General features: G+C 61.1%; 118 protein-coding genes and 1 riboswitch (1 of these 119 cut by a window edge). Of the genes, 74 read left to right on the top strand and 44 right to left on the bottom strand.

Annotated features, from left to right (window positions below; genetic code table 11):
- Positions 1–1,643, bottom strand: the 5' portion of a protein-coding gene (locus PIB16_RS15515; RefSeq protein ID WP_065654280.1) for a GGDEF domain-containing protein. Its footprint begins 160 nt before the window's first position; 1,643 of the gene's 1,803 nt are visible here — the first part of the coding sequence; its start codon is at positions 1,641–1,643; its stop codon lies off the left edge, out of view.
- Positions 1,644–1,809: 166 nt separating this feature from the next.
- Positions 1,810–2,046, bottom strand: coding sequence for a ribbon-helix-helix domain-containing protein (locus PIB16_RS15510; protein ID WP_080856059.1), 237 nt, complete (start codon positions 2,044–2,046; stop codon positions 1,810–1,812).
- 368 nt (positions 2,047–2,414) lie between these two features.
- On the opposite strand from PIB16_RS15510, the gene betI reads away from it, so the two are divergent.
- The 3 genes from betI to betA all read left to right on the top strand — a co-directional run bounded on the left by betI (position 2,415) and on the right by betA (position 6,320).
- Positions 2,415–3,035 (top strand): transcriptional regulator BetI, encoded by a 621-nt coding sequence (gene betI, locus PIB16_RS15505; protein ID WP_065654279.1) that lies wholly within the window; start codon positions 2,415–2,417, stop codon positions 3,033–3,035.
- A 30-nt stretch (positions 3,036–3,065) separates the two neighbouring features.
- Entirely contained in the window at positions 3,066–4,529 is a 1,464-nt protein-coding gene (gene betB, locus PIB16_RS15500) for a betaine-aldehyde dehydrogenase (protein ID WP_271045919.1), read from the top strand.
- Between the two features lie 141 nt (positions 4,530–4,670).
- A complete protein-coding gene (gene betA, locus PIB16_RS15495) occupies positions 4,671–6,320 on the top strand; it encodes a choline dehydrogenase (RefSeq protein ID WP_065654278.1) in 1,650 nt (549 codons plus the stop codon).
- A gap of 3 nt (positions 6,321–6,323) precedes the next feature.
- On the opposite strand, the gene PIB16_RS15490 is transcribed toward betA, so the two are convergent.
- Positions 6,324–6,623: a type II toxin-antitoxin system RelE/ParE family toxin gene (locus tag PIB16_RS15490; protein ID WP_125144693.1), complete on the bottom strand. Its 300-nt coding sequence runs from the start codon at positions 6,621–6,623 to the stop codon at positions 6,324–6,326.
- On the bottom strand, positions 6,620–6,892 hold the full coding sequence (locus PIB16_RS15485; RefSeq protein ID WP_065654276.1) for a YlcI/YnfO family protein: 273 nt from the start codon (positions 6,890–6,892) through the stop codon (positions 6,620–6,622). Before PIB16_RS15485 ends, PIB16_RS15490 begins: the two co-directional genes overlap by 4 nt.
- Positions 6,893–7,043: 151 nt before the next feature.
- Here PIB16_RS15485 and PIB16_RS15480 point away from each other — a divergent pair, with 151 nt between their 5' ends.
- Positions 7,044–8,387 carry a chloride channel protein gene (locus PIB16_RS15480; protein WP_271045828.1) on the top strand — a complete coding sequence of 448 codons (1,344 nt, stop codon included), beginning with the start codon at positions 7,044–7,046 and terminating at the stop codon, positions 8,385–8,387.
- A 4-nt stretch (positions 8,388–8,391) separates the two neighbouring features.
- On the opposite strand, the gene PIB16_RS15475 is transcribed toward PIB16_RS15480, so the two are convergent.
- Entirely contained in the window at positions 8,392–9,144 is a 753-nt protein-coding gene (locus PIB16_RS15475; RefSeq protein WP_271045827.1) for a DUF3750 domain-containing protein, read from the bottom strand.
- A gap of 73 nt (positions 9,145–9,217) precedes the next feature.
- Between PIB16_RS15475 and PIB16_RS15470 the strand changes: the two genes are divergently transcribed.
- Together PIB16_RS15470 and PIB16_RS15465 are read left to right on the top strand one after the other, a co-directional pair.
- Entirely contained in the window at positions 9,218–10,216 is a 999-nt protein-coding gene (locus tag PIB16_RS15470) for an asparaginase (RefSeq protein WP_271045826.1), read from the top strand.
- A 134-nt stretch (positions 10,217–10,350) separates the two neighbouring features.
- Positions 10,351–10,971 carry a glutathione S-transferase family protein gene (locus PIB16_RS15465; RefSeq protein ID WP_078051121.1) on the top strand — a complete coding sequence of 207 codons (621 nt, stop codon included), beginning with the start codon at positions 10,351–10,353 and terminating at the stop codon, positions 10,969–10,971.
- Between the two features lie 150 nt (positions 10,972–11,121).
- Here PIB16_RS15465 and PIB16_RS15460 read toward each other — a convergent pair whose 3' ends face one another.
- Positions 11,122–11,781 carry a glutathione S-transferase family protein gene (locus PIB16_RS15460; RefSeq protein WP_078051120.1) on the bottom strand — a complete coding sequence of 220 codons (660 nt, stop codon included), beginning with the start codon at positions 11,779–11,781 and terminating at the stop codon, positions 11,122–11,124.
- A gap of 82 nt (positions 11,782–11,863) precedes the next feature.
- On the bottom strand, positions 11,864–12,379 hold the full coding sequence (locus PIB16_RS15455) for a MarR family winged helix-turn-helix transcriptional regulator (RefSeq protein ID WP_271045825.1): 516 nt from the start codon (positions 12,377–12,379) through the stop codon (positions 11,864–11,866).
- Positions 12,380–12,520: 141 nt separating this feature from the next.
- Between PIB16_RS15455 and PIB16_RS15450 the strand changes: the two genes are divergently transcribed.
- From PIB16_RS15450 to PIB16_RS15435, 4 genes are all read left to right on the top strand, one after another.
- On the top strand, positions 12,521–14,050 hold the full coding sequence (locus PIB16_RS15450) for an MDR family MFS transporter (protein WP_271045824.1): 1,530 nt from the start codon (positions 12,521–12,523) through the stop codon (positions 14,048–14,050).
- Positions 14,051–14,308: 258 nt separating this feature from the next.
- Positions 14,309–15,325 (top strand): ligase-associated DNA damage response exonuclease, encoded by a 1,017-nt coding sequence (locus PIB16_RS15445; protein ID WP_185740704.1) that lies wholly within the window; start codon positions 14,309–14,311, stop codon positions 15,323–15,325.
- 1 nt (position 15,326) lies between these two features.
- The gene (locus PIB16_RS15440; RefSeq protein ID WP_271045823.1) at positions 15,327–16,952 is read left to right on the top strand and encodes a cisplatin damage response ATP-dependent DNA ligase; all 1,626 of its coding nucleotides are present in this window, start codon (positions 15,327–15,329) and stop codon (positions 16,950–16,952) included.
- Positions 16,953–17,124: 172 nt separating this feature from the next.
- The gene (locus PIB16_RS15435) at positions 17,125–18,090 is read left to right on the top strand and encodes an alpha/beta hydrolase family protein (protein WP_271045822.1); all 966 of its coding nucleotides are present in this window, start codon (positions 17,125–17,127) and stop codon (positions 18,088–18,090) included.
- Between the two features lie 85 nt (positions 18,091–18,175).
- Here PIB16_RS15435 and PIB16_RS15430 read toward each other — a convergent pair whose 3' ends face one another.
- Together PIB16_RS15430 and PIB16_RS15425 are read right to left on the bottom strand one after the other, a co-directional pair.
- Entirely contained in the window at positions 18,176–18,958 is a 783-nt protein-coding gene (locus PIB16_RS15430; RefSeq protein WP_161987640.1) for a glycosyltransferase family 32 protein, read from the bottom strand.
- A gap of 153 nt (positions 18,959–19,111) precedes the next feature.
- On the bottom strand, positions 19,112–21,853 hold the full coding sequence (locus PIB16_RS15425) for a heavy metal translocating P-type ATPase (protein ID WP_271045821.1): 2,742 nt from the start codon (positions 21,851–21,853) through the stop codon (positions 19,112–19,114).
- A 167-nt stretch (positions 21,854–22,020) separates the two neighbouring features.
- Here PIB16_RS15425 and PIB16_RS15420 point away from each other — a divergent pair, with 167 nt between their 5' ends.
- Both PIB16_RS15420 and PIB16_RS15415 read left to right on the top strand, forming a co-directional pair.
- Positions 22,021–22,929, top strand: coding sequence for a L,D-transpeptidase (locus PIB16_RS15420; protein ID WP_271045820.1), 909 nt, complete (start codon positions 22,021–22,023; stop codon positions 22,927–22,929).
- Positions 22,930–23,084: 155 nt separating this feature from the next.
- Positions 23,085–23,810 (top strand): L,D-transpeptidase, encoded by a 726-nt coding sequence (locus PIB16_RS15415; RefSeq protein ID WP_065654265.1) that lies wholly within the window; start codon positions 23,085–23,087, stop codon positions 23,808–23,810.
- Positions 23,811–24,046: 236 nt separating this feature from the next.
- On the opposite strand, the gene PIB16_RS15410 is transcribed toward PIB16_RS15415, so the two are convergent.
- The gene (locus tag PIB16_RS15410) at positions 24,047–24,505 is read right to left on the bottom strand and encodes a MarR family winged helix-turn-helix transcriptional regulator (RefSeq protein ID WP_078051112.1); all 459 of its coding nucleotides are present in this window, start codon (positions 24,503–24,505) and stop codon (positions 24,047–24,049) included.
- A 192-nt stretch (positions 24,506–24,697) separates the two neighbouring features.
- Between PIB16_RS15410 and PIB16_RS15405 the strand changes: the two genes are divergently transcribed.
- The 3 genes from PIB16_RS15405 (at position 24,698) to PIB16_RS15395 (ending at position 26,333) form a co-directional block, all read left to right on the top strand.
- Positions 24,698–25,120, top strand: a complete 423-nt coding sequence (locus PIB16_RS15405) for an organic hydroperoxide resistance protein (protein WP_003509379.1) — start codon at positions 24,698–24,700, stop codon at positions 25,118–25,120.
- A 108-nt stretch (positions 25,121–25,228) separates the two neighbouring features.
- The gene (locus tag PIB16_RS15400; protein ID WP_020813119.1) at positions 25,229–25,612 is read left to right on the top strand and encodes an MbcA/ParS/Xre antitoxin family protein; all 384 of its coding nucleotides are present in this window, start codon (positions 25,229–25,231) and stop codon (positions 25,610–25,612) included.
- Positions 25,572–26,333, top strand: a complete 762-nt coding sequence (locus PIB16_RS15395) for an RES family NAD+ phosphorylase (protein WP_271045819.1) — start codon at positions 25,572–25,574, stop codon at positions 26,331–26,333. Before PIB16_RS15400 ends, PIB16_RS15395 begins: the two co-directional genes overlap by 41 nt.
- 23 nt (positions 26,334–26,356) lie before the next feature.
- On the opposite strand, the gene PIB16_RS15390 is transcribed toward PIB16_RS15395, so the two are convergent.
- From PIB16_RS15390 to PIB16_RS15380, 3 genes are all read right to left on the bottom strand, one after another.
- Positions 26,357–27,868, bottom strand: coding sequence for an ABC-F family ATP-binding cassette domain-containing protein (locus PIB16_RS15390; protein ID WP_271045818.1), 1,512 nt, complete (start codon positions 27,866–27,868; stop codon positions 26,357–26,359).
- Between the two features lie 385 nt (positions 27,869–28,253).
- Entirely contained in the window at positions 28,254–28,676 is a 423-nt protein-coding gene (locus PIB16_RS15385; protein WP_003522234.1) for a YciI family protein, read from the bottom strand.
- 102 nt (positions 28,677–28,778) lie between these two features.
- Positions 28,779–29,225, bottom strand: a complete 447-nt coding sequence (locus PIB16_RS15380; RefSeq protein WP_142778861.1) for a MarR family winged helix-turn-helix transcriptional regulator — start codon at positions 29,223–29,225, stop codon at positions 28,779–28,781.
- A 150-nt stretch (positions 29,226–29,375) separates the two neighbouring features.
- On the opposite strand from PIB16_RS15380, the gene PIB16_RS15375 reads away from it, so the two are divergent.
- The 3 genes from PIB16_RS15375 (at position 29,376) to PIB16_RS15365 (ending at position 31,503) form a co-directional block, all read left to right on the top strand.
- Positions 29,376–30,104 carry a DUF899 domain-containing protein gene (locus PIB16_RS15375; RefSeq protein ID WP_174044068.1) on the top strand — a complete coding sequence of 243 codons (729 nt, stop codon included), beginning with the start codon at positions 29,376–29,378 and terminating at the stop codon, positions 30,102–30,104.
- A gap of 26 nt (positions 30,105–30,130) precedes the next feature.
- Positions 30,131–30,625, top strand: a complete 495-nt coding sequence (locus PIB16_RS15370; protein WP_020813114.1) for a DUF1579 domain-containing protein — start codon at positions 30,131–30,133, stop codon at positions 30,623–30,625.
- Positions 30,626–30,723: 98 nt separating this feature from the next.
- Complete coding sequence (locus tag PIB16_RS15365) at positions 30,724–31,503, top strand: VOC family protein (RefSeq protein WP_065654260.1); 780 nt, start codon at positions 30,724–30,726, stop codon at positions 31,501–31,503.
- A gap of 40 nt (positions 31,504–31,543) precedes the next feature.
- Here PIB16_RS15365 and PIB16_RS15360 read toward each other — a convergent pair whose 3' ends face one another.
- Positions 31,544–32,440 (bottom strand): LysR family transcriptional regulator, encoded by an 897-nt coding sequence (locus tag PIB16_RS15360; protein ID WP_271045817.1) that lies wholly within the window; start codon positions 32,438–32,440, stop codon positions 31,544–31,546.
- A gap of 121 nt (positions 32,441–32,561) precedes the next feature.
- Between PIB16_RS15360 and PIB16_RS15355 the strand changes: the two genes are divergently transcribed.
- Together PIB16_RS15355 and PIB16_RS15350 are read left to right on the top strand one after the other, a co-directional pair.
- Entirely contained in the window at positions 32,562–33,284 is a 723-nt protein-coding gene (locus PIB16_RS15355) for an SDR family oxidoreductase (protein ID WP_271045816.1), read from the top strand.
- Between the two features lie 12 nt (positions 33,285–33,296).
- Complete coding sequence (locus PIB16_RS15350) at positions 33,297–33,647, top strand: Atu4866 domain-containing protein (RefSeq protein WP_065654258.1); 351 nt, start codon at positions 33,297–33,299, stop codon at positions 33,645–33,647.
- A 55-nt stretch (positions 33,648–33,702) separates the two neighbouring features.
- Here the strand turns inward: PIB16_RS15350 and PIB16_RS15345 are convergent, their stop codons facing one another.
- A complete protein-coding gene (locus PIB16_RS15345) occupies positions 33,703–35,274 on the bottom strand; it encodes a helicase HerA-like C-terminal domain-containing protein (RefSeq protein ID WP_220318004.1) in 1,572 nt (523 codons plus the stop codon).
- Between the two features lie 314 nt (positions 35,275–35,588).
- Between PIB16_RS15345 and PIB16_RS15340 the strand changes: the two genes are divergently transcribed.
- The gene (locus PIB16_RS15340; protein WP_065654256.1) at positions 35,589–35,981 is read left to right on the top strand and encodes a hypothetical protein; all 393 of its coding nucleotides are present in this window, start codon (positions 35,589–35,591) and stop codon (positions 35,979–35,981) included.
- Positions 35,982–35,988: 7 nt separating this feature from the next.
- Here PIB16_RS15340 and PIB16_RS15335 read toward each other — a convergent pair whose 3' ends face one another.
- The gene (locus PIB16_RS15335) at positions 35,989–36,420 is read right to left on the bottom strand and encodes a winged helix-turn-helix transcriptional regulator (protein ID WP_065654255.1); all 432 of its coding nucleotides are present in this window, start codon (positions 36,418–36,420) and stop codon (positions 35,989–35,991) included.
- Between the two features lie 103 nt (positions 36,421–36,523).
- Between PIB16_RS15335 and PIB16_RS15330 the strand changes: the two genes are divergently transcribed.
- From PIB16_RS15330 to PIB16_RS15320, 3 genes are all read left to right on the top strand, one after another.
- Positions 36,524–37,282, top strand: a complete 759-nt coding sequence (locus PIB16_RS15330; RefSeq protein ID WP_059753982.1) for an SDR family oxidoreductase — start codon at positions 36,524–36,526, stop codon at positions 37,280–37,282.
- Positions 37,283–37,350: 68 nt separating this feature from the next.
- Positions 37,351–38,157 carry an AraC family transcriptional regulator gene (locus tag PIB16_RS15325; RefSeq protein ID WP_271045815.1) on the top strand — a complete coding sequence of 269 codons (807 nt, stop codon included), beginning with the start codon at positions 37,351–37,353 and terminating at the stop codon, positions 38,155–38,157.
- A 265-nt stretch (positions 38,158–38,422) separates the two neighbouring features.
- Positions 38,423–39,034: a LysE family translocator gene (locus PIB16_RS15320; RefSeq protein ID WP_271045814.1), complete on the top strand. Its 612-nt coding sequence runs from the start codon at positions 38,423–38,425 to the stop codon at positions 39,032–39,034.
- A gap of 24 nt (positions 39,035–39,058) precedes the next feature.
- Here the strand turns inward: PIB16_RS15320 and PIB16_RS15315 are convergent, their stop codons facing one another.
- A complete protein-coding gene (locus PIB16_RS15315) occupies positions 39,059–39,886 on the bottom strand; it encodes an aldo/keto reductase (protein ID WP_271045813.1) in 828 nt (275 codons plus the stop codon).
- 215 nt (positions 39,887–40,101) lie between these two features.
- Between PIB16_RS15315 and PIB16_RS15310 the strand changes: the two genes are divergently transcribed.
- Together PIB16_RS15310 and PIB16_RS15305 are read left to right on the top strand one after the other, a co-directional pair.
- Entirely contained in the window at positions 40,102–40,806 is a 705-nt protein-coding gene (locus tag PIB16_RS15310) for a helix-turn-helix transcriptional regulator (protein ID WP_125144674.1), read from the top strand.
- 48 nt (positions 40,807–40,854) lie between these two features.
- Positions 40,855–41,223 (top strand): VOC family protein, encoded by a 369-nt coding sequence (locus PIB16_RS15305; protein WP_142843898.1) that lies wholly within the window; start codon positions 40,855–40,857, stop codon positions 41,221–41,223.
- A gap of 2 nt (positions 41,224–41,225) precedes the next feature.
- Here the strand turns inward: PIB16_RS15305 and tam are convergent, their stop codons facing one another.
- Entirely contained in the window at positions 41,226–41,996 is a 771-nt protein-coding gene (gene tam, locus PIB16_RS15300; protein WP_271045812.1) for a trans-aconitate 2-methyltransferase, read from the bottom strand.
- 338 nt (positions 41,997–42,334) lie between these two features.
- Here tam and PIB16_RS15295 point away from each other — a divergent pair, with 338 nt between their 5' ends.
- The gene (locus PIB16_RS15295; RefSeq protein WP_065654247.1) at positions 42,335–43,216 is read left to right on the top strand and encodes a branched-chain amino acid aminotransferase; all 882 of its coding nucleotides are present in this window, start codon (positions 42,335–42,337) and stop codon (positions 43,214–43,216) included.
- Between the two features lie 171 nt (positions 43,217–43,387).
- The gene (locus tag PIB16_RS15290; protein WP_271045811.1) at positions 43,388–45,754 is read left to right on the top strand and encodes a methyl-accepting chemotaxis protein; all 2,367 of its coding nucleotides are present in this window, start codon (positions 43,388–43,390) and stop codon (positions 45,752–45,754) included.
- 349 nt (positions 45,755–46,103) lie between these two features.
- Here PIB16_RS15290 and PIB16_RS15285 read toward each other — a convergent pair whose 3' ends face one another.
- Entirely contained in the window at positions 46,104–46,988 is an 885-nt protein-coding gene (locus PIB16_RS15285; RefSeq protein WP_142778874.1) for a LysR family transcriptional regulator, read from the bottom strand.
- Between the two features lie 96 nt (positions 46,989–47,084).
- On the opposite strand from PIB16_RS15285, the gene PIB16_RS15280 reads away from it, so the two are divergent.
- Positions 47,085–47,627, top strand: a complete 543-nt coding sequence (locus tag PIB16_RS15280; protein WP_065654824.1) for a GNAT family N-acetyltransferase — start codon at positions 47,085–47,087, stop codon at positions 47,625–47,627.
- 4 nt (positions 47,628–47,631) lie between these two features.
- Here the strand turns inward: PIB16_RS15280 and PIB16_RS15275 are convergent, their stop codons facing one another.
- On the bottom strand, positions 47,632–47,994 hold the full coding sequence (locus PIB16_RS15275) for a hypothetical protein (RefSeq protein WP_161988021.1): 363 nt from the start codon (positions 47,992–47,994) through the stop codon (positions 47,632–47,634).
- A 220-nt stretch (positions 47,995–48,214) separates the two neighbouring features.
- Between PIB16_RS15275 and PIB16_RS15270 the strand changes: the two genes are divergently transcribed.
- Positions 48,215–48,817, top strand: coding sequence for a superoxide dismutase (locus PIB16_RS15270; protein WP_003522258.1), 603 nt, complete (start codon positions 48,215–48,217; stop codon positions 48,815–48,817).
- A gap of 265 nt (positions 48,818–49,082) precedes the next feature.
- Positions 49,083–49,934, top strand: a complete 852-nt coding sequence (locus PIB16_RS15265; RefSeq protein WP_271045810.1) for a metallophosphoesterase — start codon at positions 49,083–49,085, stop codon at positions 49,932–49,934.
- Positions 49,935–50,135: 201 nt separating this feature from the next.
- Here the strand turns inward: PIB16_RS15265 and PIB16_RS15260 are convergent, their stop codons facing one another.
- Positions 50,136–50,837 (bottom strand): helix-turn-helix transcriptional regulator, encoded by a 702-nt coding sequence (locus PIB16_RS15260; RefSeq protein ID WP_271045809.1) that lies wholly within the window; start codon positions 50,835–50,837, stop codon positions 50,136–50,138.
- Positions 50,838–50,970: 133 nt separating this feature from the next.
- Between PIB16_RS15260 and PIB16_RS15255 the strand changes: the two genes are divergently transcribed.
- From PIB16_RS15255 to PIB16_RS15230, 6 genes are all read left to right on the top strand, one after another.
- Positions 50,971–51,600, top strand: coding sequence for a LysE family translocator (locus PIB16_RS15255; protein ID WP_003522261.1), 630 nt, complete (start codon positions 50,971–50,973; stop codon positions 51,598–51,600).
- A gap of 118 nt (positions 51,601–51,718) precedes the next feature.
- Positions 51,719–52,153, top strand: a complete 435-nt coding sequence (locus PIB16_RS15250) for a c-type cytochrome (protein WP_162934043.1) — start codon at positions 51,719–51,721, stop codon at positions 52,151–52,153.
- Between the two features lie 90 nt (positions 52,154–52,243).
- Positions 52,244–53,164, top strand: a complete 921-nt coding sequence (locus tag PIB16_RS15245) for a c-type cytochrome (RefSeq protein WP_271045808.1) — start codon at positions 52,244–52,246, stop codon at positions 53,162–53,164.
- A gap of 185 nt (positions 53,165–53,349) precedes the next feature.
- A riboswitch (cobalamin riboswitch) is annotated at positions 53,350–53,585 on the top strand.
- Positions 53,586–53,746: 161 nt separating this feature from the next.
- A complete protein-coding gene (locus PIB16_RS15240) occupies positions 53,747–53,929 on the top strand; it encodes a CbtB domain-containing protein (RefSeq protein ID WP_003522264.1) in 183 nt (60 codons plus the stop codon).
- Positions 53,930–53,939: 10 nt separating this feature from the next.
- Entirely contained in the window at positions 53,940–54,650 is a 711-nt protein-coding gene (locus tag PIB16_RS15235; RefSeq protein WP_196380248.1) for a CbtA family protein, read from the top strand.
- A 4-nt stretch (positions 54,651–54,654) separates the two neighbouring features.
- Positions 54,655–54,969: a hypothetical protein gene (locus tag PIB16_RS15230; RefSeq protein WP_078051088.1), complete on the top strand. Its 315-nt coding sequence runs from the start codon at positions 54,655–54,657 to the stop codon at positions 54,967–54,969.
- Between the two features lie 170 nt (positions 54,970–55,139).
- Here PIB16_RS15230 and PIB16_RS15225 read toward each other — a convergent pair whose 3' ends face one another.
- From PIB16_RS15225 to PIB16_RS15210, 4 genes are all read right to left on the bottom strand, one after another.
- Positions 55,140–55,706, bottom strand: coding sequence for a type 1 glutamine amidotransferase family protein (locus PIB16_RS15225; protein ID WP_078051087.1), 567 nt, complete (start codon positions 55,704–55,706; stop codon positions 55,140–55,142).
- Between the two features lie 20 nt (positions 55,707–55,726).
- Positions 55,727–56,215 (bottom strand): GNAT family N-acetyltransferase, encoded by a 489-nt coding sequence (locus PIB16_RS15220; RefSeq protein WP_003509304.1) that lies wholly within the window; start codon positions 56,213–56,215, stop codon positions 55,727–55,729.
- A gap of 204 nt (positions 56,216–56,419) precedes the next feature.
- Positions 56,420–56,833, bottom strand: coding sequence for a MerR family transcriptional regulator (locus PIB16_RS15215; RefSeq protein WP_003522268.1), 414 nt, complete (start codon positions 56,831–56,833; stop codon positions 56,420–56,422).
- Positions 56,834–56,893: 60 nt separating this feature from the next.
- Complete coding sequence (locus tag PIB16_RS15210) at positions 56,894–57,241, bottom strand: hypothetical protein (RefSeq protein ID WP_168207987.1); 348 nt, start codon at positions 57,239–57,241, stop codon at positions 56,894–56,896.
- Positions 57,242–57,370: 129 nt separating this feature from the next.
- Here PIB16_RS15210 and dmeR point away from each other — a divergent pair, with 129 nt between their 5' ends.
- A complete protein-coding gene (gene dmeR / locus PIB16_RS15205; protein WP_003509296.1) occupies positions 57,371–57,643 on the top strand; it encodes a Ni(II)/Co(II)-sensing transcriptional repressor DmeR in 273 nt (90 codons plus the stop codon).
- A 20-nt stretch (positions 57,644–57,663) separates the two neighbouring features.
- Positions 57,664–58,683 carry a CDF family Co(II)/Ni(II) efflux transporter DmeF gene (gene dmeF, locus PIB16_RS15200; protein WP_271045807.1) on the top strand — a complete coding sequence of 340 codons (1,020 nt, stop codon included), beginning with the start codon at positions 57,664–57,666 and terminating at the stop codon, positions 58,681–58,683.
- A 10-nt stretch (positions 58,684–58,693) separates the two neighbouring features.
- Here the strand turns inward: dmeF and PIB16_RS15195 are convergent, their stop codons facing one another.
- The 4 genes from PIB16_RS15195 to PIB16_RS15180 all read right to left on the bottom strand — a co-directional run bounded on the left by PIB16_RS15195 (position 58,694) and on the right by PIB16_RS15180 (position 62,620).
- Positions 58,694–58,981, bottom strand: a complete 288-nt coding sequence (locus tag PIB16_RS15195) for a hypothetical protein (protein ID WP_065654236.1) — start codon at positions 58,979–58,981, stop codon at positions 58,694–58,696.
- 374 nt (positions 58,982–59,355) lie between these two features.
- On the bottom strand, positions 59,356–60,462 hold the full coding sequence (locus tag PIB16_RS15190; protein WP_271045806.1) for a quaternary amine ABC transporter ATP-binding protein: 1,107 nt from the start codon (positions 60,460–60,462) through the stop codon (positions 59,356–59,358).
- Positions 60,455–61,363, bottom strand: a complete 909-nt coding sequence (locus PIB16_RS15185) for an ABC transporter permease (protein WP_220319350.1) — start codon at positions 61,361–61,363, stop codon at positions 60,455–60,457. The genes PIB16_RS15190 and PIB16_RS15185 overlap by 8 nt, the downstream gene beginning before the upstream one ends.
- A gap of 246 nt (positions 61,364–61,609) precedes the next feature.
- Positions 61,610–62,620, bottom strand: coding sequence for an ABC transporter substrate-binding protein (locus PIB16_RS15180; RefSeq protein WP_174038919.1), 1,011 nt, complete (start codon positions 62,618–62,620; stop codon positions 61,610–61,612).
- A gap of 92 nt (positions 62,621–62,712) precedes the next feature.
- Between PIB16_RS15180 and PIB16_RS15175 the strand changes: the two genes are divergently transcribed.
- Positions 62,713–62,925 carry a hypothetical protein gene (locus PIB16_RS15175; protein WP_271045805.1) on the top strand — a complete coding sequence of 71 codons (213 nt, stop codon included), beginning with the start codon at positions 62,713–62,715 and terminating at the stop codon, positions 62,923–62,925.
- A gap of 191 nt (positions 62,926–63,116) precedes the next feature.
- Here the strand turns inward: PIB16_RS15175 and PIB16_RS15170 are convergent, their stop codons facing one another.
- Together PIB16_RS15170 and PIB16_RS15165 are read right to left on the bottom strand one after the other, a co-directional pair.
- Positions 63,117–65,216 carry a S9 family peptidase gene (locus tag PIB16_RS15170; RefSeq protein ID WP_271045804.1) on the bottom strand — a complete coding sequence of 700 codons (2,100 nt, stop codon included), beginning with the start codon at positions 65,214–65,216 and terminating at the stop codon, positions 63,117–63,119.
- Between the two features lie 136 nt (positions 65,217–65,352).
- Entirely contained in the window at positions 65,353–65,922 is a 570-nt protein-coding gene (locus PIB16_RS15165) for a hypothetical protein (protein ID WP_065654230.1), read from the bottom strand.
- A gap of 305 nt (positions 65,923–66,227) precedes the next feature.
- Here PIB16_RS15165 and PIB16_RS15160 point away from each other — a divergent pair, with 305 nt between their 5' ends.
- The 4 genes from PIB16_RS15160 to PIB16_RS15145 all read left to right on the top strand — a co-directional run bounded on the left by PIB16_RS15160 (position 66,228) and on the right by PIB16_RS15145 (position 69,767).
- Entirely contained in the window at positions 66,228–66,629 is a 402-nt protein-coding gene (locus PIB16_RS15160; RefSeq protein WP_059753914.1) for a DUF930 domain-containing protein, read from the top strand.
- A 104-nt stretch (positions 66,630–66,733) separates the two neighbouring features.
- Positions 66,734–67,642: a dihydrodipicolinate synthase family protein gene (locus tag PIB16_RS15155; RefSeq protein WP_125144661.1), complete on the top strand. Its 909-nt coding sequence runs from the start codon at positions 66,734–66,736 to the stop codon at positions 67,640–67,642.
- A gap of 50 nt (positions 67,643–67,692) precedes the next feature.
- The gene (locus PIB16_RS15150) at positions 67,693–68,418 is read left to right on the top strand and encodes a polysaccharide deacetylase family protein (protein ID WP_271045803.1); all 726 of its coding nucleotides are present in this window, start codon (positions 67,693–67,695) and stop codon (positions 68,416–68,418) included.
- A 257-nt stretch (positions 68,419–68,675) separates the two neighbouring features.
- The gene (locus PIB16_RS15145; RefSeq protein WP_271045802.1) at positions 68,676–69,767 is read left to right on the top strand and encodes a bifunctional transcriptional activator/DNA repair enzyme AdaA; all 1,092 of its coding nucleotides are present in this window, start codon (positions 68,676–68,678) and stop codon (positions 69,765–69,767) included.
- 246 nt (positions 69,768–70,013) lie between these two features.
- Here PIB16_RS15145 and PIB16_RS15140 read toward each other — a convergent pair whose 3' ends face one another.
- Positions 70,014–71,189 carry an AI-2E family transporter gene (locus PIB16_RS15140; protein ID WP_142846564.1) on the bottom strand — a complete coding sequence of 392 codons (1,176 nt, stop codon included), beginning with the start codon at positions 71,187–71,189 and terminating at the stop codon, positions 70,014–70,016.
- An 86-nt stretch (positions 71,190–71,275) separates the two neighbouring features.
- Positions 71,276–72,136: a VOC family protein gene (locus PIB16_RS15135; protein ID WP_142846565.1), complete on the bottom strand. Its 861-nt coding sequence runs from the start codon at positions 72,134–72,136 to the stop codon at positions 71,276–71,278.
- On the opposite strand from PIB16_RS15135, the gene PIB16_RS15130 reads away from it, so the two are divergent.
- The 5 genes from PIB16_RS15130 (at position 72,119) to PIB16_RS15110 (ending at position 74,862) form a co-directional block, all read left to right on the top strand.
- Positions 72,119–72,328, top strand: a complete 210-nt coding sequence (locus tag PIB16_RS15130; protein WP_223215700.1) for a hypothetical protein — start codon at positions 72,119–72,121, stop codon at positions 72,326–72,328. The genes PIB16_RS15135 and PIB16_RS15130 overlap by 18 nt on opposite strands.
- A gap of 87 nt (positions 72,329–72,415) precedes the next feature.
- Positions 72,416–72,826 (top strand): universal stress protein, encoded by a 411-nt coding sequence (locus PIB16_RS15125; RefSeq protein ID WP_003522284.1) that lies wholly within the window; start codon positions 72,416–72,418, stop codon positions 72,824–72,826.
- 120 nt (positions 72,827–72,946) lie between these two features.
- The gene (locus tag PIB16_RS15120) at positions 72,947–73,267 is read left to right on the top strand and encodes a TraR/DksA family transcriptional regulator (protein ID WP_035260908.1); all 321 of its coding nucleotides are present in this window, start codon (positions 72,947–72,949) and stop codon (positions 73,265–73,267) included.
- Positions 73,268–73,578: 311 nt separating this feature from the next.
- The gene (trhA, locus tag PIB16_RS15115; protein WP_271045801.1) at positions 73,579–74,247 is read left to right on the top strand and encodes a PAQR family membrane homeostasis protein TrhA; all 669 of its coding nucleotides are present in this window, start codon (positions 73,579–73,581) and stop codon (positions 74,245–74,247) included.
- Between the two features lie 117 nt (positions 74,248–74,364).
- Positions 74,365–74,862, top strand: coding sequence for a GNAT family N-acetyltransferase (locus tag PIB16_RS15110; RefSeq protein WP_020813168.1), 498 nt, complete (start codon positions 74,365–74,367; stop codon positions 74,860–74,862).
- A 210-nt stretch (positions 74,863–75,072) separates the two neighbouring features.
- Here PIB16_RS15110 and msrB read toward each other — a convergent pair whose 3' ends face one another.
- Complete coding sequence (msrB, locus tag PIB16_RS15105; protein WP_003522288.1) at positions 75,073–75,480, bottom strand: peptide-methionine (R)-S-oxide reductase MsrB; 408 nt, start codon at positions 75,478–75,480, stop codon at positions 75,073–75,075.
- A 200-nt stretch (positions 75,481–75,680) separates the two neighbouring features.
- Between msrB and PIB16_RS15100 the strand changes: the two genes are divergently transcribed.
- The 10 genes from PIB16_RS15100 to PIB16_RS15055 all read left to right on the top strand — a co-directional run bounded on the left by PIB16_RS15100 (position 75,681) and on the right by PIB16_RS15055 (position 84,139).
- On the top strand, positions 75,681–78,065 hold the full coding sequence (locus PIB16_RS15100) for a putative monovalent cation/H+ antiporter subunit A (protein WP_271045800.1): 2,385 nt from the start codon (positions 75,681–75,683) through the stop codon (positions 78,063–78,065).
- The gene (locus PIB16_RS15095; protein WP_078051574.1) at positions 78,062–78,481 is read left to right on the top strand and encodes a Na(+)/H(+) antiporter subunit B; all 420 of its coding nucleotides are present in this window, start codon (positions 78,062–78,064) and stop codon (positions 78,479–78,481) included. The genes PIB16_RS15100 and PIB16_RS15095 overlap by 4 nt, the downstream gene beginning before the upstream one ends.
- Positions 78,481–78,858: a Na+/H+ antiporter subunit C gene (locus PIB16_RS15090; protein WP_003509263.1), complete on the top strand. Its 378-nt coding sequence runs from the start codon at positions 78,481–78,483 to the stop codon at positions 78,856–78,858. Before PIB16_RS15095 ends, PIB16_RS15090 begins: the two co-directional genes overlap by 1 nt.
- Positions 78,859–78,876: 18 nt before the next feature.
- Entirely contained in the window at positions 78,877–80,454 is a 1,578-nt protein-coding gene (locus PIB16_RS15085) for a Na+/H+ antiporter subunit D (RefSeq protein ID WP_271045799.1), read from the top strand.
- Positions 80,451–80,930, top strand: coding sequence for a Na+/H+ antiporter subunit E (locus PIB16_RS15080; protein ID WP_003522293.1), 480 nt, complete (start codon positions 80,451–80,453; stop codon positions 80,928–80,930). Before PIB16_RS15085 ends, PIB16_RS15080 begins: the two co-directional genes overlap by 4 nt.
- The gene (locus tag PIB16_RS15075) at positions 80,927–81,313 is read left to right on the top strand and encodes a cation:proton antiporter (protein WP_003522294.1); all 387 of its coding nucleotides are present in this window, start codon (positions 80,927–80,929) and stop codon (positions 81,311–81,313) included. Before PIB16_RS15080 ends, PIB16_RS15075 begins: the two co-directional genes overlap by 4 nt.
- Entirely contained in the window at positions 81,310–81,642 is a 333-nt protein-coding gene (gene mnhG, locus PIB16_RS15070) for a monovalent cation/H(+) antiporter subunit G (protein ID WP_003522295.1), read from the top strand. The genes PIB16_RS15075 and mnhG overlap by 4 nt, the downstream gene beginning before the upstream one ends.
- A 433-nt stretch (positions 81,643–82,075) precedes the next feature.
- Entirely contained in the window at positions 82,076–82,504 is a 429-nt protein-coding gene (gene ros / locus PIB16_RS15065; protein WP_003509257.1) for a MucR family transcriptional regulator Ros, read from the top strand.
- Between the two features lie 392 nt (positions 82,505–82,896).
- On the top strand, positions 82,897–83,319 hold the full coding sequence (locus PIB16_RS15060) for a helix-turn-helix domain-containing protein (protein ID WP_080856102.1): 423 nt from the start codon (positions 82,897–82,899) through the stop codon (positions 83,317–83,319).
- Positions 83,312–84,139 carry a DUF6456 domain-containing protein gene (locus tag PIB16_RS15055; protein ID WP_174035782.1) on the top strand — a complete coding sequence of 276 codons (828 nt, stop codon included), beginning with the start codon at positions 83,312–83,314 and terminating at the stop codon, positions 84,137–84,139. Before PIB16_RS15060 ends, PIB16_RS15055 begins: the two co-directional genes overlap by 8 nt.
- A gap of 3 nt (positions 84,140–84,142) precedes the next feature.
- Here the strand turns inward: PIB16_RS15055 and PIB16_RS15050 are convergent, their stop codons facing one another.
- Both PIB16_RS15050 and PIB16_RS15045 read right to left on the bottom strand, forming a co-directional pair.
- Positions 84,143–84,559, bottom strand: coding sequence for a SufE family protein (locus PIB16_RS15050; protein ID WP_080817400.1), 417 nt, complete (start codon positions 84,557–84,559; stop codon positions 84,143–84,145).
- A gap of 181 nt (positions 84,560–84,740) precedes the next feature.
- Complete coding sequence (locus PIB16_RS15045; RefSeq protein WP_003522299.1) at positions 84,741–85,166, bottom strand: DUF5330 domain-containing protein; 426 nt, start codon at positions 85,164–85,166, stop codon at positions 84,741–84,743.
- A 488-nt stretch (positions 85,167–85,654) separates the two neighbouring features.
- On the opposite strand from PIB16_RS15045, the gene PIB16_RS15040 reads away from it, so the two are divergent.
- The 3 genes from PIB16_RS15040 (at position 85,655) to PIB16_RS15030 (ending at position 88,669) form a co-directional block, all read left to right on the top strand.
- A complete protein-coding gene (locus PIB16_RS15040) occupies positions 85,655–87,187 on the top strand; it encodes a sensor histidine kinase (protein ID WP_271045798.1) in 1,533 nt (510 codons plus the stop codon).
- Positions 87,159–88,058, top strand: a complete 900-nt coding sequence (locus PIB16_RS15035; RefSeq protein WP_162934045.1) for a peptidoglycan-binding domain-containing protein — start codon at positions 87,159–87,161, stop codon at positions 88,056–88,058. The genes PIB16_RS15040 and PIB16_RS15035 overlap by 29 nt, the downstream gene beginning before the upstream one ends.
- Positions 88,059–88,315: 257 nt before the next feature.
- Positions 88,316–88,669 (top strand): DUF1491 family protein, encoded by a 354-nt coding sequence (locus tag PIB16_RS15030; RefSeq protein WP_271045797.1) that lies wholly within the window; start codon positions 88,316–88,318, stop codon positions 88,667–88,669.
- 56 nt (positions 88,670–88,725) lie between these two features.
- Here PIB16_RS15030 and PIB16_RS15025 read toward each other — a convergent pair whose 3' ends face one another.
- Positions 88,726–89,661 (bottom strand): DUF2336 domain-containing protein, encoded by a 936-nt coding sequence (locus tag PIB16_RS15025; protein ID WP_271045918.1) that lies wholly within the window; start codon positions 89,659–89,661, stop codon positions 88,726–88,728.
- Positions 89,662–90,222: 561 nt separating this feature from the next.
- On the opposite strand from PIB16_RS15025, the gene PIB16_RS15020 reads away from it, so the two are divergent.
- Positions 90,223–90,411 (top strand): hypothetical protein, encoded by a 189-nt coding sequence (locus PIB16_RS15020; RefSeq protein ID WP_035261156.1) that lies wholly within the window; start codon positions 90,223–90,225, stop codon positions 90,409–90,411.
- Between the two features lie 19 nt (positions 90,412–90,430).
- On the opposite strand, the gene PIB16_RS15015 is transcribed toward PIB16_RS15020, so the two are convergent.
- Positions 90,431–90,979 carry a DUF1254 domain-containing protein gene (locus PIB16_RS15015; RefSeq protein WP_035261158.1) on the bottom strand — a complete coding sequence of 183 codons (549 nt, stop codon included), beginning with the start codon at positions 90,977–90,979 and terminating at the stop codon, positions 90,431–90,433.
- Complete coding sequence (locus tag PIB16_RS15010) at positions 90,972–91,559, bottom strand: DUF1214 domain-containing protein (protein ID WP_271045796.1); 588 nt, start codon at positions 91,557–91,559, stop codon at positions 90,972–90,974. The genes PIB16_RS15015 and PIB16_RS15010 overlap by 8 nt, the downstream gene beginning before the upstream one ends.
- Positions 91,560–91,670: 111 nt before the next feature.
- Between PIB16_RS15010 and PIB16_RS15005 the strand changes: the two genes are divergently transcribed.
- Positions 91,671–93,059 (top strand): M20 family metallopeptidase, encoded by a 1,389-nt coding sequence (locus PIB16_RS15005; RefSeq protein ID WP_271045795.1) that lies wholly within the window; start codon positions 91,671–91,673, stop codon positions 93,057–93,059.
- Here PIB16_RS15005 and PIB16_RS15000 read toward each other — a convergent pair.
- Entirely contained in the window at positions 93,056–93,664 is a 609-nt protein-coding gene (locus PIB16_RS15000) for a LysE/ArgO family amino acid transporter (RefSeq protein ID WP_059753851.1), read from the bottom strand. The two genes, PIB16_RS15005 and PIB16_RS15000, sit on opposite strands and share 4 nt — an antisense overlap.
- A 371-nt stretch (positions 93,665–94,035) precedes the next feature.
- Between PIB16_RS15000 and PIB16_RS14995 the strand changes: the two genes are divergently transcribed.
- Positions 94,036–94,935 (top strand): LysR family transcriptional regulator ArgP, encoded by a 900-nt coding sequence (locus tag PIB16_RS14995; RefSeq protein WP_080856109.1) that lies wholly within the window; start codon positions 94,036–94,038, stop codon positions 94,933–94,935.
- 240 nt (positions 94,936–95,175) lie between these two features.
- Here PIB16_RS14995 and PIB16_RS14990 read toward each other — a convergent pair whose 3' ends face one another.
- Positions 95,176–97,368, bottom strand: a complete 2,193-nt coding sequence (locus PIB16_RS14990; RefSeq protein WP_271045794.1) for a transglycosylase domain-containing protein — start codon at positions 97,366–97,368, stop codon at positions 95,176–95,178.
- Positions 97,369–97,635: 267 nt separating this feature from the next.
- Between PIB16_RS14990 and PIB16_RS14985 the strand changes: the two genes are divergently transcribed.
- The 7 genes from PIB16_RS14985 (at position 97,636) to PIB16_RS14955 (ending at position 103,415) form a co-directional block, all read left to right on the top strand.
- Complete coding sequence (locus PIB16_RS14985; protein WP_174035790.1) at positions 97,636–98,115, top strand: YcgN family cysteine cluster protein; 480 nt, start codon at positions 97,636–97,638, stop codon at positions 98,113–98,115.
- Between the two features lie 170 nt (positions 98,116–98,285).
- Positions 98,286–99,110, top strand: a complete 825-nt coding sequence (gene blaOXA, locus PIB16_RS14980) for a class D beta-lactamase (RefSeq protein ID WP_065654207.1) — start codon at positions 98,286–98,288, stop codon at positions 99,108–99,110.
- Between the two features lie 348 nt (positions 99,111–99,458).
- Positions 99,459–102,041, top strand: a complete 2,583-nt coding sequence (locus PIB16_RS14975; protein ID WP_271045793.1) for a heavy metal translocating P-type ATPase — start codon at positions 99,459–99,461, stop codon at positions 102,039–102,041.
- Positions 102,038–102,460: a Cu(I)-responsive transcriptional regulator gene (cueR, locus tag PIB16_RS14970; protein ID WP_080852467.1), complete on the top strand. Its 423-nt coding sequence runs from the start codon at positions 102,038–102,040 to the stop codon at positions 102,458–102,460. The genes PIB16_RS14975 and cueR overlap by 4 nt, the downstream gene beginning before the upstream one ends.
- Positions 102,461–102,513: 53 nt before the next feature.
- Complete coding sequence (locus tag PIB16_RS14965) at positions 102,514–102,714, top strand: heavy-metal-associated domain-containing protein (RefSeq protein WP_065654204.1); 201 nt, start codon at positions 102,514–102,516, stop codon at positions 102,712–102,714.
- A 76-nt stretch (positions 102,715–102,790) separates the two neighbouring features.
- On the top strand, positions 102,791–103,060 hold the full coding sequence (locus PIB16_RS14960; RefSeq protein WP_142846480.1) for a ribbon-helix-helix domain-containing protein: 270 nt from the start codon (positions 102,791–102,793) through the stop codon (positions 103,058–103,060).
- Positions 103,050–103,415 carry a type II toxin-antitoxin system RelE/ParE family toxin gene (locus tag PIB16_RS14955; protein ID WP_271045792.1) on the top strand — a complete coding sequence of 122 codons (366 nt, stop codon included), beginning with the start codon at positions 103,050–103,052 and terminating at the stop codon, positions 103,413–103,415. Before PIB16_RS14960 ends, PIB16_RS14955 begins: the two co-directional genes overlap by 11 nt.
- Here PIB16_RS14955 and PIB16_RS14950 read toward each other — a convergent pair.
- The gene (locus PIB16_RS14950; RefSeq protein ID WP_078051558.1) at positions 103,412–103,660 is read right to left on the bottom strand and encodes a hypothetical protein; all 249 of its coding nucleotides are present in this window, start codon (positions 103,658–103,660) and stop codon (positions 103,412–103,414) included. The two genes, PIB16_RS14955 and PIB16_RS14950, sit on opposite strands and share 4 nt — an antisense overlap.
- A gap of 191 nt (positions 103,661–103,851) precedes the next feature.
- Here PIB16_RS14950 and PIB16_RS14945 point away from each other — a divergent pair, with 191 nt between their 5' ends.
- Positions 103,852–105,261: an MFS transporter gene (locus PIB16_RS14945; RefSeq protein ID WP_271045917.1), complete on the top strand. Its 1,410-nt coding sequence runs from the start codon at positions 103,852–103,854 to the stop codon at positions 105,259–105,261.
- On the opposite strand, the gene PIB16_RS14940 is transcribed toward PIB16_RS14945, so the two are convergent.
- Both PIB16_RS14940 and PIB16_RS14935 read right to left on the bottom strand, forming a co-directional pair.
- Positions 105,252–105,425, bottom strand: coding sequence for a hypothetical protein (locus PIB16_RS14940; RefSeq protein WP_078051557.1), 174 nt, complete (start codon positions 105,423–105,425; stop codon positions 105,252–105,254). The genes PIB16_RS14945 and PIB16_RS14940 overlap by 10 nt on opposite strands.
- Before the next feature lie 68 nt (positions 105,426–105,493).
- Complete coding sequence (locus tag PIB16_RS14935; RefSeq protein ID WP_271045791.1) at positions 105,494–107,209, bottom strand: glycoside hydrolase family 32 protein; 1,716 nt, start codon at positions 107,207–107,209, stop codon at positions 105,494–105,496.
- 168 nt (positions 107,210–107,377) lie between these two features.
- Here PIB16_RS14935 and PIB16_RS14930 point away from each other — a divergent pair, with 168 nt between their 5' ends.
- Positions 107,378–108,838 (top strand): protein adenylyltransferase SelO, encoded by a 1,461-nt coding sequence (locus tag PIB16_RS14930; protein ID WP_271045916.1) that lies wholly within the window; start codon positions 107,378–107,380, stop codon positions 108,836–108,838.
- Positions 108,839–109,066 lie beyond the last annotated feature (228 nt).

Genomic DNA, 109,066 nt, shown 5'->3' with positions numbered 1-109,066 from the left:
TCCCGCTCATTGCCGTGGCGGTCCTGGCCCTTCATGCAGCCGGCGGCGCGGTCCTCGTCCGAATAGAGTTCGGCGACGTCGTCGTGAAAATCGCTGAGCAGCCGCTCGAGGATTTCCGTCAGCTCCTCCACCGTCCAGTCACGCACGCCGATGAAAAAATCGTCGCCGCCGATATGGCCGAGGAAACAATCGCCGGCAAAAAAGTAACGGCGCATCAGGGCCGAAAACAGGGTGATGGCGTGGTCGCCAGCGTTGAAGCCGTATTTGTCGTTGAAGGGTTTGAAATTATCGAAGTCGCAATAACAGAAGAAGCGCGCCTCGTCGCCATCGCTGCAACGGTCGGCAATGAAACCGCCAATCGCGCGGTTGCCGGGCAGCGCCGTCAGCGGGTTCTGATCCTGCGCCATCTTCAGCTGTTTTTCATTGATGACTTTGATGAGCGAAGCGGCGGAAACAATGCCGGCGTAACGCATGTTTTCGGTGAGGATGATGCAGGCGCTGCCGCCCATGCTGGCGAACATGTTCATCAATTGATCGGCATCCGCATCGAGGCCGACAATCGGCGCGGGATCGACGAAATGGGAAATGGTGCGCTCGTAGATCTTGTTCTTGAGCAGGTCGCGGCCGAAGGGTCGGTAGATATATTCCTTGAGGTGATATTCGTTGATGACGCCGCGCGGTTCGCCATTGGCGTTGAGAACCGGGAAAAACGCCTGCTGCGGATTTCTGCGGAACAGTTCGAAGACGCTGTCGACGCTGTCATGCTCGAAGACGGTCGGAAGACGCTCGATTTCGCGGCGAATGAGAATCTCATCCAGCGTCTGGCTGCTGCGCCGCGCCACGCCCATGCGGTTGATGTGGGGAAAGCTCTCCGGCAGCTCGCTGGTGAAGACCGTGGGCCTCGCGATCAGCCAGCCCTGCACCAGATCGACGCCGAATTCGCGGCAGGTCAGAAACTCCGCTTCGGTTTCGATGCCTTCCGCAATGACCCGCACACCAAGAACATGGGCGATGTTGACGATGTTGCGCACAAGGTGCTGCTTGCGCGGCAATTGGTCGACGCCGGTGATGAAATGCCGGTCGATCTTCAGGTAATCCAGCGGGAAATCACACAGCAGCTTCATCTCGCCATGACCGGCGCCGAAATCGTCGATGGCCAGCTTGAAGCCTTCCTTGCGCATGCGGGCAATCAGCGCCGTGAATTCCGGCACGCTGGTATTGTCGAAACGTTCGGAAAGCTCAAAGCAGATGGAGGATGCGGGAATGCCCGCCCGCGCCAGATGGCCGACGAGCTTGTCGAGAATGGCGTCGCCATGCGGGATCAGCCGCACATCCAGATTGAGGAACAGGGTGGCGGAGGAGAAATCGGGCAGGGTGGAGAATTTTGCGAGAGCGCGGCTCGCCAGCATCTGCTCGAAGGCCTTCAGCTCGCCATCGGCGGCAGCCTGGTCGAGAAGCGCCAGCGGATTGGAAAAACCGAGCCGGTCATGGCCGCGCATCAGCGATTCATAACCAAAAATCGTGCCTGTCGTCGCCTCTACAATCGGCTGAAACGCCGTCTCGAGCACCAGTTTCGCCATGGGAAACATGTGCCCGGAGGCAAAACGCCTTATGACATCGTTCTCCAGCGTGACGGCCTGCATATGTCTCTCCGCTCATGTTCTTACGCCCGGTTTTAAATCCTTGGGCGCCCATTATTTTTGGGCAAACAATTGCAGATCACAGGTCAACAAAAGCTTTCACCACTGTGAAGCTTTCGTGAACCTTTTATAACAACCCCTTGGATATTAAAGGTTGTTGCGCGGCGGTTCAGGCCCTTCGCGCATGTCCGGTGTGTGCGGCGTAAAGGTCCGCAACGTTGAGCCGCTCCCGGTCCGCATCCGCCGCTGGTCTTGAAGCCGATCCGGTGCCCTGCGCGGTGGAGGCCGCCCACAGGCGCAGGGCCTCACGAACGACCTCACTGCCGGAAGCATAGGCTCCGCAATTCACGGCCTCACGCATCCTTGCTGCCTGTTCCGGGGAAATCGATACTGTTACCATTGGCATGATATCACTCCCTTCTTTAAACGCTGCGATCGGTCCTTCGATGTCCGGTTTGCGGATCGGGCGCCGTCGTGGTCTAGGCGGGCGTTTTTATCGTCTTTCGTCTGGCGCCGCTTCCAGCGAAATTTGTATCATCAGCGATATTAGCACGAAACGCATTCCATTCCCAATTCGCAGTATATCACGGTTTAGTTTTTCCCCCGTGAACCGGGCGGCAGCATGGGGCTCGCCGCGCTGGCCGATGCCTGCGAAACTATCACTGTCCGCCGGCGGAAAATATGATCCATCGCAAATCAGCGACATAAAATGGCGCGTTTTTTATTGATTGATCGATCAATCAAGAATATTTTGCCGCCATCAAGGAGACGCCTATGCCCAAGATCGGAATGGAGCCTCTGCGCCGGAAGGCGCTGGTGGATGCGGCGCTTCGCACCATAGGCCACCATGGTTCGCTGAATGTGACGATGTCGGATATCGCCCGGGAAGCGGGCGTGTCGGCGGCGCTCGCGCACCATTATTTCGGCAGCAAGCAGCAGCTTCTGCTGGAAACCATTCGCAGCCTGCTGCGCGATCTCAGGCGTGATGCGGTGGCGGCTTTGACCCGCGCTTCCGGCCCGCGTGAAAGGTTGAGCGCCATCGTGCATGTCTCCTTCCAGAGCGACCAGTTCACGCCCGAAACGGTGGCGGCGTGGCTTGCCTTTTATGTCGAGGCGCAGCGCTCGGAAGAAACCCGCCGCCTGCTCGTGCTATATTCGCGCCGTCTGCGCTCCAACCTCATGGCGAGCCTCAACCGGCTTTGCCCGCCAGACGATGCCGCGCGCATCGCGGAAGGCGCGGCCGCCTTGATCGACGGGCTTTATATTCGCCACAGCCTGCGCTCGGCGCCGCTCGGCCTTGCCTCCGCACCGGCGCTTGTCGAGGATTATTTCGACATGCAGCTCAAATCTTTTCCCGATGGACAGCGCCCAAAGCCGTCCATCCGCGTTCTTTAAGGAGACTTCGACATGACTATCGCGACGCCGCTGAAGGCGCAGCCGAAAGCCTCGCATTTCATCGACGGGGTGTATGTCGAAGACACGACCGGCACGCCGTTCGAGAGCATCTTCCCGGCCACCGGCGAGGTGATTGCAAGGCTGCATGCGGCAACGCCTGCCATCGTCGAGCGCGCCATCGTCTCGGCCAAACGGGCGCAGAAGGAATGGGCGGCGATGAGCCCGATGGCGCGCGGCCGCATCCTCAAACGCGCCGCCGATATCATGCGCGAGCGCAACGATGCGTTGTCCACGCTGGAGACGCTGGATACCGGCAAGCCCATTCAGGAAACCATGGTCGCCGACCCGACCTCCGGCGCGGATGCCTTCGAATTTTTCGGCGGCATCGCCCCTTCCGCGCTGAACGGCGATTACATCCCCCTCGGCGGCGATTTTGCCTATACCAAGCGCGTGCCGCTCGGCGTCTGCGTCGGCATCGGCGCGTGGAACTATCCGCAGCAGATCGCCTGCTGGAAGGCCGCGCCTGCGCTGGTCGCCGGCAATGCCATGGTCTTCAAACCTTCGGAAAACACCCCGCTCGGCGCCTTGAAGATCGCCGAAATCCTCATCGAAGCCGGCCTGCCCAAAGGCCTGTTCAACGTCATCCAGGGGGATCGCGATACCGGCCCGCTGCTCGTTAACCACCCGGATGTGGCCAAGGTCTCGCTTACCGGCTCAGTCCCGACCGGCCGCAAGGTAGCCGCCGCCGCTGCCGGGCATCTGAAGCACGTGACGATGGAACTCGGCGGCAAGTCGCCGCTGATCGTGTTCGACGATGCCGATATCGAAAGCGCGGTGGGCGGGGCCATGCTCGGCAATTTCTATTCCTCCGGCCAGGTCTGCTCCAACGGCACCCGCGTCTTTGTGCAGAAAAAGGCGAAGGAGCGTTTCCTCGACAATCTGAAGCGCCGCACGGAGGCGATGATCCTCGGCGATCCGCTCGACTACGCCACCCGTCTCGGCCCGCTGGTCTCCAAGGTCCAGCAGGAGAAGGTACTTTCCTATATCGAAAAGGGTAAGGCAGAGGGCGCGACGCTCATCACCGGCGGCGGCATTCCCAACAACGTCTCGGGCGAGGGCGCTTATGTGCAGCCGACCGTCTTCGCCGATGTGACCGACGACATGACCATCGCCCGTGAGGAAATCTTCGGCCCGGTCATGTGCGTGCTGGATTTCGACGATGAGGACGAGGTTCTCGCTCGCGCCAACGCCACCGAATTCGGTCTCGCCGGCGGCGTCTTCACCGCCGATCTCGCCCGCGCCCATCGCGTGGTCGACCAGCTGGAAGCGGGCACGCTGTGGATCAATACCTATAATCTCTGCCCGGTCGAAATCCCCTTCGGCGGTTCCAAGCAATCCGGCTTCGGGCGGGAGAATTCGGCCGCCGCGCTGGAGCATTATAGTGAGCTGAAGACGGTTTATGTGAGCACGGGGAAGGTGGACGCGCCTTATTGATGGGGCGGTGCGTGGGGCTTACCCCCCTCTGCCCTGCCGGACATCTCCCCCCTTGAGGGGGAGATGTCCGGCAGGGCAGAGGGGGGTGAAACCCAGCCGCATACGGTCATCGGAACCAACGCTCATCGGAGAGAGCAGATCATGCAAGCAGACTACGTCATCGTCGGTTCGGGTTCCGCAGGCTCCGCCATCGCCTATCGCCTGTCGGAAGACGGCCGCTATTCGGTGATCGTCATCGAGGCCGGCGGTTCGGATTTCGGCCCCTTCATCCAGATGCCGGCCGCACTCGCATGGCCGATGAGCATGAAGCGCTATAATTGGGGCTATCTCTCCGAGCCCGAGCCGAACCTCGACAATCGCCGCATCACGGCCCCGCGCGGCAAGGTTATCGGCGGTTCGTCCTCCATCAACGGCCTCGTTTACGTGCGCGGCCATGCCGAGGATTTCAACCGCTGGGAAGAGCTTGGCGCGCATGGCTGGGCCTATGCGGATGTGCTGCCTTACTTCAAGCGCATGGAACACAGCCATGGCGGCGAAGAAGGCTGGCGCGGCACGGACGGGCCGCTGCATGTGCAGCGCGGCCCGGTCAACAATCCGCTGTTCCACGCCTTCATTCAGGCGGGCGCTGAGGCCGGTTTCGAACTGACCGACGACTATAACGGCTCCAAGCAGGAGGGGTTCGGCCTGATGGAGCAGACCATCCACAATGGCCGTCGCTGGTCCGCCGCGAATGCCTATCTCAAACCGGCGCTGAAGCGCGGCAATGTCACGCTGGTCAACGGTTTCGCCCGCAAGATCGTCATCGAGAACGGCCGCGCGGTTGGTGTCGAGATCGAGCGCAAGGGCGTGGTGGAAACCATTACGGCCAATCGCGAGGTCATCGTCTCGGCATCCTCCTTCAATTCGCCGAAACTGCTGATGCTCTCAGGCATCGGCCCCGCCGCGCACCTGAAAGACATGGGCATCGAGGTGAAGGCGGATCGCCCGGGCGTGGGCGAGAACCTTCAGGACCATATGGAGTTTTATTTCCAGCAGGTCTCCACCAAGCCGGTCTCGCTTTATTCCTGGCTGCCATGGTTCTGGCAGGGCGTGGCGGGTGCGCAATGGCTGCTGTCGAAAGGCGGGCTTGGCGCTTCCAACCAGTTCGAGGCCTGTGCTTTCCTGCGCTCAGCAGCCGGTCTGAAGCAGCCTGACATCCAGTATCATTTCCTGCCCGTTGCCATTTCCTATGATGGCAAAGCGGCGGCGAAAAGCCATGGTTTTCAGGTGCATGTAGGTTACAACCTGTCGAAATCGCGCGGGAATGTTACCTTGCGTTCCGCAGACCCACATGACGACCCGGTCATCCGCTTCAACTATATGAGCCACCCGGAAGACTGGGAAAAATTCCGCCATTGCGTGCGCCTGACGCGCGATATCTTCAGCCAGAAAGCCTTTGACGATTTTCGCGGACCGGAAATCCAGCCCGGCGAAAATGTGGAGACGGATGAGGAGATCGACGCCTTTTTGCGCGAGCATCTGGAAAGCGCCTATCACCCCTGCGGCACCTGCCGCATGGGCGACAGGGACGACCCGATGGCCGTCGTCGATCCCGAATGCCGGGTGATTGGCGTTGAGGGCTTGAGAGTGGCGGACAGCTCGATCTTCCCGCATGTGACCTATGGCAACCTCAACGGCCCGTCGATCATGACCGGCGAAAAGGCGGCGGATCATATTCTCGGCAAGACCCCGCTGCCGCGCTCCAATCAGGAACCGTGGGTAAACCCGCGCGCGGCCGTGAGCGACCGGTAAGGATCAATGGTAATCGTCCTCGCGCTGGTGGCGGACGGCGGCAATGGTGACGGTTTTCGGGCCATCAATGCGGAACAGCACGATATAGCCTGATGAACCGAACGGTATGAGGAGTTCGCGTATCAGGCTGTTTTCCGGGGATGCCTTGCGGCAGCTGAAAGGAAAATCGCCGAGAATCTCCAGTCCTGCTCTTATGGCGCGGATCGCTTTCTCAGCCACGTCGATGTCGTAGGCGATCAGAAAATCATAGATGCGATCAAAATCAGCCAAGGCTTCTTCGGTATAGCGAAGCTCATACGTCATTTCCGCTTCGCGGCTTTCGCAGCATCAAGTTTCTTTTGCATCATCGAAAGAACATCGTCGGTGCTATAATAAACGCCGGTGCGCTCCGCTTCTTCGAGTGACGCCAGCCCGCGCGCAATGAATTCCGCCTGGGATTTACGGATTTCCACCTGCCTGCGCACGGACTCTTCAACGAAGGAAGAAAGCGTCTCGCCTTCCTTCAGCACGCTTTCAGCAGCCTCGCGAAAATCCGCCGTCACCCGCAGCGAAGGGATCGTTGCCGTTTTCATGTCTACGTCTCCGTGCGTTGCAATTGCGATGCAAAGAATGCGCCGATAGGGGCGACCTGTCAAATGCAAAACCTTGCAATCGAGCCCAGGGAGGCAGATAAACGGGCATCCCGCCCGAGAAACAATACCAAAATCACCGATCTGGACCGCCATGCCCGTCGACTACAAAAAGCTGAAGATGCTCCGCCGTTCCCGTGTTGTGTGGGGTTCGTGGCGGGTGTGGAGGCCGAGGGCGGTTTTCTGGATTGGCGCGATTGCCGTTGGCCTTATCAGCGTCGGGTTTGCGTGGGCGGCGGATCGGGCCCAGCACCTTTTCTTTGCGGCGACATCATCGGGCGAATGGGCGTTTCTGCTGCCGCTCATCATCACGCCGCTCGGCTTCACGCTCTGCGCCTGGCTCGCGATCACGGTTTTCCCCAATGCCGGCGGCAGCGGCATCCCGCAGGCCATCGCCGCGCGGCACCTGCGGGAAGATGCGGACCGTTCGCGACTTCTGTCGCTGAAGCTCGCTTTCGGCAAGGTGGTGTTGACCGTTGCTGGCCTGCTCTCCGGTGCCTCCATCGGCCGTGAGGGCCCGACCGTTCAGGTTGGCGCCTCGATCATGCTGCAGGCCGCCCGCTGGGGCGGCATGGCGCAGGCGAAGGGTCTCATTCTCGCTGGCTCGGCGGCGGGCATCGCGGCGGCCTTCAACACGCCGCTGGCGGGCATCGTCTTTGCCATCGAGGAGATGAGCAAGACCTATGAATCCCGCGCCAATGGCCTCGTTCTCACTGCCGTCATCCTGTCGGGCCTCGCTTCGCTGGCGCTGGTCGGCAGCTATACCTATTTCGGCACCAGTTCGGTGATGGCGAAAACGACGACGGACTGGCTGCTGGTGCTTGTCTGCGGCATTGGCGGCGGCGCGTTCGGCGCGCTGTTCAGCGCAGGCGCCTTGCGTCTTTCCGCCCGCGTCCGCCGTTTTGCCCAGACCATGCCGCTGAAGCGAATGCTGGCGGTCGCCGCCGCCTGCGGCCTTGCCTCCGCCATCATCGGCATTGCGACTGGCGGCGCGACCTTCGGCACCGGTTACGAACAGGCACGCGCGGCAATCGAGGGCGAGGCCGCGCCCGCATTCTTCTTCATCGAAAAACTGGCGGCGACGTTCCTTGCCATGATGTCGGGTATTCCGGGCGGCATCTTCGCACCGTCTTTGTCGGTGGGCGCGGGTTTCGGCAGCACCATGGCAGCCTTGCTCGGAACCAGCATCGGCCTTGGCGCCATCGTCGGCATGGCGGGTTATTTTGCGGGCGTGGTGCAGGCGCCGATGACGGCCTTTGTCATCATCCTTGAAATGACCGGCAATCATGAAGGCGTCATGCCCATCATGGCCGCATCGATGCTCGGATATCTGACGTCGCGGCTTTTCTCCCGCGAGCCGCTTTATCATGGCCTGTCGCGGGTCTTCATCGCCCAGAGCATCCGCGCCCGGCGCGCCGCTCAGCCCAGCGAAACGTAGCCGCTTACGCGCGGATGCCCGCCACGCCGAAGTAACCGAGCCCCGGTATCTTCACGCCGGGCCGGCTGAAATCGATGCCGGCGACAAGACCGAGGAAATTGATCTCGAAGCCGCTGCGCGCACCGGCCGAAATGCCGAACAGGCCGCCGAGCGAAACGCTCGCATCCTTCCAGTCGTCGGCGATGTGGTAGAATGCGCCGTCCGGCAGATAGTCGCGGCCGACCGCGTCCGGCGGCAGCACGACGCCGAGCTCGGGCACGCTGCGCAGCACATGCGCGACGAAGGTGTTGGAGTTGGGGCCGGGATAGATGCGATATCCACCCGGCTTGCCATAGGGATAGTCAGCAATCGCCTTTTCGATCTTAGGGATCAGCTTTTCCGCTTCCGCACCGTGAATGGCCACCACCTGGCGCGGCATGTTGGAATACCAGTAGGCATCCGCCGCATAACCATTGTGGCGGATCGGCGTGCCCCAGCCCACCTTGTCATAACGGTCATAGCTCGCGGCACCCGGCTTTTTCAGCACGACCCAGGCGTGGCTGGCGACGGAGCCCTTGAAGCCGCCGGTCATGGCGGAAAAGATGTAAACGGCGGCTTCTCCATCGCTCGACGCCGCCGGTAGCATGCCGGAGGACGACCATCTTGCGGCGTTCCAGCCGCGCGGATGGTCTTTCATGGCCCACAGCCCGGCCGATGCCAGCGCGGGAAGCAGATAGATAACGGCAATCGCCAGCAGCAGACGTTTTGCAAATTTCACGAACAGCCCCGTGCATCGAAAAATCAATTGCGGTATCAACCACATGAAATCAGAATTTTTTGAGGCTGCGAAAATGAACAATTCCGTTACCGTCGAAGTCACCCGCGGCAACCTCGTGGAAAGCCGCCATCATGGCCTTACCGTGGTGGTGGATGGCGATGGCGGCGTGCTGTTTTCGGCGGGCGATATCGAGCGCGGCATCTTTCCGCGTTCCGCCTGCAAGGCCATGCAGGCGCTGCCGCTGGTGGAAAGCGGCGCTGCGGATGCCTACGGCTTCGGCAACCGCGAACTGGCGCTTGCCTGCTCCTCCCATTCCGGCGAGGACGCGCATGTGGAGCTCGCCGCTTCGATGCTGGCGAAGGCGGGCAGGGATGCCGATACGCTGGAATGCGGTGCGCACTGGTCTTCCGACCAGAAAACCATCATCCATCAGGCCCGCACGCTGGAAAAGCCGACCGCGCTTCACAATAATTGCTCCGGCAAACATTCCGGTTTCATCTGCGCCTGCTGCCACACCGGCACTGACCCCAAGGGCTATGTCGGTTACGATCACCCGCTGCAGCAGGAAATCCGCGCCACGATGGCAAGCCTGACGGGTACTGCTCTCGGTCAGGACAATTGCGGCGTGGATGGCTGCTCCATCCCCACCTATGCCGTTCCGCTCAAAGGGCTGGCGCATGGTTTCGCAAAGATGGCGACGGGCAGGGGGCTGGAACCGGGCCGTGCGAAAGCCTCGCGCCGTCTCGTCGAGGCCTGCATGGCGGAGCCCTTTTACGTGGCGGGTACCGGCCGCGCCTGCACGAAACTGATGCAGATCGCGCCGGGAAAAATCTTCGCAAAGACCGGCGCGGAGGGCGTCTTCGTCGCCGCCCTGCCGGAAAAGGGCATTGCCATGGCGGTGAAATGCGAAGACGGCACGACGCGGGCGGCGGAAGCCATGGTCTCGGCACTGCTGGCCCGCTATTTCGATGAAGGCAGCGCCGAGCAACAGGCTTTGAGCGGCATGGCGAACCGGCAGATGCGCAACTGGAACGGCATCCATGTCGGCGATATCCGCGTCGTCGGGCTTTAAATAACCTTTGACGCGGCCGGTTGCGGGCACGATGATGGCGTGCCCTGCGTGTGACGGCCATCCCATGGCCGCCGAGGGGCGGCGTCTGCATGAGGAAGAAGCGGGCGCTTCATTGCTTTGGAGGTCGCATATCCATGTTCACACTGTTTTTCTCCCCCGGTTCCTGCTCCCGCGCCAGCCATATCGTGCTTGAGGAATCCGGCCTGCCTTACAAGGCCCACCGCGTCAATTTCGCGGAGGGCGAGCAACGCTCCGAGGCATTTTTAAAGATCAATCCGAAGGGTCGCGTGCCCGCATTGGCCACGGCAAGCGGCGTGCTGACGGAGACGCCCGCCATCCTCGCCTTCATCGCCCAGATGGCGCCGGAAAAGAAGCTCGCGCCGCTCGACGATCCATTCGAATTCGCGCTGATGCAGTCGTTCAACGCCTTCATTTCTTCCACCGTGCATGTCGCCCACGCGCATGGCCGGCGCGGCAGCCGCTGGGCGAATGAGGATAGTTCGCTGGCCGATATGAAAGCCAAGGTGCCGCAGACCATGGGCGAGTGCTTCGAACTGATCGAGCACGGCATGCTGCACGGCCCATGGGTTTTGGGCACGGCCTATTCGGTTGCCGATCCCTATCTTTTCGTCATGTCCGGCTGGCTGGAAAGCGATGGGGTGGATATTGCCCGCTTCCCGAAAGTGCACGACCACTTCCGCCGCATGAACGACCGCCCGGCGGTGCAGCGGGCGCTGGCGGGCGAGAGGGGCTGAGGGGCTCAGTATTTCCGTCATTCCGGCCCTGAGCCGGAATCCAGCCGACGCGCGTCTGCGCGGCGAGAAGAGTCCTTTCAGCCCAAGGACTTGGGCTGGCTGGATGCCGGATCAGGTCCGGCATGACGGAGGGAAAAGCGGCTTAACCGCTCAGGCCGCCTCGGCCGCACGCGTATCCCACATGGTCTTGAACGCTGTGCGGGCCTGGCAGCGATCCAGCCAGGCTTTCAGCGCCGGATGGGCATCGAACAGCGGCTTGTGACCCTGCGCGTAACGAACGATTTCCGCCGCGTTGAGATCGGCGACGGTGAAACGGTCGCCCACCAGATAATCATGGCTGGAAAGATGCTGCTCCAGCACCCGGAAGGGGCGTTTCAGCAGACGGGCGGCGACATCGATCACGGCCTTGCCGCTATCGCTTTCCGACAGGCCTTCGGCGATGGCGGAGGAAATCTTCAGCGAATTGGTCTCGATTTCGGTAGCGGCAAAGAAGGACCATTGCAGCATCGCCGCATCTTCCTTCAGGTCGATGGGGGCGAGCGGTCCGCCATATTTGCGGGCAAGGTAGAGATTGATGGCCATGGATTCGTAAAGCACCATGCCGTCATCCTCGATGCAGGGAATGGTGCCCATCGGGTTGACGGCGAGAAATGCGGGAGACAGCGTGTTGAGCGGCGCATCCGCAGCCAGCGGATCGGCAAGGCGGCGGGCCTGTATCACGGGCACATGCTTGAATTCTATGCCCAGTTCACCCGCAAGCCACAGCGTGCGCGTGGCACGGGAACGGTAGACACCGTAAATCGTCAACATCGAAATTACCCCTTGACCAGTTCGATGCGCGGCACGTTACGGTTTCGTCGTTTTAAAGTGAAGTTGCAGATCGCCGGGGCAGCTATGATTTTTTCTGATCCGTGAAGAAGTCCGTATCCGGCGACAGACGATATTCGAAACGGTCGATAAAGCGTTCGAACAGGCGGGCGAATGTTTCCACATCCTCCGCCGGCCATCCATCCATCACATCCTCGATGACGCTCATCTTGGTCCGGCGCATCTCCTGCAAAAGACTGGTGCCGAGCGGCGTGATCTCGACAATGCTGCGGCGGCCGTCTTTCTGGGAAACGCCGCGTTTCAGCAGGCCGCGCCCCACCATATCCGCCACCACCCGGCTGCCGCGGGAAGGGTCGATGCGCATGCCCTCGGCAATCGCACCCACGGTGACATCGCCTTCCGCCCGGCGCAGAATATCGAGAACGTCGATATGGGAAAGTTCGAGACCCGGAGCGAGCTTGGCAAGCGCCATGCGGCCGATGATGCGGCGGCCGATCATAATGCGCATGCGCGTCATCGTATTGCCGATCCGCTTGATGTCCTCGGGCAGATCCTCGTTCCAGTTTTCCTCAGTCGCCACGCTTCATCGTCCCTTTCGATGCTGTTTTCCGATCACATTTAGCGGCATTAGCACAGATGTCAAAAACTTGCCATTGACATATATATGCTGATAGCACACAAATTGTCGCAGCAAAACCGCCGGAAGCCAACGAGATTTTTCATGGATATGTCCACCGCCCCCGTGGCGCCGCTTGTGTCGGATCATCGGCGCAGGCTCATCGTCTTTCTGTTCCTGATGCTGGCCATGTTCATGGCGACCCTCGATAACCAGATCGTATCGACAGCATTGCCCACCATCGTCGGTGAGTTCGGCGCGCTGGAGCGTTTCGGCTGGATCGGCTCGGCCTATCTTCTGGCGACCAGCGCGGTCATGCCGGTTTATGGCAAGCTCGGCGATCTGTTCGGCCGCAAATATGTGATGATCGCGGCAGTCGTCATCTTCACGCTCGGCTCGCTCGCCTGCGGGCTGGCATGGTCGATGGACAGCCTGATTGCCGCCCGCGTGTTGCAGGGGCTTGGCGGCGGCGGCATCATGGTCTCGATCTTTTCCGTCAATGCGGATCTGTTCGAACCGCGCGAACGCGCCCGTTACCAGAGTTATTCCAGCCTCACCATCATGGCGTCAGGCAGTGTCGGCCCGATCCTCGGCGGCACGATGAGTGATCTCTTCGGCTGGCGGTCGATCTTCCTCATCAACCTGCCGCTTGGCATTATCGTGATTGCAGGGCTGGCGCTGATGCTGCCGTACCGTCGTCCGGCCCGCCAGCCGAAGATCGATTATCTCGGCGCGGTGCTCTTGGCGGCCACCATTGCCAGCGTGGTCTTCTGGGCCGACAGCAGCGAATTGTTCGGCTCGCTCATCGCAGCCCCCAGCCTCGGCATCATTGCTTTCGCCGTCATCGCCGCCTTTCTCTGGGTGCAGGTGGAACGCCGCGCGCCGGAACCGGTCGTGCCGCTGCGTCTCTTCAAGGACAGCACCTTTCCGCTGTTGATGATCGTGTCGCTGACCAGCGGCGGCATCGGTATCGGCATGGTCAATTATTATGCCCTGTTCCTGCAGACCACGACCGGGCTTTCACCCTCCCATGCCGGCCTGTTCTTCATCGCCGTCACCGGCGGCATCGTCATGGGCTCGCTTTCGGCGGGACGGCTGATTTCGATCACCGGCGTCTACAAGCCCTTCTCGGTGGCGGGTCTCTCCATCAACGTCATCGCCATGCTACTCTTCACGCAGATGCATGCAGGAACGCCGCTTTGGGTGATTGCGGTCCTCATGTTGGCACAAGGCTTTGCTGTCGGCCTCGGCCAGCAGGCGCCAATCATAGGCGTGCAGAATTCCGCGCCCAAGGCGGATATCGGTGCGGCGAGCGGCGCGGTGACGCTGACCCGCATGGGTGGCGCTGCCATTGCCATTTCGGTCTATGGCGCCATCGTGTCATCGAGCCTGAAGGGCGTGGCGGTCGACATTCCCGGCGTCGGCAAGATCGAGGAACTGACGCCTAAAATCCTCTCCGAACTTCCCGCCGCCTCGCAGGCCGCCGTCGCCTCGCTCTATTCGGATGCGTTTACGCCGCTCTTCTTCGCCGCAGCCGCAACCGCCGCCATCGGCCTTGCGGCGGCGCTGATGCTGAAACCGGTGCGACTGCCGGCGGCGGTGCAGGCAAAGCCGGCCGAAGGGGCGGGGGAGTAGGCAGGTAAGCAGTTGTGAACGCTGGTTTTGGCTGAAACCTCTCCTCCGTCATACCGGCCTTGCGCCGGTATCCAGTCAGCCCAAGTCCTTGGGCTGAGAGAGCTCTTCCCGCCGCGCAGACGCGCGGCTGCTAGATTCCGGCTCAAGGCCGGAATGACGGGAGATGCTTACAAAACAAAAACACCGCCGCTGGAAATTTAACGCCCGTTCCGCGTTATGCTCGCAGCACTTTACATTCGCGCGGGCGGCCCTATCTCAATGAATATGAAGCCGGAACAGCTCCTGAATTCCACGCCCAAGGGCCTTTATTGCCCGGCGGGCGATTTTTATATCGATCCCGTGCGCCCGGTGGCGCGGGCGCTCATCACCCATGGCCATTCCGATCACGCCCGCGCCGGCCATGGCGCGGTACTGGCCACGCGCCAGACGCTGGATATCATGCGTATCCGTTACGGTGAGGATTTCTGCGGCAGCGAGCAGGCGGTGGCATTCGGCGAGACGGTGGAGGTGAACGGCGTCACCGCCGGTTTCCATCCCGCCGGTCATGTGCTGGGTTCGGCGCAAATCTCGGTGGAAATGAACGGCCTGCGCATCGTCGCGTCCGGCGATTACAAGCGCGGCGTCGACCCCACCTGCGCACCCTTCGAGATCGTTCCCTGCGATGTCTTCATCACCGAGGCCACCTTCGGCCTGCCGGTGTTTCACCATCCGTTGCCGCGCGTGGAAATCGGCAAGCTGCTCACCTCCATCAAACAGTTTCCCGAGCGGACGCACCTTGTCGGCGCCTATTCGCTGGGCAAGGCGCAGCGCGTCATCCGGCTTTTGCGGGACAACGGTTATTCCGATCCCATTTATATTCACGGCGCGCTGGCGCGGCTTTGCGATTATTACGTCTCGCAGGGCATCGATCTCGGCGATCTGCGCCCGGCAACACTTGAAAAAAGCGATCCTTCCGCCTTCAAGGGCGCCATCGTCGTCGGTCCACCCTCGGCTTTTCAGGAACGCTGGGCGCGGCGCTTCAACGAACCGCTCATCGCTTTCGCCTCCGGCTGGATGATGGTGCGGCAACGCGCCAAACAGGGCGGTGTGGAGCTGCCGCTGGTGATATCAGACCATTGCGACTGGCCGGAACTGCTGGAGACGATCAAGGAAATCTCGCCGCAGGCCGTCTGGGTCACCCATGGCCGTGAGGAGGCGTTGGTGCGCTGGTGCGAGTTGCAGGGCATTGCCGCCAAGCCGCTGCATCTTGTCGGTTACGAGGATGAGGGGGATTGAGATGAAAGCCTTCGCCACGCTGCTCGACCGCCTCGTTCTCACCCCCTCGCGCAACGGCAAACTGAAGCTGCTGACCGATTATTTCCGCGATACGCCCGATCCCGACCGGGGTTACGGGCTGGCGGCGATTGCCGGCACGCTGGACTTGAAAAGTGTCAAACCCGCCCTGCTGCGCGAGCTGGTGCTGGAGCGGATGGACGAGGTGCTGTTTCGCTATTCCTATGATTATGTCGGCGATCTGGCCGAGACCATTTCGCTGGTCTGGGGCAATATCGGCGGCGCGGATGACGCCGAAGCGCAGGATCCACGCCTCGGCGACGTCGTGACATTGATGAATTCGCTCGGCCGCACGGAGGTGCGCAGCGCGGTGCGCGATCTTCTCGACCGGCTCGATACATCCTCGCGTTTCGCTTTCCTCAAACTCGCCACCGGCAGCCTGCGCATCGGCGTTTCGGCGCGGCTGGCACGGCAGGCGCTGGCCGATTTCGCCGGGAAAGACATCACCGAAATCGAGACCCTCTGGCACGGGCTGACGCCGCCCTATACGCCGCTTTTCGCCTGGCTTGAGGGGAAGTCCGGGCGGCCGGTACTGGCCACACCCGCCATCTTCCATTCGGTGATGCTGGCGACGCCGGTGGCGGATGGCGACCTCGATGCGCTGGACCCGGCCGATTACGCCGCCGAATGGAAATGGGACGGCATTCGCGTGCAATTGTCCCGCTCCGGCGCCACGCGAAAACTCTATTCCCGCTCCGGCGACGATATTTCCGGCGCCTTTCCCGATGTTCTGGAGGCAATCGATTTCGAAGGCGTAATGGATGGTGAGTTGCTGATTGGCGGCACAGCGCGCTCCAACAATCTCACCCGCACCTTTTCCGACCTGCAGCAGCGGCTGAACCGCAAGTCGGTGACAGCGAAGATGCTGGATGAATATCCCGCCTTCATCCGCGCCTATGACCTGCTGTTCGATGGAGAGAGCGATATTCGCGCCGAAAGCTACATGGAGCGCCGCGGCCGCCTGTCGGATATTATCGAGCACGCGCCGCATGATCGTTTCGACCTCTCGCCGCTGATCGGCTTTTCCAGCTGGCAGGAACTCGACACGCTGCGCGCCGCCCCGCCCGATCCGGTGATCGAGGGCGTGATGATCAAGCGCCGCGACAGCGCCTATCAGGCCGGCCGCGCCAAGGGGCCATGGTTCAAGTGGAAACGCGATCCCTATAATATCGACGCCGTGATGATGTATGCGCAGCGCGGCCACGGCAAGCGCTCTAGCTATTATTCCGATTTCACCTTCGGCGTCTGGGCGGAAGGCGAGGATGGCGAACAGCTCGTGCCCGTCGGAAAGGCCTATTTCGGCTTCACCGATGCGGAGCTGGAGGTGCTGGACAAATTCGTGCGCGACAATACGGTCGAGCGTTTCGGCCCGGTGCGGGCGGTGCGCGCCACGCCGGATTTCGGTTTCGTGCTGGAGGTGGCCTTCGAGGGCATCAACCGCTCCACCCGCCACAAATCCGGCGTCGCCATGCGGTTTCCGCGCATTGCGCGGCTGCGCGCCGACAAGCTGCCGGCGGAGGCGGACAGGCTCTCGACACTGGTGGCGATGATCGATGGCGTCGAGGGGTAGGGTGCCTTGGCCGCCTCCTCATCCTCCGCGGCAGGCACGGAAACGGGGAAGATTCTGTCCAGAAATTGCCATGATGGCTGCGAATACATTGTTGTCATTCGCGAATCCGTGATTGGACAGCCTCCCGCCGCAGTGTTGAACTGCTGTTACAACCATCCCTTCAGGTGACCATATGGCAGACAAACGCTTTCTTTCTTCAGCCTTCGGACAGGAAGAGAGCGGCACCATCTTGCCGGGCCTGACCCGGCGAAGCCTTCTGGTCTGCGCCATGGGGCTGTCAGCGGCTGCATTTTTGCCGCTGCGCGCGAAAGCGGGCGTTGCCGCGCCAGAGGTGTTGCCGCTGGAGCGGCAGGATTATGCGGAGGCACGCAAACGGTTCCACACCCATCTCTTGCGAAAAATGGCTGCGCCGGAAAAATCCTCGGCGCTCGGCACGCCGCCCGGGGCGGAACGGGTCACCTATCCCGGCGGGCCGGATGGCTCCATCGAACTTGTCGCTTGGCTCTCCCATTACCAGCCGTCAAAAACGTTGAAGCCCGCCGTACTTTTTCTTCATGGCGGCAACGCCACCGGAGACGGCCATTGGGCGCTGATGAAGCCCTATTGGGAAGCGGGCTATGTCGTGCTTCTGCCGTCCTTCCGTGGTGAAAACGGCCAGAGCGGCAATTATTCCGGTTTCTATGACGAAACGGCGGATGCGCTGGCGGCGGCCACCTATCTGGAAAACCTTCCCGGTATCGACAGAAACCGCTTCTTCATCGCCGGCCATTCCAATGGCGGCACGCTGACGCTTCTGGCCGCCATGAGCCGCAGGTTCCGCGCCGCAGCACCCATCTCCGCCGGCGTCAATTCCTGGCGTTATTTCAACCGCTATAGCGACGAGATCTGTTTCGACGAGACCGACGAGCGCGAATTCATCATGCGCTCCTCCGTCTGTTTCGGCCCCAGCCTCAAATGTCCGGCGCTGCTTCTACGTGGTACGGAGGAACGGCCTTTCGATGCCGATCACCAGCTTTTCGTGGATCGCGCCCTGACATCCGGCTTCAAAGTCGACAAGAAGCTGTTGCCCGGCACCCATAACGGCGTGGTGCCGCATGCGGTCGAGGAAAGCATCCGCCTTTTCAACGCCTTCGTCTGAAATGCGAACTGTGCCGCTGTCTAGGAACGTCTGAGGTTCAGGAGCACGTCCGGTAAAACCGCTTCGCACGTTTGCCGGAGACGCCCTAGTTCTTGACGATGGACGTCTTGGCCTGCTCCGCCCACCATGCGCCGTCTTTTTTGTCGGCATATTGGGCGCGCTTGTTGGTGAACTGCCCCTGGGTGCACATTTCGCGGTAATTGCGGACCGGCAGGCCGAGCTCCTTGACGACGGCATGCACCACCGTCGGGCCGGTCATGTCATAGACGCTGGCGAGCGTTCCATCTTCGATATTCTGGGAAATACGGTCGGCCATCAGCCTGAGCGCCGGGTGGCCGGGCCTGGAGGCCATGAAGTAATTCGTGATCTCGCCGCTTTTCATGGCGATGAAAACGGCCTCTTCCTGCGAGCCGATCACATCCTCGGGGCGGGCCGCAAAATTGGAATCGATATCGAGATAGATGCCGCCTTCCTGCAGAAGCACCAGAATACGCCAGAAATCCGCCTTGGCGGCGCCCACCTGCAGGCGACGGAAGGCGTCGGCGTAACGTCCGGGAAAATGCCGGTCGATATAGGTCTGGCACGCTTCGTCATCATGGTAGCGATATTCGAATTCCGGCGTCAGCCAACGGTTGAACAGGAAATTCGCATAGATCGGCGTCGTTACCCGGTTGGAGTAATTCGTCTGCCAGATGATGCGGGGAATGGCCTTTTCCGATTTCGGGCTGCGTCTGGCTGGCTGATATTGCGGAAGCGTTTTTCTTCTGCCGGGCCGGATGAACAAATCGATGGAAAAGATGACCTTGGCGATGTTTCCACCGATCTTGATCGCGCGGTACGCGATGCGGTTATAGCCATGCTTTGCCAAGTTCAGCGCTCCTGCGCGTGGAATCGATTGTCACGCACGTGGAAACGGCGGTACGCGGTATTTATTGGACGCAATTAGTTTGTCAATATGCCGTAAATGAGACGGCCGGGCCTCGATTGACGAGACCCGGCCGTCTTGCATGCGAATGGAATGTCAGCCCTTGTTGCGGTTGAAATAGCCGAGCAGCCGCATGGCGTTGGCGGTCACCAGAACCGTCGCGCCGGTATCGGCGAAAACGGCGAGCCACAGGCCCGAAACGCCGGTGACGGTGGTGACAAGGAAGACCGCCTTCAGGCCGAGCGCGATGGTCACGTTCTGGCGGATATTGCTCATGGTGGCGCGCGACAGGCCGATCAGGCGGGCGGCGTCGCCGACATTGTTGCGCATCAGCGCCGCATCCGCCGCTTCCATCGCCACGTCAGTGCCCGAACCGATGGCGACGCCGACGCTAGCCGCTGCAAGGGCCGGCGCATCGTTGATGCCATCGCCCACCATCACCACGGTCTTCTTTTCGGCAAGCTTGCGGATTTCCTCGACCTTGTTCTGCGGCAAGAGTTCACCGCGCGCCTCAAGGCCCAGCTTGTTGCCGATGGCGCGCGCCGTGCGGGCATTGTCGCCCGACAGCATCAGCGAGGAAATGCCCATTTCCTTCAGCGCTTTCACGCCTTCGGCCGCATCCTTGCGCGGCTCATCGCGCATGGCGAAGAGGCCGCTTGCCGCGCCGCCGGTCATCACGACCGCCACCGTCTTGCCTTCGCTTTCCAGCGCGGAAATACGGTCGGCAAGATCCTTCGAGAGGGTGCCGACCTCCGTCGCAAAACGCGGTGCGCCGATGAACAGCTCCTTCCCACCGACATTGCCCTGCATGCCGCGACCGGAAATCGCCTTGATGTTGGAGCCGGGCAGGGGCTTCACGCCCAGCTTTTCGGCATGATTGACGATGGCGCGGGCGAGCGGATGGCTCGATTCGTGCTCGATGGTTGCGGCCTGCGCAATCAGCTCTGCGTCGTTGCCGTCAAGCGCCACCACGTCGGTCACGACAGGTTCGCCGAGCGTCAGCGTGCCGGTCTTGTCGAAGGCGACGGTTTCGGTGCGCGCCAGCATTTCGATGACCGCGCCGCCCTTCACCAGCATGCCGTGGCGTGCCGCGGCCGAAAGGCTGGAGGCGATGGCCGCGGGAACCGAAATGACCAGCGCGCAGGGGCAACCGATCAGCAGCAGGGCGAGACCGCGATAAATCCACGTATCCCAGTCGCCGAGGCCGACAAGCGGCGGCACGATGATGGTGAGCACCGAGATCGCCACGATCAGCGGCATGTAATAACGCGAGAAGCTCTGGATGAAACGCTCGGTCGGCGCACGCGCATCCTGCGCTTCCTCGACGAGCGTGATGATGCGGGCAATGGTGTTGTCTTCCGGCGCCCGGTCGACGCGGATGCGCAGCGAGCCGTCGTGGTTGATCGAGCCGGCGAAGACGCGCGCGCCTTTTTCCTTGGCGACGGGAATGCTCTCGCCGGTCATCGGCGATTCATCGACGCTCGACTGGCCTTCCATGACAACGCCATCGGCGGCGATGCGGTCGCCGGGACGCGCCACGACCACCTGGCCGATGCGCACCTGATCGGCCGCGACCTGTCGCAGCGCGCCGTTTTCCTCCACCAGAGCCGTTTTCGGCAGGAGCGAACCGAGCGCCTTGATGCCCGAGCGGGCGCGGGCGGCGGCAAAGCCTTCCAGCAATTCGCCGACGGAGAAGAGCAACACGACGATGGCCGCCTCTTCCGCCTCGCCGATGATGATCGCGCCGATGGCGGCAATCGTCATCAGCATTTCGATGGTGAAGATCGCGCCGAAACGGGCGGCGTTGAAGGCGTTCTTCGCGATCGGGAACAGCGTGACCAGCGTGGCGATGATGAAGGCGTAACCGCCCCATGCCGGGAAGCTCAGTTCCGCCGCATAGGCGATGGCGACCAGAACGGTGCCGGTGAAGGTGTTGCGCGCCTTTGCAGTGCGCCACCACGCGCCTTTTTCATCCGCGCCATGGGCGTGCCCCACTTCCGCGCTCTGCACTGCAGCCGCCGGAGCGGAGCCATGCGAATGGCCCGCATGGTCGTGGCCGGAATGATCGTGACCAGAATGGTCATGCTTGGAGTGGTCATGATCATGCCCGCCGCAGGACGCGTGATCGTGCGCGGAATGGTCATGCCCCGAATGGTCATGATCTGAATGATCATGGTCGTGGTGATGGCCGCTGCATGACCCGTGATCATGGTCGTGATTGTGATCTGCGGCCTTTTCTCGCGCGGTCTTTTCCTGCGGCAGCAGGGCCGGCTTGAAACCGAGTTTGCGCAGCGTGTCCTCGATTTTTTCGACCGGGGTTTTGCTCTCGGCAAGCGAAAGGTTCAGCCTTTCGCGCGCAACGGAAACCTTCACGTCGGCAACGCCGGGCAGGCGGGAAAGCGCGGTCTCGATCTTGGCGGCGCAGCTGCCGCAATCCATGCCGCCGACCGAAAAGGTCAGCGCATTGCTGCTGTCGGCGCTCGCTCCGGTATCGGCATGGTGGCCGCCGCAGGACGAATGATCGTGGTCCTCATGGCCGTGGCCGTGATGATCCGCTTCGACTTTTGCGCGGGAGACTTTCTCCTGTGGCAGCAAAGCGGGTTTGAAACCGAGCTTGCGCAGCGTGTCTTCGATTTTTTCGACCGAGGTTTTGCTTTCGGCCAGCGAAAGGTTCAGCCTTTCGCGTGCAACGGAAACCTTGACGTCGGCAACGCCCGGCAGGCGGGAAAGCGCGGTTTCGATTTTCGCCGCGCAGCTGCCGCAATCCATGCCGCCAACGGAGAAGGTCAGTTGCTCGCCGTCTTTGCCCTTGATGTTTATGCCTGTCGAAATATTCATGGTTTCCGCTCCTGAATTCCAGTCGACAGCCAATCTGGCACCTCTAGCAACTAGAGCTTCAAGAGCAAAAATGCGGTTTTTCGATTTTTTTTGAAAAACTGACGCCAGCCTCGCGCCAGCCGCGCGGTCCATCATGCCGGCAGATTGGATTCCATGAAGCGGTTCAGATGATAGCACTCCTTTTGAAAAACGGTCGCTGGGCGGCCTCTCTGGCGGGGCTTGCCCTGCTGCCTCTCATGAGCGGCTGCCTTTTCGTGACGGATACGACCCGGATGGACCCGGATGTCTTCGTCCGGGAAACGACGCCGGTATTCAATTTCAACTCCGTCAGCTCCAATCGCCAGCCGGAACTGCCGCCGCAGCCGGGCCAGCTTTCGACGCGCCCGCCGGATCTGTTCAGAACCCGCTTCCATCAGGAATACGGTCCGCCGGTGCGCGGGCAGGGGCTGCAAGCCCCGCAGGTGCAGGGTTATAACGCGCAGCAGCCGCAGGGTCAGGCGATGGCCTATGGCCTGCCTGTCTCCAATCCGCTGCACCGGGTCATGTATGGCCCGATCCGCGATGAGGACCGCTCGCTGCCGGCCATTCCCTATGGCCGCATCGATCCGCGTTATCTGAGGCAGGAAGTGAGCTACCAGACGGCGGAAGCCCCCGGCACGATTATCGTCGATACCAGACAGCATTTTCTCTATCTCGTGCAGTCCGGCGGCAAGGCGATCCGTTACGGCGTTGGACTGGGGCGCGACGGTTATGCTTGGTCGGGCCGTGGCAAGATCCAGTGGAAGGCGAAATGGCCGCGCTGGACGCCGCCCGATGAAATGGTCAAGCGCCAGCCGGAGCTCGCCTCCATCTCCGCCGCCAATGGCGGCATGACGCCCGGTCTCAACAACCCGCTCGGCGCGCGTGCGCTTTATATCTTCAAGGATGGCAAGGACACGCTTTACCGCGTGCATGGCACGCCGGACTGGCAATCCGTCGGCAAGGCGACGTCCTCCGGCTGCGTGCGCATGCTCAATCAGGATGTGATCGATCTCTACGAGCGTGTGCCGCAAGGGGCGCAGATTGTGGTTATCTGAACACGTTCTAAAAGAAAGAGATATTGGACCCATTCCGCCAGCGCCTTGTGACTGGCTTTTAGCGGTCGGTTAACTATTTTCGCAATACGCATGAAACGGAACAAATGACGTACAACGGCGATATAGCCGTTCGAAATGTGGGACAAACCGGCCTTATGACAAGCACCGACACAGATCTTTCCAGACGCACCTTCCTTTCCCTTCTCGGCATCTCCTCCGCTTCGCTTCTCGCAGGCTGCGCCTCGTCGGGCACGGGAGACGCCATTCGCCAGCAGGCGAGCGCCATCGGCAGCGATTTCCGGCAGATGTTCTCGCCGGGCGTCAGCGATGCGGAACTGGCCGTCATGTACGGCTCGGTTGAGGATGGCGGTTACGTCATTCCCGCCGTCCCCTATCAGAAAATCGACCGCCGTTATTACCGCCAGCGGGTTGTCGACCCGACCGGCGAACGTCCCGGCACCGTGGTTGTGGATACGCGCTCGCGCTTCCTTTATGTGGTGGAGCAGGGCGGCAGCGCCATGCGTTATGGCGTCGGCATCGGCCGCGAAGGTTTCGCCTGGTCGGGCGAGGGCGTCATCCAGTGGCGTCAGAAGTGGCCGAAATGGACCCCGCCGGACGAAATGGTCGCCCGCCAGCCGGAACTGGTCAAATATTCCTCCAAGAACGGTGGCATGCCGCCGGGCCTGAAAAACCCGCTCGGCGCCCGCGCGCTTTATATCTTCCAGAACGGCAAGGATACGCTCTACCGTCTGCACGGCTCCCCGGAATGGAACTCCATCGGCAAGGCCGTCTCCTCCGGCTGCGTGCGCCTGATGAACCAGGATGTCATCGATCTTTACGACCGCGTGCCGCAGAAGGCGCGTGTGGTGGTCTGGCAGTAAGCCGGACTTCCCTTGCATAAGAAGGCGGCCTCTGGGGCCGCCTGGTATTGCTCCCGGTGGCGAAACGATGGGCGAAAATGTCTCATCCGCACACCGTCACCCCGGACCTGATCCGGGGTCCAGCGCGATCAAGTCCTTGATCGCAAAAGACTCTTTCATGGCGCAGACGCGCCGTGGCTGGATGCCGGATCCAGTCCGGCATGACGTGGAAATGTTGCGCCCTGTTTTTTTCGAGATCACTGACGGCTGAGATTGTCCTTCAGCGCATTCACCCGGTCGCGAATCTGCACCAGCTCTTCCAGCCCGCAGCCGGTGGCGCTGCCGATTGCCGCCATGATCTTCACGCCCTCTTTTTTGAGGTTCGCGCCCTTCGGCGTCAGAGCCACCAGCACCTGCCGCTCATCCACCGTGCCGCGCTTGCGGGTAATCAGCCCCGCATGTTCGAGCCTTTTCAGCAGCGGCGACAGCGTGCCCGAATCGAGGCCCAGCATTTCGCCGAGCGCCTTGACGGTGGATGTCTCCTTTTCCCATAGCGCCATCATGACGAGATATTGCGGATAGGTCAGCCCGATCGGGTCGAGCAGCGGCTTATAGGCGCGCGTGAAGGCGTGTGCCGCGCCATAAAGGGCAAAACATATCTGCTGGTCCAGCCTCAACAGGCTTTCCATCTTCTTCTCGTCGCCCTCTGCGTCCATTTTCCTGCTCCAAAATCAACCGGGAAGGGAACAATCAGCCCCCGCTTTCGGTTCCTGCCGCATGGATGCGCGGCGAAATTTCGTGAAAATTATCGCAAAAAACAAAATCTCATTCAATGTGCAAAACTATATTGCGCACAATTTAATTGTGCATTATAAGATGCCCAACACCAACCCGAAGGAGTAAATGCCATGCCCATTCTCTACACGACCAAAGCATCCGCCACCGGTGGCCGCGCCGGCAACGCCAAGTCGGAAGACGGCGTTCTCGACGTGACGCTGACCGTTCCGAAGGAACTGGGCGGCGATGGCGCCCGTGGCACCAATCCGGAACAGCTTTTCGCAGCCGGTTATTCCGCGTGCTTCCTGGGCGCGCTGAAATTCGTTGCCGGCAAGGAAAAGGTAAAGATTCCTGAAGACACCACTGTGACGGCAACCGTCGGCATTGGCCCGCGCGAAGATGGCGGCGGCTTCGGCATCGAAGTGTCGCTGAAGGCCAATATTCCGGGCGTTGAGCGCGAAGTCGCCGAAAAGCTGGTTGCCGCCGCTCACATCGTCTGCCCGTACAGCCACGCCATGCGCACCTCCACGGAAGTGCCGGTCTCGGTGGCCTGATCCAATTCGCGTGAGCAAGTTATCTGAACAACTGGGCCGGGTTCATCCCGGCCTTCTTGTTTTCAGAAAGAAAAATGCTATATTCTTTCCAAGGAAAGGATATGCGTCATGAATATTCACGCCAAGAGCGCCATGGATCCCGCCTCGCAGGGCAGGGTCGTCACCAAGGCCGTTATCGCCGCCGCCGAGCGGTTGGGCCTGAATGCCGCGCGCACGGCCGATATTCTCGGCGTTTCCGCCCCCACCGTGTCGCGCATGAAACGGCTCGATTTCCTGCTGGAGCCGGGCGCCAAATCCTTCGAGTTGGCGGTACTGCTGATCCGGGTTTTCCGCTCGCTGGATGCGATTGCCGGCGGCGATGAGGCCGTGGCGAAAAACTGGCTGCGCAATCACAATGTTGCGCTGAACGCCGTGCCTGCCGACAAACTGACCACCATTACCGGATTGATCGATGTCCTCTCCTATCTGGACGCCCGACGCGCTCCTGTCTGAAAAACGCGCCGTATCGGGAAAATACTGGCGGCTGGTGGAAGCGCAGCATCAGGTCTCCACCATGAAACTGGTGGATACGGTGGAGGAGCAATCGCTGCTGGAAGATATTCTGGAGACGAGCAAGCGGCCCTTTCCGCCGGAATGCGCCGGTTTCGATTATCTTCTCGCCACGCCCTTCCGGTATGGAGCCGCCTATCCGCATGGTTCGCGCTTCCGCCGCGCGGGCTATACCGAAGGCGTTTATTACGCCGCCCAGAAGGTGGAGACGGCGCTCGCCGAAATGGCCCTTTACCGGCTGCTGTTTTATGCCGAATCGCCGGGCACGCCGCTGCCCGCCAATCCCGCCGACTATTCCGCCTTCGCCGCCCGTATCGCTACCGATGCGGCGCTCAACCTGACGAAACCGGAACTGAGCCGGGATGCTCGCCTGTGGACCGATCTGCAGAATTACGAGCCATGCCAGGCGCTGGCCGATCAGGCGCGTCTGGCGAAGATCGAGGCTATCCTCTATCGCTCGGTACGCGACCCCGCCGGCGGCCTCAACATCGCTGTTCTGTCGCCGAAGGCTTTTGCCGCGAAGACGCCGGTGGAGCGGATGAGCTGGCGTATCCACCTGTCGAAAACGGGGGTGCAGGCGCTCTGCGAATTTCCGATGCGCAGAACGGGTTTTGCGGTTTTGGATTTCGCCGGCGATCCACGCCTCGCCAGCCTTTTGGGCTGACGGGCGTTTGCTTTTCAAGACCATCAGGCCGAGGCGAAAAACCCTTCCGGATCATCGACTTCCACCAGCCTGCGCTTTTCGATCAGCCAGAAGCGGGTTCCGACCGTCCGCACGAAACTCCTGTCGTGCGAGACAAGCACGCAGCTGGCTTGGCGGCTGATGATTTCCGTCTCCAGCGCTTCCTGCCCCTCAATATCCAGATGGTTGGTGGGCTCGTCCAGCAGGTAGAAATTCGGCTCCGCCAGCCGCAGCGCCAGCATGGCGAGCCGCGCCTTCTGCCCGCCGGAAAGCGCGGCGATGCGGCGCTTCTGCATTTCCATGTCGATTCCGGCGCCCGCGAGCAGGCCATGGATGCGCTGGTCGCCAATATCGAAGCGGCGGGAGAGCAGTGAAACGGGCGTGCTGTCGTCATCGATCTCGGCGAGCGACTGGTCGACATACCCGGCCACCAGCGAGGGCGTTGCCTTGATGCCGTCTATCTGGCCTGCGCCCGATACCGCCGCCTGCAGAAGCGACATCAGCCGTGTCTTGCCGACGCCGTTGCGGCCGAGAATGACGATGCGGTCCCCCTGACGGACAAATTGCCGGCCGGTGCGAAACAGCACCGTTCCGTCCGGTGTCGAGACCGGCGCGTCTTCCAGAGTAACCAGAACCCTGGCATGGGTGCCGCGATTGGCGAGCTGGATCTTGCCGGCGGATCGCTCGATATGGGCGGGCCGCGCCTTTTCCTCGATCTTTTCCGCACGCTCACGCAATTGCTTGGTCTTGACGGTCAGAAGATCGCTGCCGGAATTGATGCCGATATTGTTCAGCTTGGCGGCCTGACGGCGCAATTGCTGGGCGGTTTTCATGTCGCGCTGGAAACGCCGCTCATCGGCGGCATCCTCTTCTTCCAGCACCGCCCGTGCGTGGCCATAGGGCAACCGGAACAGCGCCGAATTTTCCGGCCGCAGGAACAGCGTGCTCCTGGTGACATTGTCGAGAAAGGCGCGGTCATGGCTGACGATGATGACAGCCGTATCGCGCGGCAATTCACCGAGCCAGTTTTCCAGCACGTTGATCTTTTCGAGGTCGAGATGGTTGGTCGGCTCGTCGAGCAGCAGCACATCCGACTCGGTGATCCATGCCCGCGCCAGCATGGCAAGCCTCTGCCAGCCGCCGCTCAATTCTTTCAGGCGGCGCTCCCGGAACGGCTCCGGCACCAGCATGGCGTCGAAAATAATGTCGGCGCGCCAGCTCTCGCTGTCGATCGTATCCGCCGGCAGGGCGGAAAGCACGGCGTCCCGCATCGTCCGTTCCATAAGCGGCAAGGGTAGATGCTGGTGGACGATGGACTGCGTCAGTCCGCGCAGCCGGGTGATATCGCCGCTGGTTGGCTCCATGTCACCGGAAAGGCAATGGAGAAGGGTGGATTTGCCGCAGCCATTGGCGGCGACAATGCCGATGCGGTCTCCCGCATTCACCGTGAGGCTGAGACTGGAAAAAAGCGGCTTGCCCAGAATGATTCCGAGGTTTCGAAGCGTGATGATGGTCATGAAGTCGTCTCTGGCAAGACGGACCCGTTGACGAACCGTGGTCTGCCGCAGGCAGTACGGGGTTTCGGTTCGGGGTGATCCGTCGTGAAAACATGCGCAACGGCAGACAAGCTGCATTCTGCGCGGCCTTTTGGGCAAACCAGAGTGTTGGTGTTCCGGTCAGCCCTGCAAACGTGTCCGCAGGGCAAAAAGGTGGCAGAGCTGACGATTGCGCCAGAAGCAGGAAATATCCATGCGAAGCCTCCTTTCTTGAAACGGGTTGAACCGCTTCACCATTAACAGCGGCGGTTGTTCGAGGCAACGGCTTTTGCAATGGCAGGCGGTGGGGGAGAATGCGGCAAGCCCGCACTCTCCCGTTTTAATCCGACGCTCGGCTGAGCGGCCTTTATTGCTTCGCGACACGCGCGCGCAGTTCTTCCACATGCGCGGCGATTTCCGGCGTTACGGCGTCGCCGAAGTCTTCCATTTCGAACATCGGGCGAATTTCGATTTCGCTGCGCTCCAGCATCGGGTTCGGGCAGCGTTTCACCCAGGCCACGGCCTCGTCCATGTCCTTCACAGTCCAGATCCAGAAGCCGGCGACCAGCTCGTTGGTGTGCGGGAAGGGGCCGTCGATCACCGTGCGGCTGTCACCGTCGAACACAACCCTCTTGCCCTTGGAGGAGGGATGCAGACCGTCGCCGGATTGCATGATGCCGGCATTGACCAGTTCCTCGTTGAATTTTCCCATCGCCTCGATCAGCTCGGTCGTGGGCATGACGCCATCTTCGCTGCTTTTGGTGGCTTTTACAAAAACGATTGCACGCATGATCATTCCTCCTTGATTGCGCTTTCTTCGTAGTTTCGCTCCCCGGCACGACGGCCGGATGACATTGTCGCCGACAAAAGTGGCGCCATGCCGTCAATCCTGTCAGCCGAGGTCGACAAGGTCACGGCGCAACCGGTCGGGGTCGCCGCTGCCGATGCGGGCTTCGATTTCGGCATGGGTCTGTTCCCAGATGGGGAAGGCGGCGGCGAGCACGGCCATGCCGTCCGCCGTCAGCCGCAGCCGCTTGCCGCGCTTGTCCTTCGGGTCCTGTTCGATGCTGACCAGCCCGCGCCGCTCCAGCGGCTTCAGCGCCGCCGTCAGCGTCGTGCGGTCCATGGCCAGAAGATTGGCGACCGGTCCCATCGGCGGCGGCTCCGGCCGGTTGAGCGACATCAGCAGCGAAAATTGTCCATTGGTGATCCCAACCGGCTTCAGCGCATTGTCGAACAACCGCGCCAATGCCCGTGCGGCGCGCTGCGCATGCAGGCACAGGCAGGCATCCCGCACGAAAAGAGTTGTCGAAAAAGGAATCACGCTGGCGTTTGACATGGGATAAATATGTTGATATCAACCTAATTAGTCAAGCGGAACTTGATGTCCCCGCAGACTGTTTATTGACTTTCAGCACAGAAATAGCCGGCGCCCACCGTCAAAGCGGGGCGGTGCCGTGGTGAAAGACGGATCCAAGGAGGAAAGATCATGTCTCATCCCGTCGTTTCGAAAGAGGAGTGGCTTGCGGCCCGCCGCGATCTGCTGGTGAAGGAAAAGGAACTGACCCGCGCCCGTGACAGGCTGAACGAGGCCCGGCGTGCGCTGCCCTGGGAAGAGGTGACGAAGGATTATATCTTCGATGCCCCTTCCGGCCCCAAATCGCTGAAGGAACTGTTCGGCACCTGCAGCCAGCTCATCGTTTATCACTTCATGCTGGCGCCGGACTGGGAGGAGGGCTGCGTCGGTTGCTCCTTCTTTGCCGATCATGTCGATGGCGCGCTGATCCACCTCAAGCATGGCGATGCGGGTTTCGTTGCGGTTTCGCGCGCGCCGCTTGAGAAGATCGAAAGCTACAGGAACCGGATGGGCTGGAAATTCCCCTGGGTTTCGGCCGAAGGCAGCGATTTCAACTACGATTATCAGGCCTCGTTCCGCGACGAGGACATGGCCAAAGGTGAAATCACCTATAATTACCGTGACATGGCGCCCTATGGCGACCTGAAGGACCTGCACGGTATCAGCGTTTTCGCCAAGGGCGACGACGGCAAGATCTACCACACCTATTCCACTTACGCCCGCGGCGCGGAACAGACGCTCGGCACGCTGATGCTGCTCGATCTGGTGCCAAAAGGCCGTAACGAAGAGGAGGTAATGGATTGGGTGCGCCGCCACGACCAGTATGAGGAAGCGCCGAAGGCGGCAGCCTGCTGCCACTGAAAACGGACGACGAGGAGGAAACAACAATGGAAATGGAAATCGCCAAGCCGCAGAAGGAACATGAGTTCCTCAAGAGGATCGTCGGAGACTGGGTCATGACCTCCAGTTCCGGCCATGAGGGCTACGATGCCGACGACCCGTCGCAGCAATTCACCGAGACCGTCCGCTCCGTCGGTGGCTTGTGGATCATCGGCAACGGCACCGGCAAGATGCCCGACGGCACGGATATGACGGCTGTGATCACGGTCGGTTTCGACCCGGCCAAGGGCAATTTCGTCGGCACCTGGGTAGGGTCGATGATGACCAATCTCTGGGTCTACAAGGGCTGGCTGGAAGAGGACGGCAAGACCCTGACGCTGGAAGCGGAAGGCCCCGCCTTCGACGGTTCCGGCCGCACCGATACCTATCACGACGTGCTGGTGCTGCATGACGACAATCACCGCAGCTTTTCGGGCAGCGTCAGGCAGCCGGACGGCACATTCAAGACCTTCATGACATCGGAATTCCGCCGCAAGGCCTGAGGCCCTGCGAAAATTCACCCGAAGACCGCCGGCGCCGCCGCATCCTGCGGCGGGCGCTTGCCGAAACACACCCGCCAAACCCTCCATAGGAGACGACAATGTCCGATACACATGGAAAATTCATCTGGGTCGAGCTGATGACGCCCGACATGGAAGCGGCAGCCCGCTTTTATGGTCATGTCGTCGGCTGGCAGACCAAGGATTTTGGCTCGCCGGAAATGCCCTATCTGGTGCTGGAGGCCGATGGCAAGGGCATGGGCGGCGTCATGGAGCTGACCGACGAGCACAAGGGTCAGGGCATTCCCCCGAACTGGACCGCCTATGTCGATGTCGACGATGTGGACGCCACGGCGAAACAATTCGCCGAAAAGGGCGGCGCGGTCAGACGTCCGCCGCAGGATATTCCCGAAATCGGCCGCTTCGCCGTGGTCGCGGATCCCTTCGGTGCGGTGCTCTGCATCATGACGCCGCTGCCGATGGAAACCGGCGGTTTCCCCGAGGATATGCAGGAAAAGCAGGGCCATGTCGGCTGGCACGAGCTCTTTACCGATAATGTCGACGAGGCCATGGCCTTTTATGGCGATGTGTTCGGCTGGACCAAGGACCATGATTTCGACATGGGCGACATGGGCCCGTACCGCATCTTCGCTTATAAGGGCAAGGCCGTCGGCGGCATGATGAAACGCATGCCGCAGGTCCCCGTCTGCCATTGGGGTTATTACTTCAATGTGGACGGTATCGATGACGCCATCACCCGCGTCAGCACCGGTGGCGGCCAGGTCGTCAACGGCCCGATGGAGGTTCCCGGCGAAAGCTGGATCGTCAACTGCGTCGATCCGCAGGGCGCTTATTTCTCGCTGGTTTCGCAGAGGAAATAGCCCTGTTTTCTAACGGTCTGCCGGGGCTCGCTCCGGCAGATTACCGCTCTCTCGACAGGCGGACGTGATCGATGAAGGCGCGCAGCTTCGGCGCAAGATTGCGGCGGCTGGGGTAATAGAGATAAAATCCCGCAAAGCTCGGGGAGTGGTCTTCCAGCATGGAAACGAGCTGCCCGCTTTCCAGATAGGGGCGGAACGTCTCTTCCATACCGAATGTGATGCCCGCACCGGCGCAGGCCAGCTTGATCATCAGCTGCATGTCGTTGGTGGTGAAGGCCGGCTCCACCGCCACTGCGAATTCGCGGCCGTTTTCCGCAAATTCCCACCTATATGGCGCCACACCCGGACGGGGTCGCCAGCCGATACACCTGTGCCCTATCAATTCGCGGGGCTGCGCCGGCAGGCCGAAGCGGTCCCGATAGTGCGGCGAGCAGACGGCGAGCTGCCGCTGTGGAGCGGAAACCGGAACCGCAATCATGTCCTGCGCGATCAGTTCTCCCAGACGCACGCCGGCATCGTAGTGCTCGGCGACGATATCGAATTCCTCGTCCGTCACGACGATATCGAGCTGCACTTCGGGATGTATTTCTGCAAAGCGCGCAAGCAATGGTCCGGATAAAAAGCGCTCGGCTATCGAGGAAACCGCAAGCCGCAACTGCCCGCGCACGGCGCCGCTCAGGGATGACGCGGCATTGGCAGCCTCAACGAGAGTGCCGATGGATGGCGACACATCCGCATAAAGCTGCTGTCCCGCTTCCGTCAGGCTGACGCTGCGCGTCGTGCGCTGCACCAGCGCTATTCCCATCGTTTCTTCAAGCTTGCGGATGGTCTGGCTGACGGCGGAGCGGGTTACGCCGAGCCTGTCTGCGACAGCCCGGAAGTTGCGCTCCTCGGCAACCATGCAGAATGTCGAAAGCGCGTTGAGATCGATATTCATTGGTTAGAAATTCTACCCATTGAGGTTATGATTGAGGCGGTTATCACGACAATGCACAAGCTTTATCTTCTCCGCAATGGCCGCTGCCAGAAAAGCCGGCCATAACACCAAGGAGAAAGCCATGACATTGAACAAAGTCGTTCTCATCACAGGTGCATCGAGCGGGATCGGTGAGGGTATCGCAAGGGAACTGGCCGCGGCCGGGGCGAAGCTGGTGCTGGGCGCGCGCCGCATGGACCGCTTGCAGGCGCTTGCCGAAGAATTGCGCGGCAAGGGCGCCGAGGTCATCATCCAGCCGCTGAACGTGACGGACAGACAGAGCGTCGAGGCCTTTGCGGAGACGGGGCGCAAGGCCTTCGGGCAGGTCGACGTCATCGTCAACAATGCCGGCATCATGCCGTTGTCGTTAATGTCGTCCCTCAAGGTCGACGAATGGGACCGCATGATCGACGTCAACATCAAGGGCGTGCTTTATGGCGTCGCCGCCGTTCTGCCCGAGATGACCGCCCGCGCGTCCGGCCACATCATCAACATCGCCTCCATCGGTGCGCTCGCCGTTTCACCCACGGCTGCCGTTTATTGCGCGACGAAATTTGCGGTACGGGCGATTTCGGACGGGCTGCGGCAGGAAAACCGCGACCTGCGGGTCACCTGCATTTACCCCGGCGTGGTGGAAAGCGAACTTGCCCACACCATCACCGATCCAGCTGCTGCGGAACTGATGCAGACCTATCGGGCCATCGCCCTGAAGCCCGACGCCATCGGCCGCGCGGTGCGCTACGCCATCGAGCAACCCGACGATGTGGACGTCAATGAGATCGTCGTCCGCCCCACCGCCGCTTAAGGAGGATTGGCAATGAACATTGTTTCGACATCTGTTGCGCTTCTGCTCGCAACGGCTTCCACCGATACGGGCTCCAGCAAAACGAGCAACGCCATGGACGTGAATATGACCGAAACGGCTCAAACCCCGAACCACCCCTATGTCGGCATGTGGGTCACCGGCGATGGCCACATTCGCCAGGAACTACTGCCCAATGGCCGGTATGACGAGGCGCGGGGCAACCGCAAAAGCGCCTATCAGGGACGGTATGAGGTGAAGGGAAACCATATCGACTATTGGGACGATACCGGCTTCACCGCCGACGGCGAATTCGTCGACGATGTGCTTTATCACGGCGGCATGATCTTCTATCGCCAGAAGTAACGCCCCGCCAATCACGCGCCACCCGCCCCATCGAGGGCGGGCGGCGTATCTGTTTTTATCGCTTCAAACTACCGAGAATCCCGCGCACGATGGCGCGGCCGACCGAGGTGGCAACCGAGCGGGCCGCGCTTTTCATCGCCGCCTCGATCACCGTTTCGCGCTGGTATCCGGCCTTGCGTGCGCCGCCATTGCGCGAGCCGGTGGAGGCCGGTGCGGGTTCTTCATCGCCGAAGCCGGGCAGGCGCCAGCGGCCGGAAGCGCTTTCGGACTGGCTGGCGGCGTTTTCTTCCTCCGCCCGTCTGGCAGCTTCTGCATCGGCAGCCTTCTGGGCGCGGGCGGCGAGGATTTCGAAGGCCGATTCCCGGTCGATATCCTTGTCATATTGCCCGGCGACGGGGCTCACATCGATCAGGGACTTGCGCTCCGCATCGGTGAGCGGCCCGACACGGCCGGATGGCGGACGTACCAGCGTGCGCTCGACGATGGAAGGTGCGCCCTTGTCGTGCAGGGTGGAAATCAGCGCCTCACCGGTGCCGAGCGTGGTGATGGTGTCGGCGGTGTTGAAGGCCGGGTTTTGCCGGAAGGTGTCGGCCGCGGTGCGCACCGCCTTCTGCTCGCGCGGCGTATAGGCGCGAAGCGCGTGCTGCACGCGATTGCCGAGCTGGGCGAGAACGGTTTCCGGCACGTCGAGCGGGTTCTGAGTCACGAAATAGACGCCCACGCCCTTGGAGCGGATGAGCCGCACCACCTGTTCCACACGTTCCACCAGCACCCGCGGCGCATCGTTGAAGAGCAGATGCGCCTCGTCGAAGAAGAACACCAGACGCGGCTTTTCCGGGTCGCCCACTTCCGGCAGCTCTTCGAACAGTTCCGAAAGCATCCAGAGCAGGAAGGTGGCGTAAAGGCGCGGGTTCATCATCAGCCGGTCGGCGGCGAGAACCGAAATCGTGCCGCGCCCATCCGTGCCCACACGCATGATGTCGGCGATCTTCAGCGCCGGTTCGCCGAAGAAATTCGCCGCGCCCTGCTGTTCCAGAACCAGCAGCCCACGCTGCAGCGAACCGACCGAGGCCTTGGAAATCAGGCCGAACTGGTTGGAAAGCTCGGTTGCGTTTTCGCCCATATAGTTCAGGAGCGATTGCAGGTCTTTCAGATCGAGCAGCGGCAGCCCGCCCTGATCTGCGATCTTGAAGGCGATGTTGAGCACGCCTTCCTGCGCTTCCGAAGCATCCATCAACCGGGCAAGCAGCAGCGGCCCCATTTCGGCGATGGTGGCGCGCACGCGATGGCCTTTTTCACCGTAGAGATCCCAGAAGATCACCGGCGATTTGGCATAGGCAAAATCGGTGAAGCCAATCTGCTCGGCGCGTTTCTGCACCCAGTCCTTGGCTTCGCCCTGCGCGGCGATGCCGGAAAGGTCGCCCTTGATGTCGGCGCAGAAAACCGGCACGCCGGCCTTGGAAAAACCTTCGGCCAGAACCTGCAACGTCACGGTCTTGCCCGTTCCCGTCGCGCCGGTGATGAGGCCGTGGCGGTTGCCGAATTTCAGCTCCAGATATTCGCCCTTGTTCAGGCTGTCGTCCGGATTGCGGCTGGTCCCGATATAGAGCTGTCCGTCCTGCAACATCGACCATTTTCTCCTGCGGCTGGTGCATGACCCTTAAAATCGCGATGGATTTTGCAAAAGTCATCTCCGAATTTAAAGCGTCACTACCATGTTGCGGCCACTTCTGACGATAGCGGCCTTTTCATAGCTTGGTTGTGATGATCTTATAAGGACAGTTTCAAGGCGCAACAACTGCTTGATGGCGATGAATAAAAACCGCTTGATGAAAGTTGCCGCACCTGACCCTGGCCGCTTGAATGCGGCATGATATTGTTTTACGTTGACGTTAACGTCAGTTATTCGATGTTGGCGTCGTTTTTCAACAGGAGGCAAGAATGAACGAAGTCGTAAGCCAGATCGCCGAGAAGGCGGGAATAAGCCCCGAACTGGCCGAAAAGGCCATTGGCATGATTCTCGGTTTTCTCCAGCGCGAGGCTGCAGACGGCCCGATCGCCCGCATGATCGAAGCCATTCCCGGCGCCAGCGAACTGGTGGCGCAGTATAATGGCGAAGGTGCCGGCGGCGGCGGTCTGCTCGGCGGCCTGATGAGCGCGATCGGCGGCGGCGGCATCATGGGGCTGGGCCAGCAGCTGATGAGCCAGGGCCTCGGCATGAGCGAGATTTCCACGCTCGCCAAGGAAACCATCTCCGTTGCCCGCCAGCATGCGGGCGATGAGGTTGTCGATCAGGTGATCGCCTCGGTTCCGGGCCTCAGCCAGTTCGCCTGAGGCGAAACTACTCCATAGCGGGGCGCGGCGGCTGTTCGTTGAACAGGCGCCGCGCCTCTTCTATTTCGGCATGGTGCGTTTCCGCCCATATCCACACGCCGCAAAAGGCGCTGCCCAGCGTGCGGCCGAGGTTCGTCAGGCCGTAATCCACATGCGGCGGAATAACGGGATGCACGGTGCGGCGCACCAGCCCGTCGCTTTCCATCTGCCGCAGCGTTTTCGTCAGCATCTTCTGGCTGATATTGCCGACCAGCCTGCCAATCTGCGTGAAGCGCAGCGTGCCATGCTCTTCCAGCACTTCCAGAATAAGCATCGTCCATTTGTCGGCCACCTTGGCAATGATGTCCTGAACCAGCGCCTCTATTGCCGGATCGGTATCCGCGGGCGGCGGAACCTTGCGCCGGCTTTCGATGGCCGGGTCGGCGGGGTGCCGTTTCATCTTACACTCTCCTTCGGGTAAGTATAAATCTTTTGGGTGCCTACTTTCGATTGGAGAGTATAATAGCTAACTTCCTTTCAGCCAACAAGCAAAGGATGTTTCAATGAAAATCGCTGATAACACCATTCTCATCACCGGCGGCGGTTCCGGCATCGGCCGGGCGCTGGCGGAGGCGTTTCACAAGGCCGGCAACCGGGTCATCATTTCCGGCCGCCGCAAGGCCGTGCTCGACGAGGTGACGGCCGCCAATCCCGGCATGGCCTCGATGGTGATGGACGCGACGGACGCCGCAGGCATCCGCGCGTTTGCCGAAGCTCTGGTAAAGGCCCATCCGACCCTCAACGCCGTCATCAACAATGCCGGCATCATGCGGCCGGAAGACATCGCCGCAGCACCGGATTATCTCGACACGGCCGAAGAAACCATCGCCACCAATCTTCTCGCGCCCATTCGCCTGACGGCGGCGCTTTTGCCGCATTTCCTCAAGCAACCCGCAGCCACTGTGCTGACGGTTTCTTCCGGCCTCGCCTTCGTGCCCATGGTGCTGACCCCCACCTACAGCGCCACCAAATCGGCCATCCATGCCTATTCGGTCGCGCTGCGCGAGCAGCTGAAGGAAACGCCGGTGGAGGTCATCGAAATCGTGCCGCCCTATGTGCAGACAACGTTGATGGGCGAGGGGCAGGCGAGCGACGAAAGGGCCATGCCGCTCGACGCCTTCATTTCCGAGGTGATGGATATTCTTGAAAATCGCCCGGACGAGAAGGAAGTGGTGGTGGAACGCTGCAAGCCGCTGCGTTTCGCCGCGCAGAACGGCAATTTCGATCAGGTCTTCGCCATGATCAACCATATGCATCCGTAAACGCGCATCTGTCTTGACCGGGCATCCTGTGATAGCGTCGCGCTCTAATCTGCGGAGCGCGCGCTGTCATGGCCCAAGGCCGGTTCCTGATGCCGAAAACCATTCTGCCCGGTGTCGTCGCCGTGGCGGCGGATAGCGACCGTTCCTTTCCGCGCCACATGCACGATCAGTTCGGCATCGGTCTCATCGAACGCGGGGCGCAGAAATCGCTCTCCGGACGCGGCATGGTGGAAGCCGGCGCCGGCCATCTCATCACCGTCAATCCGGGCGAGGTGCATGACGGTATTCCGCTCGGGGAGGGCGGCCGCGCCTGGCGGATGCTCTATCTCGACATCGATATCGTCCGCGACGCCATTGCCGATATCGGCGAGACGGATCGCAGCGCGTTCGAATTTGCCTATCCCGTCGATATCAGGCCGCTGGCGAAGCGGTTCAACGCGGTCTTTGCAGCCATGACGGCAAGGGAACGGCCGGGCGAAACCCTTCGTGGCGACGAGACCCTGCTGACGCTTCTGGCGGGCGCGATGGAGAAGGCGGCGAAGCCGGGCGATATCGCCGCACCCGAGAATATAAAGCGGGCGAAAAGCCGCATCGACGACGAGCCCTCCCGGCCGTTCCGCCTTGCCGATCTCGCCGCAGAGGCCGGCATGAGCCAGTTTCGCTTCCTGCGCGCTTTCGCCCGGGCGACCGGGCTTACGCCGCACAGCTATCTTCTCCAGCGGCGCGTCCATGCGGCACGCCATGCACTGGCCAGAGGCACGCCGCCCGCCGAGGCGGCCTTTGCCGCCGGTTTTGCCGACCAGAGCCATCTGAACCGGTTCTTCGTGCGGCAATTCGGGGTTACGCCGGCGGTTTACCGGGCGGCGATTTCGTAGATGTTTTCTCCGCCCTCATTCCTGTGCTTGTCACAGGAATCCAGCCAGCCCAAGTCCTTGGGCTGAAAGGAGTCTCCCGCCGCGCAGACGCGCGTCGACTGGATTCCTGTGACAAGCACAGGAATGAGGACGGAGTGTGCTGGCCGATACTCTGACCCGCCACTTCGGTACGCGCCGACGAGCGTCTGTGCCGCAATTTCATCCAAGACACCCGCCCCGCGCACCCTCATGCTCCTGTCCTCCACCCACAGGACACACCCGCACCATGACACCCGAATTCCTCATCACATCCCTCATCGTCGCCGCCTCTCCCGGAACCGGCGTGGTCTACACGCTGGCCGCCGGTCTTTCGCAGGGGGCGAGGGCGAGCGTCGTTGCGGCCTTAGGCTGCACGCTTGGCATCGTGCCGCATCTGCTCGCCGGCATCACCGGCCTTGCCGCCATCCTGCACACCAGCGCGCTCGCCTTTAGCGTGGTCAAATATCTCGGGGTCGCCTATCTGCTCTATATGGCGTGGAACACGCTGCGGGAGGATGGTGCGCTGAAGATTGATGAGACGAGGCAGTCGCAGAAAGCCGCCCGCATCATCGGCGAGGCGATCCTCATCAATCTGCTGAACCCGAAACTGTCGATCTTCTTTTTCGCTTTCCTGCCGCAATTCATCGCACCGGATGAGGCTTTGCCCACACGGCGCATGATCGATCTCGGGCTGATCTTCATGGCCATGACGTTTCTGGTGTTTGCGCTTTATGGCTGTTTCGCCGCCTCGGTCCGGCGGCAGGTGGTGTCGCGCCCGGCGGTCCTCGCCTGGCTGAGGCGCAGCTTCGCGGCCGCTTTCGTGGCGCTGGGTGCGAAGCTGGCCCTGACCGAGCGATGAGACCAGAGCGGAGGGAAGGCCGCCTCAGTCGTCCCAATCGGGCGCCAGGTGGCCGGGATTGACGATGCGGCCATTCGGTTTGGCCAGCGCGTGGATCGCCTGCATTTCCTCTTCCGTCAGCGCAAAATCGAAAACATCGAAATTCTCCTTGAGGCGGCTTTCCGTCGCCGTCTTGGAAAGCGCCACGATATCCGGCTGCTGCACCGCCCAGCGCAGGGTAACTTGCGCGGCGGTCTTGCCGTGTTTTGCGCCGATATCCTTCAGCACGGGATCGTTCGGCACCTTGCCATCGGCCATCAGATAATAGGCCGTCACCGACATTCCGTGCTTGCGCGCGGCCGAAATCACCTTCGTCTGGTCGAGATAGGGGTGATATTCGATCTGGTTGGTGGCAAGCGGCGTGTCGGAAAGCTTCACCGCCTCTTCGGTCAGCGCCACGTTGAAGTTGGAAATGCCGATATTGCGCGCTTTTCCGGCCTTGCGCACCGCGTTCAGCGCGCCCATGCGCTCGGCAAGCGGCACATCGCTCTTCGGCCAGTGCAGGAGCAGCAGATCGACATAGTCGGTCTTCAGCTTCGCAAGGCTTTCATCGACGGAAGCGAGAAAATCGTCGTGGCGGAAGCGGTCCACCCAGACCTTGGTGGTGAGAAATATATCGTGCCGAGAAATGCCCGATTGCGCGATGACTTCGCCGACCGCGCCTTCGTTCTTGTAAATCTGGGCGGTGTCGACATGGCGGAAGCCGAGTTTCAGTGCTTCCGGCAGAATGCGCCTGACATCGTCTTCCGGAATGCGGAAGGTGCCGAAACCGAGGGCGGGAATATTCGCGCCATTCGCGCTGACGTCATACATGGGATGTCTCTCCTGTTTGCTGAAAACATGGCCGGCGCGGGATGCCGGGCGGGGAAGCCGTCTTTCATTAACTGGTGTCCGCGCGATCGGTTTCAACAGTTTCGACGCGATCACCATCCACGCCATTGCGGGCGGACAGGCGCGGCGATAACAGTCGGCTGCAGAAGATCATATCGCGGTATGGATTTAAATATACGGATGGAAGGAAATATCGCGTGTCACGCTCACAACGGCTTCTCGATCTGTTGCAGATCCTGCGCTCCCACCGCATGCCGGTCAGCGGCGCGGCCCTTGCCGCGCAAACCGGCGTCAGCCTGCGCACGCTCTACCGCGATATAGCGACGCTTCAGGCGCAGGGCGCGGATATCGAAGGCGAGGCGGGCGTAGGTTATGTGCTGCGCCCCGGTTTCCTGTTGCCGCCGCTGATGTTTTCGCAGCAGGAAATCGAGGCGCTGGTACTCGGCTCGCGCTGGGTGGCGGGCCGTGCCGATGCCGGGCTGGCGGAGGCCGCCCGCGCCGCCCTAGTCAAGATCGGCGCCGTGCTTCCCGATACCCTGCGCGAGGAACTCGATCATTCCACCCTGCTGGTCGGTCCGGGCCAGGGCCTTGCCGCCATCCATGTCGATCTGGCCGCCATTCGCGATACGATCCGTAAGGAAAGCAGGGTCGTCATCACCTATCGCGATGAAAAGGGAGAGGTGACGGAACGGGTGATCTGGCCCTTCGCACTCGCCTTTTTCGATCTGGTGCGGGTGGTGCTGGGCTGGTGCGAGACACGGCAGGACTACCGCAGTTTCCGGGCCGACCGCATCGAAGATTTCCGCCCTCTCGACAGCCGTTATCCGCGCCGACGCCAGGCGCTGCTGAAAGAATGGCGCGAAAGGGAAAAACAGCGGCGGCATCATGCTGACAAAAACTGACAGCAGCCGGGTCTAGAAACCGTTCATCCGCAACACAGGAGAACAGCCATGACCCACCCCGATTTCACCATCCTTTACGTCGACAACCCGCCGGCCAGCACCGAATTTTACAAGGCCCTGCTGGGTGCGGAGCCGGTCGAAGCCTCGCCGACATTCGCGCTCTTCGTGCTTCAGAACGGCATGAAGCTCGGCCTCTGGTCGCGGCACACCGTGGAGCCGAAAGCATCCGTTACGGGCGGCGGCGGCGAGCTTGCCTTCCGCGTTGAAAACGATGCGCGGGTGGACGAAATTTTTGCGGATTGGCAGGCGAAGGGCATCGACATGCTGCAGCAGCCGGCAGGCATGGAATTCGGCTACACCTTTACCGCCGCCGACCCCGACAATCATCGTCTCCGGGTCTATGCTTTCGCGGGCTGAAGCTACTTCTTCACCGCCACCACAAAAAGGCGGGGAAAGCGCAGAAGCAGGCGGCCGTCCGCCATCGGCGGATAGGCCGCCTTGATGCGCCGCGTATAGTCAGTGAGGAAGGCTTCGCGGTTTTCCTCGCCGACGGCGGTGAGATAGGGGCGCAGCCCCGTGCCTTTGACCCATTCGACGATGCTTTCCGCGTCCTTCATCGGATGATTATAGATGGTGTGCCACACATCCACCCGCGTGGATTTCGGCGTCAGCGCATCGAAATAATCCGAAGGCGCGGGCAGGGGTTTGCGGCGCAGCCTGCCATCTGAAAACCTATCCTTCCAGGAACCGTTCGTCCCGGTCTCCTCCATGGCGCGATGCGTCGGCTCCTGCAGATTGTCGGGCATCTGCACGGCCAGAACGCCGCCGCTTTCCAGCTGGTCCATCAGTTGCGAAAGAACGGTGAGATGATCCGGCACCCATTGGAACACGGCATTGGCGTAAAGCAGGTCTGCCTTCTGCGCCGGCTTCCACTGGGAAAGATCGGCCTTGCCGAAGCGCGTGGTCGGCAGCCGGTCCGCCGCCTTTTCCAGCATGTCGTCATCGCTGTCGATGCCGGTAATGACATTGACGCCGTAACGGTCGGTCAGAAGCTCGGTGGAATTGCCGGGGCCGCAGCCGAGGTCATAGCCATTCAGCACCCGCTCCAGCGGTACCTGCGCCAGAAGATCCCGCGCGGGACGCGTCCGCTCGTCTTCGAATTTCAGATATTGTTGGGCGGACCATGCCATGATTTTCCTCCTGCAAAATGCCGTCAGATCGCCAGCATCGCATGGGGCAAATCGCGCCGCTATCGTCCGATGCATGAATTATTGTGATGAACCTATTCATCAACCTTTTGTTTCGCCTCATAAAACGTGCTCACCGGGCCATCACTTTGTTATTTTCCATCAAAATCAGAAATCGCTGCAATTAAAACTTGACCTCGTCCAGGGAGAGGCATTCACTCCGGCCGATTTCCAGCACATGCCCCGTTGAGAGCGCGCAGCGCTCTTCATCCGGCAATGCATCAGAACAAAAAAGACGGAGCGTTTTTACCGAACGAAAACGCTCGAGACAGGAGACCACCATGAGCGTCGATACCGCACCCCGATCAACCACCTGGACCTATGTTGACGGTCAATGGCTGCCCGGCAATCCGCCGCTCATCGGCCCGACCTCGCATGCCATGTGGCTGGCCTCCACGGTGTTCGACGGTGCGCGCTGGTTCGATGGTGTCGCGCCCGATCTCGATCTGCATTGCCAGCGCGTCAATCGCTCCGCCGTCAATATGGGCATGAAGCCGACCATGACGGCCGAAGAGATCGAGTCCCTGGCGCTCGAAGGCGTCAAGAAATTCGACGGCAAGATGGCGATCTACATCAAGCCGATGTACTGGGCCGAACACGGCATGCCGGGCAGCGTCGTTGCGCCGGATGCCAGCTCCACCCGGTTTGCGCTTTGCCTTTTCGAAGCGCCGATGGATGCCGGCAAGCCGCTGACGCTCACCGTTTCGCCGCTGCGCCGCCCTTCGCCGGAAACCGCCATGACCGACGCCAAGGCCGGCAGCCTCTATCCCAATAGCGGCCGCGCCATTCTGGAAGCACGCTCGCGCGGTTTCGACAATGCCCTGATGCGCGACATGAACGGCAATGTCGCCGAATCCGCCTCCGCCAACATCTTCATGGTCAAGGACGGCGTCGTCCTTACCCCGGTTCCGAACCGCACCTTCCTTGCCGGCATCACCCGTTCGCGCGTGATCGGTCTTCTTCGCCAGGCCGGTTTCGACGTGCGGGAAGCGACGCTTTCGGTCGAGGATTTCCGCGAGGCCGATGAAATCTTCTGCTCCGGCAATTATTCCAAGGTTTCGCCCGTCGTGAAGCTCGACGATCGTGAATTGCAGGCAGGCCCCGTCGCCCGCAAGGCGCTCGATCTCTATATGGACTGGGCGCGTCTCGGCGCGGACGTTTAAGGTCGGGTAAAACCCATAGTTTCAAGAGGCCACGGCAGGCTCATCCCTGCCGCGGCCTTTTGTTTTGAACCGCATTATTTCCCATAAAAATTCAGGGGGAATTTAATCCAATTTTAGAGGACCACAGGCTAGCTTGCGGCATTATCGATCCGGGCTATTGGGGGCCGCCAAATGTCTTTCAGCATACGCAATATACTTGTGGGATTTTTTCTGCTCATCGGCATCGCGCTGGCGGGCTTCGTGGGCAACGGCATGTTGCAGTCCGTGCAGCGTGCCCGCAGCTTTTCGGAGGTGGCGCAGCTCGTTTCGCTGGACAGGCTGCTTTTCAACGCCTTGCTGAACTTTCGCAGTGAACGCGGCAACAGCGCCTCGGCGCTGACGGTCGATCCGGCGAAGACGGCCAATACCATCGCCAGCGTTCAGGCGTCGCGCCAGAAGGTGGACGCCGCCATGGGCGCCTTTCTCGAACAGTCCGCCGCGCTCGATCAGGCTGGCCTCAAGGCCCCGCTTGCCCGCGTGAAGGATATCTACACGCAATTCCTGGAGCTGCGCAAAAAGGTTGACGCCAACGTCACCCTGCCGCTCGACCGTCGTGAAAACGGGCTGGACAAGACCGTGCTGGCGCTCGGTCAGGATTTCCTGACGGCGCTCGAAGCGGGCTCGACGGCGGTGGAAGGCGAGGTTCGTTCGCTGGACCAGAGCCTGACCGGCCTCATCCAGTTGCGGTCCTATGGCTGGTCGGCGCGAGCGCTGGGCGGCAGCGCCACCGTTGTCATCAATGCGGTCGTGGCCCAGCAGCGGCCGCTGACCCCGCAGGAAACCCAGCAGCTTGGCAATTTCGATGCCGGCGCGGCCTTTGCCTGGAAAGCCACCGGCGACCTCGTCGCGCATGAATCGACGCCGCAGGCGCTGAAGGATATCTACGCCGTTGCCGACAGGACCTATTTCAAAGGTGATTTCGTCACGCAGCGCGCAAAGCTGATCGACGATCTGAACAACGGCCGCACGCCTGCCTTCACCATCGATACATGGCGCAATACGGTCACCGCGAACCTCGATACGGTCGCGAAAATCGCCTCAGAAGCGATGGATGTTCTAAACGCCAATGCCGAAAAGGCCAGACAGGACGCCTTTATCGGCGCGATGATCTATCTCGCCGCGTTCATTCTCACGCTTGGCGTCTGCATTCTCTGCCTTGCCGTCATCGTCGGCCGCGTCACCCGTCCGATCAGCCGCCTGACAAAGGCGATGATGGAATTGTCCACCGGCAACCTGACCATCGATGTGCCCGGCGCAAAACGCGGTGACGAGATCGGCGAGATGGCCCGCGCCGTGGAAATCTTCCGCGAAGCGGCCATCCGCAACCGGCAGCTTGAGGACGAAGCCATCGGTAACCGCGAGCAAGCCGAGCGTGACCGTATCGAGCTGCAGCAGCGCGCCGAGGCCGAGGCCGAAGAGCGTCTCAATCAGGCCATGGGGTCGCTGGCTGGCGGTCTTCGCCGGCTTGCCTCCGGTGATATGGTCTGCGAGATCGCCACGCCGTTTGCGCCGCAATTCGAGACGCTGCGGCACGATTTCAACAGCTCCGTGCATCAGCTGCGCGAAGCGCTCACAAGCGTTGGCCAGTCGGTGCAGACCGTGAACGGCGGCGCCCACGAGGTATCCTCCGCATCCGACGATCTTTCCCGCCGCACCGAACAGCAGGCCGCTTCCCTGGAGGAAACCGCCGCGGCGCTGGAAGAGATCACCGCCAATGTTTCCGCCACCTCCAAACGGGCGAGCGATGCGCGCGACACGGTGCGTGAGGCAAGGACAAAGGCCGATCTTTCCGGCAAGGTGGTGCGCGATGCCGTCGCCGCCATGGAGCGCATCGAACACTCCTCGCGCCAGATCGGCCAGATCATCGGCGTCATCGACGAAATCGCCTTCCAGACCAACCTTCTGGCGCTGAATGCCGGCGTCGAGGCGGCGCGGGCGGGCGATGCGGGCAAGGGCTTCGCCGTCGTCGCACAGGAAGTGCGCGAACTGGCGCAGCGCTCCGCCAATGCCGCCAAGGAAATCAAGCAACTCATCACCGCGTCAGCCGTTGCGGTGGGTGAAGGCGTGAAACTGGTGGCCGATACCGGCGTCGGCCTTTCCGAGATCGAGCAGCTGGTGCTTTCCGTCAACACCCATATGGACGCCATCGCCACGGCGGCGCAGGAGCAGTCGGCAGGCCTTTCCGAGGTCAATACGGCCGTCAACCACATGGATCAGGCCACGCAGCAGAATGCCGCGATGGTGGAGGAAATGAATGCGGCCGGTGCGGGTCTTGCACAGGAATGCACGAACCTTCACGCCCTGCTTGCGCAATTCCAGCTCGGCCAGCAAAGCTCCGCATTGCGGGAAACGGCACGGCATATGCAGCGCGCCGCAAGCCCGGCCCACGCGCCCGCCGCACCGGTTGCACCGGTCGCACCGGCGCGGAAGGCTCGCCCCGTTGCTGCACGCGGCAATGCGGCGCTGGCCGTGAAGGGGGATGAGTGGACGGAGTTTTGAGTTTTGCAAGCATTGCTCGCGTCACCGGATGGCGCGGGCAATGCGGTGACGGAGCATCCGACACACTCAACGTCATCCTCGGGCCTGCCGCCCCAAACCGGACACCAAAGAAAAATAGCGTCGTCAGATAGGAAGGCAAGTCGGGCCAACCGCGCCGACGTCATCCTCGGGCTTGTCCCGAGGATCTGCAACGTATTGATTTTATTCGACGTGTTTAGATCCTCGGGACAGGCCCGAGGATGACGTCGAGAGAATGTTGGCCCTCCACGACTGACCTCAAAAGGGGGCTGCGCACTATTCGCCATCGGAGGCGATGGCTGGCCTGCCCTCGCAGCCAGCACGGGCCTCATCATTTCCGCACATCCGGCAGCGCAGCGGCAAGTGCCCGCAGCGGCGCGGTCATATGTTTGTCGCGTCGCATCGCCAGCGCGATCCGCCGTTCAAGCGGCGGTTCGAGCGAGCGCCATTCGAGCCCGGATGCCGCGCCTTCATGCTCCATCGCCATGCGCGGCACGATGGCAAGGCCAAGGCCCGCGCCTGCGAGCTTCTTGATCGCCTCGACGCTGCCCAGTTCCATGGCGGGCTGCACGGTGCGGCCGCTTGCCGAAAACCATTGATCCACCAGCCGGCGCGTATTGCCGCCCTCGTAAAGCAGCAGCGGCCGCGCCGAAAGCGTCTCGGCGTTGAGCACCGTTGCGTCAGAGACGGAGCCTTGCGGGAAAACCGCGACCAGCTCGTCGAGATGGATATCGCTGATATCGAGGCTGCGGCCGCTGGCGGGCAGGGCCACCACCGCCGCATCGATGGTATTGGCCTCCAGAAGTCGGAGGATATCGTGGGTATTGCCGGTCTGCACGACGATCTCGATGCCGGGCATGGCCTGCCGGATTTTGCCCAGCACCGGCGGCAGCAGATAGATGCAGGCGGTGGCGCCGGTGCCGATGCGAAGGCGTCCCGTCACCCCGCTGCGATGCGGCGCAACGGTATCGATGGCATGCGCCACTTCTTCGGCAATCCGCCTTGCATGGATGAGAAAGTCGCGCCCCGCTGCCGTCGGCTGCGCGCGCCTGCCGACCCTTTCGATCAGCCGCACGCCGAGCTGTTTTTCAAGCAGCCTTATATGCAGGCTGATGGCTGGCTGCGTCAGCCCCGCCTTGTCGGCGGCGGCGGAAAAACTGCCGAGATCGGCCACATCCATGAAGCTGCGAAGCTGCCGCAGATCGAGGTCCATCATCAAAGAAAACCTTATCGTTTGTATAAGACAGATAATCTTTATTTTGGCTGCGCCGCAATGCACAATGACGGCGTGAATGATCCGCAGGACGAGAGAATGACCCTTTCCACCGTTTCCAGCCTTACGATCCGCCCTTGCGAAGAGGCGGATATTCCAGCCATTGCCGAAATCTACCGGGACGCCGTTCTGCACGGCCGCGCGAGCTTCGAGATCGATCCGCCGAGCGCGGAGACGATGCTCGAGCGCCGCCGCCTTCTGGTGGAGGGCAATTACCCCTATCTCGTCGCCGAATGCGATGGAAAGATAGCCGGATATGCCTATGCCGGCGCCTATCGCCCGCGCCCGGCCTATGGCGCGGCGGTGGAGAATTCCGTTTATATCGATCCGGCCATGAAGGGCATGGGTATCGGCCGCAAGCTGCTCGAGGCGTTGATCGAGGCGGCGACGGCAGGCGGCTTCCGGCAGATGATCGCCGTCATCGGCGATTCGGCCAATGCCGCCTCGATCGGCGTGCACCGCGCCGCCGGTTTCGAACATGTCGGCACCTTCAAATCCATCGGCTGGAAACATGGCCAATGGCTGGATACGGTGCTGATGCAGCGTGCGCTGGGCGAGGGCGACACCACGCCGCGCTTTTGAACGATCAGGGCTTGGTGGAGCCGGGGATTTCCACCTTCAGCGTATCGCCGGAAAGTTCGCTGCCCAGCTCCACGGCCTTGGTTTTCTTGTCGTAGACGCAGATATGGCTGACGGTCGCATCCGCGCCCCCACTCTTCCCGGTGAGTTTGACCTTGCCGGTGAGAATGGCGAGGCCGTAATTCTCGCTGCCGACCGGATCGACCACGGCCTTCGCGTCCTCGATCATGTCTTTGGCGCCGGCAAGGCAGGCCGTCTGCACATCTGCCACGAACTCCTTCCAGGCGTCATCCGACGACGCGGCGGCGGGGAAGGTGAGCGACGAAAGCGCCGCAAGGAGGAGGATGGTGCGGGGGATCGGACGGGTCATGGAATTTCCTTCCTGCAATCTCGGCAAAAGCGAACCGATAGGGTGGAAAACGGTACGCCAGGGTTGTGAAACAAATGTGGTGGCGGCCGCGCGGAGAGGAATTTTCTCTTTTGTCGGAACATTTTGATATTTCGCAGGTTGCCCAAACAGAGGTTCGCTCCTATGGTCCGCTCACACGGTTTCTAGGAGCGGTAACCCGCTGCAAAAAGGAGTAAAAACCATGGCCTTCGAACTTCCCGAACTCCCCTACGACTACGACGCGCTTGCACCCTACATGTCGCGCGAGACGCTCGAGTTCCATCACGACAAGCACCACAAGGCATATGTCGACAACGGCAACAAGCTGGCGGCCGAAGCAGGTCTTTCCGACCTGTCGCTCGAAGAAGTCGTGAAGAAGTCCTTTGGCACCAATGCCGGTCTCTTCAACAATGCGGCCCAGCATTACAACCACGTCCATTTCTGGAAGTGGATGAAGAAGGGCGGCGGCGGCAACAAGCTGCCGGGCAAGCTCGAGCAGGCATTCGCCTCCGATCTCGGCGGTTACGACAAGTTCAAGGCCGATTTCATCGCTGCCGGCACCACGCAGTTCGGCTCCGGCTGGGCATGGCTCTCCGTCAAGAACGGCAAGCTTGAAATTTCCAAGACCCCGAATGGCGAAAACCCGCTGGTTCATGGTGCCGATCCCATCCTCGGCGTCGACGTCTGGGAACATTCCTACTACATCGACTACCGCAACCTGCGTCCGAAGTACCTCGAAGCCTTCGTCGACAACCTCATCAACTGGGACTACGTCCTGGAGCGTTACGAAGCCGCCGCCAAGTAAGGCTTGCGGAATGCGTGGTTGCTGATCGAAGCAGCCTCCTCCCGCGCGACGTCATCCTCGGCCTTGTGCCGAGGATCTGCTCCGTCTCTCAAAACGCGACGTGGCAGATGCTCGGGACAGGCCCGAGCATGACGACAGTGGAAATATCCACACATTTGAGACGCCCGGCTTCAAGCCGGGTGTTTTGCATTTGTGATGGCGCGATACGGCCTGTCTGATTTTATTGTCACAAGCCTGTCATCCGCCGGGTTTATCGCGGCGCATCATGACTGAAAAAACCACGCCTCTCTTCTCCTTCGGCATTGTCGCCGATCCCCAATATGCCGATGCCGCTCCCCGTCCGGAAATGGGCCGTTATTACGCCGAGAGCCCGAAAAAGCTCGCAGACGCGGTCGACGCCTTCAACCGCGAGGACCTCGCCTTCGTGGTGACGCTCGGCGATATCATCGATCGCGGCTTCGAAAACTTCGATGCGATCCTTGCCGTTTACGACGGGCTTCGCCACCGCTCGGTGCTGCTGCCGGGCAATCACGATTTCGCCGTCGCCGCAGAGCATTTGCCGGCTATCCACGCCCGCCTCGGCATGTCCGCCCCATGGCATGATTTTTCCATCGGCGACATCCGCTTCGTCGTGCTTGACGGCAATGAGGTCAGCCTTTTCGCGCCGCCGCCCGGCGATCCGCGTCGGGCGCTTGCCGCAGATCGGTTGAAGCACCTTGCGGATGCCGGCGCAATCAATGCGCAGGACTGGAACGCCTCGCTCAGCGACGAGCAGTTCGAATGGCTGCGGGCCGTTCTGCAAAGGGCGGATGCGGCAGGCGAAAAAGTGATCGTTCTCTGCCACTATCCTGTCTATCCCGAAAACGCCCACAATATGTGGGACGCGCCTCGCATCCTTGAGCTTCTCGGCTCCCACCCCTCGGTCGTCGCGTGGTTCAATGGCCATAATCACGAGGGCAATTACGGCCTATTGGGCAATACCCACTTCGTGAACTTCAAGGGAATGGTCGATACGCCTGACCAGAACACCTTTGCCATCGCCGATGTCTTTTCCGACCGAATCGTCATTCGCGGTTTCGGGCGCGAGGAGGATCGCCTGCTGGAGTATTTCCTGTAGGAAATAATGCCTTGCTGCGATGCCGGACCTCTCTCGAGGCCCTCATTCCTGTGCTTGTCACAGGAATCCAGCCAGCCCAAGTCCTTGGGCTGAAAAGAGTCCTCTCGCCGCGCAGACGCGCATCGACTGGATTCCTGTGACAAGCACAGGAATGAGGGCGGAGAGGGGTGCTCCGACACATAACAAGGGCTGCGAACTGCACTAAATTCTGTTTCCCAACTGGTTGCTCTGCCAGCCGCTCATCCACAATTGCCGCAGCTTCTCACCTTCCAGCTTGAAGAAGCTGCCGGTCGTTTCGCAGCTCAGCACCCGGTCCGAGCGGAAATTGCGAATCGCCTGCCGCAATTCGCACCAGGCGACGATATTCACCGTCTCCGAATAATAGATCACCGCAATCGGCCGAACCTGCCGCTGCGTTTGCGCGCCGGCTTCATCGCGATAGGTGATCTCCAGCTTCTCCTCGTCGCGCACCGCCCGCCGGACCGTCGCAAGATCGACGCCGGCGGGGGAGGGCGCGATGCTGCCCCAGGCATGCAGGGCATTGGCGGAGAGGGTTTTCGACAGGGGTTCGGGCAGGGAGGCGGCAATCTTGTCGCTGACCTGCCTTGCCGCCTGCCGCAACTCGGTATCGCCGGTGCGGGCCACCATGGCGAGCGCCAGCACGATCGCCTCCGTCTCTTCGATGGAAAACATCAGCGGCGGCAGGTTGAAGCCGGGACGCAGGATATAACCGACGCCGCGTTCCCCTTCGATGGGCACGCGCATGGTCTGAAGCGCTGCTATGTCGCGATAGACCGAGCGCACCGTCACTTCCAGCGCCTCGGCAATCGTCTGCGCGGTGACAGGCCTGCGCGCCACCCGCAGGATCTGGATGATCTCGAACAGTCTCGACGCCTTGCGCATTGCCGTTTTCCCGGTGGATTTCCCTACGCAACTGACACAACGCTGTCAGTTGGCTTTTCCTATAAACGGAGAAACACATTGAGAAACATGGGATTTTCCGAATGTGTCGTGAAATGTTTTGGGAGATACTGACATGAGTTACGCCGAAAATCTCTGGCTATTCTTTCTGGTCCTGTTCGGTATCATCATCCTGCCGGGCATGGATATGCTGTTCGTACTGGCAAGCGCACTGACGGGGGGAAAGAGAACCGGCCTTTCCGCCGCAAGCGGCATGAGCGCCGGCGGCATCGTGCATTCGCTTTACGGCGCCCTGGGCGTCGGCATGCTTGCCGCCTGGATGCCGTCGCTGTTCCTGCCGCTTCTGGTTTTCGGCGCCGCCTATATGATCTGGATCGGCATCGGCCTGATGCGCAGCGCGATTGTCGTGAACGGCGATGAGGCGCAGGCGAGCGCTTCGGTCAGAAAAGCCTTCTGGCGGGCGGTGCTGACCTGCCTTTCCAACCCGAAAGCCTATCTGTTCATGATGGCGATCTATCCGCAATTCCTCAAACCGGCCTATGGTCCGATCTGGATGCAGGGGCTGGTGATGGGCGCGATGGTGGCGGTCACGCAGTTCACGGTTTACGGCGCGCTGGCGCTGACGGCGGATAAAAGCCGGGCATGGCTGGTTTCTTCGCCCGCCGCCACGATCTTCATCGGCCGCGCCGCCGGTTTCATGCTGATTGCCGCAGCGCTGCTGACATTGTGGGAAGCCCTGTCTTAGGCTTCTGTTTTCACGATGGAATTCACCGCAATGTGACTTCTTTTCGCCATCCGGAAAGGGCATCCTCGCGCCGTTCCATCTAGCGCCCGGTGTCCCGGCCGGAATCAAGGAGAGTTGCATGAAACTGAAAACCATTACCGCGGCCATGCTGTTCGGCTGTCTTTGCGCCGGAGCGGTCTACGCTGCCGGCGAAGTCGAAAAACGTGAAAGCATGATGAAGCAGATCGGTGGGGCGATGGGTTCGCTTGCCGCCATCTCCAAGGGCGAAAAGCCCTTCGACGCCGATACCGTCAAGACTGCAGTGACCACCATCGGCACCAACGCCAAGGCTTTCCCGGACCAGTTCCCCCCCGGCACCGAGACCGGCAGTGCGGCGGCCCCCGCCATCTGGGAAAATTTCGACGACTTCAAGGCCAAGGCCGCCAAGCTCGGCACGGATGCGGACATGGTTCTCGCCAATCTCCCCACCGATCAGGCGGGCGTCGCCACCGCCATGAAGACGCTGGGCGCCGATTGCGGCACCTGCCATCAGACCTATCGTCTGAAGAAATAATCGCAGCACTTTGGAAACGCCGCTTACCGGCGGCGTTTTCTCAGGCACGAAAGACATCTGACCGGGTCAGGTGAGAATGGGGAGAGGGGCATGTCCTCCATCTGGACGAAACTCGTGGGCGGGGCCGTCGTCGCGGCCATTGCGGGCTACGGCATATTCGCCTGGGTCACCGCGCCTCAGCGGCAGGCGCCCAGCCACTGGGTCAGCCTGGGCGAACCGGATCTGGCCAATGGCGAAACGCTGTTCTGGGCGGGCGGCTGCGCAAGCTGCCATGCCGCACCCGATGCGAAAGGCGAGGCGCTGTTGACGCTTTCGGGCGGGCAGGCGCTGAAAAGCCCCTTCGGCACCTTCCATGTCCCCAATATTTCCTCCGATCCGCAGCATGGCATCGGCGGCTGGACGCTGGCGGAATTCGGCGATGCGATGACGCGCGGTGTGGGCAGGAACGGCGAACATCTCTACCCGTCCTTTCCCTATGCCTCCTATGCCCGCATGACGCAGAAGGACATCAACGATCTCTTCGGTTATCTGAAGGCCCTGCCGGCCAGCCAGAACGATGCGCCGGATCACGAATTGCCGTTCCCCTTCAATCTGCGCATGGCGCTGGGCGGCTGGAAATTCCTTTATTTTGACCCCTCGGCGCGGCCCCGCGTGGAGCTTGCCAATGCCAATGCTGAATTGCTGCGCGGCCAATATCTGGTGGAAGGGCCGGGCCATTGCGGCGAATGCCACACGCCGCGCAACGCGCTTGGCGGTTTCGTGAAAGACAAGTGGCTGGCCGGCGGTCCCAACCCGGAAGGCGAGGGCCGCATTCCCGACATTACCCCCGGCTCGCAAAGCATCGGCAGCTGGGCCGAGGCCGATATTGCCAGCTATCTGGAAAACGGCTTCACCCCGGAATTCGACAGCGTCGGCGGCTCCATGGTCAAAGTGCAGCAGAACATGGCGCATCTGACGCCTGAAGACCGCGATGCGATTGCCGCCTATCTGAAGGCCATACCGCCGCGGTAATCCTCAGCCGTCATGCCGGATCAGATCCGGCATCCAGCCACGGCGCGTCTGCGCCGTGAGAGGAGTCTCTTGCGATCAAGGACTTGATCGCGCTGGACCCCGGATCTAGTCCGGGGTGACGGAGGTGGAGGCGACGGCGTGCAGTTCGAAATCAGGCCCACCATTGACTCCCGACCCCTCCCATCGGATAACAATCCTGTGATGGTTCCTTCCGGGCGTTCCGGAAGGTGAAAAGGGAACACGATAGGGAGAGATCCTCATTCGTGGCTGCCCCCGCAACTGTGAGCGGAGAGCCTGAAACGAAATGCCACTGGCAGGCCATCTCGCCGGGAACCGAAGGTTTCCAGAGAGGGTGACGCCGGGAAGGTGTTTCAGGTTTTGACCCGTAAGCCAGGAGACCTGCCATCGCGGAAATATCCATGCCGGCGGGGTGTCCGGAAGAGCGGAATTTCAGGGTGGCGGGATCGACGCTTCCCTGTGTCAGTCTCGTATCCCCGTGGTGAAGTGTATCGTAGCGGCTCGATGGCCTTTTGCCGTCCGGCCGCGTCCAAAGGCGCGGGGTCGCGCCGGAGAGGGGTCACCATGTCCATCAACCAGAATACGGCCAACGCCGCCGTTTCCGCAAAAACAACCAGCTTTGCGCAATCGCTGACGGCGATCGTGCTTGGCCTGTTCGTTGTCGGTTTTGTCGGCTTTTCCCATGTGGAAGCCGTTCACAATGCCGCGCATGACACGCGTCATGCCAACGCCTTCCCCTGCCATTGAGGGGAACGGCATGTCGTCTTTTCGCAATATCGTCTTTACCGCCGTTCTCGTCGGCATTCTTGGCGGTTTCGCCGTCTCGGCCATGCAGGCTTTTGGCACGACGCCGCTCATCCTTCAGGCGGAAACCTATGAAAGCGCCGGCGAAGCACCCCACAGCCATGATGCGCCGGCGCCCGGTGCTGCCGTTCCCGCCCATGAGCACAATGACGAGGCCTGGGCTCCGGCCGATGGCTTCGAGCGCACCGCCTACACCGTCGCCGCCAATGTGCTGACTGCCATCGGTTATGCGCTGGTGCTGACCGGCCTGATTTCGCTGCGTGGCACGAATGGCGGCTGGCGCGAAGGCCTTCTCTGGGGCGTTGCCGGTTTTGCCGCCGTCATGCTGGCGCCGATGATCGGCCTGCCGCCGGAACTTCCGGGCAGCCCGGCCGCCGCACTTGAGGCGCGGCAAATCTGGTGGCTTGCGACGGTTGCCGCAACCGCGGGCGGCATCGCGCTGATCGCGTTCCGCCGCGAACCCTGGGCCATCGTATTGGCGCTGGTGCTGATCGTCGCACCGCATGTGGTCGGCGCACCCTTGCCGCCGGAAGGCGAACATGCGCTGGCGCCGCTGCCGCTGGAGCGTCAGTTCATCGTCGCCGCCACCGTGACCAGCTTCGTGTTCTGGGCTTTGCTCGGAACGTTGAGCGCGTTTTTCCTGAAGCGCTTCCAGTCGGCTTGAGACTATGCAGGACGCAGCGGAATGGAGTGAGGAACTCGATGCGCTGCGTTTTGCCGTCCCCGGTCACGGCGCTTTCTGCGCCGTGCACCGCCTTGCCTTCAAGGCGGTTCTTGGGGCGACCCCGGATCGCGAGGCGGCTATCGCCTGTTTTCATGAGCACGAGGCCGCTTTTATCGCTGCGGCGCTCAGCAAGATAAAACGCTCGAATTCACCCTCCGGCCGCAGCCTGCATCTGAACAGCCGCGATATTCGCCGTGCGATTGCCGGGGAGAACGGCGATCATGCGGCGCGTGTTTGTCGCGTACTTGATCGGCGATAATCATTGCCGTTTTCACGTCCGTCATCCCGGCCTTGAGCCGGGATCCAGCCAGCCCAAGTCATTGGGCTGAAAGGACTCTTTTCACCGCGCAGACGCGCGTCGGCTGGATTCCGGCTCAAGGCGGGAATGACGGGAGTAGAGGGAGCGCAAACAACCGAGGCGGCTATGCCTCAGCGATGCTCCGCCGCAAAAACCTGAAGTTCCGCCTCGGCTTCCGGACCAAAGAGGCCGAGGTGTTTCAGGATTTCCACAGCGAAACTGACCGGCGCGCTGCCGGCAGCCGTGATGATGCCGCCATCGCTGACCGCTTTCGGCTGGTCGCGGTAGAGCGACTCGCCGCTATAGACGGCATAAGCCTTGTGGGACGCCAGCGAATTGCCGGTATGGGCGACGTCGTTCAGGACGCCCGTGCTACCGAGCGCGCTTGCCGCCGCGCAGATGCCGGCAACCAGCCGGTTCCTGTCGTGAAACCGGTGCACCAGCCCGCCAAGATCGACAGCCGTTCCCTTTTCCCAGCTCAAGCCGCCGGGAATGACAAGCGCATCGATGCCAACAGGATCAAGCGCGTCATAGGATGTGTCAGGCGTCACATTCAGCCCGCCCATGGATGTCACCGGCCTGCCATCGGGGGTAGCGTAGACGATCTCGACGCCCAGATAACTGCGGGCTGCGGCGGCAAGCAGCGCCGGTTCCCAGTCCGCAAAATCCTGCGCCAGCGCAATGGCGATCCGTGTCATGGCCGTCTCCGTGGTTTTAATCAGGCGATGGACTGCATGTAGCGCATGCCGGTGACCGGGCGGGGCGCGAAATCCATGTTTTCGTAGAAACGATGCGCCGCCACATTGCCGGTCGTGGCGCTGACGGAAAGATAGTCGCAACCGAGACGCTTGGCGATATCGCGGGCGCGGGAAACAAGATGCTGGCCGGTGCCATGGCCGCGATGCCCGTCACGCACGAAGAGATGATGCAGCTCAAGCCCGCGCCGGCCTTCCTGCGCCCTGTAGAGCGGCAGAAGCAGGGCGTAACCGATCAGCGCGCCATCGGCTTCGGCCACGAGGCCATGTACCCACGGCAGCGGGCCGAACAGGTCGCGTTCCAGTTTCGCCGGCGTGATCGCCGCCGCATCGCCGTGGTAGGAGGCAAGCAGCGTAATCATCTCGTTGAGCTCGGGCAAATCCGTCTTGCGTGCGCCACGAATGATGACGACGGGCGGTCTTTCCAGTGTAAGGGAGCTATCTTCGGTCATTTTTTCGGTCCTTTGGTCTTATCGGTGCCGTCAGGACGCTTGAGAAACAACAAAGCCGCCTGACGGCGGCTTGTTGACAATATGATCTGTCGAGCCGCCCTTAAAGGTAGGCCCAAAAGTACGAGCAGGAGATGGGTGCGCGTTCGTTGATCATGGAACATGCAATGCGCCCGAATCCGCAATCTGTCAAGCCCGGTTTTCCGATCAATGCTCGCCCTCGCACATGCCGTGATTGGAAAGCGCGCGGATGACGTAGCAATCCTCTATGGAATGGCCGTGGCAATGGGAGACGATCCGCTCCAGCTCATGCTCCAGCTTCTTCAGGCTGGCGATCTTCTCGCGCACATGGGCGAGGTGTTCGGCGGCGATGCGGTCCGCGCCCTCGCAGGGCATCTGCCGGTGCTGGCTAAGCGCGATCAGTTCGCGGATGGCGTCGATGTTCAGCCCGAGATCGCGCGCATGGCGGATGAAGGCCAGCCTTTCGAGGTCGGTCTTTTCGTAGCGGCGCTGGTTGCCGTCCGAACGGTCGGCTTCGCGGATGAGGCCCATCTGCTCGTAATAACGGATCGTCGGCACCTTGACGCCGGTGCGTTTGGACAGTTCACCGATGGACAGCATCTTTTTCTCCATATCTCCAGTCTCTAGAGATATGGCTTTTCCGTCCCCGGTTCAATGGCCTTAAGCGGCGTCGTTGACGCCAAGCGCTTGGGCCAGTGCCTTCAGTACCTGCGATTCGAGGCTTGCCATATCTGGCTGGGCGGAAGCGGCCACCTCAGCATTGGCGCCAGTGGAGGCTGAAACGCCGCTGTCCATGTTCCAGAGAGCAGCAGCCAGGCTCGCGGAGGCGCCGGCCAGCGGGGCGACGGTGGTGGCGACATTGCCTGCCACCGAAATGGCGCGATGGGCCGCCCGCGTCAGCTCCTGCAAAGCCTCGGTGGTAGACTGGCTCTCCCGGTTATGCGCAGGCGCGATGCCGCGGACGGGAGAGGCGAAATTGATGCTGCTGGTTGCTGCGATAGTCGTCATGACTGTGAGTCCCCTAGTTCTGATGGGGCATTTTTAAGGTCCGAAACATTCCCGAAGATTGCGTCATGCACGCCTTGCGCAAAAAATAGCGGCAATATACTATACCCCCCTATAGTATATGAGGTGCCCATGTCCCATACGATCCGCAACAAGGAGAAGCTTCTGGCCCGCATCCGCCGTCTGAAAGGGCAGATGGAGGCGGTCGAGCGCGCACTGGATGATGCCAAGCCCTGCGGCGAGGTGCTGCAATTGCTCGCTTCGGTGCGCGGCGCGCTTTCCGGCCTGACCGGAGAGGTGATGCAGGAGCATCTGCATGAGCATGTGGTGCATGCCGAAAACGAAGACGAGCGGGCGCGGGCGGCGGAAGAGCTGGCCCAGGTGCTGAAGACCTACATACGGTAAAAGCGAACAGGATTAGCGACATGACGACGACATCCGAACACCGTGCAGCAGCCGGTCACGACCATGTTTTCCTTGGCAAGAACCATGAGCGCAATGAAAGGCGCGTCTGGATGGTCATTGCGCTGACCACGGCCATGATGGTGGCGGAAATCGTTGCCGGCCACTGGTATGGCTCCATGGCGCTGACGGCGGATGGCTGGCACATGTCCACCCATGCCGGCGCGATGCTGATTTCGGCGCTCGCCTATCTTTATGCCCGCCGCGAGGCGCGCAATCCGCGCTTCACTTTCGGCACCGGTAAGTTCGGCGATCTGGCGGGTTTTGCCAGCGCCATCGTGCTGGCGGTGGTGGCGTTGCTGATTGCCGTCGAAAGCGCGATGCGCCTCATCAATCCCGTTGAAATCGATTTCAACCAGGCGATCCTCGTCGCCATCATCGGCCTTGCCGTCAATCTTCTCAGCGCCGTGCTTTTGAAGGATGACCATCACCACGATCATGGCCACGGCCACGGTCATGCCCACGGCTCACATGCCCACCATGGGCACGGCAGCCACGCCCACCATGATCACGGCTCCCATGCCGGTCACCATGCGGACCACGGCGCAAAGGGCGGGCGGGACAACAATCTGCGCGCGGCCTATCTGCATGTGCTGGCGGATGCGCTGACTTCGGTTCTCGCCATCGTCGCGCTGCTGCTCGGCAAGTGGAACGGCTGGTCGTTCCTTGATCCGTTGATGGGTATCGTTGGCGGTCTGGTCATTGCCCGCTGGTCATGGGGCCTGATCCGCTCCACGGCGACGACACTGCTCGATGCGCTGCCGCCGGCGGAGGATCTGCCGCAGGAAATCCGTGAAAGCGTGGAGACGGAAGAGGATCGCATCACCGACCTGCATGTCTGGCAGGTAGGGCCGGGGCATCACGCCGCCATCGTGGCGATCCATTCACAGGCGCCGAAAGCGCCGGCTTTTTATAAGCAAAAACTTGCCGCCATACATGAACTCTCGCATGTGACGGTGGAAGTCAGCCCGGCAAGGGCCTGATTGGAATCGCCTATTCGGTATATTCCGAATAGGCGCTGCGCACCCATTCCACCTCGGCTTCCGCCTTGTCCTCGGGGGAAGCCGCGGTCGTATCCTGATAAGCGGGCGCACTGCCATTGCCGACGGCCCACAGAACATTGGCCAGCGACTGGGAAAGAATGGTGCTGGAAACGGTGGGATTGCCCGGGCCGCGTTTTACCGCCTGCTCCTCCGGCGCGCTTTGAGCGCTGCCAGCTTTTTCGATGTCGCGGATGCGACCCTGATAGTTATATCCGCCAATATTGCTTTCGATCTGCATGTCGGTGATTCCGCGTTCAAAAGTTAACGAATGGTTAACGGCGGCGACTTGTCCGAAACTTGTGCTTGCTGCGCTGCAGCGACTGCCGAGGGTTGACAGCAGGCGAAGTAGTGCTTCGTTTTTGCATAAAGGGGGCGGGGCAGGAGGCGATTGCCAGCTTTATCCCTCGCGGCATTGCAGTCCGGGTTAAATTTCTGGCGCCGTGAACACCTCATTCCCCTCATTCCGCCTTGATCTGGCATCCAGCCGCCGCACGTCTGCGCGGCGAGAGAGTTCTTTCAGCCCAAGGACTTGGGCTGGCTGGATACCGGCTCAAGGCCGGTATGACGGAAAGAGGAAATCTCGCGGACGCGGCCAATCCGTCCGGCGCCGGATTACGCCGTTTCCTTCTCCACAGGCATAGCCGCTTCCAGGAGCTTCTCCGGCTTCTCCGCCGTTTCCGCCTCCGCCTCAACATCCTGCGGCGCGGGCGTCACCATCGCAGCCACCAGCGTATCGAGGCCGATGCTGCCGACCGGTTTGCCGTCCTCGTCCACCACATGGGCGGTGGTCTCGTTGGCTTCCGACATGTCGCGGGCGATTGTTTCCAGCGTCGCATTTTCCGGCACGGGCATGCCCTCGGGGCGGCTTTCCAGCGGCTCCATCACCGTGGTCGCCTGCAGCACGCGGCCGCGATTGACGTCGCGCACGAACTCGGTGACGTAACCATCGGCCGGGGAGAGGATGATGCTCTGGCCGTCGCCCTGCTGCACCACTTCGCCGTCTTTCAGGATGGCGATATGGTCACCCAGCCGCAAAGCCTCGTCCAGATCGTGGGTGATGAACACCACGGTCTTCTTCAGCTCCTGCTGCAGATCGAGCAGCATGGTCTGCATGTCGACGCGGATCAGCGGGTCGAGCGCCGAATAGGCCTCGTCCATGAGGAGGATATCGGCATCGTTGGCAAGCGCACGGGCAAGGCCGACGCGCTGCTGCATGCCGCCAGAAAGCTGGTTCGGATAATAATCCTCGTAACCGGCAAGGCCGACGCGCTCCAGCCAGTAGCGGCCCTTTTCCTCGCTCTTGCTGCGCGGCACGCCCTGGATGTCGAGACCGTAGACGCTGTTTTCCAGCACGGTGCGATGCGGCAGAAGGCCGAATTTCTGGAACACCATCGCCGTCTTGTGGCGGCGGAATTGCCTGAGCGCCGAGGTGCTCATACCGCAAATGTCCTCGCCGTCGTAAAGAACCTCGCCGGCGGTCGGATCGATCAGCCGGTTGATATGGCGGATCAGCGTCGACTTGCCGGAGCCTGACAGCCCCATGACGACGGTGATCTTACCGCCCGGCATGGTGATGTTGATGTTGTTGAGACCGAGAACGTGGTTGTGCCTGTCGTTCAGCTCGGCTTTGTCCATGCCGGATCGCACCGCTTCGAGGTACTTCTCGGGATGCTTGCCGAAGATCTTGTAAAGATTCCTGATTTCGATGCTTTTAGCCATGGGAGACCTCGCGGTATTTCTGCAGGCGCTTGCCGAAAGCCTGGCTCGCCCGGTCGAACATGATGGCGATGGCGACCAGAGCGAAACCGTTCAGGAAGCCCACCGTGAAGAACTGGTTGTTGATGGCCTGCAGCACGTTCTTGCCGAGCCCGCCGACACCGACCATGGAGGCGACGACGACCATGGCGAGCGCCATCATGATGGTCTGGTTGATGCCGGTCATGATGGTGGGCAGCGCCAGCGGCAGCTGCACATTGAACAGCTTCTGGCCATTGGAGGAGCCGAAGGCATCGGCCGCTTCCAGCACCTCCCGGTCCACCAGGCGGATGCCGAGGCTGGTGAGGCGAATGACGGGCGGAATGGCATAGATCACCACTGCGATCAGGCCCGGAACCTTGCCGATGCCGAAAATTACCACCACGGGGATGAGATAAACGAAGCTTGGCAGGGTCTGCATCACGTCGAGCACGGGATTGATGAGGCGTTGCAGGCGTTCGGAACGACCCATCAGGATGCCGAGCGGCAGGCCGATGACGATGGCGATCAGGGTGGCGATGGCGACGATGGAGAGCGTCGTCATGGCGTCGCGCCAGAGGCCGACGGCGCCGATCATCAGCAGGGCGAGCGCTGTGCCGCCGGTAATCCTGAAGCTGCGACCGGCCAGATGCACGATGGCGAGAATGATGAGGAGCGTGATGATCCACGGTGTCTGGATGAACAGCCGCTCCGAGGAATTGAGGAAGAGCTGCAGCGGATGCACGATCACATCGATCGCATCGCCGTAGTTGCGCACGATGTCGCGAAAACCATCATCGATGGTCTTGCGTGCCACACGCATCGTGGAATTGTCGATGGCCGGGAACTTGCAGAGCATGTCCGGCAGGTAAGTGCAGAGGGTCATTATTGTTGTTTTCCCTTTGGGTTTCGGGGGATGGGTGGTGGAGGTTGGAGTGCGCGGGCACCCCCCTCTGTCCTGCCGGACATCTCCCCCTCAAGGGGGGAGATCGATCTGCGGCAAGGTCTCGCCCATCTTGATGGTTGAGGATGAAGCGGTGAAAGCGCGCCCCGCCGATCTCCTCCCTTGAGGGGGAGATGCCCGGCAGGGCAGAGGGGGGTAAGCGGCTTACGCCGACTCCCCACTAACCAATCACATCGAAGCCTTGATCTTCTCCGCCACCTCGGCCGGAACCCACTTCGTCCAGATTTCCTCGTGGTTCTCGAGGAAATACTCCGCGCCATCCTCGTTGGTGCCCTGGTTCTCATCCATCCAGGCGAGGATTTCGGCGACCGTTTTGTTGTCCCAGTGGCGGGCCTTGATGTAGTCCAGCGTCACGCCGGCCTTGCTTTCGAAGTCCTTGGTGATGACGGTATAGACATCGGCAACCGGATAGGCATTGACCTTCGGCGCTGCGCAATCGACCTTCGCCGTGCAGTCGTCGAAATGGGCGCGGTCGAGCTCGACGCCGTCATCCAGCTTCACCATCTCGTATTTGCCGAGAATGGCGGTGGGCGACCAGTAATAGCCGAGCCAGCCCTGCTTCTTTTCAAAGGCATTGGCGATGGAGCCGTCGAGGCCGGCGGCAGAGCCGGTGTCGACCAGCGTGAAGCCCTTTTTGTCGCCCTCGCGCGCCTTGTAGAGATTGGCGGTGGTCACCTGGCAGTTCCAGCCGGAGGGGCAATTATGCACCGCGCCCTTGCTGGCGTCCTCCGGGGCGGGGAAAAGTTCGGGATGTTTCAGCGCATCCTCGACGGTCTTGATGTCGGGGTGGGCGTCGGCGATGAATTTCGGGATCCACCAGCCTTCGATACCGCCTTCGGAAAGAATTTTCGATGCCTCGATCATGCGGCCGTCCTTGACGGCGGCGTCGAGCGGCTCGCGCACGGCGTTCACCCACAATTCGGGCGCCATGTCCGGCTGGCCCTTTTCGTTCATGGAGGCAAAGGTCGGCATGGTATCGCCGCTGACGACATTGACCGTGCAGTCATAGCCGTTTTCCATGATGAACTTGTCGACGTAAGCCGCGACACCGGCGGATGCCCAGTTCATTTCGGCGATGGTGATGTTGCCGCACTCTTCGGCGGCATTGGCGGAATTTGCTGCACCGGCAGCGATGATAAAGCCCGTTACGAGAATGGTCGAGGCCAGGAGTTTCTTCATGTGTAAGACCCCCAAGTCTGATGCAGTGTTTTCAATTGGCAAAGCGGGAGCACTGCAAAGCCCGGATTGCCAAGGGCGAACTGACATGGCGCATGGAAAAGCCGAAAAAAGACGGCAAGAAGAATATCCGCAGAACACGCTGCGGCATTGCCGCAGGAAACGCGGCGAAAAGGCGCATGAATATGTCAACGACCGGCATAATACGGCCAAAAAGTGATATTGCAACGCAAAATGGTGCATCGCAGCCATGCGTTCGATTCCCGGAACATTTTTACGTCTGGCGTAATACTGAAAATATATTCTGAGTTTGCTGAGGTATATTTTGAATTTCAGTATTTTGAAATAAAAATCCGTTATGCCGTAACGTGGTATTTAAAGAAAAAATGCCGGCGTGATTTTGTGGAAAAAATATTCGAAAACGGGTTTTTGATGGGTATTTTTATACTGTTTTCGGAACGGGCGGCGGCTCTCAGCCGCCCGTTCCGCCATCAGCGGGTCACGCCGCGTCCTTGCCGGCCACCTTCAGCGCAAAGGCATATTCGAAGGCGATTTCTTCCAGCCGCTGGAAACGGCCCGATTTGCCGCCATGGCCGGCCGCCATGTTGGTTTTCAGCAGGATGGGTGCTTCCCCCGTCGTCTTCTCACGCAGCTTCGCCACCCATTTGGTCGGCTCCCAATAGGTCACGCGCGGATCGGTGAGGCCGGAAAGCGCGAGAATCGGCGGGTAAGGCTTCGCACCCACATTGTCATAGGGGCTGTAGGCAGCAATCCAGCCATATTCCTCTGCCGATTCCAGCGGATTGCCCCATTCCGGCCATTCCGGCGGGGTGAGCGGCAAAGTGTCATCCAGCATGGTGGTGAGCACATCCACGAAGGGAACGGCGGCGATGATGCCGGCGAATTTCTCCGGCGCCATATTGGCAACGGCTCCCATCAGCATACCCCCGGCCGAGCCGCCTTCGGCGATGATGCCCTGATAGGAGGTGAAGCCTTCCTGAACCAGATGATCGGCAGCGGCGATGAAATCCCTGAAGGTGTTCTGCTTGGCTTCCATCTTGCCGGTTTCGTACCATTCGAAACCCTTGTCCTTGCCGCCGCGAATATGGGCGATGGCATAGATGAAACCACGGTCGGCGAGCGACAGTGTGGTGGTGGAGAAGGAGGCCGGAATGGTGATGCCATAAGCGCCATAACCATAAAGCAGGCAGGGGGCGGAACCGTCAAGCGCCACATCCTTGCGATAGAGCAGGGAGACCGGCACCAGCTCGCCATCATGCGCAGGGGCCATGATGCGACGGGTGATGTAATCATCCGGATTGTGGCCGGAGGGTACTTCCTGCGTCTTCAGCAGTGTGCGCTCGCGCGTCACCATGTCGTAATCGAACAGCTGGCTCGGCGTCGTCATCGAGGAATAGGAGAAGCGGATCACATCCGTGTCATATTCCGCCGCGCCATGCAGGCCGAGCGAATAGGCCTCTTCGGCAAAGGCGATGGAATGTTCCTCGCCGGTACGGCGGTCGCGGATGACGATGCGCGGCAGGCCGTCGCGGCGTTCCAGCCAGATCAGGTGGCGGGCATAGGCATCGACGGAGAGAATGAGGCGGCCCGGCTCATGCGGCACGACTTCTTTCCAGTTTTCCTTGCCGGGTGCGGTGACCGGTGCTTCCACGATGCGGAAATCCTTGGCGTCGCCGTCATTGGTGAGGATGAAGAAGACATCGCCGCCTTCGCACATCGAATATTCGATGCCCTCTTCGCGCTCCGCCACGATAGCAGGCTCGGCGGTCAGGTCTTTGGTGGAGAGAATGCGATATTCGCTGGTCTCATGGTCGTGAATGTCGATGAAGATGAAATCGTCGAGCACCGACGCGCCGACGCCCATGAAGAAACCGGGGTCCTTTTCTTCATAGACCAGCCGGTCGGCCGATTGCGGCTCGCCGATGATATGGTGGAAGACCTTGGAGGGACGGTGGTTCTCGTCCTGCAGCGTATAGAAGAAGCTCTTGCCATCGGGCGCCCATGCGCCGCCGCCGCCGGTGTTTTCCACGACATCGGCAAGGTCTTCGCCGGTTTCGAGGTTGCGGATGCGCAGGGTGAAATATTCCGAGCCCTTGTCGTCGTAACCCCAGATGCCGTGGCTGTGATCGGAGGACTGGTCGAGGCCGGCAAGACGGAAATAATCCTTGCCCTCGGCCTCCTTGTCGCCGTTCAGCAGCACATGTTTTTCGCCGCCGCCGCGCGGGGTGCGGAAATAATGCGGCTGCTCGCCGCCGGTCACGAACAATGTCCCGTAAGCATAAGGCCCGTCATTGACCGGCACGGAGGAATCATCCTGCTTGATGCGGCCCTTCATTTCCGTAAACAGCTTTTCCTGAAGCGCCCTGGTGTCACCCATGGCCGCTTCCATATAGGCGTTTTCCGCTTCCAGATGGGCGCGGATCGATGGGTCGAGCAGGGTAGGGTCCTTGAACATGGCCTGCCAGTTATCGGCCCGGAACCATGCATAATCGTCGGTGCGGGTAATGCCGTGATGCGTGTCCTGAACGGGCCGTTTTTCGGCGGTCGGGGCGGCAGGCAGGTTCTTGAAAATCGGCAAGGGAAACTCGCTTTCGTATGATGAACGGCGCTAGGAAAGATTCGTCGGCGACGACCCTAACATTTTTTTGCGCCCCGCCTCACCCTCGGATTGATACTTGCGGTGTCCTGGGTTCTGCTCATCACGAATGGCCGTGTTAGTCTTTCTCTCTCGCAATGTAACCAATGCCCACCCTGGGTCCATATTCCGAACTTCGGACCTCGATGGGCATCAGCCAATGCTCCGGCTTGACCTGCCCGGAAGGCACGCATTTTATCAATATACCGGCCCGCTTTGTTACAGGGTCGTAGAGCGAAACAGGTTCATCAAATAGCTTTACAAAAACGTGTAGACCCTGGCAAAACCGCTTGGCATTCAGGTACATATTGACTTGCTTGGTCAATCCAGCCTGATTTATGTCGCCAATATCTGGATTTTGCTCAATGTTCTTCAATTCCACAACATAATCGCCCAGTTTTCCGAATGCCTTGTCGGCCGGTCGGTGGGAAATGGGGTAGGTTGTCGCGGTCGCCTTTATATAGGCCTTGTTGAGATTGAGTGCTTTGTATTCAGCATCTGCTGCCCACACCTGCGTGGCGATGTCCGCACCGAGAGTGACATTGGCAAAGGTCCTTAAAAGCCGAGATTTGGCGTTTTCTTTATCTGTCTGAGTGCAGCCGGAAAGAAAAAAGGCAAGAATCGTGAAATTGATAATTGTATTTTTCATAATGTACCGAAATTTAAATTAATATTGGAATTTAGTTATTTAAAAAATGAATTTGTTTCTCAAGTTATTCTTTAAATTTGGGGAGATGGCAAGATTTTTAGGACGGTCACTTCAAAAGAATCGCAACTGATATTCCTCTTCCAGCCGATCAAGTTTCAAATCTCCACAGGCGGAATGCGGCTTGGGCACAATTTCGTCAGCTTTCGATCACATTTTAGCAATATCCGGCAAATCAGCGATGATGGATGCAGGCCGCCCGGCCTGCCGCCCACCACAAGAACAAACGAAAAAACTGACAGGATCCCATGCGAAAGCTTCTTCCCGCTGCCCTTTCTGCCTTTTTCCTTGGCTTGCAGACCTTCACCCCCGCCTTCGCGATCGACGCCAGCGTCATGCGGCAGTTGAACGCGCTTGCCCCCGAAGAGCGGCTGGAACAGCGCTGCGATATCGAGGCGATGGAAAGGATAGCGACCGAGCAGAAGGGCATGCGGCCGGACAAGGTCATCGCCTATACTTTCGGCGATCCGGAAGTGGGGAAGAACTCCATCAAGGCTCCGGGCGCAGTCTTCAGGAGCGCGGGCGAATGGTACAAGCTCAAATACAAGTGCCAGCTAAAGAGCGACAGTCTCAGCATCCAGTCCTTCGACTACCGTGTGGGCGATAAAATTCCCGAAGAGCAGTGGAAGAAGTTGTATCTTTATGACTGAGAGCGGAATTTTTCGATTTCAGACCGGCGTTTAGCCGCCGCTTTGTTGCCGCGTCGTCAACGGCTCTGTAACCCTGACTTTCGATCGAAGCGAGGGAGATGGGCATGGCGACACGATTCAAGGGACTTTCGGCTTTTCCGATCACGCCGGCCGACGAGGCCGGGCAGGTCGACACGCAGGCCTTTTCCGCCCTCATCGAGCGGCTTGATGCGGCCGAGGTGGATTCCATCGGCATTCTCGGCAGCACCGGCATCTATATGTATTTGTCGCGCGCGGAGAGACGTCGCGCCATCGAGGCCGCCGCCGCCATCCTCAAGGGCAAGCGCATATTGATGGCCGGCGTCGGCGCATTGCGCACCGATGACGCCGTGGCGCTGGCCAGGGATGCGGAAGCGGCCGGCGCGGATGCGCTGCTGCTCGCGCCCGTATCCTATACGCCGCTGACGCAGGAAGAGGCCTATCACCATTTCGCCGCCGTGGCGGGTGCGACGGCGCTGCCGCTCGCCATCTACAACAACCCGACGACGACGCGGTTTTCCTTCAGCGACGAGCTTCTGGTGCGGCTTGCCTATATCCCCAATATCCGCGCCATCAAGATGCCGCTGCCGGCCGATTCCGATTATGCGGGCGAACTTGCGCGGCTGAGGCCGAAGCTGGGGCAAGATTTCGCCATCGGTTATAGCGGTGACTGGGGCTGCACTGAGGCCACGCTTGCCGGCGGCGACACATGGTATAGCGTCGTCGCCGGTCTGCTGCCGGTTCCGGCCCTGCAGCTGATGCGGGCGGCTCAGGCCGGCAATCAGGAAGAGACAAAGAGAATCGATGCGGCCTTCCAGCCGCTCTGGGCGCTGTTTAAGGAATTCGGCAGTATCCGCGTGGTTTATGCCGCCGCCAACATCCTGTCGCTCACGGTGAGCGAACCGCCCCGGCCGATCCTGCCGCTCACCAGCGCCGAACGCCAGCGGGTGGAAGAGGCGCTGGAGGCCCTGTCGGCACTGGAAATCGCGCCTTAATTCGGGCGCTTTGCGGGCGGATTGCCACCTCTCACACTCCGGAACATAAAATGCTGCGTCGCCTCTTCACCGTCACCCTGTTTTTCTGCGCCTCTTCCGCCGCCTTTGCGGGGACCGGCCTTGTCGAGCCGACGCTGAAAATGTCGCCGCAGCATGACGGCAAGGTGCGGGTGGCGATGACGCTGGACGCCTGCATGGGCAAGACCGACCACCGCATTCTGGATACGCTGGTGAAGGAGCGCATTCCGGCGACGATCTTCGTCACCGCCCGCTGGCTGAAACATAATAGCGAGGCGCTGGCCACGCTCATGGCGCATCCGGACCTCTTCGAAATCGAAAACCATGGCGAAAACCATGTGCCGGCAGTGGATAAGCCGGTTTCCATCTACGGCATCGCCGCCGCCGGCTCTGAAGCGGCGGTCGAGCAGGAAGTGGAGGGCGGCCGTCAGGCCATCGTCGCCGCCACCGGCCTCCAGCCGCAATGGTTCCGTGGCGCGACGGCCAAATACACAGGCTCATCCATGGCCACCATCAACCGGCTGGGCATGCGGGTGGCTGGTTATTCCGTCAATGGCGATGGCGGCTCGCTGCTGGGGGCGGCCGCGACGGCGAAACACATCGCTTCCGCCAGGGATGGCGATGTCATCATCTCCCACATCAACCAGCCCACCCATGAAGCGGGCGAGGGCGTGGTGAAGGGCCTTCTGGCGCTGAAGGCGCGCGGCGTGATTTTCACAAGGCTGGACGATCCGTCCTTCGCACCGCCGGGGAATTGATCCGCAAGGTTGCCGCCCGTTTCTTCTCCCCGTCGGGGAGAAGATGCCCGAAGGGCAGATGAGGGGGCAAGCTCCCCGCATCTCTCCACCGTCGCCCCCTCATCCGGCGCTGCACGCCACCTTCTCCCCGGCGGGGAGAAGAAATATGCCGCACCGGCTTGGCCAAACGGCGTGGACGAAACGAGCCGACAACATCCCTCACATCCATGCCCGTTTTTCGGCGGCGTGCTGCTTAAATTTGCGCTAGCATACTTCCCATGATGCTGTTCAAACGCCCCGACACCGAAACGCTCTATTCCGCCCTTGTGAACAAGGACCCCGCCTATGAGGGCGTGGCCTATGTGTGTGTGACGTCGACGAAGATTTTCTGCCGCTTCACCTGCACGGCGCGCAAGCCGAAGATCGAAAACTGCCGGTTCCGCGAGACCATCGCCGAATGTCTGGAAGCCGGTTTCCGCCCCTGCAAACGCTGCAAGCCGATGCTCGCCTATGGCACGGCCGATGAGACCGTGACATCGCTGCTGACGGCGCTGGAAAACGAACCGGCGCGGCGCTGGCGCGAGGAGGATGTGGTGGCGATGGGCCATGATCCTTCCACCGTGCGTCGCACCTTCAAGCGCCGTTTTGGCATGAGCTTCTTGGAGATCGCCAGATTGCGGCGGGTAGGCGATGCGGCGGAAAGCCTCGCTTCCGGCGAAGCGGTGATCGGCGCGCAGATCGATGCCGGTTACGAATCCGGCAGCGGTTTCCGCTCCGCCATCAACCAGTTTTTCGGCTCATCGCCCGCCGCCATGAAAGGCAAGGGGTTTTTGAAGGGTGACTGGATCGATACGCCGATCGGCCCGATGCTCGCCGTGGCCGACGATCATGCCCTGCATCTCCTCGAATTCGCCGACCGGCCGGCGCTTCCGGCCGAGCTGAGGCGGCTGAAGACGCGCACCGGCGCGGATATGGTGCTTGGCCGGACGGCTGTGACCGGCCAGATCGAAGCGGAACTCAAGGCCTATTTCGCCGGGCATTCGGCCGCCTTCGAAACGCGGCTCGCCGGCCACGGCACACCCTTCGAGCGCGACGTCTGGCGCAACCTGCGGGAAATACGGGCGGGTGAGATCGTCAGCTATTCCTCCCTCGCAACCGCCATGGACAGGTCATCCGCCGTGCGTGCGGTGGCCCGCGCCAATGGCGCGAACCAGATTGCGATTGTCGTTCCGTGCCACCGTGTACTGGGCGCGGATGGCAGCCTGACCGGCTATGGCGGCGGTCTGTGGCGCAAAAAATGGCTGCTAGAGCATGAGCGCCGCATGGCGAGCGCGCAGATTGAGGCGCAGGGAATGCCGCTCGCTTCCTGAGCGGTCTGACTGCTGGTTTTCATGAGATTGTCGATTGACGGCCGGCGGGTGTGGCTTACCCCCCTCTGCCCTGCCGGGCATCTCCCCCTCAAGGGGGGAGATCGGCAGGACGCGCTAACGCCGTTTCATTCTCAACGTTGAGATGGGCGAAACCTCGCCGCAGATCGATCTCCCCCCTTGAGGGGGAGATGCCCGGCAGGGCAGAGGGGGGTAAACCCCACGCGCCGGCCGCCGGAAAACCGCCGGTCAATCCGGCAGTTTGGGCACCACCCGGCGTGAGGGGAAGAGTTCCCGCGTCACCGTCATGACGATCAGCGACAGCGGCAGCGCCAGCATGGCCCCGGCCGCGCCCCACATCCACGTCCAGAAGATGATCATCACGAAGACGAGGAAGGGGTTTATCTCCATGTTGCGGCCCACCACCGCCGGAAAGGCGAGGTTTTCCATCAACAGGTGAATGGTAAAGAAGATCGCCGCCGGCAGCAGCGCCAGAATGATGTTGTCATGGGTGATGATGCCCGCCACCGTCAGCGAAATCGTCATGGCGGTGATGCCGAGAAACGGCACGAAGCTGGAGAGAAAGGCGAAGAGCCCCCACAGAAGCGGCATGGCCAGTCCGCCGAAATAGGCGATGACCACCATCGTCACGCCCAGCCCGGCATAGATCAGCGCCGCCGTGGCGAAATAGGTGCCGAGCACCTCTTCCACCGAACCGATGATACGGATGGTGCGAAGCCGCTGGTGGCGGGCCGGAAAGGCCATGATGATCGCCTTGCGCAGCCGCAGCCGGCTATAGAGGAACATCAGCAGCGCGGCGAGAAAGATCAGGCCCTGAATGACGGCGGGCGTGATGTTGGCGCCGAGCAGCGAGATGATTTCACCGCTGCGCGAAATCAAAGATTCCATCGACATCGAGCCCAGACTGAAGCTCGCCGCCGAAATATTCAGCCATCTGAGGCTTTGCAGATAGGGCAGGAAACGGTCGATGCTGCGCTCCACCAGCGCCGGCCCTTCCGAAGCGAGAAGCGAGAGCGGCTCGGTCAGCGAATTGACCACGAAGAACATCACCGCCGCCACGAGGCTCGATAGAATGAGCGCGACGCCGAAGCCGGGAATGCCGTAGGAACCGAGCTTTTCGGCGGCGATGCCGAGAATCATGCCCACCACGATGGCCATCACCACCGGAATGAGGATGAGCGACAATTCGTGGATGACCGCCATCAGCATGATGAGGAAGATGCCGATCACCGACCAGGCGACGACCACATCCAGCGCTTCGCGGCCAAGCGGCTGCTGGCTGCGCACATCGTCACGCCGTGAGCCGGAAGCTGGCACCTCCAGCGGGTCCGCTCTTGTTGCCGCAGCGTTTGCCGCGGTGTTGACCAAGCTGCCGGTCTTGTCCGGCCTGGCATTTTCATTCATCGAACGGTCCCCCAATAAGGTGACAAACGTTCGAAAAATGTGGCGGTTCCGGGGCGGCGAAAATTTCCGCGGCCCCTTTTTTGCGTTTAGGCGGAAAGCTTTAGGCCGATGCCCCACGGATCTTTGAGGACAATGCCGTCACTTTGCCGCTCTGTGGCGATTTCCAGCCGGTCGAGTGCGGCAATCGCCGTCTCAAGCGCGGCCGGCTCGTTGAATGTCAGCGAATAGCCGGAAAGGCCGGTCATGTTGTCCTTGCGGGCCATGGCTCCACGGCTGTTCCAGATATTGGCGGCCACATGGTGGTGATAGGCCCCGGAGCCGAAGAAGCTCGCGCCGGGATAACGCGCCATGATCTTCAGCCCCAGCACATCCTGATAAAATTCATCCGCCTGCGGAATATTGCCCACCTGCAGATGGATGTGGCCGATGGCTGTTCCTTCCGCCGCCCCGGTAAAGGCCGTCTTCGGCGCGCTGTCGTAAAGCGCCTGAAGGTTGAGGCCGAGGGTGGCCATCTCCACCGTGCCGTCCTGCTGGTAGGTCCATTCATCCGGCGAACGGTCGCGATAGACTTCGATGCCGTTGCCTTCCGGGTCGGCAAGATAGATCGCCTCGCTGACCAGATGGTCGGACGCGCCCTGAAACTGGACATTGTTATGGGCGGCATGCGCCAGCCAATGGGCCAGATCGTTCCGGCTCGGCATCAGGAAGGCGGTGTGGAACAGGCCTGCGGCGTTGCGCGGCGCGCGTTCCGCCGTGCTGGAGGTTGAAAGCGTGAGCAGCGGCTGGCCGCCGACACCCAGCACTTCACCGCTCGGGTTCTTTTCAAGAACGGAAAGGCCGATGATCTTCTGGTAGAAATCCGAAACGCGCGGCAGATCGTGAACGACGAGATGCGCCTGGCCGACATAGGCCGGCCGCGTCAGGGCGAATTGTTTGATTTCACTCATCATGATCTCCATATTGAATCCGAAGCGCCCTGGGGCGGATCGGTCGCCGAAACCATCGGCCGACGCCGCTTTGCGGCGTTTGTCGAAGGCGAATATGGGCTGGTTTCGTCGTTCAGCAAAGATCGTCGTCTGGCGATTGACTGTCCACTATTCGTTGACAATGCCCCGTTCCGGCCCGGCTCCGGCTTTTGACTTCGATCAAGGTGAAGGCCGTGCCTAAGGGGAAATATAAGCCTAGCCCGACACGCTAAACGGCGGATCAAGCCAAAGGAGACAGCCATGTACAAGAAGATCATCGTACCGGTAGACCTCAGCGCCACCGACAAGGGGGAAAAGATTCTCGAAAAGGCCAAGGCGCTTCTGGACCCGGACGGCGAGATCGTTCTCATCAATGTTGTCGAGGAACTGCCGGGCTATATGGCGATCGACCTGCCTGTCGACCTGATCGAAAACGCCATCAAGGACGCCAAGACCAAGCTTTCGGACATCAAGACCAGGGCCGGTTTCAAGGGCAGCCAGGAAATCAGAAGCGGCGCGCCCGCGCGTGAAATCATCGCCGCCGCCGAGGAGCACAAGGCCGACCTCATCATCATCGCGTCGCACACGCCGGATTTCAGCAATTATTTCATCGGCGCCACCGCCGACCGCGTGGTGCGCCACGCCAAATGCTCGGTGCTGGTGGACCGATAAAAGCCTGACGTTTTAGCATTGCGGGCGGGTTTTCCGCCCCCAAGCATTCCAAGGAAAAGTGGGATCCAGTTTTCCGTCTGGAAATGCGACGATACAAGAAGATTGGCTGGAGGAAAAAACATGAATGTCGAAAGTTACGAGAAAATCCTGCGTGACCGCCAGCGCGAGCTTTATCGCCGCCTGCACAAAATCGAAGCCGATTTCGAAGAGCCTCGCAATCCCGATGACGAGGATCGCGCCACCGAACGCAGCAATGACGAGGTGCTGGACGAGCTGGGGCAGGTGGGTCAGGACGAGCTGCGCGCCATCGACGCAGCCCTCGACCGTATCGCCAGCGGCACCTTCGGCACCTGTGTCAAATGCGGCAAGCGGATTTCGGAGGATCGGCTGAAGGCGGTGCCCTATACGCCGTTTTGCCAGGAATGCGCTGCGGCGTTGTGAGGGGTGAACGACCTTTCCTCCGTCATGCCGGACCTGATCCGGCATCCAGCCGACGCGCGTCTGCGCGGCGAGAGAGTTCTTTCAGCCCAAGGACTTGGGCTGGCTGGATACCGGCTCAGGGCCGGTATGACGGTGTGTAGGTACGACAACCTGAAAAACTCATCCTTATCGCCAGGGAACGTCGCCTGCCCCCAACCTCTCCTTTCGCAACAGCCTCGAACGCAATTTGATTGCCGTTAACCGGGCGCTGTCTTGTTCCTGTCTAATATTGTCTCCATGCTTTGAGGAAAGCACGCAGACGGGATTGGACTATGAGCGATTTGTGGCGGTTCGGGCGCCAGTATGATTTTCACGAGATTGTCGCCGATGGCATCGTCCATGGTGTCGGCATCGTGTTTGCGCTTATCGGTGCCACGGCGCTGATTTTCTACGCGACCGCGTGGGGGACGCTCAGCGCGATCGCCGCTGCATGGATTTACGGTCTCGGCCTCGTCGCCTGTCTTTCCGTGTCTTTCACCTACAATATCTGGCCGCACTCGAACGTAAAATGGTTCCTGCGCCGGCTGGATCATTCGGCGATCTTCATTCTCATCGCCGCCACCTATACGCCCTTTCTGATGCGCGGCATCCAAGATCCGCTGATTGCCGTCATGCTGGGGCTGATCTGGCTTGCGGCGCTGTGCGGCATCCTTCTCAAATGCCTGTTTCCCGGCCGTTACGACCGGGTCGCCATCGGCCTTTATCTCGCCATGGGCTGGAGCGGCGTCATGGTGGTCGGGCCGCTGTCGTCGCATCTGGCACCCGTCACGCTCTGGCTGATCGTCGCCGGCGGCGTCATCTATTCGCTCGGCGTCATCTTCCATGTCTGGGAAAAGCTGCGCTTCCAGAATGCCATCTGGCACGCTTTCGTGGTCGCCGCCGCCGCCGTTCATTATCTCGCTGTGGTCACCTCCTTCAGCCTCGTGCCGCTGGCATCCTGAAGAATGCGCCCCGATGGCGGGATGGGTACTGGACAGCCATTCGCATCATCGCCTAATCCTCGTGCAGATGGCGGCCGAAAATACCGCCGCTGCGAGCAGGAAAAAGGGTGAACGACAATGAGCGTGCAACTGCGCGACGCGACCGTGGACGATCTCTCCGGCATCATGGAGATTTACAATGATGCGGTGCTGAATACGACCGCGATCTGGAACGACGTGCTGGTCGATCTGGAAAACCGCAGGGAATGGTTCGCCGCCCGCAAGTCACGCGGCTTTCCGGTCATCGTCGCAATCCTCGACGGCAAGGTCGCAGGCTACGCTTCCTATGGCGACTGGCGCGCTTTCGACGGTTATCGCCACACCCGCGAACATTCGGTCTATGTGCATAAGGATGCGCGCGGCCACGGCATCGGCAAGAAGCTGATGCAGGCGTTGATCGATCATGCCTCCGGCAACGACGTGCACGTGCTGATCGCCGCCATCGAGGCGGAAAACACCGCCTCCATCCGCCTGCATGAAAGCCTCGGCTTCAGGGTCGTCGGCCGGTTTTCGGAAGTGGGCACCAAGTTCGGCCGCTGGCTGGATTTGACGTGTATGGAACTGAAGCTGAACTAGTTCCCGGGCGGGTTGCCTAGAGAAAGCGGCTCCGGCGCGGGCGTTCAACCTCTCCTCCGTCATCCTTGGGCTTGTCCCAAGGATCTAATCACGTCGAATTAAGTCAACGGGTTGCAGATCCTCGGGACAAGCCCGAGGATGACGCTGAGTGCTTGGGGTGGACGTCCGCAAGCCGACGTCGCATGCCGCATAGGCGTTACCATTGCCCAATCAAACCGGCTCGAACACCATCGAATGGCCGTTGATGCAATAACGCAGGCCGGTGGGCTTCGGGCCGTCGGGGAAGACGTGGCCGAGATGGCCGCCGCAATTGGCGCAGCGGATTTCCGTGCGCACCATGCCGTAGCTGGCGTCGCGATGTTCCGTCACGGCGCCCGGCTTTACCGGTTCGAAATAGCTCGGCCATCCGCAGCCGGCATCGAATTTCGTATCGGAGAGGAACAGCGGCTCGTCGCAGGCCGCACAGCGATAGAGGCCTTTCTGGAATGTATCCCAATAGGGCCCGGTGAAGGCGCGCTCGGTGCCGTGTTCGCGCAGGATGCGATATTGCTCCGGCGTCAGCTGTTCACGCCATTCGGCATCGCTTTTTTTGATTTTTGGGGATGTCAGATCGCTCATGGAATGATCCTTTCTGTTCCCGCCTCAAATAGTCATCGCGGAGGCGGATTGAAAGGGGCGACGCCTCATAACGCGTTCGTTATGGGCCGGGAGTGTCGATTTGGGTTGAGATGGCTTTGTCTATGCCTTAACTGGAAAAATCGATTTTAAAGAACGCCATTATTGGCGCGCAGGGGTGGGGGACATCCCGGGAGATGTGAATGACATCAGATGTCACGCCGTTGACATTCCTGTCGCTGTTTCTGCCGTTCCTGGCAGCGCTTGCCGCACCCGTCCTGGTTAAAAGGTTCGGTCACAATGCGGCGTGGGTCCTGGCGATTGCGCCTGCTCTCGCTTTTGCGCATTTTGCGCTGATGCTGCCCGAAATCGCGGCAGGCGGGGTGGTGACAGGCGGTTATGCCTGGGTGCCGAGCTTCAATCTCAGCTTCTCCTGGTTCATCGATGGCCTGTCGCTGACCTTTGCGTTGCTGATCACCGGCATCGGCCTGCTGATCGTGCTTTATGCGGGCGGTTATATGAAAGGCCATCCGCAGCAGGGCCGGTTCCTGTCCTTCCTGCTGCTTTTCATGGGGGCGATGCTGGGCGTCGTGGTTTCCGACAGCCTGCTGATGCTGTTCGTTTTCTGGGAACTCACATCCATCACCTCCTTCCTGCTGATCGGCTTCGACCATGAGCGCGCCGCCTCGCGCCGCGCCGCGCTGCAGGCGCTGGTGGTGACGGGCGGCGGCGGTCTGCTGCTGCTCGCCGGGCTGATTTTCATCTGGGATATCAGCGGCTTGACGCAGCTGTCGATGCTGGTGCGCGGCGGCGATGTCTTGCGCGACAGCCCGTTTTATCTGGCCGCGCTGCTTCTTGTTCTCGGCGGCGCCTTCACCAAGTCGGCGCAGTTTCCCTTCCATTTCTGGCTGCCCAACGCCATGGAAGCGCCAACGCCGGTCTCCGCCTATCTGCATTCGGCAACCATGGTGAAGGCCGGCGTCTATCTGCTGATGCGCCTCAACCCGGTTCTCGGCGATACCGCCGCCTGGCAGATCCTGCTGCCCTTCTTCGGCGGGCTGACCATGCTCACCGGCGCGCTGCTGGCCGTGCGCCAGACCGATCTCAAGCTGATGCTCGCCTATACGACGGTGTCGTCGCTCGGCCTGCTGGTCATGCTGACGGGTTTCGGCTCCGACCATGCCATCGAGGCGGCGGTGCTTTATCTGGTGGCCCATTCGCTGTTCAAGGGCGCGCTCTTCATGGTCGCCGGCATCATTGACCACGAGACCGGCACCCGCGACGTGACGAAGCTCGGCGGCCTGCGAAAAGCCATGCCGATCACTTTTGCGGCGGCGCTGGCGGCTGCGATTTCCATGGCCGGCCTGCCGCCTTTCTTCGGTTTTCTCGCCAAGGAAGAGATTTATTACGCGCTGGCGCATGGCAATCCGCGCGCCGTGCTGTTCACCGGCATCGCCATCCTCGGCAACGGGCTGATGTTCGCCGTCGCCTTTGCGGTGGCGCTGAAACCCTTCCTCGGCAAGCCGGTGAAGACTCCGAAACACGCGCATGAAGGTCCGCTACTGCTCTGGCTCGGCCCGGCGCTTCTGGCGCTGAAGGGGCTGACCATCGCTCTGTTCTCCGGCATCGCGCATTTCTACGTCTCGACACCCATGGCGAGCGCCATTGCCGGTGAGGTGCGCCCGGTGGAAATCTCGCTCATTCCCCATATCGGCGTGCCGCTTGGCCTGTCGCTGCTCACCATCGCGCTCGGCATCGTCCTTTATACGCAGCTTTCCGCCGTCCGTGGACTGATCGACCGCACCTTCAAGGCGCTGGGGGCAGGGCCGGACAGGGGCTTTGACGTCTTCATCGAAATGCTGGTGAAAGTCTCGTTCCACATCACCCGGCTCATTCAGCCGGGCAGGCTGGAATTTTACGTCACCGCCACCTTCGCCGTCGTCGCCGCCGTGCTGCTTGTGCCGCTGTTCCTTTATGGCGAATTGCCGTCCATGCCGTCATGGCCGCGCGATATGCCGGTCCATGAGCTGACTTTCATCGCGATTGCCGTGGCGGGGCTCATCGCAGTGTTGACGGCGTCGAGCCGACTCACCGCCATCATCGCGCTCGGCATTCAGGGCTTTGCGGTGGCGGTCATCTTCCTGCTCTTCGGCGCGCCCGATCTGTCCTTCACCCAATTCATGGTCGAGACGCTGTCGGTGGTCATTCTGACGCTGGTGATGACGCGGCTTCGCCTGTCGCCGTCAGACCATCGCGGCCTTGGCCAGAAGCTGCTGGACAGCACCATCGCCATCGCCTGCGGAACCGGCTTCGCTTTGTTCCTGATGCGCGCGACCGAGGCGAGCTTCGACAACCGCCTGACGGATTTCTACAACACCTATTCCAAGGTCATCGCCCACGGCGCCAATGTGGTCAACGTCATCATCGTCGACTTCCGTGGCACGGATACGCTCGGTGAAATCGCGGTGGTGATGATAACGGGTCTCGCCATTCTCGCGCTGATCCGCATCCGCCCGGCTGCTGCCATCAAGGGAGTCGCTGTCAAGGGATCGGCCAAGACCGCGAAGAAGAAAGGAGCGCGGGCATGAACACGCTCATTCTGCGCACCGTCGCCCCTGTCGTCACCAGCCTCATGGTGCTGTTTTCCATCTTCGTCTTGCTGCGCGGCCATAATGAGCCCGGCGGCGGCTTCATCGGCGGCCTGATCGCGGTCTCGGCGCTGGCGATCTATGGCATCGCTTATGGCGTCACCGCAGTCAGGCGCGCCATCATGTTTCATCCGCTGTCGATTGCGGGGGCGGGGCTGCTGCTGTCCATGTTTTCCGGCCTCGTTTCCATCGCCGCCGGCGTGCCCTTCATGACCGGGCTGTGGGTTTATCCGAACCTGTTCGGTGTCGAAATACCGCTCTCCACCGTCATGTCCTTCGATATCGGTGTCTATCTCGTCGTGGTCGGCGCCATCACCTCCATTGCGCTGGCGCTGGAAGAAAGGGAAAGCGACTGATGGAAGCGGTCTTCTCCATTCTCGTCGGCATCTTCTTTTCGGTGGCGATTTATCTCATGCTGTCGCGCCACAGCATCCGCATGCTGCTCGGCATCGCCATTCTCGGCAATGCGGTGAACCTCTTGCTGTTCACGGCAGGAAGGCTGACGCGCGAAGTGCCGCCGATCATTCCGCCCGGCATGGATACGCTGCCCGCGGGTGCGGCCAATCCGCTGCCGCAGGCGCTCATCCTCACGGCAATCGTCATTTCCTTTTCCTTCTTCTGTTTCCTTCTGGTTCTGACCTGGCGTGCGTTTCAGGAACTACAGACCGACGATACGGACGAAATGCGCACCGCAGAACCCGCAGGCGAGCCCTTGCCGCCGCTCGGTTATTGAGCGGCGAGGCTGAGACACATGGCATCCTCCACCACATCCGCAGTCACCGACCTTTCCGCAGCGCTCGTCACGACGCCCGTGCCGCTGTCCGACTGGCTGATCATTCTTCCCATCGCGCTCTGTATTGGCGCAGGCGCGGTGCTGATGATGATGCGCCACGCCATCCGCCACCACGCGACCGTCGCCATCGCGGCGCTGTTCCTGCTGGTGCTGCTCGATGCCGCGCTTTTGTGGAAGGTCGCCACTGATGGCCCCTTCACCATGGTCATGGGCCGCTGGCTGCCGCCCTTCGGCATTGCCTTTACCGCCGACCTGACGGGCGCGCTGCTGTCGCTTGCCGCGGCCATCGTCGCACTGGCGGGCGCCATCCATGCCGGCGCGGATATCGACGCCAGCGGCAGGCGCTACGGTTTTTATCCCTTCCTGATGCTCTTGATGGCCGGTGTCACCGGCGCTTTCCTGACCGGCGACATCTTCAACCTCTATGTCTGGTTCGAGGTGCTGCTGATCTCGTCCTTCGGCCTGATCGTGCTCGGCTCGACGCGCGAGCAGATCGACGGCGCGCTGAAATACGCCGTTCTGAACCTCATCGGCACGACGCTGTTCCTGATAACGGTCGGTTATCTCTACGCCATCTTCGGCACGCTCAACATGGCCGATATCGCGCAGAAGGCGACCGGGCTGCGGGAGACCGCGCCGCTGATGACGCTTGCGAGCCTGTTCGCGCTCGCCTTCGCCATGAAGGCCGCCGCCTTCCCGGTAAATTTCTGGCTGCCCGCTTCCTATCACACGCCGCGCATTGTCGTTTCCGCCCTGTTCGGCGGCTTGCTCACCAAGGTCGGCATCTATTCGCTGCTGCGCGTCATGGTCATGCTGTTTCCGGTCGAGCGGGAAGAACTCAGCATCGTCATCGCCATCTCGGCGGCGTTGACCATGGTGCTCGGGGCCATGGGCGCGCTCGCCCAGAACGATATCCGCCGCATGCTCGGCTATATCGTCATATCGGGTATCGGCTACATGATGGCCGGCATCGCCATCGGCACGCCTTCCGGTGTCACCGGCGCCATTTTTTACGCGCTGCATTCCATGGTGCTGATGACGGCGCTTTATCTCGCCGCCGGCCATGCGGCCCGCCTCGGCGGCGGTTTCAGCCTCACCTCGCTTAGAGGCCTTTACCAGCAGGCTCCGTGGTTTTCGGCGCTGGCGCTGGCGCTGTTTTTCGCCGGTTCCGGCCTGCCGCCCTTTTCCGGCTTCTGGCCGAAGGCGGTGCTGGTCAAGTCGGCGATCGATATCGGCGCCTGGTGGCTCGCCGGCGCCATCCTCGCCTCCGGTTTCATCGCCACCATCGCTTTCGGGCGGATATTCCTTTTGTGTTTCTGGCGTCCCGTTGCGGCATCCACCGGTCAGCCTTCCGTGCCGCAGGCATCGCCCTCGGCAGCGCCGTCTTTCGCGCCGCTGGTGGGGCTGACGTTGCTGGTGGTATTTTTCGGCCTGTTTCCGGAAAGCCTGCTCAATCTCAGCCAGCAGGCGGCCGCAGGCCTCGGTAATCCGCAGGCCTATATCCAGTCGGTCTTTACCGAAGGGGGCAAACCATGAGCCTCTATCTCGTACAATTGCTTTTCGTTGCCGTATGGCTCGCCGTGACGGGCAGCGTCACGCTCGCGAACATCATTTTCGCCCTTGTCGTTTCGACGCTGGCGCTCGGCATCATCCGCCACCAGCTTCCCGGCGGGCGCAACCACTGGCTCAGGCTTGTCCGCGTGCTCTCGCTGGTGCTGCTGTTCTTCAAGGAGCTGGCGCTCTCGGCATGGAAGGTCGCCGTGCTGGTGACCCGGCCGAAGCTCGACGTGCAGCCCGGCATTTTTGCCTATCCGCTGACGGTGACGACCGATTTCGAGATCACGCTGCTCGCCAATCTCATCACGCTCACGCCGGGCACGCTGTCGGTCGATGTTTCGGCGGACAGGAAAACGCTTTACGTGCACGCGATCGACTGCAGCGATATCGAGGCCACGAAAAACGACATCCGCAACGGCTTTGAAAGAAAGATCATGGAGGCGTTTCAGATATGACGCCGGAACAAATAGTTTCATTTGCAACTATACTTGCATCGGTTGTTCTGTCGGCCGCCTTTTTGCTGACAGTATATCGCGTCGTCGTCGGCCCCACCTTGCCGGACCGTATCGTTGCGCTCGACATGCTGGTGGGCATCGCCATCGGCTTTATCGCAGTCATCGCCATCCGCACCGGCTTCAATCTTTACGTCGATATTGCGATTGCGCTCGGGCTGGTCGGTTTTCTGGCAACGGTTGCCTTCGCCCGCTTCGTGCTGTCGCGCGGCCCGGACGGCCGGCGCAGGCCGGCGGCGGTTCTCGATGGCGAAAGGGCATCTGAAGCCATTGAAAAAAATATGGAAAAAGGTGTCGCCAACAGAAAAGGAAAGGGCAGGCGATGATGGCTTGGATCGTGGCTATTCTGGTTGCGGCGCTGTTGGTCTCAGGCGCCATCTTCTCGCTGATCGCGGCAATCGGCCTCAATCGGCTGCCGGATGTCTATACCCGCATGCATGCGGCTTCCAAGGCGGGAACGGTGGGGTCCGGCCTTCTGCTTCTGGCTGTCGGCATTCATTCCATGGAAATATCGACGCTGGCGCGGGCGCTCGCCGGTTTTTTCTTCTTTGTCCTTACCGCGCCGGTCTCGGCACATCTTCTTGCCATGGCCGCTCACAAGGCAGGTTATCCGCTTGCCGTTAAATCGGTAGTTGATGACATCAAGAAAATTTGAAGTTGAAAATCCCCCCAATAATTGGGGGTATTCATTTTCAATTGCTACTTGGCATAGTATTTTATTACCCGTAATTTTTTGTATTCCGATTAGACTGTTTTGAACTGAAAAATTCACAATAGGAATTTGACTTTTGCTGTTTTGCTGTTATCCAAATTAAGTGTAAAGTTGCTAATCGCGATTTGCATCTAGCCTCTTCATAGTCGGCATAGGCATTTTATTAATGTCTAATCTATGGCCCATCGGACCATTGCTGCCCATGTCGCGGGCCATAAGTTGAATCTCGGACCAATTCGTTTCCGGTTTTCGCTCGAAATCTAGGGGTAGGTTTCATGTTGGTTTCAACAAGGCGAAGGTGGGGCACCGGGTAACTTCACATCGCTCGATGCGGCGTTCGCCCGCGTCAGGGGATTAATAAACAGGAGATACTTAAATGACGGAAACTGCATACGGTAACGCCCAGGATCTGCTGGTCGAACTGACTGCGGATATTGTGGCTGCCTATGTTAGCAACCACGTCGTTCCGGTAACTGAGCTTCCCGGCCTTATTTCGGATGTTCACACGGCACTCAGCGGAACATCGGCACCGGCATCGGTGGCGGTCAATGTCGAAAAGCAGAAGCCTGCCGTCTCTGTCCGCAAGTCGGTTCAGGATGACCACATCGTCTGTTTGGAATGTGGCGGCTCTTTTAAGTCGCTCAAGCGGCATCTCACGACGCATCACAGCATGACGCCGGAAGAATATCGCGAAAAATGGGACCTGCCGGTCGACTATCCGATGGTTGCGCCCGCCTATGCCGAAGCCCGCTCGCGGCTCGCCAAGGAAATGGGTCTCGGTCAGCGCCGCAAGGCCAGCCGTTGATTTTAAAGACGGTCCGGCTGCTGTCCTGACAGATAGCCGGAAGTCGCAAAGCAATACGGCCGGTCTTTTGACCGGCCGATTTCGTTTCTGGGGTTCGAAGACCTCACCTCCGTCCTGCCGCCCCCGTATCCCGCATCCAGCTTTGGCGCGCCTGCGCCGTGAGAGGGGTCTTTCGCGATCGAGAACTGCATCGCACCAGACCCGGGAACCGGTTCTCGACCGACTTTTTATGTCGCTCAAAATTTCGATTGAGGAAAAAAATCCTTTATCGCGCATATCAATTCTGCAAAAATAAAGCCTTATCAATCGCATAATCGCCGATGCCAAATTTGCGCTTCCCCATGCTTGCTCTCGGGTGTATGAATTAATTCCTATTCGTAGAGGAGTTGCATATGCCGTCGGATACAATGTTTCTGTCTGCCGCCGCGCGGCCTTGTGCGCGGGTCGGTGATCGTCCTTTTCGTCATTGGCCGTCTGCGGCCGGGCGGGATGAGATTTCCCGTCTTTGCCGTCTGGTACGGCAGCTCACCGGCGAGATGGTGCAATTGACGGGCGACCGAACGCTGGTGCGCCGCGACAGCCGGCGCACGGAATGCCACATCCGCCAGATTGCCATGTATGTTTGCCATGTGCAGCTCGGTATTCCCATGTCGGATATCGGGCCGTGTTTCGGCCGGGACAGGACGACGGTGGGCCATGCCTGCCAGGTGGTGGAGGACCGGCGTGACGAACCGGCATTCGATGAGTTCGTCGCCGCGCTGGAGCGGGTTACCGGCAGTATCTTTAACGCGATGAAAGGCGCCCGGGATGAGTGAGGAAAAAAGCACGCCCGTTGCCTCCCCTAACCCTCATCTCCTGCGCCTGCTGCGTTGCATCGCCGCGGGCGCGGCGGAGATGTCGCAGGAGGGCGGCGATATCGTCCTGCGCCGGGCGCGGGCAGGCCACACGGCGCTGCGGTTTCCGGCCGCGACGGTGCGGTTTGCCATTTCCTCCGGGCTGGTCGAGCAGCGGGAAAACACCCTTTCCGCCGCACCGCCGCTCGCCTCCTGCCTGAAACGGGCAATGGTGAAAGACCGGGACGAGGTCTTTCAGGAACAGCACCGGCATATGCAGACGGTTATTGTGGATGTTGGCGATGCGAAGCAGCAGGCGCGGCGCAATCTCAACACCTCTCCCCTGACCAGCCTTGCAAGGCTGAAGGAACGGGACGGTGCGGCGTTTTTCCCGGCGGATGCTCTGGAGGCGGGCGAGCGCCTCGCCGCCGATTTTCATCGCGGCCATCTCAACCCGAAGGTAACGGCGACATGGGAGCCGAGAATAGCGAACCGCACGAAAGGGGAGGCGGGAGGCGCGCTCGATCTCACAGAGGCGGCAATGGCCGCAAGAACGCGGTTTTCCCGCGCAGCCGATGCGATGGGGCCTGAACTGTCGGGCGTCGCCATCGATATCTGCTGCTTCGAAAAGGGGCTGGAGACGGTGGAGCGGGAAAGGCAATGGCCGGCGCGGTCGGCAAAACTGCTGCTGCGCGCCGCACTGCTGGCGCTTGCCCGCCATTATGCGCCGCCTGCGGCCCGCGCCGGCAGGAAGGAACACCATTGGGGCGATGCGGATTATCGCCCGGCGATAACGAGGTGAAGGTCAGGCGGCCAGCAGCCGGGCTTCCTCACGGATGCGCTTGATCATGGAGCGCAGGCCGTTGGCGCGCTGCGAAGACAGATGCTCCACCAGCCCGATCCTGTCGAATACCTCGATGGCGTCGAGACCGGCGATTTCGGAGGCTCTCTTGCCGGAATAAACGGCGAGCACGATGGCGACGAGGCCGCGCACGATATGCGCATCCGAATCGCCTTCGAAGGTCAGGAGAGGGTCTTCCGCACCATCGCTATGGCTGACGAGCCAGACCTGGCTTGCGCAACCATGCACCTTGTTCTCGGCCGTGCGCTTGTCTTCCGGCAGATCGGGAAGCGCCTTGCCGAGTTCGATGACATAACGATAGCGATCCTCCCAGTCATCGAGGAAGGCAAAGTCGTCAAGGATCGTTTCGAGAGAGGCCATTTGCGCGCCGTATCATCCATTATTGCAGGTCTTTCTTAGGATATAGGCGAAGTGCGGCCGGTTTTGAACCATGGACCATGAAAAAGCCCACGGAAAACAGGTTTCCGTAGGCAAGTCAGGCAGGCAGTCGGCGGCGGAAATCTCCGCTCGCAAAAAAGTGCGGCGCGGTGGCCGGCATAGATCAGGGAGCAGGGCGCTTCTGCGGCAGGGGAATGACGGTGCCGGTCTTCAGCATGTCGGCATCCTTCGGAAATTCGACGCTGACGACCGGGGCTTCGGCCAGTTTTTCGGTCTCGGCCGCGAGCTCAGCGGCGGGGGCGGGCTTGTCACCGGAAGCAAGCTGCTTGTCCAGCAGCTCATAGGCCACCTTTGCGCCTTCCTTTGCCCGCTCACCGAGCGCGTGGAAGGTTTCGGCGCCCTTGACGCAGACATCGGGCTTTTCGATGCAGATGGCGCTGACATAACGATAGGCTTCACCGGCGGCCGAAACGGCGCTGGGAATATCGAAGGCCGAAGGTTCCTTGGCCGGATCGTTGCTGCTGCCGAAATAGGACAGCGCCACCAGCACCAGCGAAAACCAGAATGTTCCCTTGATCAGAAACCACATTGTCAGACTACCCTGCCAGACGATCTTTGTTTTCTAAAGCCCCGCCCGGTTTCGGGTCATCGGCCTTTGTCCCGTTTTTCGGGCTTGTGAAGAAGCTACACGCGACCGGCGAACAGCCGATTGCAAAAAGCGACGCAATTTAATTCAAATTGTATCTATTCTCCTCGCATCGGGACGCCTGGCATCAATTCATTCGCATTTTAACAGTCCATGTTAAGCATAATTGCGACAGAGGCCGCGCGTTCCGGGGCAAAGCGGCGGAAAGCTTTGCCACAAAAGTTAACGCGATGGCAAAAATGAAGCGAAATCCGTCGCTTACCCGTCATTAACCATGATTGGCAAAGCTTCGAAGAAATGCCCCGTAATGGGACTGCGGGGCATTTGACGGGCCTTTGGGGCCATTCTTTTTATCCATTCCTTAAGCCGCCGCCTTCTATTGTCGGAGCCGTTAGAACCGCCTCAGGGATTCGGTGTTGGTATTGCGTAATATGAGAGAAAAAGCGGTCGCATGGGTCGACCGTGCCGCAGGCAGATGGCTTGCGCGCATGGAAGAGGACGCCGAAAGGCGCGCCGGAACCGTTGCGCGCCTGCGCCGGCTTATCGCCTTCAGCGTCGTCGGACTTCTGGTGGTACCAGCCCTCTTCAGCCTCGTTTTCAGCCCCGCCATCGCGCTGCCCATCGGCGCTGCCCTGGTGCTGGCGCTGTTTCTGGCCGCCGCAGCATTGCTGATTGCCTTTTCGCGTCCCGCGCGCGGTGCGTCCTCCTTTTCCGCCGCGTTTGGCGATAACGACCTGATCGCCGCTACGCAGGTGCCGGGCCTCGTGCTCATGATCGGTGATACCGGCTTCGTCGAACACGTCTCCGGCCGCGATCTTACGACCTTCCCGGCCGCTCTGCAGGCCAGCAAGGACCATGCCCTCGTTGAATATGTCTATGTCTCGGACCGTATCGAATTGATGCAGGCCTTCGACCTGCTGCGGCAGGGCGAGGACAGGGCAACCGCCAAACTCCGCTTCGAGACCGGTGCAAAGTCTCGTCAGGCGCAGTTCATGCATGCGCGTATCGAGATGACAGCAATCCGCTGCGCCAGCGGCCGGCTACGCCGCATCGTCGCCCAGCTTTCCGATGTCACGGAGATGGAGCTTCTGCGCCGCGACGTCGCTCGCAAGGCGGCCGAGGCGGAATCGGCCAATGACGCCAAGTCGCGTTTCCTTGCCGCCGTCAGCCACGAGTTGCGCACGCCGCTCAACGCCGTCCTCGGTTTTTCCGATATTCTGGCCGGCGAATATTTCGGCCGGCTGGAGAACGACCGCCAGCGGGAATATGTCGGCCTGATCCGCCAGTCCGGCGCGCATCTTCTCTCTGTCGTCAACACCATGCTCGATATGAGCAAGCTGGAGGCAGGCCGTTACGAGCTGCTGATGGAAAGCTTCCCGATTGCCGAAACCATCTCGTCCTGCGAGGCCATGCTGGGCCTGCAGGCGAAGGAAAAAGGCCTGACTTTGACCAGCCGCATCCAGCGCGGTATCGGCGAAATCTCGGCCGATCAGCGCGCCATACGGCAGGTTCTGATCAATCTTGCCGGCAACGCCATAAAATTCACCGATGCCGGTGGTGTGGTGTCGATCGACGCCGCGCGTGAGGGTGCGATGCTGAAGCTGACGGTGAGCGATACCGGCATCGGCATCGCTTCCGACAAGATCGAGCTTCTGGGCCAGCCTTTCATGCAGGTTCAGAATGAATATACCCGTCGCTATGAGGGCACGGGTCTGGGATTGTCCCTGGTCAAGGGGCTTGTGGCACTGCATGGCGGCACTTTCGCCATCGCCAGCAGGCCCGGCGAGGGCACGGTCGTAACGATCACCCTGCCTGCCGACGGTTCGGGCATGGCGGGTGGCGGCGAAAGCGCCGAAGCCGAAAGCATGGTGGAATTTCCGCCGCGCATCCGGCAGCTCGGCGATATGGCCGCAATGATGAAAAAGGATGGTGACGATGGCCCCGCGAAAGCGAAAATCGCCTAAGAAAACAACGGCCCAGATTGGCGCCGGGATTGTTTCCTTGGTGGTTGCGGCCATCGGGCGCGAAATCCTGCGCCATCCGAAACTGGTCGGCAGCTGCGGCGCCTTCGCGGTCGTTTTCGGTTTTGTCGCCGCCAATGCGCTCTGGTATCAGCCGGGCGTGCACCCGTCGCCTTTCCTGCGCACACGCGATGCGGAAAACCCGAACGGCATTGCCGGTTATCGCCCGGCCGAACCGCTCGGCACGCAGGGCAATGTCACCACCTTCCGCATAGAGCGACCGGCGGAGACGCAAAATGCGCAGCAGCCGGCGGCCGAAACGCCGGCGCAGCCCGTTGCCGAAAACCAGAAGCCGCAGCAGATCGTTGCCGATATTCAGGCCGAACTGAAGAAACGCGGGCTTTACGAAGGCGAGGCGGATGGCCGCATGGGCCCACGCACTGCCGCCGCCATCATGTTCTTTGAAGAAACGCTCGGCATGGAACAGACCGGCGAACCGACGACCCGCGTGCTGGCGGCGCTCAGGATCGATGGTGCGACGGTCGCCGCAATCCCCAGGGACCGGCCTGCCGATACCAGCGGCGGCGTTGAGATCGACCCCGTGGCTGCCGCCATCCGCAAGGCGGAAGCGCCGCGCCCGAAGGCCGAACCGGCCTCCCTCAACAGCGCGGCCAAACCGGCAAGCCGCGATCTGATCGCCAAGATCCAGCAGGGGCTGATCAACATCGCCTATGCCGACGTGAAGGTGGACGGCGTGGCCGGCCAGCAGACCCGCAACGCCATCCGCGCCTTTGAGAAACACTATCGCCTGCCGGAAACCGGTGAGCCGAGCGAGGCTGTGTTGAAGAAGCTGAAGTCGATTGGGGCGCTTTAGATTTTGACAGCGGTTGAGGTGCGTGGGGCTTACCCCCCTCTGCCCTGCCGGGCATCTCCCCCTCAAGGGGGGAGATCGATCTGCGGCGATGTCTCTTCCATCTTGAAGCTTGAGAATGAAGCGACAAAAGGGCCTCTTGCCGATCTCCCCCCTTGAGGGGGAGATGCCCGGCAGGGCAGAGGGGGGTAAGCCCCGCGCACCTTCACCCGCCCAAAATCAACAACAGCACGCCCACCGTTTCCAATCGAAAGCACCCCATGCGCCTCAAGTCCGAAATGTTCGTCTCAGCCCTCATCCGCCGCGTCTTCTCCGCCGGCGGATTTGCGGCTGTCGAAAAAAAGGGGGCAGAGGAGGCGGGGGCGATTTTCATTCGCCAGCGCCTGCGCGATGGCCGCGAAAATCTCTATGGACCCGCGCCGCAGAGCTTTGCCGATGACGAGGAAGTCCGCGCCGAGCGCCGTTTCGAAACGCGCCTTGCCGGTGCGGATGGCGAGGAAAGCGCCGCTCTTCTTGAGAGGGAACGACGCTTCGACAGCGACCTGTGGGTAGTGGAGATCGAAACAGATGAGATCGGGACGCTGCTGACGCTGGTGGATCAGCCCAAGGCCTAGAATTGTGCGGCAATGGCCCGCTTCTTCAACCCGTGAAGACGCAAGGCCAGCCGCGCTTACCCTTGTGTCCCGGTTCTCTGTGCAGGCGGTACGCTGCGGCCCGGCCGTTCGCGGCCATGCGTATAGCTGTCGGCCCGCCGCCAGCTTTCCAGCCGCTCTTCGCATTCCACGATGTCGAGACGGTCGAGCAGGGCTTCGGCACGGCTCATATCGCCTTCGGCGGCGGAAAGATGCGGATAGAAACATTGCAGCACGAAAGCCGCCTCGGAAAACTCCATGCCAAGGCCAGTCAGCGTCGTTGCCAGCTGTGCGCCTGATATATCGAGCATGATGCGCTCCGACAGCCAGTAGCTGGAGGAGAGAGAATCCGCCAGCGCCACGGCGAATTGCCGGGCATTGCGCTCGCGGGCGAAACGTACCAGCAGCGCTTCCTGCACCTCGCTCAGGCGGCGAAGGCCGAGCACGTCGCTTTCCGGGCGGTTGAGGTGATGCGCCATCTGCTTGATGCGCTGGCGCATTTCCTCTTCGAGTGCGGAAGCGGCGGCGATGGTGTCCGTCTTTTCTTCCGCTTTCGGCTCTTCAGGGCTTTCCGCCGCCTGCGGTTCGGCAGCCGCCGTTTCTCCGTCCGGCCGCTTCAGATCTTCGGCGTGACGCAGCCCGACAAGCGCGTCGATGACGGTGGGGGAGAGGTCTTCACGGCGCACGATGGCTCGCGCATGCGCGGCCCCTTGCGTACGGGCAATGGTGATGAGCGTGTCGTCATCGAGGCATTTGGAGGAAATGAGGAAGGGCGCTGCAAGCGAAATCGGCTGGCAGGCGATGAAGAAAGCGACAGCCGAAGGCACGCTCGGATGCTGGGAGAGCGCGGCAATGGCCTCCCGCTTGGCTTCGTCGGTGGAGGCGTTGAAAAGCGGCATGAAAAGTTCGGCGAACTGCCGAAGGTCCGTTTTTGACGGATGGGAGACATTCTCGAAATTCGTCACGGTGGCCATCAGCACCACATCTTTCTTCCTCACGGCTCTTGGCCTCTCAAGTTCTCGAAACCGGTCGGTCAATGCACTACCCAACAAACGCAAACACAATATCGGCTCAAATTAGAGCAAATGCGTTGACGTCCTGTTAACTATGGGGGGTGGCAAGAGAGAATCCGCCTCTATCAACAAGGAAATTTTAAAACCTTGATGACGGACGAAATGCCGTGGAACTTTACCGCATCGCCTTTGTTTTCAAGGGGTGCGGCTCCGGCCGGAATAAGTAGGGGTCCGGCAATTAAGGTTAACGGATCATTAACCTCTGTCTGTTTGTAATTTCATGGGCAGTATTAGGATTCCATGTTATTCTTATCGACGGAATAAATGCAAAAATGGCATGCGAAGCCTGAATCTGCGCACGATCCCCTTATAAGAATCGCTTTGGATTTTTGGATCGTGCGAAAACCAGTCTGTGGACTGGCCTATGCGCAATGTGATGGTGATGAAATTCCCGACGCAAGACGAGGCTTGCGCGGTTCCCATGGGCAACATTGACAATCATGTCCCGAAGAGGAGATGAGCATGGCAGAGATTATTCCAATCGGCGACGCCCGACGAAGCCTGCGCCCTGCCGGCGCGGTGGCAACGGTGATCGGCCCGGCGAAAGTCGTGCTGTTTACCGGCGTGCGCTATGAAAAACGCGATACCGAGCCGACCGGCAAAGTCGCGCGCAAGGGCAAATCCGCAGCGGAAACCGCCCTCAAATCCTGACTAAAGAGAATAACCGACGTTATTTCCACGCCGTCGGCTGGCATTTCGCCTCGTTCAGAAACCGTTCCGCCTCTTCGCCGAAACTCGGCTGCGGCACCATGGTCCGCAACACCACATATCCTTCCGTCTGATCCGATTCCGCCAGAATGGCCTGCGAAAGCGCAGGTGGCTGCGCCTTGCGGATGGCGGCGATCTGCACCGCATCCGCCACCAGAATATCCATCACCCCGCCGGCGGACGTGCGGTCATTCATGCTGAACACCTCATTCGAGGCCTTGTCGTAAACCGCGACCGACCAGAAGGGCACGGCCCCGATGGCGGTGAGCCTGACCGGCTTGTCCTCGATATCGAAGGTGCAGACCGCGACCCGCATGAAGGGATCGCCGCTGCCAAGCGTCTTTTTCTCCGTCGTCTCTTCGAGCAGATGAAACTGATGCGGCTTTCCTTCCGCCACCGCGCGCGTATAGGCGTCGCGATTGCTGAAATGCGGTATCGCCAGAAGAATGATGACATGCAGCACGGCTGCGCCGACGAGACCGGTGAGGATGGCGAGCAGGACCCTAAGCATTGCCACACCCCAACTTGCGGATTTGCGGCATGGAGATGTCGATCAGGCCGGAACTGCCCGCGACGGGCGTGTCGAGAAGGGTCATGACCAGCCTGAAAGTCTGGCCCTGCGGCACCGACAGCCAGTTATAGGTCTGGGCGTCAGCGGCGATGGTGATGTCGATGCCGCCATCGGCGCTGCGCAAGAGCGTGCGGGAATTCAGCGCGAAGGGCCGCCCAGCATCCTCCGCTAGCGCATTGCCCTGCTGATCGGCGGTGTAGATCGTCCAGAAACGCGCGGGCGGCACGGCGCCCGCCAGCCGGTATCGGCACTCGCCGCTCAGGCGTTGCCCATCGCTGTCGACGGAGGCGGTAAAAGCCAGCCCTTCAGCGGTTCCGTAAAGCAGCTTGCCGGCGTCGGCGCGGTGCGATTTGGCGTAAGGATCGGCCTCGATCGTCTGCGCTTCGGGAAACGCATCCCAGGAGCCGATGCGGATCGATCCAAAGCCCGATGTCGCCTCAAGTGCTGCAAGCGTCGCGGCAATGCCGCCGCCAAAGGCGATCAGAAGGGCGATGCCGACAAGGAATGGAACTCGGAACACGCTGTTTTCCCGTTTATGAACAGGTCGAGGACTATCACTGATTCCCTGTTTGGAAAATGGCGCGGCTTGTTTAGTCTCCGTGAAAATGATCACAACCGGGGATATTCCATCATGTCGCGACAATCCGCAATCGACCGTGCCGCCGCCTGTTTCGACGATGGCAGCTTCGAGCGGGATTTGTCGCGACGCGTTTTGCGACGGACCGAAAGCCAGAATGAGGAGCAGGGCGAGGAGCTGACGCTTTATCTGGAACAGGAAATGCTCCCCGCTTTCGCCGCCATGGGTTTCTCCTGCACCATCCTGCGTGACCCGACGGCGGATTTGCCGTTTCTGATCGCCGAGCGTTTCGAAGGCGGCACGCTGCCGACCGTGCTGGGATACGGCCACGGGGATGTGGTGCGCGGGCAGGACGAGGGCTGGGCCGAGGGCCTTTCGCCCTTTGTGATGTCTGAACGCAATGGCAGGTGGTATGGGCGCGGCACCGCCGACAACAAGGGGCAGCATTCGGTCAATATGGCGGCGCTGAAGGCCGTGCTCGAGACACGCGGCAGGCTTGGTTTCAACGCCAAATATCTGATCGAGATGGGCGAGGAGAGGGGCTCCCCCGGCCTGAGGGAGATTTGCCGGAACCATGGCAAGCGGCTGAAAGCCGATCTTCTGATCGCTTCCGACGGCCCGCGCCTGAATGCGGAGCGGCCGACGGTTTTTCTCGGCGCGCGCGGCGGCATCACCTTCGATCTGGTGATCAAGGCACGTGAGGGCGGCCATCATTCCGGCAATTGGGGCGGGGCGCTCTCCAATCCCGGCGTGCAGCTGGCCCATGCCGTCGCAAGCCTCGTCGGCCCGACCGGCCAGATCCGCGTGCCGGAACTGGTGCCGGAGGAATTGCCGAAAGCGGTGCGTGAGGCCCTTGCCGATTGTGAAATCGATGGCGGGCCGGACGGCCCGAAGATCGATCCGGACTGGGGCGAGCCCGGCCTTTCCACCGCCGAGCGGGTTTTCGGCTGGTGTGCGCTGGAAGTGCTGGCTTTCGAGACCGGCAATCCGCGTGCGCCGGTCAACGCCATTCCGCCACGGGCATGGGCGCGGCTGCAACTGCGCTTCGTCGTTGGTATCGATCCGCAAGCGGTTCTGCCCGCCGTGCGGCGTCACCTCGACCGGCAGGGTTTCGCCATGGTGGAAATCGCGCCTGCCGGCGACGAGATTTTCCGCGCCACCCGCCTCGATCCGCAGGATCCATGGGTGGATTTCACGCTGCGCTCCATTGCGCGCACAACGGGCAGAAAACCGGCGCTTCTGCCCAATCTCGGCGGTTCGCTGCCCAATGATATCTTTGCCGATATCCTCAAACTGCGCACCATCTGGGTGCCGCATTCCTATCCCGGCTGCTCGCAGCATGCGCCGAACGAACATTTGCCGAAGGAGATCGCCCGCGAGGCGCTTACCCTTATGGCCGGGCTCTATTGGGATATCGGAGAGGGGGATACGCCGCCGCTTTAGGCGCCCATGACGAGCTTGAAGGCGATGGCCCACATGGTGACGGCGATGACGCCTTCAAGGATACGCCAGGCGGAGGGTTTTTCGAAGATCGGCCGCAGCCAGCGCGCGCCGTAACCCAGTGAAAAGAAGAACACCAGCGAGCCGGTGGCCGCGCCCGCCGCGAAGGTTTTTTCGAAGCCGGGAAACTGCGTGGAAATGGTGCCGAGCAGCACGACGGTATCCAGATAGACATGCGGATTGAGAAAGGTCAGCGCAAGGCAGATGGCCAGCGTCTGCCACAGGCTCGCCTCCTGCCGCTCCGCCACCGAAAGCGCCTCGGAGGAGCGCAGCGCCGAATGCAGGCTTTTGGCGCCATACCAGATGAGGAAGGCGGCCCCCGCATAACGCATGATGGGATCGAGCGCCGGCATGATGGCGCTGATCCGCTGAAAACCGAAAACCCCGACGGTAATCAACAGCGCATCGGCAATGGCGCAGGTGGCGCAGACGGCAAACACATGCGAGCGCGCCAGCCCCTGCTTCAGAACGAAGGCATTCTGCGCGCCGATGGCGACGATGAGGCTGAGGCCCATCGTCAGGCCGGTGAAGAAGATCTGGATGTCCATGCGCGTCGCGGCCCCTGCCTCTGTCCATTGCGGAATGGCCGAAGGCGTTGCTTCCGGACCGAGTGCTTGGATATTTCCGCCGGATAGTTTAATCCAGTTAAATTAACTCAATCCGGATAAGCTGAGCTAATGGCGCACTTCTCTCTTCAACCTTTCGGTTTTCCACAACGTTGCCATCTCTCCACCCTCATTCCTGTGCTCGTCACAGGAATCCAGCCAGCCCAAGTCGTGGGGCTGAAAAGACTCTTACGCCGCACAGACGTGCGTCGACTGGATTCCTGTGACAAGCACAGGAATGAGGGAGAGAGAGGCCGTCACCTATGGCTTCCAGGGCCCTCACGCCACCTCCAAACCCTGCATGAGGTGCCGTAATGCTCGATTATCCCTCCATGCGGGCCGTGGCGCTCGTGGCTCAGACCGGCAGTTTCGAAAAGGCGGCGCAGGTGCTGTGCGTCACGCCGTCGGCCGTCTCCCAGCGCATCAAGCAACTGGAGGAGCGGCTGGGCGTGGTGCTGATCGTGCGCGGCAACCCGTGCGTAGCGACGGAAAAGGGCGAATGGCTGTGCCGTCACATGGATCATGTCGGCATGCTGGAAAGCGAATTGTTCCGACAGCTTCCGGCGCTGGCGGAAGCGGGCGCAGCACAGGAGCGCGTGACGCTCAACATCGCCACCAATGCCGACAGCCTCGGCACATGGTTTCTGGATGCGGTTTCGAAATTCACCGGCGGCAGCGATTATCTCGTCAATATTGCGGTGGACGATCAGGATCACACGGTGGAATGGCTGCGCGGCGGCAGGGTGCTCGCCGCCGTCACCGCCCATGCCAAGCCCGTGCAGGGCTGCCGGGTCCTGGCCCTCGGCGTGCTGCGCTATCACGCCACCGCCAGCCCGGATTTCATGGCCCGCCATTTCGCCGGAGGCGTCACGCCCGCCGCCCTTGCCCGCGCGCCGGGGCTCACCTTCAACCAGAAGGACAGGCTGCAGGCGAGCTGGGTCAGGAAGGTGCTGGGCGAGGATATCGCCTATCCCACCCATTGGCTGCCCTCGACCGACGGTTTCGTGAAGGCGAGCCTTTCTGGCATGGGCTGGGGGCTCAACCCGGTGCAGCTTGTGGGGGATCATCTCAAGACGGGCAGGCTGGTGGAGATCGTTCCCGGCACACCGCTCGATATTCCGCTTTACTGGCAGGTCAACCGGCTCGCGGCGGAGCGGCTGGGGGTGTTGACGTCGCATGTGGTGGAGACGGCGAGGGGGGTGTTGTTGCGCTAAGTTGCGGATTTGGAGAAACGGTGGCGACGGAGTGAGCGGCTTACCCCCCTCTGCCCTGCCGGGCATCTCCCCCTCAAGGGGGGAGATCGGCTGGTGGCCCTACCGCCACTTCATTCTCTAACCTTGAGATGGGCGAAACTTCGCCGCAGATCGATCTCCCCCCTTGAGGGGGAGATGCCCGGCAGGGCAGAGGGGGGTAAGCCGCGCACTCCGACAGAATCTTCAGGCATGCGCCACACCTCACCGCCGCGCCGCATCCTCCGCGCCCTCGCGCAACGACGCATCCGCCACCTTCTGCGTCGTCACACTCAAGGCCGAAGCCTCCTTCATCTTCTTGGCGATGGAGCGGATCACACGCGTTGTCTCGGCCGAGAGCGAGCGCGGGCGGGTGAGCGCCGGCAAGGCGGGGCTGCTGGTGGCAGCGTCCGCCACTTCCGCCGAGGGCTGCGGGCGTGCGCCTGTCGGCAGCGGGTTCTGGATGCCGGGAATGGGGCGCAGCTCCATGCCCTGATGGGCGTAGTCCATCAGCCGCTTGAAGGCCATGGCCGGAAGCGCGCCGCCGGTCATGTTGTTCATCGGCGTGAAATCGTCGTTCCCGAACCAGACGGCCGTGGTGTAATTGCCGGTGAAACCCACATACCAGGCATCGCGATAGGCCTGCGAGGTGCCGGTCTTGCCGCCGGAAACGATGCCGTTATCCAAGGCGCCGCGCCGGGCCGTGCCCATGACCGGGATGGTCACCAGCATCTGGTTCATTTTCGAATTGGCGTCTTCGGAAAGCACCCGTTTGGCGGGCGCTTCGTTGTGGCTGAAATCGTAGAGAACATTGCCCTCATAATCCAGCACCTGCTCGATGCCGTGGCGGCGCGACTGCATGCCGTCGGCCGGGAAAACGGCATAGGCGGTGGCCTGATCGAGCACCGTCACTTCCGATGTGCCGAGCGGAATGGTCTTGTCGCTGCGCAGCGGTGTGGCGACACCCATGGCCTTGGCGGTATCGACGATGACCTGCGTGCCGAGCACGTCCTTGGCAAGACGCACGGGCACGGTGTTGTAGGATTTGGCGAGCGCCATCTGCAGCGTCACCTTGCCGGCATAGGAGCGGCCATAATTCTGCGGCGACCAGCCGCGCCAGGTCACAGGCGCGTCGGAGATCAGCGTCTCCGGCTTCATGCCCTTTTCCATGGCGGCCGAGTAGGTATAGACCTTGAAGGAGGAGCCCGGCTGGCGCAGCGCCGCCGTGGCGCGGTTGAACTGGCTTTCGCCATAGTCGCGTCCGCCGACCATGGCGCGCACGCCGCCGCCGTTCTCGATCATCACCATCGCGCCCTGCTTGACGCGGTAACCTTCGCCGAATTCGCGCAGGCCCATTTCCATCGCCTGTTCGGCCGCCTGCTGCAGACCGGTATCGATGGTGGTGCGCACGACCACGGTGTGGTCCTTGAACTTGCCCTCGGCGGCCAGCCGCTGCACTTCGTCGAAAGCCCAGTCGAGGAAATAATCCGGCGCCTTCACATCGGCGCGGTCGATGACGGTGGCCGGGTTGCGCCGCGCGCCGATCACCTGGCCCTCGGTCATCAACCCGCTCTGCACCAGGTTGGAAAGCACGGTGTTGGCGCGGGCACGCGCGGCCGGCAGGTTGACATGCGGCGCATATTTGGCCGGCGCCTTGAACAGGCCGGCCAGAATGGCGGATTCGGCCAATGTCACATCGGTCAGGTTCTTGCCGAAATAAAATTGCGCCGCCGCCGCCGCCCCGAAGGTGCCGCCGCCCATATAGGCGCGGTCGAGATAAAGGCTGAGGATTTCCTTCTTCGACATGTTGGTCTCGAGCCACAGCGCGAGGAAGGCTTCCTTGATCTTGCGCTCCAGCGAGCGCTCATTGGTGAGGAACAGGTTCTTGGCGAGCTGCTGCGTCAGCGTCGAGCCGCCCTGTACCACGCCGCCGGCGCGGGCGTTTTCGCTCATGGCGCGGGCAAGGCCGATGAAATCGATGCCGAAATGGTCGAAGAAGCGCCGGTCCTCGGTCGCCAGCACCGCCTTGATGAAATGATCCGGCATCTGGTCGATCGGAACGGAATCCTCATGAATGATACCGCGATGGCCGATGGTGTTGCCGTAACGATCAAGAAAGGTGACGGCGAAATCGCCGCGATAACGCCAATCCTTCTTGGTTTCCTCGAAGGCCGGCATGGCGAGCGCCAGAAGCACGACGGACCCAGCCGTTCCGAAGGTCAGCGCGTCGCAGGTGAGGTTGACGAGAAGCTTCTTCCAGCCGCGCACATGCAGCTTGCGCGAGGCGATGGTGACGTCTTCCCAGAAATCCACCAGCCTTGCCGCAGCCGTCCACAGGCCGCTATCGATGAAGCTATCGATCCGGAGCAGGATGTGCCGTTTTTTACGGCCTTTTTTATCGTCTTTTTCTTCCTGCACCTGGCGATGTTTTCCTGTTCAACGCAACGCGGCCACCGATATGTCTGCGTGATATTCTACGCTTCAACCCATTCCCGACGCAAAACCGTGGCATGGTTATGTCGGAAGTGCTTGACGCGGCGGCCTTTCGCGGGCCAATGACCCCTCTGCCGCCTGCCAATATGCTAAAATATCGTACAAACCAGCCCTTGGCGATACGATATAAAGGATTAGGGACCGGTTAAACACTCCCGTCCAAGAGATCAAAATGAAACGGAAATGTTAACGATGAATGACGCGCCGTTCTGGAAAACCAAATCACTCACGGAGATGACCGGTGAGGAATGGGAAAGCCTGTGCGACGGCTGCGGCCTGTGCTGTCTGAACAAGCTGGAGGACTGGGACACCGGCGAAGTGGTGTTCACTTCGGTTCGCTGTGTGCTGCTCGACGGCGAGAGCTGTCGATGCTCCGATTACGAAAACCGCCGCGCCACCGTGCCGGACTGTATTCAGCTCGACCTGAAGAAGGTGCATGAGATCGGCTGGCTGCCGCCCACATGCGCCTATGCGCTGGTGCGCGACGGTAAGGATCTGTACTGGTGGCACTATCTCGTTTCCGGCGATACGGAAACGGTGCATCATGCCGGCATTTCCGCGCGCGGCCGCACCGTCAGCGAGGCCGATGTGGATGTTGACGACTTCGAGGATTATGTGGTCGACTGGCCCCTGACAGTGGGTGAGAGGGCAGGCGAAAAGGAACGGATGTGACGGAAAACGTCAATTTTCGTTTTGGTCCTATTCCTGCCCCATCGTTCCCTTAAGGCAGTGTCGCCCGAAAGCGTGTCGCGGTTTCGGGGTACGACTTGTCTGAAATCAAAGACAGCTTCCGGCCATTCCGGCAAATGATCCGCAAAAGCGGACGAGGGACATCAAAACGCATGCGCTATCGGCTTCCCGCCATCGTTCTTTCATGCCTCGCCCTTCCGGGGCTCCTGCCGTTTTCCGCTGACGCCCAGCAACAGCCCCAGGCCTTCGAATGCACGCTGGTAACCTCCATCGAGACCGGCGCCATCATCAACCAGCAGGGCGCCTGCGATCAGCGCGTGGCGCCGGCCTCCACCTTCAAGGTGCCGCTGGCGTTGATCGGTTACGACGCCGGTATTCTTCAGGATGAAAAGACGCCCGCCTGGGACTGGAAACCCGGCACGGAGGCGCGCGCCTCCGACCGCAAGACGGTTGATCCCTCGATATGGGAACAGGATTCGGTGCTGTGGTATTCGCGTGAAATCACCCGCCGCCTCGGCCCGGAAAAATTCGCCGCCTATGTGAAGCGCCTCGGTTACGGCAATGCCGATGTTTCCGGCGAGCCGGGCAAGAATAACGGTCTGACCCATTCCTGGCTCGGATCGTCGCTGACGGTCTCGCCGGTAGAACAGGTCGGCTTCCTCCGCCGCCTTCTGGCCGGCAATCTGCCCGTCTCGCGCGATGCGCAGGCGAAGACGAGGGCAATCGTGCCGGTCTTCGATGCGCCGGAAAGTTGGGCGGTGCACGGTAAGACCGGCACGGGCTACATGCGCGACGAAAAGGGCAATCCCGACCGCAACCGCCCCTTCGGCTGGTTCGTCGGCTGGGCAGAGCGCGAAGGCCAGCACATCGTTTTTGCGAGACTGCGCGTTTCCGACAAACCGTCCGACGAGCCGCTCGGCCCCGCCGTGCGCGATGCCTTCCTGCGCGATATTCCCCGGCTGGCCGTGCATCGGTAGCCGCACGCATCCCATAAAAGCGTAGTTTTTGTGACGTGCTCCTTCCCTCATCCCTGTGCTTGTCACAGGGATCCAGCCAGCCCAAGTCCTTGGGCTGAAAGGACTCTTCCCGTCGCGCCGACGCGCGTCGACTGGATTCCTGTGACAAGCACAGGAATGAGGGTGATATCTTGGCGCATGGAAATGTGAACGCTATGGACCGAGATAGCGTGGTTATTAGGTGTCCGTCAGCGGGCGGCAACAAGAAGCCCGCTGCACTCACGATTGTGTGTTCAACAAAAAGTTTCCGCTTCCCTTGACCTTCCCATCATGGGAATCTCTACATAGGGTCTCGAAAGGGGATTTCCCATGAACGAGACAGTCAAACACGCCCATCGACATGAACCGGTTTCCATTCCCGTGGAAGGCATGACCTGCGCTTCCTGCGTGCGCCGGGTGGAAACGGCCGCGGCCAAGGTGCCGGGTGTCATGTCGAGTTCCGTGAACTTCGCCACGAAGAAGCTCACCGTCGAGCCGGCCGAGGGTTTTTCGGCCAGAACGCTTGGCGCCGCCATCAAGAAGGTCGGTTACGATATCGCGCCGGAGCGTCATGAATTTGCGGTGGAAGGCTTGCGGGGCGAGGCTGGGGCCGAGCGGCTGAAGGCCGTTCTGGAAGCGGTCGCCACCACAATCGCCGTCAAGGTCGATGCGGCCTCCGGCAAGGCCTCCGTGGAAACTGTTGGCGGCCGGCGTGAACGGGATGCGCTTGTGGAAACGGCAAAGCTTGCCGGGTTCGTGCTGAAGACGCCGGCGCCGCACGACCATTCCGCCCACAACGGTCACGGCCAGCACCACGGACATCATCAGGGCCACGGCCAGATGGCGGCGGGCGAGGCCGGCGGCCACGACCATATGCAGCATGCCGGCGAAGAGGGCGCGCTGAAACGCGACCTGACGATTGCCGCGATCCTGACCGCACCGCTTTTCGTGCTGGAAATGGGCGGCCATCTCTATGAGCCGATGCATCACTGGCTGATGGGCATCATCGATACGCAGAACCTTTATTACATCTATTTCGCGCTGGCGACGGCGGTGATTTTCGGACCGGGCCTGCGTTTCCTGAAGACCGGTTTCCCGGCTCTGCTGCGCGGCGCGCCGGAAATGAACTCGCTGGTGGCGCTGGGTGTGACGGCGGCCTATCTCTATTCGGTCGTCGTCACCTTCGCGCCCGACCTGCTGCCGGAAGAGGCGCAGTTCGTCTATTATGAAGCGGCAACCGTCATCGCCACGCTGATCCTGACCGGACGGCTTCTAGAAGCCCGTGCCAGCGGCCGCACGGGAGACGCCATCCGCAAGCTGATGAGCCTGCAAGCGAAGACCGCCCGGGTGGAGCGCGACGGCGCTACCATCGATATTTCCCCCGAAGACCTCGTGGCCGGCGATATCGTCGTCATCCGTCCCGGCGAAAGGCTGGCGGTGGATGGCGAAGTCGTCGAAGGCTCCTCCTATGTCGATGAGTCCATGATATCGGGCGAACCCGTACCGGTGGAAAAGAAGGTCGGCGCAGCGGTTGTCGGTGGCACCATCAACAAGACAGGCGCCTTCAAGTTCAAGGCAACCAAGGTCGGCGCGGATACCATGCTGTCGCAGATCATCCGCATGGTGGAGGAGGCGCAAGGGTCAAAGCTGCCGATCCAGCTGCTGGTGGACCGCGTCACCGCGCTTTTCGTACCCGTTGTCATAGCAATCGCTGTTCTGACCTTCATCGTCTGGGCGATCTTCGGTCCCGAGCCTGCCTATACTTTCGCGCTGGTCAATGCGGTCGCGGTGCTCATCATTGCCTGCCCCTGCGCCATGGGTCTCGCCACGCCGACATCCATCATGGTCGGCACCGGCCGGGCGGCGGAGCTGGGTGTGCTGTTCCGCAAGGGACAGGCGCTACAGGAGCTGCGCTCGGCTGAGATCGTCGTGGTCGACAAGACCGGCACCGTGACCAAGGGTCGCCCGGAACTGACCGATCTGGTGGTTGCGGAAGGGTTTGCCGACAACGAGGTGCTGGCGCTCGTCGCCGCCGTCGAGGGCCGCTCGGAACATCCGATTGCCGAAGCCATCGTCCGGGCTGCGGAAGAAAAGAAGCTTGCGACCCCTGCAGGACTCGAACCTGCGACCGTCGAAAACTTCGAAAGCGTCACGGGTTATGGCATCGCCGCCACCGTCAATGGCCGCAGGGTCGAAGTCGGCGCGGATCGGTTCATGGCGAAACTCGGCCATTCCGTGGATGTCTTCGCTGAGGCCGCCGCAAGGCTGGGTGACGAGGGCAAGACGCCGCTTTATGCCGCCATCGACGGCAGGCTGGCGGCCGCGATTGCGGTTGCCGATCCGCTCAAACCGTCAAGTGTCACCGTCATCCGGGCATTGCAGGCCATGGGCATCGAAGTAGCGATGGTAACGGGCGACAATGAACGCACGGCGAATGCAATCGCCCGGCAGGTCGGCATTTCCCGCGTGGTGGCCGAAGTGCTGCCCGAGGGCAAGGTGAAGGCGATCCACGAGATGCGCGCAGGCGGCAAGGTGCTGGCCTTCGTGGGTGACGGCATCAACGATGCGCCGGCCCTAGCCGAGGCCGATATCGGCATCGCCGTCGGCACCGGCACGGATGTCGCCATTGAAAGCGCCGATGTGGTGCTGGTCGGCGGCGATCTGCTCGGTGCGGTCAACGCCATCGAGATGAGCCGGGCGACCATCCGCAACATCAAGGAAAACCTGTTCTGGGCTTTCGGTTATAATGTGGCGCTGATACCGGTTGCGGCGGGCGTGCTCTATCCGGCCTTCGGCATCACGCTATCGCCGATGATCGGCGCGGGCGCCATGGCGCTCTCCAGCGTCTTCGTTCTCGCCAATGCGCTGCGGTTGAAACGGGCGAAGGTGGCCCATCGGGAGGTGACGTCATGAATATCGGCCAGGCATCGGAAGCATCGGGCGTTTCCGCCAAGATGATCCGCTATTACGAGCAGATCGGCCTCATCACGCCGGCCGCCCGCACCGGCAATAATTACCGGGTCTATGGCGAGCAGGACGTGCACAATCTGCGCTTCATCAAGCGGGCGCGCACGCTCGGTTTCTCGCTGGAAGAAACCGAGACGCTGCTGAAACTCTGGCAGGACAAGAGCCGCGAGAGTTCGGCGGTGAAGGAAATCGCGCTCGTCCACATCGCCGATCTCGAGCAGAAGATCGCCGAGATGAAGAGCATGGTGAAGACGCTCTCCCATCTCGCCCATTGCTGCGGCGGCGACCACCGGCCCGATTGTCCCATTCTCGACGATCTCGCGGGCGCGGATAAGACTGACGCCAGGCACGCGCGAACCCACTGACCTTTAATGACGGCCGGTGCGACAACATCGCGCCCGGCGATAAGGAGAAAACCATGAGTGCAACCACTTTCCTCATTCCGGACATGACCTGCGGCCATTGCGAAAAGACGCTGCGCGGCGCTCTCACGGAAGCGCTTCCCGGCGCCTCCGTCAGCATCGACCTCGATGCCCACAGACTGACGGTTATGGGCGATGCCGCAACCGCGGAAGCGGCGATCCGCGAAGCCGGTTATTCGCCGGAACGGGCGGGCTGAAGCGTCTCGTTGCTGGAATGAGTGGGAACGATGTGCTACTGAGTAGCATTATCTTTCCTGTTAAGGGAGTGCCACAATGTCCGTCAAGGCGTCAGTTTCCATCTCCGATCAACAGGATAGCTTCGCCCGCAGGCTGGTGGAGGAAGGGCGTTATGCCAGCCTCAGTGCCGTCGTCCAGCGAGGGCTGGAACTGCTTCGGCAGGAAACGGAACTGAAGGACGCCGAACTTGCCGCGCTTCGTGATTTGCTGGTCGAGCGACGGCAGGGCGACTTCGTCTCCGTGAAAGAGGGCAAGCAAAGAACGGCAGCGATGATCGCAGCCAAGAAGGCCGGTTATGGCCTTTAAGGTCCTGCGCTCGACACAGACGGATCAGGACCTCGGCCTCATTCTCGACCATCTCATCCAGTCCTATCTCGACCTTGGCGACGCCTTGCCGGGGGCTTTTGCGCGCGCTGCGCGGCGCGTCGGGTCAATTGAAGCGGATATGGAAGCGCTTCACAAAGCGCCTTTTCCGGAAACATTATTGCCTGAAATATTGCCCGGCCTTCGCCGGGTAACGAAAAATCAGGCTGTCTTTTATTTCGATGTCGATGAGGGTGAAAAGACGGTGCGTATTCTTGCGGTCTTTTTCGGCGGGCAGGATCATCTGCGCCATATGCTCACGCGCCTTTCGTCCCGTCGCGCGCCGAATCTTCCCTAAACCTCATCGAAAGCCCCACCCTCCCGCGAAGGGTTGCGGTCGATCACCCGTTCCTCGGCATCGTCGGGCAGGGCCTCGTCGCTTTCCTGATAGGGATCGTCCTCGCTCTCCGCCTCTTCTTCCTCGATTTCCTGTTCGATGGATTGCGGAATTTCTCCCTTGGCGGGAAGGGCGTCGATATCGAGATCGAGGAGGTCCTCATCCATGGCGTCTTCGTTGCGGGGCAGGATTTTCTCGCGGTCCATGACGGTGTCCTTTCTGTCCGTTCATTCCACAAACGGCCCGGAGGCGCGAAGGGTTCCTGCCGCCGCTGAATTCCGTCACTGAATTCCGTCAGGCCGGATCGCGTGAAAAAGCCGTCTTGACCTCAATGGCGCTTGAGGTTCTAGTTTGCCCGCCGTACCGAAAAAATGGAAAGGATACGGCTTTGTCGAGTATGGAAATGACGGAGAAAAACGGTTGGAGCGAATTGCTGAGCGGGGCGAATCTCTCGCTTCTAACCGTCATTTCCTCCGGTATCGGCCTGCACGCTTTCAATCAGTTCGCGGTGGTGACGGCCTTGCCCGTGGCCGTCAACGAAATCGGCGGCGCTGCCTTTTATAGCTGGGCCTATAGTCTCTATTTCGTCGGCTCCGTCGCGGGCGGCGTCACCGCCGTCCTGTTTCGCGAGCGCTTTGGCGCACGCGTCGTTTTGCTTCTCTGCTGCCTGATTTTTTCTTTCGGTTCGGTCCTCTCGGCAATCGCCGGTGACTTTTTGTGGGTGGTCGTCGGACGTGCCCTGCAGGGACTGGCGGACGGGCTGATCGTTGCCGTTTGCTACAGCCTCATTCCCGCCGGTTTCCGCTCCGGCCTGCTGCCGAAGGTCTTCGCCATCGAGGCGGCGATCTGGGCGGTCGCCTCCTTCATCGGCCCGTTGACCGGCGGTTTCGCCACCGAACACATCTCCTGGCGCGCTACTTTCCTGCTGTCGGCGCCTCTGATCCTGCTGCTTCTGGCCTATACCACCATTGCCGTGTCCGCCGAGCGGCCGGTGGCGGCGACGCGCAAACCGCTGGTGCCGCTGTTTCTGTGCCTTGTCGGCGCCCTGGCGTTCTCCGCGCCTTCCGCCTTCGAGGATGCGAGCCTGCGCGCCCTTTCGCTGCTGGTGGGCGCGGCGATGCTGTGGGCTTCGCTGCGTGCGGGCATCCGGCCTTCAATCGGTCTTTTCCCGAAGGATTCCTTTCGGCTGAAGACGGTGCTCGGCAGCGGTTTCTGGGTGCTGTTCCTGATGTCCTATGCCCATGCGCTGGGCAGCGTCTATCTCGCTTATGTCGCCATCAATCTCTGGCGGCATGAACCGACCTTTGCCGGTTTCATCGTGGTGACGATGCCGCTTGCCTGGAGCTTCGTGGCGATGCTGATCGGCAGCCTGCGTTCTGCCCGCATTCGGGAGATTTGCCTGCATTACGGCCCTTACCAGATGGTGCCGGGCTGCGCGCTGCTGGGGCTCGGGCTCGCGACCGGCAACTGGGGAGAAATGCTTGTCGGGCAAATTCTGATAGGCTCTGCCTTCGGCATGTCATGGGCCGGCATCAGCCAGGCCGCCATGGAGGCCGCGCCGGAAAAGGAACGCAAGATGACGGGCGCGCTGCTGCCGACGGTCGCGACGCTGGGCGCCGCCGCCGGTGCGGGCGCCAGCGGCACCGTCGCCGCTGCGACCGATCTGGTGGGGCAGATCGAGCGGGCGGATGTGACGATGCCGATGGTTTACCTCTATGGGCTGGGTGTAGTCGTATCGCTGCTGGCGATCATGACCGCCAGCGGGTTGCGGGGCGAACGGTGGCTCTTCCGCCGCCGTCAGGACTGAGTGGTGGCGATGGTGATCGCCGCCAGATAGACGACGAAGGCCATGATCGCGATCGCGCCGATAATGACGACGATGCCCTTGCCGGCGCGTTTTTTCTCGGCCTTGTTTTCATTGGCTTCGGTGGGAAACAGGATCGGATCGCTGGTGTCGCGGATTTTGGTCATGCCGTTTCTCCTTATCCGTGGAACGGGCGGTTTCGGTCTATCAACCGCCCAATCCGTCAAAAGGTTCCTCACGGTTTCAGCGCCCAGCTGGTGGCATGCACCACCGCACCGGGGGCAGCCTTCAGCAGCGCCGAGCGTACCGGTTCGAAACCTTCGAGGCGCTTGGTGCCCACATATCGGCCGCGATTGGCGAAAACTTCGATGGAGCCGTAATCAAGAAAGATGCGGACGCGGGATGCCCTCGCTCCTTTGGCGATATAGTGCGGCGAGGGGCCGTCACGCCCGTCCTCGTGGCGGATCCACAGGCCCGTCTCATCGGAAACGACGCCCAGCCTGACCGCCGGATGATCGAGCTCCAGTTCGAAGGGCGCACCGGGTGAGGCAAGCTCGAACAATATTTCCACCGCCCCGTTGATGAAGGTAATGCGTTCGCCGGCGGCCAGCCGCGTGCGGTCGAGAATATGGCTGCGCAGGCTTTCCGCCGCACCGATGGGCGGGGTCAGAAGCTCGCCGTTTGCATAGTGAATCCGGCGCGGCAGCGTCATGGAGGTGGGAAAATCGATCTCCGGATTGGCATCCGCCCAATTGGCCAGCCAGCCCATGCCGATGATGCTGTCGCCATCCAGAAAGGCCTGGAAGGCGTAATTGTCGGTGCCGAAATCCAGTTCCTGCCCGGATTCCTTGGTGAAGACCTTGCCGTCGAACCAGCCGACATCGGCCATGGTGAGGTTCTTGCGGCCGGTTTCCGGGTCTTCCGAATGCATCAGCCCATAGATCAGCACCCAGCGGGTGGAACGGGCATTGGCAGGACCATCGAGCGGCAGCAGGCAGGGGCATTCGATGGCTGTGGTTTTATAACGCGTTTCCACCCACAGCTTGCCCACATAGGTCCAGCCCGATGCGGCGGTGGGGTCCAGCGTCTCGTAAAGCAGGATGACGCCGCCGCCATCGCTCTGGCTGCCGAGCACCATTTTCCAAAGACCATCAGGGCCGCGAAAGACGTAAGGGTCACGGAAATCCGGCGTCAGCCCCTGTCCGTCCGGGCGAGTACCGAGAATGACTTCGGCCTGCCCGGCCATGATGAGATCGGAGGAGGTGGCTGTGAGCTGTATCTGCTGTTCGGGAATGCGATCCTGCACCTGCTCGGTGAAGAAGACGCGGATGCCCGTGCCTTCCACCAGCGGAATGGTGGAGCCGGAATAGGCGCCGCCGCGCTTGTCTGGCCGTGTCGTCAGATCCTCGGAAGGGAAAAGGAAGATCGGCAAGTGCCGCCAGCGCAGATAATCCGAGGAGACGGCATGGCCCCAATGCATGGTGTTCCAGCGCAGCCCGTGCGAATAATGCTGATAAAACAGATGCGGCCGCCCCTCGAAGCGACCGAAACCGTTCGGGTCGTTCATCCAGCCGAAAGGCGGGCGGAAGTGATAGCTGCCGGGAAGCTCCGGTGCGGCATTGTCCGGCTTGGTATGGACGACGGTGATGCCGGTTTCCAGCACATCCGACGCCGTGAACCAGTAGATGACGGAAACGGCGGTCGTGACCGTGTCGTAACTCAGCTCCACATGGCCGCCGCCGAAAACCTGATAGATTCGAAAACCGAACTCTTCCGTGTTGACGCTTGAAACCTCAGCGAATTTTCCATTCTGATTGGAAAAGGAGACGGCACCCGGCTCGGCATCTTTCTTCGCTTTCAGCCAGACATGGAAGGTGGCGTTGACGGGCAGATCGGTGTGAATGGTGCGGATGGCGCTTTCCGGCTCGGCTACGGCTTCAACGACGCTCATTGCTTTTCCTTTCCTTGGGCATTCTGCGGGTCAAGCATAGGAACGATGATGGCGCGGGAAAGTTCATTGCGCAAAATTGAATGAGGCGATCGCGCAGGTTGGGCATTTATCGCTCGCATCCGTCGCCTTCCGGCCCCATATAGGGGCAAAGCAGGGAGTTTACCCGTGATGAAATTCGACAATTCCTATGCCCGCCTGCCGGAACGGTTCAGCGCCGCCGTGCTGCCGACGCCGGTGAAGGCGCCGCGGCTCATCGCCTTCAATCGTGGGCTGGCCGATGAACTCCTTCTCGATTTGGCCCGCCTTGACGATGAAAGGCTGGCGGCGATCTTTTCCGGCAATGTCGTGCCGCAGGGGGCCGAACCGCTGGCCATGGTCTATGCCGGCCACCAGTTCGGTGGTTTCGTGCCGCAGCTCGGCGATGGCCGTGCCATTCTGCTCGGCGAGGTGATCGACAGGAACGGCAAGCGCCGCGATATCCAGCTCAAGGGCTCCGGCCCGACGCCGTTTTCGCGCCGGGGCGACGGGCGCGCGGCCCTTGGCCCGGTGCTGCGCGAATATATCGTGTCGGAGGCGATGTTTGCGCTCGGCATTCCTGCCACGCGGGCGCTGGCGGCTGTCCTCTCCGGCGAAAGGGTGCAGCGCGAAGTCGGCCTGCCGGGCGGTGTTTTCACCCGCGTTGCGGCAAGCCATATCCGTGTCGGCACGTTCCAGTTCTTCGCCGCGCGCGAGGATGAGGAAGGGATCAGAAACCTCGCTGACTATGTGATCGACCGTCATTATCCCGAGGCGAAAGAGGCAGACAATCCCTATCTCGCCCTGCTGCAAGGCATAGCGCAACGGCAATGCGACCTCATCGCCCGCTGGATGATGGTGGGCTTCATCCATGGCGTGATGAATACCGACAATATGGCGGTGTCAGGCGAAACCATCGATTTCGGCCCCTGCGCCTTCCTCGATGAATATCACCCCAACAAGGTCTTTTCCTCCATCGATGCGCAGGGCCGTTACGCCTTCAACAACCAGCCGGGCATTGCGCAATGGAACATTGCAAGGCTGGCGGAATGCCTGTTATCGCTGCTCGATCCGCAGGTGGAAAAAGCCGCCGAACTCGCCAATGCCGTTCTCGCCGATTTCGCCGCCGCCTTTCCCAAACGCTGGCTTACCGGCATGCGCGAAAAGCTTGGCCTGACGCTGGAGGAAGAGGGCGACATCGATCTGGTGCAGGCGCTTCTGGCGCTGATGCAGGCATCGGAAGCGGATTATACGCTGACCTTCCGTCGTCTTTCCCATGCGGCCAATGGCGATGCCGAACCGTTTCGTGGCATGTTCATCGATATTGCCGGGGCGGACGAATTTCTGGCGCGCTGGCGGGAAAGAGCCGGCCGCGAGGGGATTTTCGATTCCGAACGATCAGCGGCGATGCTCTCCGTCAATCCCGCCATCATCCCGCGCAACCACCGCATCGAGGAACTGATAGAGGCAGCGGTGGGAGAGGGGGATTTCGAGCCCTTCCACGCCATGCTGAGGGCAATCGCGACGCCTTTCGAGGAGCGGCCGGACAATTTCGTCTATATGCAGCCGCCGATGAACCATGAGCGGGTGTTCAGGACCTTTTGCGGGACGTAAGCGTAGCGCTGATCCGCAACGCCGGAGCGAGCGAGTGCCTGTTTCGCCTTCTCCCCGAGGGGGAGAAGGTCGCGGCAGCGGGATGAGGGGGCAAGGGTGCGATCCATCGCTGGCGTCGCCCCCTTGTAACTTGATTTCGCCGCGCTGTGCTATTGTCGCTTGTGCGGTGGCGGATGGAAGACCGATCCCCCCTGGGGACATTGATCCCGTGGATGAGCCCGGGTCTCC

It is taken from the genome of Agrobacterium sp. ST15.13.015, assembly GCF_027871645.1.
Classification (GTDB): domain Bacteria; phylum Pseudomonadota; class Alphaproteobacteria; order Rhizobiales; family Rhizobiaceae; genus Agrobacterium; species Agrobacterium leguminum.
This window is presented reverse-complemented; position numbering and strand designations above follow the sequence as displayed.

Coding starts and splice junctions, on each gene's coding strand:
- PIB16_RS15510 (WP_080856059.1), bottom strand. CDS start 2,046: ATGCCAATGGTAACAGTATCGATTTCCCCGGAACAGGCAGCAAGGATG.
- betI (WP_065654279.1), top strand. CDS start 2,415: ATGCCCAAGATCGGAATGGAGCCTCTGCGCCGGAAGGCGCTGGTGGAT.
- betA (WP_065654278.1), top strand. CDS start 4,671: ATGCAAGCAGACTACGTCATCGTCGGTTCGGGTTCCGCAGGCTCCGCC.
- PIB16_RS15490 (WP_125144693.1), bottom strand. CDS start 6,623: ATGACGTATGAGCTTCGCTATACCGAAGAAGCCTTGGCTGATTTTGAT.
- PIB16_RS15485 (WP_065654276.1), bottom strand. CDS start 6,892: ATGAAAACGGCAACGATCCCTTCGCTGCGGGTGACGGCGGATTTTCGC.
- PIB16_RS15480 (WP_271045828.1), top strand. CDS start 7,044: ATGCCCGTCGACTACAAAAAGCTGAAGATGCTCCGCCGTTCCCGTGTT.
- PIB16_RS15470 (WP_271045826.1), top strand. CDS start 9,218: ATGAACAATTCCGTTACCGTCGAAGTCACCCGCGGCAACCTCGTGGAA.
- PIB16_RS15465 (WP_078051121.1), top strand. CDS start 10,351: ATGTTCACACTGTTTTTCTCCCCCGGTTCCTGCTCCCGCGCCAGCCAT.
- PIB16_RS15460 (WP_078051120.1), bottom strand. CDS start 11,781: ATGTTGACGATTTACGGTGTCTACCGTTCCCGTGCCACGCGCACGCTG.
- PIB16_RS15450 (WP_271045824.1), top strand. CDS start 12,521: ATGGATATGTCCACCGCCCCCGTGGCGCCGCTTGTGTCGGATCATCGG.
- PIB16_RS15445 (WP_185740704.1), top strand. CDS start 14,309: ATGAATATGAAGCCGGAACAGCTCCTGAATTCCACGCCCAAGGGCCTT.
- PIB16_RS15440 (WP_271045823.1), top strand. CDS start 15,327: ATGAAAGCCTTCGCCACGCTGCTCGACCGCCTCGTTCTCACCCCCTCG.
- PIB16_RS15435 (WP_271045822.1), top strand. CDS start 17,125: ATGGCAGACAAACGCTTTCTTTCTTCAGCCTTCGGACAGGAAGAGAGC.
- PIB16_RS15425 (WP_271045821.1), bottom strand. CDS start 21,853: ATGAATATTTCGACAGGCATAAACATCAAGGGCAAAGACGGCGAGCAA.
- PIB16_RS15420 (WP_271045820.1), top strand. CDS start 22,021: ATGATAGCACTCCTTTTGAAAAACGGTCGCTGGGCGGCCTCTCTGGCG.
- PIB16_RS15415 (WP_065654265.1), top strand. CDS start 23,085: ATGACAAGCACCGACACAGATCTTTCCAGACGCACCTTCCTTTCCCTT.
- PIB16_RS15410 (WP_078051112.1), bottom strand. CDS start 24,505: ATGGACGCAGAGGGCGACGAGAAGAAGATGGAAAGCCTGTTGAGGCTG.
- PIB16_RS15405 (WP_003509379.1), top strand. CDS start 24,698: ATGCCCATTCTCTACACGACCAAAGCATCCGCCACCGGTGGCCGCGCC.
- PIB16_RS15400 (WP_020813119.1), top strand. CDS start 25,229: ATGAATATTCACGCCAAGAGCGCCATGGATCCCGCCTCGCAGGGCAGG.
- PIB16_RS15395 (WP_271045819.1), top strand. CDS start 25,572: ATGTCCTCTCCTATCTGGACGCCCGACGCGCTCCTGTCTGAAAAACGC.
- PIB16_RS15390 (WP_271045818.1), bottom strand. CDS start 27,868: ATGACCATCATCACGCTTCGAAACCTCGGAATCATTCTGGGCAAGCCG.
- PIB16_RS15385 (WP_003522234.1), bottom strand. CDS start 28,676: ATGCGTGCAATCGTTTTTGTAAAAGCCACCAAAAGCAGCGAAGATGGC.
- PIB16_RS15380 (WP_142778861.1), bottom strand. CDS start 29,225: ATGTCAAACGCCAGCGTGATTCCTTTTTCGACAACTCTTTTCGTGCGG.
- PIB16_RS15375 (WP_174044068.1), top strand. CDS start 29,376: ATGTCTCATCCCGTCGTTTCGAAAGAGGAGTGGCTTGCGGCCCGCCGC.
- PIB16_RS15370 (WP_020813114.1), top strand. CDS start 30,131: ATGGAAATGGAAATCGCCAAGCCGCAGAAGGAACATGAGTTCCTCAAG.
- PIB16_RS15365 (WP_065654260.1), top strand. CDS start 30,724: ATGTCCGATACACATGGAAAATTCATCTGGGTCGAGCTGATGACGCCC.
- PIB16_RS15360 (WP_271045817.1), bottom strand. CDS start 32,440: ATGAATATCGATCTCAACGCGCTTTCGACATTCTGCATGGTTGCCGAG.
- PIB16_RS15355 (WP_271045816.1), top strand. CDS start 32,562: ATGACATTGAACAAAGTCGTTCTCATCACAGGTGCATCGAGCGGGATC.
- PIB16_RS15350 (WP_065654258.1), top strand. CDS start 33,297: ATGAACATTGTTTCGACATCTGTTGCGCTTCTGCTCGCAACGGCTTCC.
- PIB16_RS15345 (WP_220318004.1), bottom strand. CDS start 35,274: ATGTTGCAGGACGGACAGCTCTATATCGGGACCAGCCGCAATCCGGAC.
- PIB16_RS15340 (WP_065654256.1), top strand. CDS start 35,589: ATGAACGAAGTCGTAAGCCAGATCGCCGAGAAGGCGGGAATAAGCCCC.
- PIB16_RS15335 (WP_065654255.1), bottom strand. CDS start 36,420: ATGAAACGGCACCCCGCCGACCCGGCCATCGAAAGCCGGCGCAAGGTT.
- PIB16_RS15330 (WP_059753982.1), top strand. CDS start 36,524: ATGAAAATCGCTGATAACACCATTCTCATCACCGGCGGCGGTTCCGGC.
- PIB16_RS15325 (WP_271045815.1), top strand. CDS start 37,351: ATGGCCCAAGGCCGGTTCCTGATGCCGAAAACCATTCTGCCCGGTGTC.
- PIB16_RS15320 (WP_271045814.1), top strand. CDS start 38,423: ATGACACCCGAATTCCTCATCACATCCCTCATCGTCGCCGCCTCTCCC.
- PIB16_RS15315 (WP_271045813.1), bottom strand. CDS start 39,886: ATGTATGACGTCAGCGCGAATGGCGCGAATATTCCCGCCCTCGGTTTC.
- PIB16_RS15305 (WP_142843898.1), top strand. CDS start 40,855: ATGACCCACCCCGATTTCACCATCCTTTACGTCGACAACCCGCCGGCC.
- tam (WP_271045812.1), bottom strand. CDS start 41,996: ATGGCATGGTCCGCCCAACAATATCTGAAATTCGAAGACGAGCGGACG.
- PIB16_RS15295 (WP_065654247.1), top strand. CDS start 42,335: ATGAGCGTCGATACCGCACCCCGATCAACCACCTGGACCTATGTTGAC.
- PIB16_RS15290 (WP_271045811.1), top strand. CDS start 43,388: ATGTCTTTCAGCATACGCAATATACTTGTGGGATTTTTTCTGCTCATC.
- PIB16_RS15285 (WP_142778874.1), bottom strand. CDS start 46,988: ATGATGGACCTCGATCTGCGGCAGCTTCGCAGCTTCATGGATGTGGCC.
- PIB16_RS15280 (WP_065654824.1), top strand. CDS start 47,085: ATGACCCTTTCCACCGTTTCCAGCCTTACGATCCGCCCTTGCGAAGAG.
- PIB16_RS15275 (WP_161988021.1), bottom strand. CDS start 47,994: ATGACCCGTCCGATCCCCCGCACCATCCTCCTCCTTGCGGCGCTTTCG.
- PIB16_RS15270 (WP_003522258.1), top strand. CDS start 48,215: ATGGCCTTCGAACTTCCCGAACTCCCCTACGACTACGACGCGCTTGCA.
- PIB16_RS15265 (WP_271045810.1), top strand. CDS start 49,083: ATGACTGAAAAAACCACGCCTCTCTTCTCCTTCGGCATTGTCGCCGAT.
- PIB16_RS15260 (WP_271045809.1), bottom strand. CDS start 50,837: ATGCGCAAGGCGTCGAGACTGTTCGAGATCATCCAGATCCTGCGGGTG.
- PIB16_RS15255 (WP_003522261.1), top strand. CDS start 50,971: ATGAGTTACGCCGAAAATCTCTGGCTATTCTTTCTGGTCCTGTTCGGT.
- PIB16_RS15250 (WP_162934043.1), top strand. CDS start 51,719: ATGAAACTGAAAACCATTACCGCGGCCATGCTGTTCGGCTGTCTTTGC.
- PIB16_RS15245 (WP_271045808.1), top strand. CDS start 52,244: ATGTCCTCCATCTGGACGAAACTCGTGGGCGGGGCCGTCGTCGCGGCC.
- PIB16_RS15240 (WP_003522264.1), top strand. CDS start 53,747: ATGTCCATCAACCAGAATACGGCCAACGCCGCCGTTTCCGCAAAAACA.
- PIB16_RS15235 (WP_196380248.1), top strand. CDS start 53,940: ATGTCGTCTTTTCGCAATATCGTCTTTACCGCCGTTCTCGTCGGCATT.
- PIB16_RS15230 (WP_078051088.1), top strand. CDS start 54,655: ATGCAGGACGCAGCGGAATGGAGTGAGGAACTCGATGCGCTGCGTTTT.
- PIB16_RS15225 (WP_078051087.1), bottom strand. CDS start 55,706: ATGACACGGATCGCCATTGCGCTGGCGCAGGATTTTGCGGACTGGGAA.
- PIB16_RS15220 (WP_003509304.1), bottom strand. CDS start 56,215: ATGACCGAAGATAGCTCCCTTACACTGGAAAGACCGCCCGTCGTCATC.
- PIB16_RS15215 (WP_003522268.1), bottom strand. CDS start 56,833: ATGCTGTCCATCGGTGAACTGTCCAAACGCACCGGCGTCAAGGTGCCG.
- PIB16_RS15210 (WP_168207987.1), bottom strand. CDS start 57,241: ATGACGACTATCGCAGCAACCAGCAGCATCAATTTCGCCTCTCCCGTC.
- dmeR (WP_003509296.1), top strand. CDS start 57,371: ATGTCCCATACGATCCGCAACAAGGAGAAGCTTCTGGCCCGCATCCGC.
- dmeF (WP_271045807.1), top strand. CDS start 57,664: ATGACGACGACATCCGAACACCGTGCAGCAGCCGGTCACGACCATGTT.
- PIB16_RS15195 (WP_065654236.1), bottom strand. CDS start 58,981: ATGCAGATCGAAAGCAATATTGGCGGATATAACTATCAGGGTCGCATC.
- PIB16_RS15190 (WP_271045806.1), bottom strand. CDS start 60,462: ATGGCTAAAAGCATCGAAATCAGGAATCTTTACAAGATCTTCGGCAAG.
- PIB16_RS15185 (WP_220319350.1), bottom strand. CDS start 61,363: ATGACCCTCTGCACTTACCTGCCGGACATGCTCTGCAAGTTCCCGGCC.
- PIB16_RS15180 (WP_174038919.1), bottom strand. CDS start 62,620: ATGAAGAAACTCCTGGCCTCGACCATTCTCGTAACGGGCTTTATCATC.
- PIB16_RS15175 (WP_271045805.1), top strand. CDS start 62,713: ATGGAAAAGCCGAAAAAAGACGGCAAGAAGAATATCCGCAGAACACGC.
- PIB16_RS15165 (WP_065654230.1), bottom strand. CDS start 65,922: ATGAAAAATACAATTATCAATTTCACGATTCTTGCCTTTTTTCTTTCC.
- PIB16_RS15160 (WP_059753914.1), top strand. CDS start 66,228: ATGCGAAAGCTTCTTCCCGCTGCCCTTTCTGCCTTTTTCCTTGGCTTG.
- PIB16_RS15155 (WP_125144661.1), top strand. CDS start 66,734: ATGGCGACACGATTCAAGGGACTTTCGGCTTTTCCGATCACGCCGGCC.
- PIB16_RS15150 (WP_271045803.1), top strand. CDS start 67,693: ATGCTGCGTCGCCTCTTCACCGTCACCCTGTTTTTCTGCGCCTCTTCC.
- PIB16_RS15145 (WP_271045802.1), top strand. CDS start 68,676: ATGATGCTGTTCAAACGCCCCGACACCGAAACGCTCTATTCCGCCCTT.
- PIB16_RS15140 (WP_142846564.1), bottom strand. CDS start 71,189: ATGAATGAAAATGCCAGGCCGGACAAGACCGGCAGCTTGGTCAACACC.
- PIB16_RS15135 (WP_142846565.1), bottom strand. CDS start 72,136: ATGAGTGAAATCAAACAATTCGCCCTGACGCGGCCGGCCTATGTCGGC.
- PIB16_RS15125 (WP_003522284.1), top strand. CDS start 72,416: ATGTACAAGAAGATCATCGTACCGGTAGACCTCAGCGCCACCGACAAG.
- PIB16_RS15120 (WP_035260908.1), top strand. CDS start 72,947: ATGAATGTCGAAAGTTACGAGAAAATCCTGCGTGACCGCCAGCGCGAG.
- trhA (WP_271045801.1), top strand. CDS start 73,579: ATGAGCGATTTGTGGCGGTTCGGGCGCCAGTATGATTTTCACGAGATT.
- PIB16_RS15110 (WP_020813168.1), top strand. CDS start 74,365: ATGAGCGTGCAACTGCGCGACGCGACCGTGGACGATCTCTCCGGCATC.
- msrB (WP_003522288.1), bottom strand. CDS start 75,480: ATGAGCGATCTGACATCCCCAAAAATCAAAAAAAGCGATGCCGAATGG.
- PIB16_RS15100 (WP_271045800.1), top strand. CDS start 75,681: ATGACATCAGATGTCACGCCGTTGACATTCCTGTCGCTGTTTCTGCCG.
- PIB16_RS15095 (WP_078051574.1), top strand. CDS start 78,062: ATGAACACGCTCATTCTGCGCACCGTCGCCCCTGTCGTCACCAGCCTC.
- PIB16_RS15090 (WP_003509263.1), top strand. CDS start 78,481: ATGGAAGCGGTCTTCTCCATTCTCGTCGGCATCTTCTTTTCGGTGGCG.
- PIB16_RS15085 (WP_271045799.1), top strand. CDS start 78,877: ATGGCATCCTCCACCACATCCGCAGTCACCGACCTTTCCGCAGCGCTC.
- PIB16_RS15080 (WP_003522293.1), top strand. CDS start 80,451: ATGAGCCTCTATCTCGTACAATTGCTTTTCGTTGCCGTATGGCTCGCC.
- PIB16_RS15075 (WP_003522294.1), top strand. CDS start 80,927: ATGACGCCGGAACAAATAGTTTCATTTGCAACTATACTTGCATCGGTT.
- mnhG (WP_003522295.1), top strand. CDS start 81,310: ATGATGGCTTGGATCGTGGCTATTCTGGTTGCGGCGCTGTTGGTCTCA.
- ros (WP_003509257.1), top strand. CDS start 82,076: ATGACGGAAACTGCATACGGTAACGCCCAGGATCTGCTGGTCGAACTG.
- PIB16_RS15060 (WP_080856102.1), top strand. CDS start 82,897: ATGCCGTCGGATACAATGTTTCTGTCTGCCGCCGCGCGGCCTTGTGCG.
- PIB16_RS15055 (WP_174035782.1), top strand. CDS start 83,312: ATGAGTGAGGAAAAAAGCACGCCCGTTGCCTCCCCTAACCCTCATCTC.
- PIB16_RS15050 (WP_080817400.1), bottom strand. CDS start 84,559: ATGGCCTCTCTCGAAACGATCCTTGACGACTTTGCCTTCCTCGATGAC.
- PIB16_RS15045 (WP_003522299.1), bottom strand. CDS start 85,166: ATGTGGTTTCTGATCAAGGGAACATTCTGGTTTTCGCTGGTGCTGGTG.
- PIB16_RS15040 (WP_271045798.1), top strand. CDS start 85,655: ATGAGAGAAAAAGCGGTCGCATGGGTCGACCGTGCCGCAGGCAGATGG.
- PIB16_RS15035 (WP_162934045.1), top strand. CDS start 87,159: ATGGCCCCGCGAAAGCGAAAATCGCCTAAGAAAACAACGGCCCAGATT.
- PIB16_RS15030 (WP_271045797.1), top strand. CDS start 88,316: ATGCGCCTCAAGTCCGAAATGTTCGTCTCAGCCCTCATCCGCCGCGTC.
- PIB16_RS15025 (WP_271045918.1), bottom strand. CDS start 89,661: ATGGCCACCGTGACGAATTTCGAGAATGTCTCCCATCCGTCAAAAACG.
- PIB16_RS15020 (WP_035261156.1), top strand. CDS start 90,223: ATGGCAGAGATTATTCCAATCGGCGACGCCCGACGAAGCCTGCGCCCT.
- PIB16_RS15015 (WP_035261158.1), bottom strand. CDS start 90,979: ATGCTTAGGGTCCTGCTCGCCATCCTCACCGGTCTCGTCGGCGCAGCC.
- PIB16_RS15005 (WP_271045795.1), top strand. CDS start 91,671: ATGTCGCGACAATCCGCAATCGACCGTGCCGCCGCCTGTTTCGACGAT.
- PIB16_RS15000 (WP_059753851.1), bottom strand. CDS start 93,664: ATGGACATCCAGATCTTCTTCACCGGCCTGACGATGGGCCTCAGCCTC.
- PIB16_RS14995 (WP_080856109.1), top strand. CDS start 94,036: ATGCTCGATTATCCCTCCATGCGGGCCGTGGCGCTCGTGGCTCAGACC.
- PIB16_RS14985 (WP_174035790.1), top strand. CDS start 97,636: ATGAATGACGCGCCGTTCTGGAAAACCAAATCACTCACGGAGATGACC.
- blaOXA (WP_065654207.1), top strand. CDS start 98,286: ATGCGCTATCGGCTTCCCGCCATCGTTCTTTCATGCCTCGCCCTTCCG.
- PIB16_RS14975 (WP_271045793.1), top strand. CDS start 99,459: ATGAACGAGACAGTCAAACACGCCCATCGACATGAACCGGTTTCCATT.
- cueR (WP_080852467.1), top strand. CDS start 102,038: ATGAATATCGGCCAGGCATCGGAAGCATCGGGCGTTTCCGCCAAGATG.
- PIB16_RS14965 (WP_065654204.1), top strand. CDS start 102,514: ATGAGTGCAACCACTTTCCTCATTCCGGACATGACCTGCGGCCATTGC.
- PIB16_RS14960 (WP_142846480.1), top strand. CDS start 102,791: ATGTCCGTCAAGGCGTCAGTTTCCATCTCCGATCAACAGGATAGCTTC.
- PIB16_RS14955 (WP_271045792.1), top strand. CDS start 103,050: ATGGCCTTTAAGGTCCTGCGCTCGACACAGACGGATCAGGACCTCGGC.
- PIB16_RS14950 (WP_078051558.1), bottom strand. CDS start 103,660: ATGGACCGCGAGAAAATCCTGCCCCGCAACGAAGACGCCATGGATGAG.
- PIB16_RS14945 (WP_271045917.1), top strand. CDS start 103,852: ATGGAAATGACGGAGAAAAACGGTTGGAGCGAATTGCTGAGCGGGGCG.
- PIB16_RS14940 (WP_078051557.1), bottom strand. CDS start 105,425: ATGACCAAAATCCGCGACACCAGCGATCCGATCCTGTTTCCCACCGAA.
- PIB16_RS14935 (WP_271045791.1), bottom strand. CDS start 107,209: ATGAGCGTCGTTGAAGCCGTAGCCGAGCCGGAAAGCGCCATCCGCACC.
- PIB16_RS14930 (WP_271045916.1), top strand. CDS start 107,378: ATGAAATTCGACAATTCCTATGCCCGCCTGCCGGAACGGTTCAGCGCC.